The sequence below is a fragment of the Citrobacter sp. Cpo074 genome (assembly GCF_030332745.1).
Classification (GTDB): Bacteria; Pseudomonadota; Gammaproteobacteria; order Enterobacterales; family Enterobacteriaceae; genus Citrobacter; species Citrobacter portucalensis.
The window spans coordinates 1-115,343 of the sequence record NZ_JAOWHG010000025.1 but is presented as its reverse complement, the minus strand read 5'-3'; the positions used below and the strand labels follow the sequence as shown (position 1 = coordinate 115,343).

Genomic DNA, 115,343 nt, shown 5'->3' with positions numbered 1-115,343 from the left:
GTTCGCCATATCCGCAAAGTTGGACTCTAACTGCTCCTGGTATTCATCACCCAGCGGCAAACGCCACGCGCGGTCACCAGCCTGCTCGGACGCACCGATCAGCTCATGCGCCAGCGGGTTGTGGTTCGACATCAGGCCGGTGATGTGATGGCCCAGCGCAATCACGCACGCGCCGGTCAGGGTCGCGACGTCAATCACCGCTTCTGGCTCAAAGCGCTCGACGTAGGTTAACACGTCGCACAGCACCAGACGGCCTTCGGCATCCGTATTGAGCACTTCAACGGTCTGTCCAGACATCGTGGTCAGCACGTCGCCTGGGCGATACGCGCGGCCACCCGGCATGTTTTCACAGCCCGCCAGCACACCGACAACGTTGATGGGGAGCTGAAGCTCGGCCACCATGCGCATCACGCCGTATACCGCTGCCGCGCCGCACATGTCGTATTTCATCTCATCCATGCCTTCGGCTGGTTTGATGGAGATACCGCCGGAGTCAAAGGTTAATCCTTTACCGACCAGCACAATCGGACGCGCGTCTTCGGACGGATTGCCTTTGTACTCGATGACCGACATCAGCGACTCGTTCTGCGAGCCGTGACCGACGGCCAGATAAGAGTGCATGCCCAGCTCTTTCATCTGCTGCTCGCCGATTACGCGGGTCACAACATTTTTGCTGTAGCTGTCTGCCAGCTGGCGCGCCTGAGAGGCCAGGTAGGCGGCGTTACAGATGTTCGGCGGCATGTTGCCAAGATCTTTTGCCGCTTTAATGCCGGCGGCGATCGCCAGACCGTGTTGGATCGCACGCTCACCGCTGGTCAGCTCGCGGCGGGTCGGCACATTGAAGACCATTTTACGCAGCGGGCGACGTGGCTCGCTTTTGTTGGTCTTCAGTTGATCAAAGCTGTACAGCGTTTCCTGTGCCGTCTCAACGGCCTGACGCACTTTCCAGTAGTTATTGCGCCCTTTGACGTGCAGCTCAGTCAGAAAGCAGACGGCTTCCATTGAGCCTGTATCATTCAGGGTATTGATGGTTTTCTGAATGACCTGCTTGTACTGGCGCTCATCAAGTTCGCGCTCTTTGCCACACCCAATAAGGAGAATTCGCTCAGACAGAACGTTAGGAACATGGTGCAGCAACAGGGTTTGACCCGGTTTGCCTTCCAGTTCGCCGCGACGCAGCAGTGCGCTGATGTACCCGTCGCTGATCTTGTCGAGCTGCTCTGCAATCGGAGAGAGGCGGCGTGGTTCAAAGACACCCACGACGATGCACGCACTCCGCTGTTTCTCCGGGCTACCGCTTTTTACACTGAACTCCATGCACTACGCTCCTGAATCTTAAAGACAACGGCGGTGGCTACGGATAGAATTGCAAGCTTTCGTAACTCATACCCGCTGTTGCGGTGACTTCGTGTTAATCTTAACGTTATTACGGCATTGGCACGTCAGAACAATTTCTGAGAGGTGGATCCGTTGAGTATAATGATCTTAGCGACGATTTCGACGACTCAAGAGAATAAATGACGTTTAAGCCATGAAACAAGCTAAATTCCGGCAAAAGACGGGTTTTTACGGGCGTATTTAAAGTGATAATCATAAGATATCTGGTTCGGGAAACGCTCAAAAGCCAACTTGCGATCCTATTCATCCTGCTTTTGATCTTCTTTTGTCAAAAGTTGGTCAGGATCCTTGGTGCGGCGGTTGACGGTGATATCCCGGCAAATCTGGTGCTCTCGCTGCTGGGGCTGGGCGTGCCAGAAATGGCGCAACTTATCTTGCCCTTAAGCCTGTTCCTCGGGCTGTTGATGACGCTGGGCAAACTGTATACCGAAAGCGAAATTACGGTCATGCACGCCTGCGGGCTGAGCAAGGCAGTGCTCGTGAAAGCGGCGATGGTGCTGGCGCTGTTTACCAGTATTATTGCGGCGGTCAACGTGATGTGGGCCGGGCCGTGGTCCTCCAGACATCAGGACGAAGTCCTGGCGGAGGCGAAAGCGAACCCCGGTATGGCGGCGCTTGCTCAGGGGCAATTCCAGCAGGCGACCAACGGCAGTTCGGTGCTGTTTATCGAAAGCGTTGACGGCAGCAATTTCAAAGACGTGTTCCTCGCGCAAATCCGCCCGAAAGGCAACGCTCGTCCTTCGGTCGTCGTAGCCGATTCCGGACATCTTACCCAGATGCGTGATGGCTCTCAGGTCGTGACGCTGAACCAGGGGACGCGCTTCGAAGGTACTGCGCTGCTGCGCGATTTCCGCATTACCGACTTCCAGGATTATCAGGCGATTATCGGTCATCAGGCCGTGGCGCTGGATCCAAACGATACCGACCAGATGAACATGCGTACGCTGTGGACGACCGACACCGATCGTGCCCGCGCGGAGCTGACCTGGCGTATCACGTTAGTATTCACCGTATTTATGATGGCGCTGATGGTCGTACCGCTGAGCGTGGTGAACCCGCGTCAGGGGCGCGTGCTGTCGATGCTGCCAGCAATGCTGCTCTATTTGCTGTTCTTCCTGGTTCAGACGTCGCTGAAGTCGAACGGCGGTAAAGGTAAGCTGGATCCAGTGTTCTGGATGTGGACGGTTAACCTGGCATATCTGGCGCTGGCGATTGTGCTTAACCTCTGGGATACGGTGCCGATGCGCCGCTTGCGTGCCAGTTTTATGCGTAAAGGAGCGGTATAATGCAGCCTTTTGGTGTACTTGACCGCTATATCGGTAAAACCATTTTCACCACCATCATGATGACGCTGTTCATGCTGGTGTCGCTCTCCGGGATCATCAAGTTCGTTGACCAGCTGAAAAAAGCCGGGCAGGGGAGCTACGATGCGATGGGCGCCGGGCTGTATACCCTGCTCAGTGCGCCGAAAGATATTCAGATCTTCTTCCCGATGGCGGCGCTGCTGGGGGCATTGCTGGGGTTGGGCATGCTGGCCCAGCGCAGTGAACTGGTGGTGATGCAGGCTTCCGGCTTTACCCGCATGCAGGTGGCGTTGTCGGTGATGAAAACCGCGATTCCGCTGGTGCTGCTGACGATGGCTATCGGCGAATGGGTCGCGCCACAAGGCGAACAGATGGCGCGTAACTACCGTGCGCAGCAGATGTACGGCGGCTCGCTGCTCTCTACTCAGCAGGGGTTGTGGGCGAAAGACGGTGACAGCTTTGTCTACATCGAGCGGGTGAAAGGCGACGCCGAATTAGGCGGGATTAGCATCTACTCGTTTAACGACAAGCGCCGTCTGCAGTCTGTACGCTACGCTGCGAGCGCGACGTTTGACCCGGAGCAGAAGGTCTGGCGTTTGTCGCAGGTAGATGAATCCAACCTGACCGATCCGAAGCAAATCACCGGCTCGCAAACGGTGAGCGGCACCTGGAAAACCAACCTGACACCCGACAAGCTCGGCGTTGTGGCGTTGGACCCTGATGCGCTGTCGATTAGCGGTCTGCATAACTACGTGAAGTACCTGAAGTCGAGCGGCCAGGATGCCGGACGCTACCAGCTCAATATGTGGAGCAAAGTCTTCCAGCCACTGTCGGTGGCGGTCATGATGCTGATGGCGCTGTCGTTTATCTTTGGTCCGCTGCGTAGCGTCCCGATGGGCGTGCGCGTGGTGACAGGGATTAGCTTTGGCTTTGTGTTCTATGTGCTGGACCAAATCTTTGGCCCGCTGACGCTGGTGTACGGCATTCCGCCGATTATCGGTGCGCTGCTGCCAAGCGCCAGTTTCTTCCTGATTAGCCTGTGGCTGATGCTACGTAAGTCGTAATCACAGTAATCGTAGGCCTGATGGCGTTGCGCTTTTCAGGCCTACTCCGGACCCGTAGGCCGGATAAGGCGTTTCCGCCGCCATCCGGCAACGTAACACGGGGCTAGCGTTTTCTCCCGCCCATCAAACTCCCCAACATGCCGCGAATTATCTGATTGGTAACCTGTCGCGCCGCGCTTTTCGCCACGCTCTGCACTACGCCATCGCGCTTACCGCCGCGCGGTCCGGTGCTGCCAAACAGAATATCCTTCAACCCACCGAGAATACCGCCATCCACATCGACAGCTTTACCGTTGGCGGGAGGTGTATTTTGCTGCTCGGTACTGGCCTGCACGCCTTGCTGTAAACGTTCATAGGCGGACTCGCGGTCGATCTCTTCTTCATATTTACCGTACAGAGAAGAGTGATTAATCAGCCCGTTGCGCTCGTCGTCCGTCACCGGTCCCATCCGTGAGCATGGCGCAATCACCATCGCCCGTTCAACCACGGACGGGCTGCCTTTGGCGTCCAGAAACGACACCAGCGCCTCACCGGTTCCCAGCTCCTGAATGGCTTTTTCGGTATCAAATGCCGGGTTGGCGCGCATGGTTTGCGCCGCGCTTTTCACCGCTTTCTGGTCTTTCGGCGTGAATGCGCGCAGGGCATGTTGCACACGGTTTCCCAACTGACCAAGCACGTTGTCCGGAATATCCGACGGGTTTTGCGAGACGAACCACACGCCGACCCCTTTCGAGCGGATCAGGCGGATCACCTGTTCGATTTTATCCAGCAGCACCTGCGGAGCATCGTTGAACAGCAGGTGCGCTTCATCGAAGAAGAACACCAGTTTTGGTTTCTCCAGATCGCCCGCTTCCGGCAGCTGTTCGTACAGCTCGGAGAGCATCCACAGCAGGCTGGCGGCGTACAGTTTGGGCATCTGATAGAGCTTCTCGGCGCTGAGGATATTAATCATCCCTTTGCCGTTGGCATCGGTACGCATCCAGTCTTTGATGTCCAGCATCGGTTCGCCAAAGAAGTGTGCCGCGCCCTGTTGCTCCAGCGATAGCAGCCCGCGCTGGATCGCCCCGACCGAGGCGCTACTGATATTGCCGTACTGATTCTGGAAGGATTTAGCGTTATCGCCAATGTACTGGGTGATAGCCCGCAGGTCTTTGAAATCGAGCAGCAACAGACCCTGGTCATCGGCAATACGGAAGATAATATCCAGCACGCCGGACTGCACGTCGTTGAGGTTCAGCAGACGGGCCAGCAGCAGCGGACCGAGGTCAGATACCGTGGCCCGCACGGGATGACCTTTTTCGCCGAAGATATCCCACACCGTGACCGGATTAGCATGCGGTTGCCAGTCGGTAATGCCGATGTTTTTCAGGCGGGCGAGCAGCTTTTCAGAGGCTTGTCCTTCCTCGGCCACGCCGGTTAAGTCACCTTTCACATCGGCCATAAATACCGGCACGCCAATCTCGGACAGCGATTCGGCCAGCTTCTGTAGCGTGACGGTTTTACCGGTCCCGGTCGCGCCGGTAATCAGCCCATGACGGTTAGCCATGCCTGGCAGTAAAAACAGTTCGGTGTCCGGCGTGCGGGCAATTAGCAGGGGTGCGCTCATTGAGATTTCCTCCATTTATCCTGCCTGGAGTATAGGCAACCGTGACGCACTCTTCACCGCTAAATTACGGAGATTGTGAGGAGAATTTAACCTGTCTGGAATAGCGGGGAGAATAGCCGGGAAGCTTACGCCACCCGGCAAAGACGATCAGAAGTCGGCTTTAAGCACTACGCGGTAGCGGGCCTTACCGTCACGCACGTGCTGGATTGCTTCGTTAATTTGCGACATCGGGTACAGTTCGGTGGTGGGCGACACCTTGCTGCGCCCGGCAAATTTCATCAGCTTGCGCAGTTCGAACGGCGTACCTGTTGCCGAACCGGAGATGCTGCGATCGCCGGCTATTAAGGTGAACGCCGGAACCGGCAGCGGCTTCAGCACCGCACCGACGGTATGGAAGTTACCGCCGTAGGCCAGCGCTTCAAAATAGGGCTGCCAGTCGAGATCGACGTTAACCGTGTTAATAATGAGATCGAACTGGCCCGCCAGCGCTTTTAGCACATCCGGATCGCGGCTGTTGACGACCTTATCCGCCCCCATTGCCAGCACTTCCTGCTCTTTCGCCGGATTGGAGCTGAACGCGGTCACTTCGCAACCCATCGCGTGTAACAGCTTAATGGCGATATGCCCCAGGCCGCCGATGCCGATCACCCCGACGCGGCTGGTGGCGGTGATATGGTGCATCAGCAGCGGTTTGAACACCGTGATGCCGCCGCACAGTAATGGGCCAGCGGCCGCCAGATCGATACTCTCCGGTAGAGGGATTACCCACTGCCAGTCGGCCCGCAGCTTCTCGGCGAAGCCGCCGCGATTAAGAATTGTGGGAACAGACCCTTCAAGGCAGTTGATCTGATTACCGCTGATACAGGCGTCGCAGTGCCCGCAGCTGCGCGCCGTCCAGCCAACGCCGACGCGCTGACCAACCTTCAGACCTTTATCCTGCGCCGCGCTGCCGAGCGCCGCCACGCGACCAATCACCTCATGCCCGGCAACCAGCGGATACTGAGAGAATCCCCATTCGTTGTCTATCATCGACAAATCAGAATGGCAGATACCGCAGTAATCGACCTGGACTTCGACATCTTCCGGCTTAAGCTCGCCCGCATCATATTCATAGAGTTCGAGTTCGCTGCCCGCCGCTTTTGCAGCGTAGCTTTTTATCATCGACATCGTGTTTCCCTCAGTGTGGTGTTGAACTGGAAGTGTAGAGCATGGGGAAACGGGACGCTTCGCAGAAGGGGGGATTAAGGAGGGGGCAAACTGTGATGATGGTTACAGCTAAGAAAGGTAATGCTGAAATTTTCAACACTTAGCGAGCCAGACACACGCTGGCGCTTGCATGGTGGCGCATGACAGGTATAATCCACAACGTTTTCCGCATCCCTTCCGTGCCGGAGTGGCGAAATCGGTAGACGCAGTTGATTCAAAATCAACCGTAGAAATACGTGCCGGTTCGAGTCCGGCCTTCGGCACCAATAATGCAAGATTAAGCTACCTAAGGGTGGCTTTTTTTGTGTCATTTTTTCCGAATCATATACTCAGCTTATATATCCCTCTGACAAAGCAACAAATCATAGGTGCTTCATCCTGTTGAATTAATTACACTAATTAAGTATGTTTAATTTATTGATTCTGAAGTGTATTAAATTTACAGGTCTATTTTTATTGTGACTAACTTCGCGTTTTAAAATGCTAATAGATGATCATCTTTGTGAGGGGTAATATTATTATCTGTTTTGCTAGCTATTTTTATGAATTATTCCTGTCGGATCAGTCTGTTTACGCAGTCAATTTGCAAGGAGCATGCTTTGAATCAGTCAGAATACACGTCGATCCTAAAATGTACCCCGTGGCTAGATAAATTCCTCGCTCGTAGAGGATTGAAGCAACCAGATCATCGCCCGTTATATGAATATCACGCAACGTGTGATGAATATGATGAATTGAAACGGCTGTTGCGAGCTATAGGGCTACCCGATGGTTACAAAAGTGATAAAGGGTATGCAGCCTGCTTCACTTTGTTCTGCTCTGAGTGGTACAGAAGGGATTACGAGCGAGATTGTGGATGGACGTGGGAACCTATTTATAAAACTCTTGGTATATTGCTACCTTCTTCTGAAATGGGGAATATAATCCCTAAAGGTCTGGATGGGTACTGGGGACGCCCAGTGCGGTTCTATGATACTGAAAGGCGGAATTTTTTAGGGTCCTTATTCAGTGAAGGCGGTTTACCTTTCAGGTTGCTGAAGGAATCTGATAGCCGTTTTCAGTCAATGTTTTCTCTCATTTTAAACCAATACGATCAGGCTAAATCCTCTAACATTTCCACGTACGCGTTGGTTCATGCAGCGGTAGAAAAATCATCCCTGCCAGTCGTTTTCAAAGAGGATACTTCAGTTGAACTTATTAGTCGAATGGCTGAACAGTTAGTATCTCTTGTTCAAATTTATGATTTGAGTAATCATACCGAACCCGTAAAAGAACTTGAGCGTGTTCATCCAAAGTGGCGGGACAGTTTCCCTGTTCCTCTAGAGGATGATACGGGTACTAGTTTCCTTAATGGACTTTTACGAACAGCTTCTACTGAATCAAAACCCCGCATTCAAAAGAATAAAACCACTCTCTGTCAGTTTTTATGGTCAGAAAATAACCCTGAAGCCGTCCAGGCTATTATTTCTCTGCCTGAGGAGCTGAGCTTTTCAATTGATAGTGAGCCTTCAACAACGCGCTTCGAGCTTGCTATCTATGAAGATGGTAACGAAATCGCAAGTCTGGGACCTGCTTACGCCACGTTAAGTAACTCCCAGGCAAAAATAAGAGTTCGTAAGCGCGAGATTAAATTTTGCCGAAGAAATCCCGCAGTAAGTTTGTTTATTGTGGCGAGAGCTGGGGGAATGTTTGTCGGCTCCAATCTTTTAGAAGGTAGTGAAGTTGCCGTTGGCGATGTTCCATTGGTTTTTGTTTCTGATAAAAGTGAATGGCTGTTACAGGGACAAGCCTCTTGCAGCGTGCGTGGCAGTCATGTGCTTATCGTACTACCAAAGGATGGCTGTCTGGCTTCGGAACATGAGGATTGTGACTCTAGCTTTTCGGCTTTGGGCTGCCGAACTCTGACTATCAAAGGTCGGCAGGATATCATTATTGAAGGCGACGAAACGTACCGGATAAAGACAGGAAGAGAGCAGATTATCCAGACTGGATTTTCTTTCCAGGGAAAGCGATTGAATTGGACAAGCTACCCGGATGAAGTCTTCCTTGGTATTCCCGGAATTACCAAAAATCCTGAGAATCTCTCAAAGCATCATTATAAACGCTTTTTCAACGGTACGTTTATAGATGATTGCGATGTGCAAGAGAGAATGGGAGCACAGTTTATTTCGGTGCGTAACGAAAGTAATGAAACTTTACTGCGTAAGAAAATAGGTATTCTCCCCAATGATTTTAGCCTGGAAATAAAAAACGGAGAACAGGCAAACGAAGGTTCGGTCATTATTACTACTCAGCATCCTTGTTTGTATCGTTTGAAGGAAAAAACACTTGAAGTTGGACGGGAGCGGTTGCCTGGTAGTACAGAAATAATGATGAAGGCGGAGGGGATACCTCCTGCATCGATTTCATTACAAATAACGCCAAACCTCACTGCGGACCCAATTGTTATTTGGTTACCATTTCCTGCACGAGGCTGTCTTGCGTTCGATAAAGACGAGAAGCCTCTACCTAAAAATTTAACGATTAACGATCTTCTGGGAGCCAGAGCATACCTTTTCGGAAAAAATGGAGAGCCTACGCGATACCAGCTTGAACTACGTTTACATTCCCGTAGTGGAATGCAGGCTTGGTATGAGTGGCACTATAGTGCGGGAGAAAGTCCGGTAGAGCTTACGTTATACAGCTTAAGGGAACATATTGATAATTTACTCTCACTGGAAGAGGGAATTGATCAAATAGTTGATATGCGTATAGAAGGAGGTGGTAGTTCTTTTACCTGGCAGATTCGACGTTACAAATATAGTCTGGACTATGATCGGGAAAGGCAGATTCTTTTCGCAAACTCAATAAGTAATCGTACAGGACAGATCCCTTCGCCCGTAATTATGTTACTCAGCGAACCGGAGAGAAAACCCATACCGCTGATGTCAAGAATGAGCGAAGGTGTACCGGTTGGGGAATTCGAATTAAGTTCGACAATACAAAATAATGGCCCATGGCTGGTGTTGCCAAAACAAGGTGAAGAAGCTTCATTTCGGCCATGCTACATTGCTGGCGAGTCGGTGATTCAAAGCGACACGACAACAATACAGTCCTTGCAAAAAGCAACGCAGCTTTTTAATCCCCGGTCGGATGTAAATACAATTACGTTAGTTCTGGAACAAATGGCGAACGACCCTGCACATTCAGGCTGGCAGTTTTTACGCAATTTATACGATCAGTTTGGATATTTACCTTTGGCTACCTTTGAAGTATGGCGGGCGCTTGTTCAGCATCCGCAAGCGTTGGCGATGTCGCTATTCAAATTTGAAATGTCCATTGATTATCTCAGCCGTATTGAAAGCGAGTTTCCTGTTTTCTGGGAGTTTTTACCTATTACAGAAGTTAAACGTGCCGCCACACATTTTCGTACTTTTTTGACTCATAAAGGTGCGCCTGGGGAAATGCAGATAAAGTTGCTGGACAGAATGTATCAGCAGCTGGGCACAGTGTTCCCGACTTATGCCAGTGAGGTGAAATTATGGTTGAGTCAAGGGAAATTACCACCGGTTTTTCCGGAGTTTGTGATGAAAGGTATTATCCAAGGGTGGTATCAGGAACTTCTACGCGAACATGGTGAATCTCGCTGGCCAGAATTTGGTGGTCCGGGCCTTTTCCGTTGGTATATGTCGCAACAAAATCCGGTTATCGATATTTCACCTGATGCCAGTTACCGATATTCCGTTACCTTGCTCCCCGTATTTGCTGCTGCTGTTGCAAGCGGAAAAACAACATTTGGCAGTGTTTTTGAAAATAAGCCCGGTGCCGTATTTTTTTTGAGGCAGGTTAGAGATTTCGACTCACGATGGTTTAACGCCATTTTCCAGTACTGCTTATTGTGTAATGTTACCGAAAAATAAAAAAGGGATAAGAATGACTACACGCTATTTTTCGTCACTTATTGAACAATCGTTGTCTCGTTCTACAGAAGCAACGCTGAGTATCATGGGGGTCACAAACCCGCAGTTGCGTGAACACCTCGCGCAGCAAATGGGCGCCGATTGTGGGGAGTCTGGCTCATTTCTTGCTGCACCGGTATTCCAGCAAATGTTTGGCTGGAAAGAGTCAAATAACACGATGCGCAGCCTGACTGAAGGCAAGGCATTACTAAGTAAAGCCGTTGTTGATTCGCTTGATGCTCAGAACAATGGTCGCTACCGTTTTGGTGCTGACTGGAAACCTTTCACTCACCAACTGGCCAGTTGGAAGGCTTTACTGGAAGAGAAACATTCCGTGGTGGTGACAAGTGGTACGGGTTCAGGCAAAACGGAATGTTTTATGGTGCCGGTGCTGGAAGATCTCTACCGGGAACTGCATGAAAATGGCAACAATCCGCTGGTTGGTGTCAGAGCCCTTTTCCTCTATCCACTTAACGCGCTGATTAATTCACAGCGTGAGCGCCTGGATGCATGGACACGAGGTTTTGGCACCGGGATCCGATACTGCCTCTATAACGGTAATACTGAAAATCTCCACGCTGCGGTAAAAAGTGAGCAGATAAAAAGGCCGAATGAAGTGCTCTCGCGTGAAAAGATGCGTGAAGAACCTGCTCCGATTCTGGTGACCAACGGCACAATGCTGGAATATATGATGGTACGCCAAGTCGACGCCCCGATTATTCAGCAATCCAAAGCACAAAAGTCACTACGTTGGATAGTACTGGATGAAGCGCATACCTATGTCGGTTCGCAGGCCGCTGAACTGGCGCTACAGTTACGTCGCGTGATGACGGCATTTGGCGTGACGCCCGATGATGTGCGTTTCGTGGCAACATCTGCAACTATTGCCGGAGGCGATGCCGAAAAACAGCTGAAAAAATTCCTCTCTGAATTATCCGGTATACCGCAGGAGCGTATTGACGTACTGGACGGAACCCGGGTGATTCCGAAACTAGAACCGTGCAAACACGTTTATATTCCGTTAGAAGAAATTGAGCAAATCCCTGATACAGACATGAAGGGCGTAAGCCCAGAGCGCTTTGAGGCACTTACACATTCACCTGAAGCGCATTACTTGCGTGAGATGTTAGTCACTCAGCCGGATCCAATGAAGCTGGATACGATGACGCAGCGGTTGAATACGCTGACCAGGCAACATTATAGCCAGCAGGATGTGCTGCGCTGGATCGATGTTTGCTCCGGCACTCAACCTAATACTAAAGATCCGGCATTTCTGAAGGTAAGAGCGCATATCTTCCAGCGCAACACCCAGGGTGTGTGGGCTTGCGTTGATAAAGAGTGCAGAAAAAAGCACGGCACTCCGCTGGAAAAGGGCTGGCCCTTTGGCTATGTGTATGTGAATCAACGGCAAAATTGTGACTGCGGAAGCCCGATCTACGAACTGGCATTCTGTAATGAATGTAACGAGCCACATCTTTTGGCGCGGGACAAAAAGGGCAAACTGGTCCAATGGGAAAATAAAGGCGGCGATGAGTTCTCGTTGCAGGATGATACGCATGTTGAATATGACGGCGTAGAAGATAAAGTCGAGAAAGAGAGTACTTTCCAGCCCCCGCTTATTATTGCCGCAGAAAAGACCAGTGAGATGGGGTATACCATCCAAAGGCTGGATCGCCAGACGCGTCGTATTGGCGTGGGTAGTAATGACAGTATCCCGTTAGTTATTAATGATATTGAGCAAGTTTGCAGCGCCAGTGGCTGTGGCTACAGAGGGACGAGCGGGAAACAACCCTTCCGTCGCGCTTTATTGGGGGGGCCATTTTATGTCACCAACATTGTGCCCACCGTTCTGGAGTATTGTCAGGACTTTATTAGTGAAGAAGGAAAAGAGGGCGTCGGACCTGATTCGCTACCAGGTCGAGGCCGTCGACTGATTACCTTTACCGATAGCCGGCAAGGAACGGCCCGAATGGCGGTGCGCATGCAGCAGGAAGCTGAGCGCAGTCGTTTACGCGGCAGCGTGGTGGAAATCCTGAGCTGGCATCAACGAACGCAGACTACTGTCACACCGAATGCCAGTGCCGATCTTGAAAAGTTATCCGCGAGGGCAAAACAGGCCCGAAATGAGGCAGAAGAATATAGAAGCTGGGGAATGCCGGAACAAGCAAAACTGGCAGAAGCGCAAGCTGAACAGCTTGAACAGGCTATTCAGGTTGCGACCGGTGGCAAAGCAGCAACTGTTCTGCTGTCCCGGACCTGGACGGAAATGGTTAATGAACTTAAAGAGAAGGCTGATATTCGCGGTCCGATTCTACAATATAACCACTATCTGAAGCCTGAGATTTTCAATGAAAACGGAGGCCCGCTGAAGCTTTCAGAAATGTTGCTTTTCCGGGAGTTCATGCGTCGCCCTAAACGAACTAACAGTCTGGAAACGCAAGGGCTAGTCCAGGTTGGTTATCAGGGGCTGGAGAAAATAATTAAACTCCCGGTGCACTGGCATGAAAAAGGGCTGACGGAGGGCGACTGGCAGGATTTTCTTAAGGTTACGCTGGATTTATACGTTCGTGAAAGCAACTTCACGCAACTGGACGATGAATTGAAAAACTGGATTGGTAGTCGTTTTTCATCGAAATTCGTCCGTAACCCGGAAACGAAAGATCCTGAAGATAATCAGAACAAACGCTGGCCGCAAATCCGTAATGGCAACTTATCCCATCGTTTAGTGAAGTTGTTGATGCTGGGAGCGGGTTTCAAAACAGCAAATACGGCGACGATTGATATTATCAACGCGTGGCTGAAAGAAGCATGGAATCAACTTACCGGGCCACTTGCCGTACTGAAGCCTGATGGTAACCGTTTCTATCTGCCAAAAGAGCACCTGACTTTTTCTTTAATCACGGATGGCTGGATTTGCCCGGTAACCAATAAAATTCTGGATACCACCTTTAAAGGCTTAACCCCTTATCTGCCAACCCATATTTCGTTTGAACATCTTAGCCAGGTGCAGTTCGACACGTTTATCGCGCAAAAGGTCACCATGCCGGAAATCTGGAAGCTGGACCGTTCGCAAGAAGACTACGCGGCAGGTCTGGCGAAAGTACGTGACTGGGTCAGCAAGGAGCCGCTGATCGCGCAATTACGTTCGGAAAACGTCTGGACGGATATCAACGATCGTGTTGTGGAAGGAGGCTTCTATTACCGCACGGCTGAGCACTCAGCCCAGCAATCATCGGAACGTCTGCAAAGCTACGAAAAGATGTTCAAGAATGGGCAACTGAATGTTCTCAACTGTTCTACCACCATGGAAATGGGGGTTGATATTGGCGGTATTACTGCCGTGGTGATGAACAACGTACCGCCGCATCCGGCCAACTATTTACAGCGTGCAGGGCGGGCCGGGCGTAGTAAGGAATCGCGAGCGATCTCTTATACGCTATGTAAAGGGAACCCGCATGACCAGCAGGTTTTTGCCAATCCGCTGTGGCCGTTTGAAACCATGATCCCGGCCCCGATGGTGGCGATGAATTCTGCCCGGCTGGTACAACGCCACGTCAATGCCTTATTACTGTCCGACTTCTTATGCAACGTTATTGGTGAAACGGAGAAAGAAAAAACCAGCCTCGACAGTCTCTGGTTTTTTGGTGAGGACGACGGGCAGTCAAAATGTGAGCGCTTTAAAGTCTGGCTGGAGCGCCCGGTTCTTGATATCGACGCGGCGCTGGAACGGCTGGTGAAAGGTACGGCGCTGCATGGAGCCAGACCCGACCTGCTGCGGGATAAAACCATTAACGCGATTACTTTCCTGCAACAGCGATGGCTTTCCGTCTATCGCGATCTTGTGGCTCAAGAGCGCGAATCACAGCCGCAAACGCCTTATCGCAAGCGTATCGAACTGGAGAAAAAACGGCACTGTGGCGAGTATTTGTTGCGCGATCTGGCAGCCAGAACCTTCCTGCCTGGTTATGGCTTCCCGACGGATGTGGTGACGTTTGATAACTTCACTATGGAGGACTATATCCGTGAAAAATCGCGGAAAAGCCGGGATAAAAAAGATCGCGAAGATAACGTGTCACGCTACAAAGGGCTGCCCTCCCGAAACCTGGGAGTCGCCATCCGGGAATATGCGCCAGGCGCAGAGATCATTCTTGATGGTCGGGTCTTCCGCTCCGCCGGTGTCTCGCTGCACTGGCACAATATTAACGCTGATACCAATGAGGCCCAGCGTCTGGATTGCGCCTGGCGCTGCCACAAATGCGGTACGATTGGCTATAAAGAGGGGATGAGCAACTCCGGGACGCTCTATTGCACCAACAGCGCGTGTGGTGAAAAAATTATCACTGAAAATCGCCGTCAGGTGCTGCAGCCTGCCGGATTTGTGACCGATGCGCATGCACCGGTGACCAACAATATTGAAACCATGAAATTCATCCCGGTGGTCCCTGCATGGGTATTTGTTAAAGCCGAACCAATGCCGTTGCCTAACCCAATAATGGGATATATGACCTCTGGTGCTGACGGGCATGTCTTCCAGCAAAGCCTGGGAGAAGGTGGGCATGGTTACGCGTTATGTCTGAGCTGTGGTCGTGCAGAGTCGATGTTGAATGCTAACGACGCACCGAAGAGTATGGAAGCACACTACCCACCGCGCCCGGGAAAATCGGATCGCGATAGCCAGAATCAACGTCTAATTTGTCCCGGTTCGACGGCGCTTATGAAGAACGTCACGCTGGGGGCTTTGGCGCGAACGGATGTCTTTGAAATGGTACTACGCAAGCCGCAAAACGGTGAATATCTGCCGGATAACACTGAAGAGGGGCGGGTTGTCGCCATGACCCTTGCAGTTGCGCTGCGTCAGGCGCTGGCGGGTGTTCTGGGTATCTCTGCCGCAGAGCTGGGCTACGCTGTGCGTCCGGTCCGGTTGGAGGACGGGCAATCGGTATTAGCCGTTCAGCTGTATGATGTGATCAGTGGTGGGGCTGGTTTTGCCTCCAGTGCGCCATTGCATATTGAGTCTATTCTGCAGGGAATGGTCAAACAGCTAGGGTGTCATCATTGTGATACCTCCTGCAGTGAATGCCTGCTCGACTCCCAGACTCGCCACGATCACGATTTACTGGACCGAAAAGCGGCACTGGCCTGGCTTGGGGATGACTTCGTCTACTATGTTGGTTTGCCGGATACGGAGACATTCTCGCTGCCGGATGCCCGCTACTGCCCGGGAGCCATTAGCGACACCCTTCGCCGGGCGATTAACGAAGGAGCTGAAAAACTCACGCTGTGGATGAACGGGCCGCTCAATGAGTGGGATCTCTATGCCCGCCAATTCCGGGCGGCTATTCAGAACTACCGGGTAAAAGATAACGTTGCGGTTGATCTCGTCATCCCGGCAGGCGTCGATGACCCTGAACTGATGCACGAGCTTTCGCAGTTTACTGCTCTGGGTGTACGGTTGTGTCATAGCGAACAGGCTCCGGACCTGCCGATTGTGGCACAAATCGCCTTTGCCGATCGGGTCATGACGCTGGCTTCACGCAGCCAGCAGGCAACGATCCCTGGACCGGGCTGGCATCTGAATGACGAACTGGTTGTTCGCAGCCTCGGCTATAAAACGGTAAAACTGAACGAGTTTGTTCTGCCGGGGAAAGCCACGAGCGCGGTTGAACGCGTCAAAGATATTGCGATCCATAAAGAGCTGAACGGCCCGCTTTCGTTGTTCGGACAACGCTTCTGGGACGTGCTGTTTAACGACCATGAAGAGGCGCAGTCGCTGATGAAAAATCAGCGGATCATCGGCGTTCACTATACCGATCGCTATCTGCAAAACCCGGTTGCGCTGGTGCTGCTGGCGGCGTTATTGAAACCGCTGAAGCCGTTACTGACTGAGGAAGCTAAGGTGGCGATTGATACATTATTCAAACCTAAAGATCGCGCCGGTAACCGGCCTTTCCATGACTGGATGAGCGACGCGGATTTTCAGGATTTCGCCGACCAGTGGTTTGCCGCGGCAATGGGCAGGGCGGTAGCGCTAAGAGTATTCGATTCGCTGCGCGACATTCCCCACCATCGTAAACTGACGGTGACATTTGAGAATGGTCAGGTATTAAAGATTCGTTTTGATCAGGGGATGGGCTACTGGCGTATCAACTTTGCATCGAAATGGTATTACTTTGACTTCAGCGATGACGTTTCCTTTCAGTTAGGCAATATGGCGCTGGCCTGTCAGGATGGCAAGGTGCTTAACAGCGAAGAAAGCTGGGCAACGGATGTGCTGGTGGAGGTGATGGCAGCGTAAGGGACACCGCTCCCGACTCGCTGTCGGGAGCGGTGTGCGTCAGGTGGTACGTTTACCGGTAATCACGTCGATAAATTCCTGTACCTGCCGCTGCTTACGGGCGGACAGCTTACAGACCCGACGCAGCGACTGTAGCAAGGCGGGCTCTTCCGGCTGCGGTAGCGTTGCCGTTAACACGATACAGCCAGCCATCACTTTGACATCGAATCTGGTACCGGTGGTAAAACCGGCGGCGGCCAGCCACTGGCCTTTCATAATAATCGACGGAACATGGGTGTAATCCGGATAACGACTCGCATAACTGACAGTACCCATACGGTTATTTGCGGGCAGGACTTCTGGATCGCACGGATCTGCAATAGAATGCTCGGTAGTCATAATGGCTATTCCTGATAAATAGTGATTGTGATGAGCGATATGGCCGTGTTCCCGCACGGCCATATCGCGCTAAATACCTGTACATATCATCAGTAAATAAAAGAAAAGTCCAGCTGAAAATAGACTGTAATGGGAATGTTCAGGAATAAACTGGATATATTTTTGATGGTTATGATTGCGGGAAAATAATATACACAAAATCATTCGAGTTGCATCAAGGCGGCAAGAGAACGAGTCCCCAGGAGCGTATATAAATACGTGACTGGGGTGAGCGAACGCTGCCAACGCCGAGGCAACTTGAAGGATGAAGTGTAAAAAAGCGCACCGGTCAGGTGCGCTTGAAATAAGTATCAGGCTTTTTTACGCGAGGTTTTTTTACCGCCGCTGGCGGCGCGTTCGGCCTTAATTTTTTCCAGCAACGCGGCGGCGCTGTTTTCACCGCTGATCAGATCCGGGTTTTCAGCACGCCACTGGGCGGTCAGCTCGCCGCGGAAGGCTTTTGCCAGGATCGACTGGGTGAGGCTGTTGACGCGGGTCAGGGCGCTGTTGACCTGTTTTTCGATGGTGTCGGCGTAGGCGAAGAGTTGTTCGACGCTGCGGACGATTTCGTGTTGTTCTGGGAGTGGTGGTAGTGGTATTTCTAGAGAGGCCAGTTCTTTGCTATTTATGTTATTCACCCCAGAGGTTGAACGTGCAATATTCTCAATTACTTGTCGTAATTGGGGACTTTGCAGGCAATAAGAAATATACTTGGGCGCAGCTCTTTCCTTATTCAGTCTTACTCGGATGAGATATCCTGCATATAAATATTCTGTATCATTTTCCGAAATTACTGCGACCTTGCCGACCAGATCGACACTACCATTGGACCGGATTAAAAGTAAATCCCCCTCTTTCAACGTTAGAGTTACTAATTCCTTCTGATCAAAATCGGCATATTTAAGATTGCTGTTAATTATATAACCAGGTCCGATGTTAGGGATTCGCAATACGGCTGTACTTCCCTGCGTTTCAGAACACTTCTTAGATGTTCCATATTTTATATTCTTAGCGATATTCCCGAGAGTTGTTAAAATGTTTTCATCAATATCGGTATTTACTGATTTCCCATTTACTACTGCAGCTAGCACCGCCTGACGAAAACGTTTCAGGATTTGCGGGATTTGCTCAAGACGTGTTTTGGTGCTGTCCACCTGCGCCAGTAGCGTATCGAGTTTTTCGGCGAGGATTTTTTGTTCGGCAAGAGGTGCAAGTAGAAAATCGAATCTACTAAGATCTTCTTTATTAAATCCATTTTGAGCAGAGCGAGATAGCAGTCTTAGAGGAAATTGAAATATCTCAGACTCAAGGTAGTACCGAATGAATGATCTTTCGAACTCATGAGGGTAGATTACTTTTGCAAGAGCAACATTGTATGCTCCGGCATGTCCCGTGCATATTCTCCCAAGAGAGGCACCATAGCGACCTATTAATAAATCCTCTTCACGACATGTTTTTAATTTTTTCGTTTCAGGAATATATGTTGGAACAGGTTTTTTACCGAAATCCCTGATTTGTAATAAGCGAATGTACCCGTTCTGAGCTTCTGGAATAAACTCAGATTTGGGCGGTTGAGTTCCACCTTGAACATCCATTAAGTCTGTAAATTTAGAGTTTACCCACCCCTCCGGCAATTTCCCCCCACTCATACCTTCACCTCACCAAACGCTTCATCCAGCAACTGGCGCTGCGCATCCGCTTCATCCCCCGCGCCCAGCTCGCGCATTAGCGCATCCAGCTCGCCCAGCGCCTGCACCAGCTCGCCCATCGCTTCTGCGGCTAACACGTCCGGTTCCGGCAGGCTGTTGGCGTCGATGCTGTCTTTATCCTTCAGCCAGGAGATATCCAGCGAATCGGATTTGGCCGTGCGGATCCATTCGCGGCTGAACTTACGCCAGCGGCTGGTGGCCTGGTGTTGGTCGGTGTTTTTGTTCTCTTCGCTGTCGGCGACTTCGCTCTCTTCGGCGTTAAAGCTCCACTCGCCTTCGGTACGCGGGCTTAAGCCGTGCGGATCTTCGCCGTAGACGGTTTCAAACGGCTGCAGGTGCTGCTCGGTAAACGGCGTGCGCTTGCCGAAGCTCGGCATATTGGTTCGCAGGTCATACACCCACACGTCATCGGTGCAGTTTTTATCCTGATGCGGATTGGCTACCGTGCCTTTGGTAAAGAACAGTACGTTGGTTTTGACGCCCTGGGCGTAAAAGATGCCGGTCGGCAGACGCAGGATGGTGTGCAGATGGCATTTGTCCATCAGGTCGCGACGAATATCGGTACCCTTGCCGCCTTCAAACAGCACGTTATCCGGCACCACCACCGCCGCGCGGCCGCCGGGGCGCAGGGTTTCGATAATATGCTGCATAAAGCACAGCTGTTTGTTGCTGGTCGGGTGCACGAAAGTACGGGTGATGTTGGTGCCCGCGGCGCTGCCAAACGGCGGGTTGGTGGCGACAATATCGGCCTGCGGTAAATTCTCGCCGTCGCTGCCCAGCGTGTTGCCCAGACGGATGGCGCCGCCGTGGTCGAGGTTGCCTTCAATATCATGCAGCAGACAGTTCATCAGCGCCAGACGACGGGTGCCGGGCACCAGTTCGAGGCCGATAAACGCGCGGTGGATCTGGAAATCCTGGGTGTCGCCATCAAGGTCATCCAGATCGTGAGTCTGTGACTTCACGTAACGGTCGGCTTCAATTAAAAAGCCCGCCGTACCTGCAGCCGGGTCCTGCACCACTTCACGCGGTTGCGGCTTCAGCAGATGGATAATGGTTTTAATCAGCGGACGCGGGGTGAAGTACTGGCCCGCGCCGGATTTGGTTTCGTTGGCGTTCTTCTGCAGCAGCCCTTCGTACATATCGCCGAAGTCATCGCGGGACTTGCCGTGAGCGCCGTTGTACCAATCCAGTGAGTCCATACTGCTGACCAGTTCGGTCAGCTGCTTTGGCTGGGTGATGGTGGTGTTGACGTTCTGGAACACTGCCTGCACCAGCTTTTTCTCGTCCGCGCCCAGATGCACCAGCAGGTTACGGTAGAACTGCAACTGCTCCTGGCCAATGCGCGATTTCAGGTCGTCCCAGCGGTAGCCTTCCGGCAGGTAGTCCGCTTCCTGGCCGGTTTCTTTACACATTTTCAAAAACAGCAGCGAGGCGAGTTCATTGACGTAGTTTTGATAGGAGACGCCGCCGTCGCGCAGGTTGTCGCACAGTTTCCACAGCTTGGCGACCAGATCGTTATTGTTCATTGAAGATCCCATTTGACATGGCGACCACCATTGTGGGTCGCAAAAGTGATTGAGCGTTTCAGATGCCTGATGGCGCTTCGCTTATCAGGCCTACAGGGTTGCGTGTAGGCCGGATAAGGCATCGCCGCCATCCGGCGAAAACGGGGATGATACCCTCTTAAGCCAGTTCGTCCCAGATGTAATCGCTGAACTTATCCAGCACGCTGTCGAGGTTGTCATCAAAGGTGCGCTGTAACATTGGCTTACCGCCGCGGCGATGGAAATTGCCGGTTTTGAACACGTCGTCGTCGAGCACCACTTTCTCTTTTAGCGCCTGCGCTAAACGGTCGAGCCAGCTTAGCTGTTCGTCGCTCCAGTCGTTCTCGCCTTTGATACGCGCCAGCGCGTGGTCGACACGCTCGTCGAACGGTTTGAGCGCATCGCCCACCGCCGCGCGGCGGATGTGGCCAATCAGCCTGGCGGCGATATCCTGATTGCGCGTCGCTTTCCACGCGCTGCGCAGAGAGGACTCTTCAAAATGCTGGCGGTCAAACCACTCCTGCAATTCCACCAGCCCTTTACGGGTGAGGTCGCGCGGGCGATTGATCACCGCCTGCAGCGCTGGCTGCGCGTTCGGGGCGTGCTGCACCAGCGCATCGAACGCTTCGAGGAAATCCTGCGGCGTGTCGTAATCGCCGTACAACGATTTGACGCTCACCACCTCATCGTCAATATCGAGGAAGATCGGCGCATCGCGCAGGGCGTTGATATCGGTTTTCAGCCTTTCGAGGCGGGCAATAAAGCCGGGAAGCTTATTGAAAATCTCGGCGCTCCAGTGCGGCCCTTTTTCCCGCAGGCGCGAAGCCAGGCCGCCGAAGTTAACGCCAGCGGCATCCAGGCACAGTTCGTCCAGACGGCGGACCTGCTTATCCACCGTTTCGCTGCGATCGCGGTTATAGGTGGCAAGACCGATAATCCGCTGCAGCTTGGCGACCAGCTGTTCATGGCTATGTTCGGCAAAGCTGCGGCCATCCGCTTCGATGGTTTTGTAGGTTTCTGAGTCGGTAATTTCATTGACCAGCGTTTGCAGTTCCACCTGCGGACGCACAACCACCGGACGCATGGTGTCGACGCTTTCCAGCGAGCTGTAGATATCCACGCAGTCGAAAATCTTAAAGCTGGTTTTGCCCACCGACGGGCACAGACGCGTGGCGCGGCCCTTCATCTGCTCGTAGAGAATGCGGCTTTTGACTTTGCGCAGAAACACGATATTACAGATAGACGGGATATCCACGCCGGTGGTCAGCAGGTCGACGGTGACCACGATATTGGGCAGCCGCTCTTTGTTGAAGCGGACGATCATGCTTTGCACTTTCTTCGCGTCTTTATCGGCGTCACCAGTGATCTTGATGATCGCGTCGTGCTCCAGCTGCGGGTACTTTTTCTTAAACGCGGTACGCAACTCGTCAACCACCATATCGGCATGGGCGTTGGTAACGCAGAATACCAGCGTTTTTTGCTGCCCGGTGGGATCCAGGTAGTTGGTGAGCTCACCGCATACCGCACGGTTAAACGCCGGGATCACCAGGCCACGGTTAAAATCGGCGACCTCAAAATCCTGATCGTCGGCCAGCGTGTCGTTGATCAGCTCGCCCTGCGGGTTCAGGCGTTCCACCTGTTCGCCTTCGGATAGATAGACCCCATCCTGCGCGTTGCGGGTGATGATCTGAATCGGCGGATCCTGGTCGATCAGGTAGCCGTCGATCACCGCCGTACGGTAGGTGTAGCGGTAAACCGGTTCGCCGAAAATATCCACCGTGTGCAGGGCTGGCGTGGCGGTCAGGGCAATTTTTACCGCATCGAAGTGGTCGAGAATGCGACGATAGGCGGAAACGTAATCCAGCTGGCTGCGGAACTGCAGTTCGCCTTCGGTCTGCTCTTTATCGAGAATGTAGCCGCGGTGCGCTTCATCGACGACGATACAGTCGTAGCGACCGACCGGCATCGGTTCATCAGATTGCAGCGTGCGCTTGACCAGGGACTGCACCGTGGCGACGTGAATTTTGGTGCTATCTTCCGGGAATTTGTCGGTTAACCCTTTGATATCGAAAATGCTGTTAAAGGTGTCGCCGTTAATGCGCGTATCTTCGAACGATCCCAGCGCCTGTTCGCCGAGCGAGCGACGATCGACCAGGAACAGCACGCGTTTGAAACGCTGCGACTGGATCAGGCGGAACATTAAAGCAATGGCGGTACGGGTTTTACCGGTACCGGTCGCCATTGCCAGCAGGATGTGTTGCTGACCGTTTACGATAGCCTGTTCCACCGCGCGGACGGCATCTTCCTGGTAATAGCGCAGGCCGAGTTCGCTCATTCCGGGGTTATCAGCAAACCACTGGTTTTGTTTCTGCGGGTTGCTGCCCAGCATATCCAACAGCTCTTCGGGGCGATGCCATTCCGGCAGCGCTTTTGACATGTTGGTGGTGTGGCGGACGTCGCGATACCAGATGCCGCTTTTGGTCTTCATCGCCGCGCGGTATTCACGCCCGTTGGTGGAGTAGCAGAAAGGGATTTTAAAGCGCTGTTTACCGCTGGTGTCCTGCCAGCTGATTTCATACTCCGGCACGGCTTCGTGTACGTCGTCGGGAGCGTATTGCTCCAGCAGTGTGTTGCGTAAGAAGGTGTTATCGAAGTATTTGCTGTAGCGGTAAGATTCGTTGAGCTTGCTGGGCACATCGGTATTTTTGCGTTTTGCTTCAACGACGGCAATGGGCTTAAGGCCAACGAACAACACATAATCGGCAAAGCCTGTTTTACCCGTTTCATCTGTACCGGTCGGCCATTCGGCTATCGCTTTGTTGACGCCGGGTTCCGGGCGAGCGCCTTTGGCAAAGCGTAACGTTTTGCTATCAGCCTGCCAGCCCGCTTTACGCAACTGGGCGTCAATCAGGAAGCGACTCTCTTCTTCGCTGAGATTCAGCGTGCGCTTGATAGCCTGGTCGGTGATCTCTTTGTGATAGGCCTTACGTTCCTGCTCGGTCTGTTTTGCTAACTCGGCATTTTTGGCAGCGAGCTGTGCTTCCAGGGCAGCCACGCGGGCTTTGGTCTGGGCTTCGGTTTCCTGTTGCTTACCTTCGAGAACGGCAATGTAGCCATTGAGTGCAATCAAGCGTTGCTGCTGAGCTTCCAGCTCTGCCTGGCTGTGTACTTTTTCCTGTGTCTGCTGCTCCAGCTGTTGTTTGAGAGTGAGAACCTCGGCGTGGTAGCGATCCTCGCCGTGCTCAGGCATCACAAACGTTGGCACCGGGAAATCGTAATCTTTGGTCACCAGCCTGTAGTACCAAACGGCAAGACGGAATCCGAGACGCAGGCACATCTGGGCATCATCGAGATCGTTATGGTATTCGTGAACGGCCTGATTACCGATACGGCGCAGCTTATGGAAAACGGAAAGGATGCTATCGTCAATGAAGGCGATTTTGCCCAGCTCACGAAGCAGGTCGTGCTGGTTTTCGCAGGGAGGAATATCCAGTAATAGCCCCAGATGTTTGGCCGTAGCTTCGCCAAACATGCGCATTTTTACCAGTGTCGTATTCGGGTCGTCGGGGTAGTTGTTTTCCGCCGCGCAGGCAATGGCGTAAGTGAAATCGTTTACGCCTTTCAGGAAATCGAAGTTGGATTTGTTCATGCACGTTCCGCGTTCAGGCCAGCCTTTGGGATGCTGACGTATTAGGATAATCCGTTAATGGAGGAGGCATCAGTGCATGCTACCTCTCTCCAGTTGTACATTCAATCGTCAGAATTTAATGTAACTCACTATTTTGTAAGTATGTTATCAACTACCTGCCCCACTTATTGTTCTGTGTTTAACAGGCAGTACTCACTTGTTCCTGTTTTTGTGCTTTTTCATTAAGGTTTTTAATGCCTCAATAGTAAGTGAGGGTTTTTGTCTGTGGATCATGGCATGGCAATTGGGGCAGACAGGGCGAAGGTCTTTTACGGGATCCAGTTTGTAGCGCTCTCCAATATCAGACAGCGGAGTAATATGGTGGACGTGAATATAGTCCTTCCCGGTTTCACCATACGTTTCCTCAAAATCCATATTGCACACGCTGCACTGACAGCCGTAGTGATCTATGCATTTGTCTCTTGCCGTTTTACTACGTTCGTATTTGTTAACTTTGATTTGATTTACGGCACCTTCGTAAAAGGTTTCTGGAACATCATCTGGATAATCGATATTTACTCGGGTGGAAAGCGATTCTGCCTTTTTGATGCCATCTGGCGTGAGCTTCCAGACACCAGGGCCTGATTCTTTTGCATTGTAGAGATACTTGTAGTCAACAAGCTTTTTTCTCGCCCATTGGACCATGTTGTTCCATTGAGGTCGATTAGTATCATCAGGGAGTAACATGTTCATTTCTTCGTTTGTCAGGCCGAACTCCTTGCCCAACGGCTCGTAACATGAGGAGGAACTTACTTCTCCCCCTCTGGTGTAAATATTTAAAAGCAGGGGGATTTCTATTTCTTTATAACTTGGAAACGACATGTTGATCACCATCAATGGATTAATATTTTTATGTCCTGAAAACTTCTTGTTGATGCCACTCAATAAATTTGTCTTGAGGATAGTCCTCTTTATTTTTTGGAAGATGAATCTGAACTCCTGAAAAGTCCCAAAATAGCCTGGAGACAATATTACTGCCATTTACTGCAGACGAAATTCGTACTCGCATACTCTCATCCAGCCCAATCGAACCTTTATCAAATGCTTTATGGTGGATTGCACACAGCGCCAGGCCGTTTGAAATCTCGCATGGGCCGCCGTGCTGTTTCCATTTAATATGGGCGGCCTCCAGGGCAACCGAAGTGCTGTCGTGGCGCATATTGAAGCCACAAATGGCGCATTCATAGTTATAGGCTCGCAGAACCTGCTGGCGGAACAATGGGTCCCGCTGTTTGCGGATTTGCAGGATATCAAACCCCAGTTCATCCGCGATCTCTTCCTGGATGCTTTCGGTGAAGTGAGCCTCGAGAATTTGCTGTGCCAGGGTGTTAATGAGGTTGTTGCTCTTTTTCAGCAGGGCAAAATGTTGTTCATCAAAGCCTCCGGCAACGTTATGCGCCACCAGTTCTCCGGCAGGAGGCTGTTTGCTGCTGCCGGATGTTGAGCAATGCTCGGAGTTTTGTAGCTCCCAGAACCCATCTCCCTGTAAGCGCCAGAAGGGCATATCGGGGCGGTACTGCGCGCGCTGTGGCCCAAATCGCTCCAGCAGGCTATGCAACGGGTCGCGAACTTCCGACCCGTAGTCAAACAGGCGACCGTGACCCTGCTGATACCCCGCCAGTACATGAAGCAGCAGCAGAGGCTTGTGCGGCGCACGCTGCTCGCCTTTACGCCAGATGGTGATGTCGGCAATTGCCTGTTGCAGGGATTTACTGGAAGTCATTGATTTCATTTTCGGGTAAATAATTGCGATGATGCTCGCAAAATATCACTTAATCAAGCGTTGCTGTATCTATTACGGCTAACACTAGAACGATATTCTTTATCGAATCCCCAGATTAAATAGAACACTTTTATCGCTATGTTGTTTTTAAGCTATTCATGCTTATTTATACCGGTCTATTTATAAAAATTAACCATTATTTTATTAATGTTATTTTAGCTAACTATACGAAAAAACAAAGGTTATTCCCTGGGTTGTTATGCTAGTTACTGTTTATTAATAAAATCGATATCGGTAAGTTGAAATATTGGTTTTATCATATTTTAAACATGCATTACATTCTTTTTACATTTTTGAGATTTTGCAGAAATAGGATACTCGGTTTCCAATACACAGAGCGAAATAGATATGGATGAAGATAAAAAATTATTCCCTTTAAGGAAGGCGCTATTACTCACATTGTCGATGTTTTTTTCTGTCAATGTGCTGGCGGCAGGACTGCAATGTGAAAATAAGGATTTCACTTTGCAAACGCTGGGTACCGGTGGGCCAATTACAGACGATCAGCGGGCATCATCGGGAGAGGTTATTTGGTTAAATGGGAAATCAGCAATTCTTATTGATGCGGGCGGGGGGATTTTTTTACGCTTTGGTCAATCAGGTGCCCGGCTGGAGGATTTGAAACTTATCGCCATCAGCCATTTCCACACGGATCATGTCTCAGATTTGGCACCAATTTTAAAAGGGGGATATTTCCTGAAGGAGAAGGAGAGTATTAATCTCGCGGGCCCACAGGGCGGTGGCGCATTCCCCTCCATGACGCAATATTTTGACGCGCTGTTTAAAAAAGAAAAGGGGGCCTACGCCTATCTGAACGGTCTATATAACGCAACCGATGGCTTACAGCTGGCGATGAATATTAAGGACATTAATTACACTGCTTCTGAACCACAGTTGGTATATCAGGACGATGAAATGAAAGTGACCGCTTTGGGAATCCCTCATGGCGATGTTCCTTGCCTGGCATTTCGTATTGATACGGCGAAAGGCACGATTGTTGTTTCCGCCGATCAGAATGGCAGTAATAGCGCATTTATTCATTTCGCCAAAGGCGCGGATATGCTGGTGATGCCGTTAGCCATTGATGAAGACACGGATGACACCTCGAAATTTATTCATGCTGCGCCGGACGTCGTGGGCAAGGTGGCTGCGCAAATCAATCCCAAGGTACTGGTGTTGAATCATTTTATGGGCAAAGGACTACGCCTTAAAGATCAATCGATTGATATTGTGAAGCAGTATTACCACGGTCCGGTCTATAGCAGCCGCGATCTCTCCTGTTTCCCCATTTCATTAGCTAATACGAAGGAATAAGCGATGAAAAAAGATATCGTACTTTCAATCGTCGTGGGTTCCCTTGTAGCCGCAGGAATGGTCAACACCGCCTGCGCAGCAGAGGCAAGCGGCAAGGCCAGTCAGGTTCAGAGTAAAGCGCCAACCAGTAGCGGTAAATGTGCCAGTGGTAAATGTGGAACAGAGAAGATCTACAGCCAGGCGACCCTTCAACATGATCCTCAGGATCAACTGGTGCGTGCCAGAGATGGGAAATGTGGTCTGACAGGGGCCGGTATCGCTAAAAATGAAGCCTCTCAGCCGCTGAATGCTGAAAAGTGTGTCAGTGGCGTATGCGGGAAATAAGTGCAGACGGAGCGGGCATTGGCCTGCGTAGCGAGCATATCGCAACGCTGTTGCAGCAGCCCTGCCGCCAGGATATCGATTTTCTCGAACTGGCCCCGGATAACTGGATGAACCTTGGCGGAGCGAAGCGGGAACAGTTAACCGATATCAGGAAAAAATATCCGTTACTGGCGCATGGACTGAGTTTATCCATTGGAGATACGTGTCCCTTAAACGAAGAATATATGCATGATATTCGGCGTTTTCTTGATGAGTACCATATTGATATCTACAGCGATCATTTGTGTTTCTCACGGGATGCTCAGGGGTATTTCCATGACCTGCTTCCGATCCCCGGTTTTCGTGCGGTGTTGCCTTATCTGGCGGCACGTATCGAGCAGGTACAAAACATAGTGGGGCGGCAGTTGGTTCTTGAAAATATCTCTTCTTATCATCGCTACGCCGGTGAAATGCCGGAGGCGGAGTTTTGGGGAGAACTCCTTCATCTGAGCGGTTGCGGCATGCTGCTGGATATTAATAACGTCTATGTGAATGCCTGTAATCACGGATTTGATGCCTTTGACTATATCCGCAGCATTCCTTCGTCATCGGTTGTTTATTACCACATCGCTGGTCACCTGGAGTATGGCGAATTCAGGCTCGACACGCATGGTATGCCAGTCATAGAAGAGGTATTAGCGCTGGCAAAACAAACGGTTGAGTTTCATGGTGCCCGACCGTTGCTGCTGGAACGAGATAACAACGTTCCACCGCTGGACGCGCTCTGTGCCGAATTAACGCAAATCAGGGAGTATCTTTCACAAGGGAGCACCCATGGCGACAAATACTGTAGTACCTGCATTGTTAGTTGAAATGGAAGCTGAATTTTCCGCTCAACTACGAGCCAGAACACCAATAGGTGGGACATGCTCATCCGGTATGTCGCTGTACAGGAAAATCATCAGAGACAATATTGGCGGGGTGTTGCGCAGTGTCTTTCCCTTATTTTGTCGATGTCTCAATGAGGCTGAAATACGGGAACTGGTGGAGGTTTATCTCTCCCGACATTCGGCCAGCCAGCCGGAATTTCATCAGGTGGCGACGGAATTGCTGCTTTTTATGCGTCAACACTATCCGATCTCGCCTCACGATCTGGCGCTGCTCGAATATGAATGGTTGATGTATGCCGTGGAAATTGATGATAGCAACGTTCCATTTCCGCAGAAAATATCGCTGCCGTTGGGAAATGCTGCTGAGGTTGATGTGGCGTGCAATCCTACATTGAAGATGGTGGCTCTGCCCTTTCTGATTCAGGAAGGGGAACCCTGTTATGAGGATGGTGAACAGTTGAACTATTACGCACTGTATCGCAAACATAATAATACGCTGTACCAGAAGCAACTCAGCCAGTTAGATGTGCAGCTGTTATCGGCAATTCACGAACAGATTATTTCGGCAGAGCAAATGCTAAATAACCCGGCACTTTCTTTAGCGGATATATCTTTACGCTCGTGGCTGGAAACCAACAATAACGACGAAATCTTGTCTTTAAAATATATAGGGTGATGCTATGTTGATAACCGTAATGTCGTGGTACAAGCTCGTGGTATCAAAATTAATGCAAGCAGACTTTATTCCGCTGCTTTTGATTCGCCTTTTTTTAATTCCAGTGATTTTTGCAGGTGCGCACTCAAAGGTTATGGGGTTTAGCGGAACGGTGGCCTGGTTTTCACAACCTACCGCAGAGGGGGGACTGGGATTACCTTTTCCCTGGCTGTTGGCGTTTCTGGCAACGTCGACCGAAGTACTGGGATTGATTTGTATTACGCTGGGACTTTTCACACGCATTATAGCCATTCCCATGATGATAGTTATGAGCGTTGCCAGCCTGATGGTGCACTGGTCGCACGGTTGGCTGGCGATTGCCAGTAACAGTATGGAATCCAGCCAACGTATGTCTGCGTTTCTTCAGTGGTTAATGGAGAATTTCCCAGGGCGTTATAATTATATTACGCAGTTGGGTGACCCGATTATCCTGAATAACGGCATTGAATTCTCTGCGACCTATTTCATCATGCTGTTGGTGTTGCTGATCTACGGTGGCGGCAGGTATGTCAGCGTCGATTATTGGTTAAAAAAAGCGACACTCGCCTGGCGCTATCAGTAACGCGATATCGCTCCGCTCAAATTCGGTCCACGACGAAACGGTCTACGGATACAACACATCAAAAAAGGCGCCAGTGGGCGCCTTTATACCTGACCATCACCCCTCAGGCTTTGCGAGATGGATAAGCGTGTCGACACGCGCGGGGGAGAGCGGTTCGCGCGGCTGCGGCAGCGGCCAGCCGTACAGCCAGCGGGCGCTGGTGGCGCAGACTTTTCCCTGGCAGGCCCCCATTCCACAGCGTGTGGCGAGCTTTGCCGCCTGCCAGCTTTCGGCGTTTTGCACGTCGCCACAACGAATATCCTCACAACGGCAGAGCAGCGTATCTGCGGTGGTCGCGGCTTTTAGCGACTCCGGCAGCGCAAACGTCGTATGCAACGCCTGGGCAAAACGCTGCCAGCGGGCGCGCGCGGAGATGGCGCTTTGGGCCTTTTGCGGACAATTTGCGGCGGCATAGCCGGCAATTTCTCCCTCGGCTAACGCCAGCTCGCTGCCGCCAAAGCCGGTGCATTCTCCTGCCGCATAGATATCCTGCACACTGGTGCGTTGATCCGCATCGACCCAAATAGCCTGATTTTCTGTTTTGCAGCCAAAGATTGCGCCAGGTTCTATATTCGGTACCAGCCCATAGCCAATGGCCAGCCTGTCGCAAGCAATCTCGCGGGTTTGCCCTTGGTGGCGCACGGTCACTGACTGCAGACAGGTATCACCCTGCGCTTGGATGACCTGGCTTGCCGGATGATAGCGGGCTGGAAAGAGCTCGCCGAACTGACGCAATTTTTCAGGCCAGCGCCAGAGCCCGGTTGCGAAACGGGCCAGTGCGGTTATCGGGGCCTGTTCGATGATGGCGACGATATTTCCGCCAGCGCGTTTCACCGTACTGGCGACCGCCAGCAGAAGAGGACCGCTGCCTGCAATGACCACGCGTTCCCCCTTGAGTTGCAGGCCATGTTTTATCTGCGCCTGCAGGCCTCCGGCCCCCGTCACATTGGGTAGCGTCCAGCCGGGAAAAGGCAGCGAGAGTTCTCTGGCGCCGCAGCATAAAATCAGCCGCTGCCAGCGGATTTCGCCGCAGTCGTCTGCGGTTTCGAAGACTACGGAATGTGGGTTGGGGCGGGCAATCAGCCGGGCACCGCTCAGCAGCGTAATGTGGGGATGTTCAGCTACCGCCTGACGAAGCCGTCTGGCGTCCCGGGGGAGTGAGACCTGCGGCCCGTCGCGCCAGATTTGCCCGCCGGGGCGCGGGTTGTCATCAAGGATTATCACTGATTTTCCACAGCGTGCGGCAGCCAGTGCCGCCGACAATCCGGCAGGCCCTGCGCCAAGGATCAGGATCTCACAGTCAACGCTTTGCATGATGGCTCCTTTCAATCACCATTTCGGGCTGGCATTCCGTCTGGCAGGCCAGCACCCGATGTCCGTTCACCGTGACGCGGCACTCCTGGCACACCCCCATTCCGCAGAAGGGCGCGCGCAGTTGACCACTCACTGAACGACGGGTCACGCCGTTGCCCACCAGGGCCAGTGCTGCTGCAATACTCATTCCGACGGGAACCTCACAGGTCTGGCCGTCGATAATTACGTTCAGGGTCGTCATGCGATGGCCTCCTGCTTGTGCAGACGTGCGGGGAGCCAGGCGTCCGGGGACACCGCCGGGCGCTCGCCAAGGATCTGGGCGCAAAGTAACTCGGCGGTTGCTGGCGCGGTTGTGACGCCGAGTCCTTCATGTCCCAGCGCCAGCCAGATACCCGGACGCGCAGGATGTGGGCCAATCAGCGGGTTACCGTCAGCCGATGCCGCGCGAAAACCGCTCCAGCAACGGATGATATTTAGCGTCTCCAGAGAGGGTAAAAAATGGCGCGCTCGCGCCAGCATCTGTGCCAGCAGGGGGAGGTCAACCTCGCGGTCGGTGTTATCAAACTGGCGGGAGGAGCCAATCAGCAACTGTCCGGTGGGGCGTGGCTGAATGTTAAATGCCACTGAGGTGCCGCCTGCATGGGCGCTGGCACCGTATCCCAACTCTACCAACTGGTGGCTGAGCAAGGGGCCGTAGCGGTCGGTAATCGCCAACTGGCCTTTTTTGGGTCTGAGCCAGTTTTCACCCAGCAGCGTGTTGGAACCCAGACCGCTGGCGATGACGATGGCGCGCGCGCGCAGTCGTTTGCCGCTGTGTAGGGTGACGTAAGGGGCATCAACAGTGAGGGCGCTATCCCGAAGGTGCGTTAAATCGGCATCGTTAATAAACCAGCGGGCGACGTTTGGGGCGTAAACTATCCCGTCGCCGGGAACCCACAGCCCGCCAGCGAGTCCGGCGGTGAGCAGCGGTTCGCGTGCGGCAAGCCGATCGCGGGTCTGCATTTCGCTGACAACCTGGTATTGTGCCATTCGTTGTTTTTTTTCTTCTGCCAGCGCAAGCTCTTGCGGCGTTTCCGCCAGCCACAGCGTGCCGCATCCGCGCCAGGCACAGCTTTCCGGCATCCGGGGTGTCAGTTTGCGCCAGCTCTCCAGAGACCAGGCGGAGAGTGCGAGCTCCGCAGGATCGTCATCCATGCACACCAGGTGACCCATACCCGCCGCCGTCGCGCCCGCATTGCCGTCATCGACCAGCGTGACTCGCTGTCCGCGAGCGGCCAGTTGCCAGGCGCAGGCGGCCCCGATAATCCCGGCACCGATGACGATGACGTCACTTTCGATCACAGCGAGATCCCCCAGCAGAACGGATCTTCAGGATTGAGGATCAGCTTGTTATCACCACAGATCCATGCCTCTCCGCGGATCGTCGGGACGATCTTGTCGCCATGCGGCACGAAATGCGCCGTAAATTCGCTGCCGATGATGCTCGCCTGCCGCCAGGATTCTCCGGATTTGAGTTTTCCGTCCTCTGCCAGACAGGCCAGCTTAGCGCTGGTGCCGGTGCCGCAGGGCGACCGATCCCAGGCTTTTCCGGGGCAGAGTACAAAACTGCGGCTGTCCGCGCGATCATCTTCTGCAAACAGTTCGATGTGATCGATAATACCGTCATGTTCGCCACGGATGCCTGCACGATCTAACCCTTCACGGATTGCCCATGCGTACTCCGTCAATTCAGGGATCTTTTCCGGCGAGACCGCGAACGGATGATCGTTGACAAGGAAGAACCAGTTGCCGCCCCAGGCGATATCACCCGTTACCGTACCGTGGATGGTTTCAACCTGTACCTGCTTACGCCAGCGGTAGGCCGGCACGTTTTCGACCGAGACGCTGCCGTCTTCGTGCAGCGTGGCGGTCACATCGCCCACCGGCGTTTCAATCAGATGTTTACCGGGCTGAATGCGCCCAAGCCATGCCAGCGAGGCAATCAGCCCGATGGTGCCGTGACCGCACATGTTCAAAAAGCCGCAGTTGTTAAAGAAGATGACTCCCGCCGTGGCCTGTGGCGAAACTGGCTCACAGAGCAATGCACCGACCAGAACGTCGTTACCGCGCGGCTCAAGAATAATGGCTTTACGCCAGTCGTCGTAGTCGCGGGAAAAACGCTCCCGACGCTCGCTCATGTTCCCCGTTCCCAGATCCGGAAAGCCGTCGATGACCAGGCGAGTGGGTTCACCGCCGGTGTGAGAATCAATCACTCTCAGTTCACTGTACTGTGCTGTCATAGGATCTCCGGAAAGTTAATGTTTTGTTGCTAAATGCTGACGCAAGCCTTGCGTCCCTGCTTGATCGCTTTCGTCACCGTAAATGACGAAATCAGCATAATGGCCGCTGTCATCGTTAAGGTGATATCATATTTATTTGTTATTAATCATTTTGTTAGTGGTGTGGTAAACCAAAAATGGCAACCGCGCCAGTGGCTGGAAAAGGGGAAATTATAAATCTACGGCAGGATCGCAAAACGCAGTAAGGATGCTTGCTGAGTTAACAAAAAGTTAATAAATATTCAGATCACTAATCGGGAGGAAGCGTGATGTCCTGTGTGATTAATGATGTGCGGGCCCCGTCGCCGGTGCCTGAAGTGGCTGAACTTAGCCAGATATGTGAGGGGTTGGCGCGTCAGCGTCCGGACAATATCCAGACGTTGCTCCATGCGATGGCATTGATTGCGCCGCTGCTCAATGCCATTCCGAATGTGGTTTTTTTTATCAAAGATGTGCAGGCCCGCTATTTAATGGTCAATATGACCCTGGCACGACGCTGCGGGTTTAAGACGGTCGTTTCTCTGCTGGGTAAAACCTCTGCTGATGTTTTCCCTTCAGCGCTTGGGCTGGGCTATACCGAGCAGGATATGCGGGTGCTGCGCGAAGGGGTAACGCTGCGCGATCAGCTGGAAATGCATCTCTACAACGGTCGTGAACGCGGCTGGTGTTTGACCCAGAAGCTGGCGCTGCGGGATGCGCAGGGCCAGGTCATCGGTATGGCGGGGATTTCACATGATCTGCAGGAAGCGCAGGCGCGTCACCCGGCGTGGCAGCGACTGGCGATCGTCGACGATCATATCCGCAACCATTATCACCGTCCCATCGCGATGGAAGAACTAACCGCCCTGAGTGGCATGTCGGTGGCGCAAATTGAGCGCTACTGTAAGCGTATTTTTCATCTCACTCCGCGCCAGATGATCCACAAAGTTCGGCTGGAAAAAGCCACCGAACTGCTGGCGGGCGATACGCCGATTACCGATATTGCGTTGCAGTGCGGTTATACCGATCACAGCGCGTTTAGCCGCCAGTTTAAGGCGATGACGGGCTCTACGCCGCGTGATTTTCGCATTACGCTTGCCGGGTAAGACACACTCACTGTGCTAATTTCGTCATCAAAGAGGAAGAAAACCACCAAGCAGTCGGTCGCCTGAAACGTCAATCTGTCAGTGAATATTCACCATTTATTCACTTTAAATTAACAAATTGACGACAAGGAACCGAACATGAGCAAGAAAGCCATTCACTGGAGCGGTGTATTCCCGGCAGTCAGCACCCAGTTTCGTAGCGATTATTCCCTGGATCTGGATGCCACCCATACGGTGATGAAAAACCTGGTCAAGGATGGTGTTTCTGGCCTGGTGGTGTGCGGCAGCGTGGGGGAGAACACCTCTCTGACCACGCAGGAAAAGCTACAGATCATCGAAGTAGCGAAAGATGCTGCGGGCGGTCAGATCCCGGTTATTGCGGGGGTGGCCGAATTCACCACCGCGTTTGCACAGAAGATGGCGAAAGAGGCAGAGCGCGTGGGCGTCGACGGTATTATGGTGATGCCTGCGCTGGTGTATTCCTCAAAACCGCATGAAACAGCGGCCCACTTCCGCAGTGTGGCTACGGCTACCGACCTGCCTATCATGGTGTACAACAACCCGCCGATTTACAAAAACGACGTGACGCCGGACATCCTGGCGACGCTTGCCGACTGCGACAACATCGTCTGTTTCAAAGACTCCTCCGGCGATACCCGCCGTTTTATCGACCTGCGCAACTCCGTTGGCGACCGCTTTGTGCTGTTCGCTGGGCTGGATGATGTGGTGGTCGAGAGCATTGCCGTTGGGGCGGAAGGCTGGATCTCCGGAATGTCGAACGCCTTCCCGCGTGAAGGGGAGACGTTGTTCCGCCTGGCGAAACAACAGCGTTATGAGGAAGCGATGGCGCTTTACCGCTGGTTTATGCCGTTGCTGCATCTGGATGCGCGCCCGGATCTGGTGCAGTGCATCAAGCTCTGTGAAGAATTGCTGGGGCGTGGCAGCGCCATTACCCGTCCACCGCGTCTGGCGCTGGAAGGGGATACCCGTGCGCAAGTGGTGGCGATTGTTGAGAAGGCGCTGGCGACCCGTCCACAGCTGCCGGATGTTGGCCTTTAAGTAAAGGAGTGATGATGACGCTACCTCTCTCTGTTTCGGGTCAGCAGTTTATCGCCGGACGCCGCGTGGCAAGCGGTGAGGCGACGCTGCCAAGCCTGCGTGCCGCTGACGGCAAGCTGACCGGATACCATTTTTACCCGGCCTCTCGTGAGGAGGCCGCCGCCGCGGCGGAGGCGGCTGACCAGGCGTTTCCTGTCTATTCACAGACAGCGCCGGACGTGCGTGCCCGCTTTCTCGACACCCTTGCCGACGAGCTGGATTTGCTCGGCGAGGATTTTTTCGCCATAGCCCACCAGGAAACGGCACTACCGCTGGCGCGGTTACAGGGAGAGCGCACCCGTACCAGTAATCAGCTGCGCATGTTTGCCGGGGTGCTGCGTCGGGGCGATGCCTTTGGCGTACGCATTGATACCGCACTCCCTGACCGCCAGCCCCTGCCACGTCCGGATCTGCGTCAGTATCTGACCGCGCTTGGCCCGGTGGCGGTGTTCGGGGCCAGCAATTTTCCGCTGGCCTTTTCTACGGCGGGAGGCGATACCGCATCCGCGCTGGCGGCGGGTTGTCCGGTGGTGGTGAAAGCCCATCCCGGACATATGGCGACGGCGGAATTGACTGCCCAGGCGATTGTGCGTGCGGTCGCGGCATCTGGCCTGCCTGCGGGCGTTTTTAACATGATTTTCGGCACCGATATTGGCGCGGATTTGGTTCGCCATCCGGCAATTCAGGCGGTGGGTTTTACCGGTTCGCTGCGCGGCGGTAAGGCGCTCTGGCAGCTGGCGCAGCAGCGTCCGCAGCCGATCCCCGTCTTTGCGGAAATGTCGGCCATTAACCCGCTGATTATTCTGCCGCAGGCCGTCGCCACGCGGGCAGAAACGCTGGCCAATGAGCTGGTGTCCTCTTTCACTTTGGGATGTGGGCAGTTTTGTACCAAGCCGGGGCTGATCCTTGTCTTACGCGGCGAAGGTATGTCCCGCTTCACGCAGGCGCTGAAGGTTGCGGTTGACCAGGCCCCGGTACAGATCATGCTGAATGCCCCGACGCTCGCCCATTATGAAGAGGGGGTCAGCGCGCTTGAGGCACATCCGCATATTCAGCGTCTGGCAGGGTCTGATGAATCGGTTATCGGCCGCGCGCAGGCCCGGTTGTATCAGGCTCCGGCTTCGCTGCTGCTGGCACAGGATCCACTGCTACAGCAGGAGGTGTTTGGCCCGCTGGCGGTGTTGGTCGAGGTGGCCGATGAGGCGGAGTTGCAGTCCATTTTGCGCGTGATTCCGGGCCAACTGACGGCTACTGTGCACGCCGAATCTGATGATGGGCCGCTGGCGCAGCGCCTGCTGCCAGCCCTCACCGAAAAAGCGGGACGCGTTTTGTTTAACGGTTATCCGACCGGTGTCGAGGTTTGTGATGCCATGGTGCACGGTGGTCCGTGGCCTGCCACCACCGATGCTCGCGGTACCTCGGTAGGGACGCAATCCATCGACCGTTTTTTACGCCCGGTATGCCTGCAAAATGTGCCTGCCGCGCTGCTTCCGCCTGCTGTCCAGGATGACAACCCTCTGAACCTGCTGCGCCTGATTAACGGGCAGTGGACCCGGGAAGCCATTTCCCCCTCTGTTGACTGAAGGGCATGACCATGACGATTCACTCTACGCACCAAACACAGGCCCGCGTTGCTGAGGTGGGTAAATTTAAAAAGCAGCTAACGCTAACCGACCTGACGTTTATTGGGCTTGGGGCTATCTTCGGTTCCGGCTGGCTGTTTGCCGCAAGCCATGTGGCATCGATTGCCGGACCTGCGGGCATTGCCTCGTGGGTCATCGGTGGGATTGCCGTTCTGCTGTTAGGGATTGTCTATTGTGAGCTGGGCGCGGCACTGCCTCGTGCCGGGGGGATTATCCGTTATCCGGTCTTTTCCCACGGTGAGTTGATGGGGTATCTGCTTGGATTTATTACGCTGATTGCGTTTTCAAGCCTCATCTCCATAGAGATTGTTGCTGCACGGCAGTATGCGGCAGCATGGTTCCCGATGCTGACTCAAACTGGTTCAAGCGACCCAACGTTGCTGGGATGGGTAGTGCAGTTTTTGCTGCTGTGTTTGTTCTTCGGGCTGAATTACTACAGTGTAAAAACGTTTGCCCGTTCCAATAACATCATCAGTATTCTGAAATTTTTGGTGCCGTTGGCGGTCGTTGTGACGCTCTTTACCTTTTTCAAACCTGAGAACCTGCACGTTCAGGGAATTGCACCCTTTGGTATGTCGGGCGTTGAGGCTGCGATTAGCGCCGGTGGGATCATCTTCGCCTACCTGGGGTTGACGCCAATTATTTCGGTGGCGAGTGAAGTAAAGAATCCACAGCGTACCATCCCGGTGGCGCTGATTTTATCCGTGGTGCTGTCGACGATTATTTACGTGCTGTTGCAGTTGGCATTTCTTGGCAGTATTCCGACCGATATGCTGGGTGGCGGCTGGGCGGAGATCAGCAAGCAATTTTCGCTGCCGTACCGGGATATCGCCATTACGCTCGGTATGGGCTGGCTGGCGTTTATGGTGGTGTGCGACGCGATTGTCTCCCCAAGTGGTACCGGCAATATCTACATGAACGCCACGCCGCGCGTGATTTATGGCTGGGCGAAAGCTGGCACCTTCTTTAAGACGTTTACCCACATCGATAAAGAGTCTGGCATTCCGCGTCCGGCGCTGTGGCTGACCTTTGCATTGTCTATCTTCTGGACATTGCCGTTCCCGTCATGGGAACAGCTGATAAGCGTGGTGTCGGCGGCGCTGGTACTGAGCTACACCATTGCCCCGGTCACGGCGGCGGGGCTACGTCGTAATGCACCGGATTTGCCGCGCCCATTCCGCGTGCGTGCCTTCGGGATTATCGGTCCGGTGTCGTTTGTGATTTCGGCGCTGATTGTATTCTGGTCTGGCTGGGGCACGCTGTCATGGCTGCTGGGACTGCAGATTGTGATGTTTGTCGTCTATGTGCTTTGCAAATCAAAAGTGCCGGTACACACCGTGAGTCTGGCGCAGCAGGTGAAATCGTCTCTGTGGCTTATCGCCTTCTACGCGCTGATTATGCTCTTCTCCTGGCTGGGCAGTTTTGGGGGCACAGGGGTGATTGGTCATCCGTGGGATACGGTGGTGGTAGCGGTGATGTCGCTGGGAATTTACTACTGGGGTGAGCGAACCTGTCTGCCGCGGGCTAACTTTACCGGTGATGAAGAAGAGTAAAGGAGTCGGTCATGGAGATGGTAAACCTCTCGTTAACAGAGGCTTATGCGCTGGCATATAAGGTGCTGCGCGGGAACGGATTCAGTGAAGCGCATGCCGTGGCGATCGCGACAAACGTGACCCACGGTGAGCGTGATGGCTGTGCCTCGCATGGTTTGTGGCGGTTGCTGGGGATTGTGGAGACGCGACGTAAAGGAAAGGTGTCACCTGACGCTGAGCCGGTTATCACCGATACCGCGCCGGCCATTGTGAAGGTGGACGCCGGTGGGGCATTTTCCCTGCTGGCATTCGAGCGCGCGCTTCCACTGTTGATAGAAAAGGCGCGCCACAGCGGTATTGCAGCCCTTGCGATTAACCGCTGTGTGCACTTTTCGGCGCTGTTTGCCGACGTTGAGCCGCTCACGGAGGCGGGGCTGGTGGCGCTGGCGACGACGCCCAGCCATGCGTGGGTTGCTCCCGCAGGCGGGACGCAGCCGCTTTTTGGCACTAACCCGATAGCATTTGGCTGGCCGCGTGAAGAAAAACCCCCGTTTATCTTCGACATGGCCACCAGTGCGGCGGCACGGGGAGAGATCCAACTCCATCAACGGGCGGGAAAAGCGGTGCCGGAAGGGTGGGGGATTGACGGTGACGGTCAGGCCACCACCGACGCGCAGGCGATCCTCGACGGTGCGATGTTGACGTTTGGCGGGCATAAAGGGTCTGCACTGGCGGCAATGGTGGAACTGCTTGCCGGACCGCTCATCGGCGATATGACCAGCGCGGAATCGCTGGCGTGGGATAAGGGGGCTGGCGGGTTGCCCTATGGTGGCGAGCTGATTCTGGCCCTGGACCCGGCCCGCTTTCTGGGACAGGAGGCTCCGCAGCATCTGGCGCGTGCCGAGAGACTCTTTGCAGATATGCAGCGGCAAGGAGCGCGTTTGCCGGGCGAGCGTCGCTATCATTCCCGTACGCGTACAACTCGTGACGGTGTGGAAATAGCCCATTCGCTGTTCAAGGATATATCTGCGTTAGTGAAATAATTATTGGTATTATCGCGATAACAGGAGGGATGATGTCCCTCCTGTTATACGTTTATATAAATAGTTACTGTGATTAGCGATGCGCAGGTGTTGGCGCACCTTCGTATCGCGCTAATAAAACCCCTGTAAATTTCCCCAGTAATCTTCGGTAAGTCCAGATGTAAATAAGATGAAATAAGCGCGAATAGCATGCTTTTGGAATAAATAGAAAACGCCTTCATCCCAATAAATCCGGTATTATTCATCGTATTTATTCATTATCTTTCTCGCGCCTGAATATCCCCACGCTCCAGAAAACAACGCCTGTCGGCATCAGACCAAAAATGCGATCTAACTCACTGAAGCAAATAGCAAACTCTGAAACAACGCTTAATTGTACACTTTGCTTTACACTTTTAGTGATGTAAATCACAAATATAAACCCGCGAAGTGATCCGACTCTCACAAATTGGGGTGTACTCATTGAGCAATACATTATGAGAACAGCCTGGAAAGTTAAGTTTTCAGTATTTTCCTTCTCCAGTGACATGCAACGGTCAAGGGCAAATCAACACGCAAAAAAAACTCGTTGAATATGAACGGGTAAAAAAATGACGTGTGATTTGCATCACTCACATTTACAGCTTTTTAAATTATTGCCAGTAATTAATGTTGACCGGGCTATTTCCATAATCAATCAAATCTTGCATAGTGCCTCCACATTATTTCTCCCCCTGGCTCAGGAGGCGAATAGTTATATTTCATCAGACTTTATTGATGAACCAGGTATGATTTACTTCACATTAATACGTACATGACCACTGTTACTGGAGAAACAAAATGAATTATCCGGCAGAACCCTTCCGTATTAAAAGCGTTGAAACTGTATCTATGATCCCGCGTGATGAGCGCCTTAAGAAAATGCAGGAAGCGGGTTACAATACTTTCCTGTTAAATTCGAAAGATATTTATATTGACCTGCTGACCGACAGTGGCACCAACGCAATGAGCGACAAGCAGTGGGCCGGAATGATGATGGGTGATGAAGCGTACGCGGGCAGCGAAAACTTCTATCATCTGGAAAGAACCGTGCAGGAACTGTTCGGCTTTAAACATATTGTTCCGACTCACCAGGGGCGTGGCGCAGAAAACCTGTTATCGCAACTGGCTATTAAACCAGGGCAATATGTTGCCGGGAATATGTATTTCACTACCACCCGTTATCATCAGGAAAAAAATGGTGCGGTGTTTGTCGATATCGTTCGTGACGAAGCGCACGATGCCGGTCTGAATATTGCGTTTAAAGGTGATATCGATCTTAAAAAATTACAAAAACTGATTGATGAAAAAGGCGCAGAGAATATTGCGTATATCTGCCTGGCGGTGACGGTTAACCTCGCGGGCGGGCAGCCGGTCTCGATGGCGAACATGCGTGCGGTGCGTGAACTGACGGCAGCGCACGGCATTAAAGTGTTCTACGACGCTACCCGCTGCGTAGAAAACGCCTACTTTATCAAAGAGCAAGAGCAGGGATTTGAGAACAAGAGCATCGCCGAGATCGTGCATGAGATGTTCAGCTACGCCGACGGTTGTACCATGAGTGGTAAAAAAGACTGTCTGGTGAACATCGGCGGTTTCCTGTGCATGAACGATGACGAAATGTTCTCTTCTGCCAAAGAGTTAGTCGTAGTTTACGAAGGTATGCCATCCTACGGCGGCCTGGCCGGACGCGACATGGAAGCGATGGCGATTGGCCTGCGCGAAGCCATGCAGTACGAGTACATCGAGCACCGCGTGAAGCAGGTTCGCTACCTGGGCGATAAGCTGAAAGCCGCTGGCGTACCGATTGTTGAACCGGTGGGTGGTCACGCGGTATTCCTCGATGCGCGTCGCTTCTGCGAGCATCTGACGCAGGACGAGTTCCCGGCACAAAGTCTGGCCGCCAGCATCTATGTGGAAACCGGTGTACGTAGTATGGAACGTGGAATTATCTCTGCGGGCCGTAATAACGTGACCGGTGAACACCACAGACCGAAACTGGAAACCGTGCGTCTGACTATTCCACGCCGTGTTTATACCTACGCACATATGGATGTCGTGGCTGACGGTATTATTAAACTTTACCAGCACAAAGAAGATATTCGCGGGCTGAAGTTTATTTACGAGCCGAAGCAGTTACGTTTCTTTACTGCACGCTTTGATTACATCTAAAAAATAGTTATGGCCCCATCACGTGATGGGGCTTTTTTGTATTCCTTTTCCATGAACAGGAAGCCTTTGCGGTGCCCGTTACCGTGACATAACTAAAAGAAGTAAACCCTGACTCCGACATTTTTATTATCCGCATGATGTACAAATGACAGCTGTAATTATAACGAATAGTCTACAGGAACATTTATCATGGATATTAATGCCATTGAGCGACAGAGTAGTACACCCGGACTGATTAGCGGAACCATGTTGGTTATCGCGACCGTAGTGGGTGGCGGGATGTTCTCCCTGCCGATTGCGATGGCCGGCGTATGGTTCCCCGGTGCGTCAGTTATTCTTCTGTTTATCGCCATCATGATGTTATTAACCGGTCTGATGCTGGTTGAAGTCAACCTGCATTATGGCGCCGGTGCCAGTTTTAATACCTTTACTCAGGATTTATTAGGTCGTAAGTGGAATATCGTTGTCGGTATCGCTTTCGGCTTTGTGCTGTATATTCTGACCTATGCCTATATTTCCGGATCGTCAGCGGTGATGGCGCAAACCGTGTTCAAATACAGCGGCGTGCGCTTTCCGGCGAATATCTCGGTGGTGATCGTCAGTATGCTGGTCGGCGCGATTGCCTGGTACAGCTCTTTGCTGGTCGGACGCATCACTACCGTGTTGATTATCGGTAAGTTTATCGCGTTCTTTGCTACTTTCTCCGGGCTGGTTGGTCATATTGAAGTGGCGAAACTTGTCGACAGTGTGGCGGTGGCGCTGCCCAACTCACAGTACCTGCCTTACATTCTGATGACGCTGCCGTTCTGTATTATCTCGTTTGGTTTTCACGGTAACGTGCCAAGTCTGGTCAAGCTGTATGGCAAGAGTGGGGTCTCGAATATCACGCGTTCGATTATCATCGGTACGCTGTTTGCCCTGCTGCTGTACATCTTCTGGCTGGGCGTCACGATGGGTAACATCAGCCGTTCCGCGTTCCCGCCAATTATCGCCAAAGGCGGCAATATCGACGTGTTTGTTGAGGCCATCAGCGAGCTGTTCACCAGCCGGTATATGGATCTGATCCTGACCTTCTTCGGCAACTTCGCAGTAGCCAGTTCTCTGCTGGCGGCGACGCTTGGCTTGTTCGATTACATCGCCGACCTGTTTCACTTCCCGGATGACGGCATGGGCCGACTGAAAACCGCGCTGGTGACCTACTTCCCGCCAGCCGCAGTATGCTTCTTCTTCCCGAACGGTTTTGTGCACGCGATTGGCTACGCCGGTCTGGCCTTTACCATCTGGAGCGTGATCCTGCCGCCGTTCCTGGTGAAAGCCGCGCGGAAACGTTTTCCGACCGCCAGCTATACCGCGCCCTGTAATAACACCGTACTTAACCTGGTGATTGTCTGTGGAGCGGTTGTCTATCTGACGGTTGTTCTGGACGTATTTGGTCTGCTGCCAACGTTTCGTTAGACGGAGTCAAAATGAAAAACGTGTTGTCTGTTCAGTCGTCAGTCGTTTATGGCTATGCCGGAAATAAAGCCGCTGTGCTGCCGATGCAGCTTTCGGGGATCGATGTCTGGCCGTTTTACACCGTACAGTTTTCCAACCACACCCAGTACGGGATGTGGCAGGGCATGGCGATGCCGCACGGCGAGCTGAGTGCCATCATCAGTGGGCTGGATGACCTGCAAAAGCTGGCGCAATGCGATGCCGTGCTGTCCGGGTATCTTGGAGATAAGCGTCATTGTGAAGAGGTGAAGCACGCGGTCACCACCATTCGTCAGCGTAATCCGCAGGCGCTCTATTTTTGCGATCCGGTGATGGGCGATCCGCAAAAAGGCTGCATTGTCGCGCAGGGCGTAGAGTCCTTTTTTGTCGATGATGCCATTCAACTGGCCGACATCATGGGACCGAATCTCTATGAGCTGGGCGTGCTGACGGGCAGACAACTGCGTGGTTTTGACGAGGTGGTGGAAGCTGCGCAGCAGCTGGTGTCGTGGGGTGTGAAGAAGGTGCTGGTGAAGCATCTCGGCGACTGTTCGCGGGACAAACAGGCGTTTGAAATGCTGCTGGTGACGCCGGAACAGACGTTACACATTGCCCGGCCGCTGTATACCTTTGCCAAAATGCCGGTGGGCGTTGGGGATCTGATTTGCAGCGTGATGCTGGCCTCACTGCTCAATGGTTATGAGGACAAGCAGGCGCTGGAGCGGACCACCAGTGTCGTCGATGCGGTGATGCGACTGACAAAAGAACATGATTCGTATGAACTGCGACTGATAGATGCGCGTCACCAGATAATGGATCCGCAAATTAGCTATCGGGCAGCGGTACTGTAGCGCCACGAGGGGGCTCTATGTTTCTGACATTGCTGCGGCTTCAGCATCCTCTGGTTTACCGTTTCGCGTGGCTTCGTCTGTGGGTGGCGGTGTTAAGAGCATGCGGTCTGCGTAAGAGGAAGGGGTGAGTATTTTACGCTACTGTTGCTGCCGGATGCGGCTCGCGCCTTATCCGGCCTACAAATGAGCGTGAAACGCAGGCCTACAAATGAGTGTGAAATGTAGGCCTGATAAGCGAAGCGCCATCAGGCATAAGTGCCAGGTATTACACGCGGAAGTAGCGTGGTGGAATCAACGCGGAAAAGGCGTCGAACTTCTTCACCATCTTTTTCCAGAACAACATAACAACAATCCTCGATTTGAAACATCGGCGCTATTTTAGTCAGCGCCGACAAATCGTAAAGCCTGTCGCCTTGTTCCGTTCCTGGTACGGTGTAAACCTTTTTGGTCACTGTGTCGTCAAATACGATTGCCGCGAATTTGACGGGGTTGACAATGGCTTACGCCATAAACCAGTAATAAAAGAGACCGACTTTCAGGCCGAGAATCACAATGTAGGCGCAGCAGTATTTCATGGTGCCAGACATAATCTGGTTGGCCTGACCGTCCATTTTGGTGGCAGAAACCGCGATGGCGATGCTTTGCGGCGAAATCATTTTCCCCCCCGTAGCGCCAGAGGTATTGGCCGCGGCCAGCCAGTTAGGATCGATATGCAACTTGCTGGCAGCAATGGTTTGCAGCTTGCCGAACAGAATGTTCGAGTTAGTATCGCTGCCGGTAACGAACGTGCCCAGCGCGCCAATCACCGGGGCGAGGAAGACGTACGAACTGCCGGTCAGATCGACAATCGACTGCGCCAGCGTGGAGATAATCCCGCTGAGATCCATCACCGTGGCCAGCGCGACGATCGCCATAATTGCGACGATAGAGTTTTTAAGCTGGAAAATCGTTTTGATAAATACTTCCAGCATCCCGCGTGCGGACGCCCCCTGAATAAAACCGCCGATAATGGTCGCAAAGATGATCAGCATACCTGGTGTGGTCACCCATTCAACTTTCAGTGCCATCGTTTTGCCGTCAGCCAACGTGAAATGCAGCACCGAAGCCAGTTGGGACGCCGCGCCTTTTATTGTCGGGAACAGCGGCGAACACAGCAGGATAAACACAAAAATAAACAGATAGATAGAGCCCACGCGGAACAGCACTTTTGCCGAGCGCGGCGTGGTTTCGCGGGTATGGCTGACCTCAATGCGCCACTCGGGATCGGTTTTTCCTTTGCGCAGGCGACTGACCATCGCCACGGCAAACAGGCTGACCAGGCTACCGGCAAAAGCGGGTAATTCCGCGCCAAGATGGATGGCGACAAAATATTGCGGAACCAGCGTGGAAATACCGCAAATCAACGTGAGCAGAAATACGCCGCGAATGGCTTTCAGGCCGCCGCCAATAATGCAGACAATCACAAACGGCAGCAGGATATTAAACAGCGCAAGCTGCAAAATAATGGTTCCGCCTAAGGTATAAACCGGCAGATTAACCTGTTCAGCCAGAATAGAAACCGGGATCCCGACCGCGCCGAATGCGGTGGGAACGGTATTCGCCACGAGAGAAGCAATCGCTGCTTTCAGCGGGTTGAATCCCAGCGCAATGAGAATGCCGATCGGAATAGCGACCGCCGTGCCATAGCCCGCTGCGGCTTCAAGAAATCCACCAAAACACCATGAAATCAGCAGCACCTGAATACGCTTATCTTCGCTAATGCTGGCGAGAATATCGCGCAAAATATCCAGCGCTTTGGTCGCCTGCATGACGTTATAACTGAAGATAGCGCCGAGGATCACAATCACGATCGGCCATAGTCCCTTCAGTGCGCCATAGCCTATCGCGGCTTTCAGATTTTGTACGGGCATTTCCCAGAATATTGCCGATAGTGCAGCGGTGAATACCAAAGAAATCAGTACGGAATAATGGATGGGCATTTTTAATTTCAGTATTAAAAATACCATAAGTAGTAAAGGAGAGAGTGCCAGGGCAAACATAAAATATTCGTTCATTGCTATTCCTGATTGGTTCATTAAACCTGATTTATATTTATGGCGGGAAGGCTACATTGCTGTGTAAATAAAATATGTAAACTGAATCGCTTCAGTGAATAAAGTAATTATGATTTATGGTTTTGTAACTATTGTAATCTTTTAATTAAAATTCAATGCCAGATAAATATACTTAAGAGCAAGGTAAATACCCATAAGTGGTTATTTAATAACATTTTTAATAATGGTAGTGACGAAGGTAGTAATCATTCGAAACTATTTTATAAGATGTTAATAACACTGTTGTTTTCAATATAAAAATGTGAGCAAGTCCGAAATAAATAAACATGGGTATTGCATATGCATGTTGATTAGGGGATTATTTGATTTTGTCATACAAATGAAAATACAGACATTTGCGATTGTCCTGATATAAGAAGAGGAGAGTCGCTATCAAAGGAAAACGATCCGTGCATCATAATGAGCCCAGACATTAGTAAAACAAGCAAATACAAAAACTGGGCGTGAAATACAGCTGAATCTTTGCTTGATATCGCGATATCAAGCGCAATAAACAGAAATGAAGCAATGGAGTAGTTATTGTGAATGTAAATTTCTTTGTTACCTGCATTGGTGACGCACTGAAATCACGGATGGCACGAGACTCCGTATTGCTGCTGGAAAAACTGGGTTGTCGCGTGAATTTCCCCGAGAAGCAAGGGTGTTGCGGTCAGCCAGCCATCAACAGCGGATACATCAAAGAGGCGATCCCCGGGATGAAAAACCTGATCGCCGCGCTGGAAGACAACGACGATCCGATTATCTCCCCGGCGGGCTCCTGCACCTACGCGGTAAAAAGCTACCCGACGTATCTGGCCGATGAACCGGAATGGGCGCTGCGTGCTGAGAAAGTTTCCGCGCGTATGCAGGATCTCACCTCCTTTATCGTCAACAAACTGGGCGTGGTGGACGTTGGTGCCAGCCTGCAGGGGCGCGCTGTGTATCATCCTTCCTGTAGCTTGACCCGCAAACTGGGAGTGAAGGAAGAGCCGCTTACGCTGCTGAAAAACGTGCGCGGACTGGAGCTGTTGACGTTTGCCGATCAGGATACCTGTTGCGGCTTTGGCGGGACGTTCTCGGTCAAGATGGCCGAGATATCCGGTGAGATGGTGAAAGAGAAAGTCTTACATCTGATGGATGCAAAGCCGGAATTTTTGATTGGCGCAGACGTTAGCTGCCTGCTGAACATTGGCGGCCGACTGCAACGGGAAGGCCAGCCGGTCAAAGTGATGCATATTGCTGAAGTGCTGATGAGCCGCTGAGGGGAAAGAGATGTCGATAAAAACCAGCGATGTAGAATTTAAACTGCGTATTCGTCAGCAGATAGAAGATCCGATCATGCGCAAAGCCGTGGCTAATGCGCAGGAGCGTATCGGCGCGAATCGGCAAAAAATGGTCGATGAGTTAGGCCACTGGGAAGACTGGCGCGATCGTGCCAGCCAGATCCGCGATCACGTTCTGAGCAACCTCGACGCTTACCTGTACCAACTCTCCGAGAAAGTGACGGAAAACGGCGGACACGTCTATTTCGCCAAAACCAAAGAAGATGCCACTCGCTACATTTTGCAGGTCGCGCAGAGTAAAAATGCGAAGAAGGTGGTGAAGTCCAAGTCGATGGTGACCGAAGAAATCGGCGTCAACCATGTGCTGCAGGATGCCGGAATCCAGGTGATCGAAACCGATCTCGGGGAATATATCCTGCAGTTGGATCAGGATCCGCCTTCGCACGTCGTGGTCCCGGCGATTCATAAAGATCGCTACCAGATCCGCCGCGTGCTGAACGAACGTCTGGGGTACGACGGCCCGGAAACCCCGGAAGCTATGACTTTGTTCATTCGTCAGAAGATCCGCGAGGATTTCCTCAGTGCCGAAATCGGTATTACTGGCTGTAACTTTGCCGTGGCGGAAACCGGCTCGGTGTGTCTGGTGACCAACGAAGGCAACGCGCGCATGTGCACCACGCTGCCGAAAACGCACATTGCGGTGATGGGCATGGAGCGTATCGCGCCGACCTTTGCCGAGGTGGATGTGCTGATCACCATGCTGGCGCGCAGCGCCGTGGGCGCACGTCTGACGGGCTACAACACCTGGCTGACCGGCCCGCGTGAGGCGGATAACGTTGACGGACCGGAAGAGTTCCATCTGGTGATTGTCGATAACGGTCGCTCGCAGGTGCTGGGCTCAGAGTTTCGCGATGTGCTGCGCTGCATCCGCTGCGGAGCCTGTATGAATACCTGTCCGGCGTACCGCCACATCGGCGGACACGGCTATGGCTCTATCTATCCCGGCCCTATCGGCGCGGTGATTTCTCCGCTGCTCGGCGGCTATAAAGATTTTAAAGACCTGCCGTACGCCTGTTCTTTGTGCACGGCTTGTGACAGCGTCTGCCCGGTGCGTATTCCGTTGTCAAAACTGATCCTGCGTCATCGCCGGGTGATGGCCGAGGAGGGCATTACGCCGAAAGCCGAGCGACGGGCGATCAAGATGTTCGCCTATGCCAATAGCCATCCGGGGCTGTGGAAAGTCGGGATGATGGCGGGCGCGCATGCGGCGAGCTGGTTTATCAATGGCGGCAAAACCCCGCTCAAGGTTGGTGCGATTGGTGACTGGATGGAGGCGCGCGATCTGCCTGATGCTGACGGCGAGAGCTTCCGTAGCTGGTTTAAGAAACATCAGGCGCAGGAGAAAAAGAATGGATAACCGTACCGCGTTTTTAAACACCATCGCCCAGGCGCTGGGTCGCCCGCTGCGCTTCGAGCCGCAAGCAGATGCCGCGCCGGTTAACAACTATGCCAACGAGCGCCTGACCGAGCTTAGCCCCGAGCAGCGCTGCTCTGCGTTTATCCAGTTTGCCAGCGAAGTGATGCTGGCCCGCTGCGAACTGACCAGCGAGGACCAGGCCGCAGACGCGGCGCTGCGCCTGTGTAAAGAATTGGGTCAGCAGCCTGTGGTGCTGAGCGGCGACAGTCGGCTGGTGGAGCTGGGCATCACCGAACGCTTGCAGCAGGAATGCCACGCCGTGGTCTGGGATCCGGCGCGTGGTAGCGAAAATATTACCCAGGCCGAGCAGGCGAAAGTGGGCGTGGTGTATGCCGAGTATGGCCTGACCGAGTCCGGCGGCGTGGTACTGTTTTCCGCACCAGAGCGCGGGCGCTCCCTGAGTCTGTTGCCGGAGTCCTCGATTTTCGTGCTGCGTAAAAGCTCCATTCTGCCGCGCGTGGCGCAGCTGGCAGAAAAACTGCATCAGAAAGCGCAGGCCGGTGAGCGTATGCCATCGTGCATTAATATCATCAGTGGACCCAGCTCGACGGCGGATATTGAGCTTATCAAGGTGGTTGGGGTGCATGGCCCGGTGAAAGCGGTGTATCTGATTATTAAGGACTGTTGAGGCAGGATGGAAAACCGCTCTGGCGCTATAGGCCAGAGCGGTATCGACGTTATGCAATCATGCTGATGATCAACACGATAATCAGGCCAACCACGGAGTTTACCAGCTCCAGCAGACCCCAGGTTTTCAGCGTATCCTTCACCGACAGGTCAAAGTAGCCTTTAAACAGCCAGAACGAAGCATCGTTGATATGGGTCAGGGTGTTGGAGCCGGCCGCTGTTGCCAGCACCAGCAACGCCGGGTCGACGCCCACCAGTTGACCGGTTGCCGGGTCGAGGATCGCTGCGCTAATAATCCCCGCCGCCGTCATGGCTGAGACCACGCCCTGACCCGTTGCCAGACGAATCAGCACGGTTATCAACCACGCCATGATGTAGGGAGAAATATTGCCGTGCGACATCAGCATGCCGATGGTATCGCCGATGCCGGTATCGATAATGGTTTGCTTCAGTACGCCGCCCGCGCCGATGATCAGGATCACCATGGCGATGCTTTTCACCGCGTTTTCAAAGGCGTTCATCACCCACTGCATATCGTGACCGCGCGCGGTACCAAACAGCACGAAGGCGACAACCATGGCGATAAACATCGCAATCGGCGAGGAGCCTAAGAAGTTGACCACTTCCCACGCCTGCGTCCCTTTCACCAGCCAGATGTTGGCGATGGTGGTGGAGATCATGATGATCGCCGGGATCAGCGGCACCAGAATAGACACGCCGAAGGACGGCAGGTTGTTCTGGTCAACCGGTACGTCGGCCTTCATGAATGACGGCGTTGGACGATCGAGGTTGCCGAGGAATTTCGGCAGGATAAGTCCGGCGCAGATCACGCTCGGAATGGTCACCAGGATACCATAGATGTAAACCATGCCCATGTCAGCGCCGTAGGCGTTAACCAGCGCGACCGGACCCGGCTGCGGTGGGAACAGTGAGTGGGCGGTGGTGGCGGCGGCAACCGCAGGAATCGCCAACTTAAGGAACGGGATCTTCGCTTCCGCGGCAATGACGATCACCAGCGGTGCCAGCATAATAAACGCCACTTCATAGAACATCGCCAGGCCGAAGATCAGACCAATAATGATCACCGACAGCTGCACGTAACGTAGACCGAGTCGCGCCAGCAGAGTATGGGCAATCTGATGCGCCGCGCCGGAGTCAACCATCAGCTTACCGATGACTGCCCCGAATACTACGATAATCGCCAGCTCACCTAGCGTGCTGCCAAAGCCGGATTTCATGGTATGCAGCAGTTCCATTAAATCCATTCCCGCCAGCATACCGACCGAGAGTGCCGCCAGCAGCAGGGCGACCATCGAGTTTATTTTGAATCTTAAATTGAGCACCAGCATCAGGCCGATGCCGAATACAACCCACAGAATATTGAGAACGTGCATATAACGTCTACCTTACTTTGGTTGAACTATTATGATTTTGGTTGAGATGTTACATATATTGGTCAACCTATGATGCGATGGATGTCACATTGCGTTACATGTTTACATTAATACTGGGTTGTATGGCCGTTCATTAGCGGTATGGTCAGCAGATATCGTGATTTGGTTAACCAATTTATCGCTTCAGGTTGACATGTAATACCAAAAGGAGGAATTTATGTGCCATATCGTCGAGTCCATAACGTAAACGAGGAATAAAACATGGAACAGACATGGCGCTGGTATGGTCCTAACGATCCGGTCACCTTAGCGGATGTGCGTCAGGCGGGTGCAACGGGCGTTGTCACTGCCTTGCACCATATCCCGAACGGGGAAGTGTGGACGGTTGATGAGATCCTGAAACGCAAAGCCATTATTGAGCAGGCGGGCCTGGTATGGTCGGTCGTCGAAAGCGTACCGATCCACGAAGACATTAAAACCCGTTCCGGCAACTATCAGCAGTGGATTGCCAACTACCAGCAAAGCCTGCGTAACCTGGCCGAGTGCGGCATTCGTACCGTGTGCTACAACTTTATGCCGGTTCTCGACTGGACCCGTACCGACCTGGAATACGTCCTGCCGGACGGCTCCAAAGCGCTGCGTTTCGATCAAATTGAATTTGCCGCCTTTGAGCTGCATATCCTCAAACGCCCTGGCGCGGAAGCGGACTACACCGCCGAAGAGATTGCGCAGGCGAATGAACGCTTCACCACCATGAGCGAAGAAGACAAAGCACGTCTGACCCGCAATATCATTGCCGGTTTGCCGGGCGCGGAAGAGGGCTACACGCTCGACCAGTTCCGCCAGCATCTTGAACGCTATAAGGATATCGATAAAGCTGCGCTGCGTGAGAATTTTGCCGTCTTCCTGAAGGCGATTATTCCGGTAGCAGAAGAGGTCGGTGTGCGTATGGCGGTACATCCTGACGATCCGCCGCGCCCAATCCTTGGCCTGCCACGCATTGTTTCCACCGTGGAAGACATGCAGTGGATGGTCGATACGGTCAACAGCATGGCGAACGGTTTCACCATGTGTACCGGCTCCTACGGCGTTCGTGCGGATAACGACCTGGTCGACATGATCAAACAGTTTGGCCCGCGCATTTACTTCACCCATTTGCGCTCCACGCTGCGTGAAGATAACCCGAAAACCTTCCATGAAGCGGCGCATCTAAATGGCGACGTTGACATGTACGAAGTGGTGAAAGCGATCGTTGAGGAAGAACAGCGCCGTAAAGCCGAGGGCAAAGAAGATCTGATCCCTATGCGCCCGGACCACGGTCACCAGATGCTTGACGACCTGAAAAAGAAAACCAACCCAGGTTACTCCGCGATTGGTCGCCTGAAAGGCCTGGCGGAAGTGCGTGGCGTTGAGATGGCTATCCAGCGCGCTTTCTTTAGCCGCTAAAGCAGTGTTGCCGGTCGCCTGTCTGGCCGGCTTTTTTCTTTTCTCTCCGTTGGTATTTCCGACGGGATCTGGAGTTCACGATGACAACGACAATTGCCAATAGCAACCTGCCGGTTGCACGCCCTGCATGGGACAGCTCTCGTCTGCAATCCCGCATTGTTCACCTGGGATGCGGCGCTTTTCACCGCGCGCATCAGGCGCTGTACACCCACCATCTGCTGGAAACCGCCGACAGCGACTGGGGTATCTGTGAAGTTAACCTGATGCCGGGTAATGACTGCATACTGATTGAAAACCTGCGCAAGCAACAATTGCTGTATACCGTGGCAGAAAAAGGCGCGGACAACACCGTGCTGAAAGTGATCGGCTCGATGAAAGAAGCGCTGCACCCGGAGCTTGACGGCTGTGATGGTATTTTACAGGCCATGGCGCGCCCGCAGACGGCAATTGTCTCGCTGACGGTCACGGAAAAAGGCTACTGCACCGATGCTGCCAGCGGCCAGTTAGATCTCAATAACCCGCTGATTAAACACGATCTGGCAAATCCAGCCGCGCCGAAATCGGCGATTGGTTACATCGTACAGGCGCTGCATCTGCGTCGTGAGCAGGGGCTGGCGGCCTTTACCGTGATGTCCTGCGATAACGTGCGTGAAAATGGGCATGTGGCGAAAGTCGCGGTGCTGGGCCTGGCGCAGGCGCGTGACCCGCAGCTGGCGCAGTGGATTGAAGCAAACGCCACTTTCCCGTGCACCATGGTAGACCGCATTGTTCCGGCGGCAACGCCAGAAACGTTGCAGGAGATTGCCGACCAGTTGGGCGTTTACGATCCGTGCGCTATCGCCTGCGAACCGTTCCGCCAGTGGGTGATTGAAGACAACTTTGTTAACGGTCGCCCTGACTGGGACAAAGTCGGCGCACAGTTTGTTGCTGACGTAGTACCGTTTGAAATGATGAAACTGCGCATGCTCAACGGAAGCCACTCTTTCCTCGCTTATCTGGGCTATCTCGGCGGTTATGAAACCATCGCTGACACCATGACCAATCCAGCATACCGCAAAGCGGCGTTTGCACTGATGATGCAGGAGCAAGCGCCAACGCTGTCGATGCCGGAAGGTACCGAGCTCAACGCCTACGCGACGCTGCTGATCGAGCGTTTCAGCAACCCATCTCTGCGCCACCGTACCTGGCAGATTGCGATGGACGGCAGCCAGAAACTGCCACAGCGTCTGCTGGATCCGGTGCGTCTGCATCTGCAAAACGGTAGCGGCTGGCGTCATCTGGCACTGGGCATCGCGGGCTGGATGCGCTACACCCACGGTGTGGATGAACAGGGGCAGGTCATTGATGTTGTCGACCCAATGCAGGCCGAATTCCAGCGCATTAACCAACAGTTCCAGGGAGCCGAACGCGTGACTGCTCTGCTGGGGTTGAGCGGCATTTTTGGTCATGATCTGGCGGAAAACGCCGACTTTGTTGCGACGGTTACCGCAGCGTATCAACAGTTGTGTGAACACGGCGCACGCGAGTGCGTTGCAGCGTTAAGCGCTGACGCATAACCTCCCAGGTATGACGGGTCAATCAAAATACTAATTTGGTTGACCCGTTTTCTGTTTTTGGCTTCCCGCAAATGCTATAGTTCAGGCGAAAAAACGTTATTGGTAGGCCGGATAAGGTGTGCGCAGTCATCCAGCCTCCGGATTCTGAATTGACGCATCTGACGGACATAACACGATGAAATCAAACACTTCTCAGCAAAGACCCTACCAGGAAGTGGGTGCAATGATCCGCGATCTGATTGTCCAGACGCCGTACCAGCCTGGTGAGCGCTTGCCGCCGGAGCGTGAAATCGCCGAGAGACTCAATGTCACTCGCACGGTGGTGCGCGAAGCGTTAATCATGCTGGAAATTAAAGGTCTGGTGGACGTGCGTCGTGGCGCCGGGATCTACGTGCTCGACAATGCAGAAGCTCAGACCATCGACAGTTCGGATGTGAATCATTGCAATGATGCAGGCCCGTTTGAGCTGCTCCAGGCGCGACAGCTGCTGGAAAGCAACATCGCCGAATTTGCCGCGCTGCAGGCCACCCGCGAAGATATCGTCAAAATGCGCCAGGCGTTGCAACTGGAAGAGCGGGAGCTGGCCTCCAGCGAACCGAACGGTTCTGAAAGCGGTGACATGCAGTTCCATCTCGCTATCGCCGAGGCCACGCATAACAGCATGCTGGTGGAGCTGTTTCGCCAGTCATGGCAGTGGCGCGAGAACAACCCGATGTGGATCCAGCTTCATAGCCATCTCGATGATACCCACTATCGTAAAGAGTGGATGGGCGACCATAAACAGATCCTGGCGGCGTTAATCAAAAAGGATGCCCGCGCGGCCAAGCTGGCGATGTGGCAGCATCTGGAAAACGTCAAACAGCGCCTGCTGGAGTTTTCAAATGTTGATGACATCGACTTCGATGGCTATCTGTTTGACTCCTGGCCGCTGGATAAAGTTAACGCTTGATTTTACCACCTCTCATGCGGGCTGTTCCGGCCCGCTCGGCATTGCATAGCAACCTTTCTTTTCACGTCTTAAACCTCATGTAAAAAATGGTTTCCATAGTCTTCAGTGATCATTTTTTTCGCCGCCCTGTGTGATGTAAATTGATTTTCATCAATTAAAAACAACTTATTTTTGCTTGCGAAAAAATGCGCTATTTACCTTATTTTTACCTTTTCGTGCGTATTTTTAGACAAAACTGGTCTGTATTAAGTGAGAATCAAAGTGATTTCCGCTGCGGTTAGGGCAGGGCCGCCTGGCATAGCAGCGCATAAAAACACGTGGTTTGCGTAAAAGTAGACATTAATAACGATATGTAACCTATTGGCAGCAATGATGTTTTGAAAGCATGTCATTTTACATGTGAATGATTCATGCCTTTTTAATCAAATGAATAAAAACGAATATGTGTAAAGCTAACATTACACATTATTCTATAATCAAGTTATCTTTCATTTGAAATAGTGTTCCAGTTTTTCTTTGTTTATTAACAGTTTCATTACTATTGTGACTGTATTTTGCCGTTGACATGTTTTTACACTGACTGCATATTTCATCGCCATAAGCGTGTTTGCGTTCAGGAGATGACTATGCCCTCTCGAGATTACCCTGATATCCGAAAAGCCAGGGGAACCCGATCAAAAGATATGGTTCTATTAAGTGCCCGTGTCGATACTTCTCTATGGGAATATGTTCGGACGCTGGCATTTGAAACCCGTAAAAGTAAACAAGACATTATTGCCGAGGCATTAATGTTGCATCGCTCTATTAATGAGAGCACAAGCGAAGAATCTAAGTAATTACTCTCTGTTCGGGTTTTATTTAAAACCCAAAATTGAAATAGGTCTTGCCACTTCATTATTGCCTTTATTGGTATATTTTTTCGGTGTGTTATTGGTGTTTCCCCTTATCTGGAGGGGACTTTTTTATGTGGGCATTCCGCCTTCATAACAAAGTTGATAGCAAAATTCACAATTAAAAGTGAGTAATAATATGAAAAAGTCAGTAGTGGCATTAGCTGTAATGGCATTAGGGGTAACCTCCGCTCAGGCAGCGGAAATTTATAATAAAGATGGCAACAAACTGGATCTGTACGGCAAAGTCAAAGCGGTCCATTCCTGGAGTGACGGCACTAATGCCGATGGTACCTACGCGCGTCTGGGTTTTCGCGGTGAGACACAAATCAACGATCAACTGACCGGTTATGGCCAATTTGAGAGTCAGTTTGATGCCTCTAAAGCAGAAGGTTCTCAGAATGGCGTTAACACACGTCTGGCGTTTGCTGGCCTGGATTACGGCCATGACGTTAGCTTTGACTACGGTCGTAACTACGGTATCGCTTACGACGTGGGAGCTTACACTGACACTCTCTCAGAGTTCGGCGGTGACTCCTTTGAAAATACTGACCGCTTCCTTACTACACGCACTTCTGGCGTTGCAACACTCCGTACCAAAAATCTGTTTGGTGCCGTTGATGGCCTGAACGTTGGCGCGCAATATCAGGGGCAGGACGATACCAATACGGATCCGACGAAACAGCACGGCAACGGCTACGGCTTCTCCCTGGGTTATGACAATATCGCGGATTCCGGCGTATCTGCCATTGCAGCCTACACCAACAGTTCTGTGACTGCTCAGCAGAAACAAAATGGTTGGGATGGCGAAAACGCAGAATTCTGGGGTGCTGGCCTGAAATATGATGCAAACGCTATCTACGTTGCGACCATGTACGGCGAATCCCACAACCTGATTCAGGATGCGGACAAAGCGCAGCACTTTGAAGCGATGGCGGCGTATGTGTTTGATTTTGGTCTGCGTCCGAACGTGGCTTACGTTCATGCGCGTGATAACAACAACACTGATCTGACCGAATACGTTGCGCTGGGCACAGACTACTACTTCAACAAAAACATGGTTGCTGATGTGGGTTACAAAATTAACCTGCTCGATGGCAAAGACGGCGACAATCAGGTTGTTGCGGGTCTGACCTATCAGTTCTAAGTAGTTATACTAGTACGAAAAAGGCGTCTTGGTTAAGACGCCTTTTTTACATCTGTTGGAGTTTAAATCGGCTGACTTTCTTTCATCTGTACACCGCTAAACAGCCATTGCCAGATGCCCACTTTTACCCATGCGACCACACAGAGGATCAGATAAAAAAGCGGATTATGGGTAATGGTAACGCGCATGACTTCCATTAAATCCACATGCAAATTTCCGGCAATTGCCATATTGATAACAAAAATAGAGGCTACAGCGCTGGCCAGTAAAATAAGTATGGCATGTAACTTTGTTATCTCTGGTAACTTGCCAGAGGCCCATTGCCATAAGAATGTTGTTGATAACAGGAAGATAATAAACAATCCCAGTGCGCCAAACAGGCCAAAGTCTTTATAATCCTTTAGCGTGCCAATTAAACCCGCCAAAATAATTAACCCCAGTAGTATTTTTTTAAACCACGACATGTGCCTTTCCCGAAGATGGTGTTGATGTTGAATTAATATGTCCATTTTTACGCATTTTAAATTGAGTTTATAAATGAACAGCCGGGAATTATAAATTGTCTGGCGGGTAATTGCCGATTATTTGCGGTTTATTAAATGCTGACATTTAATTGCGGACTAATCCGAATATATCTTCTTTAGACGTTAGCCGGTTATACCCTTTTTGGCGAGGCGAAACGCTGTTTGTATAATTGCGTGAGGCTGATAAGTGCCGCAATAAACAACGCGACCGCGCCGCACACCGTGGCGTTAACGATCGCCTGCGCGCCGCTTCCCAGCAGGCTGGTTAATAGCGGACCAAGTATTTGCCCAATGCCGTAAGTCAGAGTGACCAGGCCCAGCAGATTAATATTGCGCGGTACGCTTAGTTGACGGGCAAGCGGCATCACCAGTGAGGTGGTTCCCATAAACGTTGCGCCAAACCCCATGCTGCTTATCACCAGCAGCGGCAAGGAGCCGCTGGCGAGCGTCATGACCACGCAGGCGCTTTGAATCAGCAAATTCGCCGTCAGGCATTGCAATACTCCCCAGCGTCGGGCGGCCCACAGCCAGGCGAAACACCCCGGAATTATCGATATGCCGACCAGCGACCAGAGATGGGCAGTCAACAGCGGCGAACCGGCACTTTTCGCCATTAGCGGCAGGTAGGTGGCGACAATGATGTAGCCAAATCCGGCCAGCCCGTACAGTAGAGCCAGCAGCCACCAGGACATAGGCTGATGCTCTGTTTTTACCGGGGCCGCAGCGGGGAGCACGTGGTTGCGAGATGGCAGGAGTATAACCAGTAGCACGAAGAACAGAGCCGAGGCTGCCGCTGCGCCCAGCCAGAGCGTGTGCGATGAAAGCGCAAAATGCAGACCGCTAATGACATATTCATTGCCCAGCAAAATACCTGCACCAACGCCGGAGAACAACGCCGCGATCACGAAGGGATGCCGGGTATGATGCAGAACGATCATTGAGCCAAAGATCATCATACCGGCACTGGCGACGCCCGCCAGAAAGCGGATCAGCATCACCAGTGCGGGCTGAGTAAAGCTGGCCATCGCCAGAATCAGCCCTGCGGTAGCGAGCGCGGACGTTAGCAACATCGGGCGTAAGCGAGAGGGAAGATGGAAGAGCCCGAAGGAGAAGAGCAGGCTTCCTGCCAGATACCCGGCGTAGTTGGCGCTGGCAATCCAGGAGAGTTGGTCAAACGTAAATTGACCTTCCGACAGCAGCACCGGCAGCATTGGTGTATACAGAAAGCGCCCAATTCCCATACCCAGTGTTAAGACCAGCATGCCAAAAAGCGCGACGCTGATGGCATGACGATTTGAATCTGGGCTTCCCTGGGACATACGGACTCTCATTTCGCGCTGTTAGTTGATAATTGTTATATTACATGCGTAAATGATAATGAAAAGTAAAATAGCGCAAGGCCTAATGCTGTCAAAGATTACGGCTGTAGACCCGTGAGACTTCCCCCCACGGATGATAGCCCGGCCCGTCAAAGTAAAATCCCGCTTTCTCGTATAAGCCTTCCAGGTCAGTACACAAATGAAGCCGCATGAAGCCTAACTGTCTGGCCTGCTGCGCAATATGTTCAATCAGGCGAAACGCCAGACCGTGACCACGATAGCGAGGATCGATATAGAGTGCGCATAGCCACGGCCACAGTTCGCCGCGACTGATAAAATCATTAGTGATCAATCCGGCGCAGCCAACAATGCTGTCGCCGTCCTGCATCCAGTACCACTGCGGTAGCGGGTTCTTTGCGCCAATACAACGATGCAGTGCATCCTCGTAAACTCTCATGGAGTCTTCCGAGGCCCATTGTTGCTGAAAGTAAGCGGTGACCTCGTGCAGTTTTTCCGGTGTTTCGCGCAGGGAAAAAATGCGGATGTTCATCGTCATTGAATTTTTCTCCTTAAAAATTCGCCAGCGTCAGCAGGGAAGGAATTTGCGACAACAGATATAACACCAGCCCAATAGAACCGCCAACCAACGTGCCGTTGACGCGGATAAACTGCAAATCTTTACCGATGTTCAGCTCGATTTGCTGTGACATATCGCGTGCATCCCAGCTTTTCACCGTGTCGCTAATGTGGCGCGTCAGGAAGGTGGCGAACTCTGGCGCCACTTTATGTGCGGCCTGCTCCAGATGCCCATTCAGTGAGGCGCGCAGGGCGCTGTCGGCTACCAACGTTTCGCCGAACCACTGCCCGGCGCTGGCGATGCGCTGCTTCACGCGGGAATCATCGGCGTTAATGTCGGTTTTCACCCACTGACGCAGGTCTGCCCACAGCTCGCCAAGATAACGGTTGAAGGCTTCATCTTCTTTCAGATAGCTTTTCAGGCTTTCGGCCCGCACGGCCATCTCCGGATCGTGTTTGAGCTTATCGATGAGCTTAAACGTGGCGCGATCGAAGGCATGGCGGATCTGATGTGCGCGATCGTGGCTGATGTCATCCAGCAAGGAGTTAACGGCATCAGACACCAGCTCGGCGCTGTGCTCGCCCAGCCATTCGGTTGGCAGGATCTTCGCTTTCAGTGGATGTTCGGTTTCCAGCCAGTGCACGACCTGTCTGGCGATAAACGCTCGCGAGCTGTCGCGCTGGAGCAGGGCGATCAGTTGGGCAATCAGCGTGTCGAGCAGCACCTGATGGCGATTGTTTTTGGTCATGCTTTCCAGCATCAGCGCGCTGGTACCGGAGAGATCGACCTTGTCGATGGCCTTGTGCACCGCCCGCTTGATCAGCCGCTGAATGCGCGAGTCGTCGGTCAGTTCGAGAAAACCGCTCATGATCTGCAGCAGATGCTGGCCAATACGCTGGGCGTTTTCCGGCTGGCTGAACCAGTTGCCGATCAACAGCGCCGGTTCATGGCGGCGGATCAGCGCGACCAGCGACTGGGTATCGAGAAATTTTTCCTGGACAAATTGCCCGAGATTTTCGCCGATCCGATCCTTATTGCGCGGGATAATCGCCGTGTGCTGCGAGATAAACGGGATCGGCACCCGGCGAAAAAGCGCCACCACGGCAAACCAGTCCGCCAGCGCGCCCACCATCGCCGCTTCGGCGATCGCTTTGATCCCCAGTACCCAGAAATTAGGCGGCAGAAAAAGCGTGATGACGAAGGTGGCAGCGGCAATCAGCAGCAATGAGAGCGCCAGTCGCTTGGCGCGTTTGAGTTCAGCAATTTTATTCATAGGCTTAAGGATAGAGCCAGACGGGGGGATCGCGCAAAAAATGTGGAGCGCCTCCCATTTTCAGGTGGGCTGGGCTTACTCCGGGATCCAGTTGTCCCAGGCGGGCAAGGGGCCGAGTTCCGCCACCAGAAAATCGATAAACGATCGCACCTTAGGATTGCTGTACTTGCTGGGAAAGTACAGCGCATACAGGGCGTGAGTTTCACAGGTGATAGTGCCGTCGAGCATCAGCGGCGTTATCTCTTCTTTTTGAATATGATCGCCAATCAGATAGGTGGGTAAATACGCCACTCCCTGATCTTCTAACACTGACTTCAGCAATACCAGACTGCTGTTGGCCTGGATCGGCATATGCAGTTTCAACTGATGCAGACGATCCTGTTCATCCGCCACCTTGAGCACCGGTGTGAGGCCGGGATAAACCAGACAATCATGATCCACCAGATCGCTTCGACGCTGGGGCATGCCTTTTTTGGCGAGGTAGCCGGGTGAGGCACAGTACGCCCAGCGAACAGGCACCAGCTTGCGCATCGCATAGTTTTGCGGCGGTGCGGTGGAGATGCGCAGGGCGATGTCGAAATCTGTTTCGTTCAGATTCACAAAGTTATCGTTGAGATCGATATACAGATTTACATCCGGGAACTGGGAGCGATATTTATCCACCAGGTTCACCAGCCGGGAATAACCAAACGCAATTGAGCAGGTTATGCGTAATTCACCCTGCGGGCTGTGGTAATAACCGGAAGTGGTATTCAGCGTTTCATCGAATTCTTTCAAAAGCTTATTAGCGCGGTTGAAGAGATATTGCCCGGCGTCGGTCAGGGTAATACTGCGGGTGGTGCGTTTAATTAATGTCGTGCCCAGCGTGTCTTCCATCGCAGCCAGACTTTTGCTGACCGCAGACGGCGATACGTTGAGTTGTGCCGCGGCTTCTGACAATCCTCCGCAGTCGACGATTTTAGTAAAAAACTCCAGATGCTTGAGTGAAATCGGCGTACTCATAGTTTCCTTTAATTCACAAGTGATTTGCAAAAACGGTACGAATAGGCCGTTACATTCGCGTTTTAAACATGCAACTATTGAATCACAGGAAACAACTTGCTGGCAAAATGAAAAAATAACAACTTAGGTGAGTTGCGTCACAAAATAAAAGGAGGCGAAACGGAAACTCATCACATTGTGAATTTAATCTCATTAATTATTATTCTAAAGGTACCGATTATGTGGTCACGACTCGAACCCTACAAATCGTCGATTATTTTATTAGTTGCTCTGGTAATTGGCGGCTTATTAGGTATTTATGCCCCATCGTTTGCAAGTAAACTCCAGCCAATAGGCCAGATATTCTTAAACCTGTTATTTATGATTATTGTGCCGCTGGTGGGTATCAGCGTTATGTCTTCGATCGCCAGTATGACCGACCTGAAAAGGCTGGGGCGCATTATGGCGATTATCTTTATTGTTTCGATCGCCATGGCCTTTATTCCAGCCGCCGGGATCGTCGCGCTGGCGCTCTGGTATAACCCGGCGCAGGGCGTCACTATCGATCTCTCGCAGTCGGTGCAGGCGGGCAGCGGTAAGATGGATTTTGTCAGTATGATCACCACCAGCGACTTTATCGGACTGTTTTCTAAGTCCAATATTCTGGCGCTGATCGTAATGGCGATCATCGCCGGTGTCGCAATTGGCCAGTCGGATCAGGCCGGTAAACGTATTGCGTCGCTGCTGGAAGACGCCAATACCGTGATCATGAAGATCGTTTCAATCATTATGAAGGTCGCGCCGATTGGTCTGGGCTGCTACTTCGCCGCCACCATGGCCAGTCAGGACTCTGCACTACTGTTAACCTTTGCCCGCGCCATCGGCCTGTTTATGGTTGCTACGCTGGTCTACTTTGTCTTTGGCTCGATTCTCTATTCGTATATTGGCGGCGGTATTCCGGCGGTCAAAGCCTTTTGGCGTAACGCGATTGAACCGTCTGCGACCGCGCTGGGTACCTGCTCTTCACTGGGGACGCTCCCGGTGACGCTGCGTGCCGGTAAGGCGATGGGGATCAACCCGGAAATCGTTGATGTCTCCATTCCGCTGCTGGTTAACCTCAACAAGGGCGGCGTGGCGATGATTGCCGCGCTAAAAATTGTCTTTATCTATTCCGTGCTGGGCATGGAATTCACCACCGAAACCTTCTTCCTGACGATGCTGATTGCGGTGCTCTCCGCCATTATCGTTGGTGGCGTGCCGGGCGGGGCGTTCCTCGGTGAAATCTTTATCGTCACCACGCTGGGCCTGCCGATGGAAGCAATCCCTATGCTGGTGGTGCTGGGCACCATTACCGATGCGCCGGCCACACTGATTAACGTTATCCATGATTTGAATGCGGCGCAGATTGTTGAACGGTTCGCTGGAAAAAAGCAGACCAACACTGAAATAAACTCTACTGCTGCGGTGGTATAGGTTTCACACGGATTAAGAACAGGAGATGTTATGAAAGACGCAATGAAGCTTGAAACGCACCTGGTTGTTGCTGGTCGCGACAAACGCTATACCCAGGGAGCGGTGAATCCGGTTATCCAACGCGCCTCTTCACTGGTATTTGATACCGTGAAGGACAAGAAATTTGCCACCGCCAATCGCGCGAACGGCGAGCTGTTTTATGGTCGTCGCGGAACCTATACCCACTTTGCCTTCCAGAAGGCAATGAGCGAACTGGAGGGCGGCGTTGGCTGCGCGCTGTACCCATGTGGTGCTGCGGCGGTGACCAATGCGATTCTGGCGTTTGTTCAGGGTGGCGATCATATTCTGATGACGGGTGCGGCCTATGAACCAACCCAGGATTTTTGCAATAAGATCCTGAGTAAATTCAACGTGGAAACAACGTATTACGATCCGCTGATTGGTGCAGGTATCGTCGATCTTCTGCGTCCGGAAACAAAGGTTGTATTCCTTGAGTCACCAAGTTCTATCACCATGGAAGTCCAGGACGTGCCGGGGATGGTGAAGGCTATCCGCGCGGTGAATCCGGAGATTGTCATTATGATCGACAACACTTGGGCGGCGGGCGTGCTGTTCAAAGCGCTGGATTATGGCGTGGATATTTCCATTCAGGCGGGAACGAAGTACACCATCGGCCATTCGGACGCCATGCTGGGCACGGCGGTGTCGAACGCCCGTTGTTGGGATCGTTTACGTGAGAACTCCTATCTGATGGGGCAAACGCTGGATGCCGATACGGCCTACAACGGCAGCCGCGGATTGCGCACCCTGGCGGTACGCCTTAAGCAGCATCAGGAGAGCAGCATCCATATTGCCCGCTGGCTGTCGGCAAGGCCGGAAGTGGCACGGGTGAATCATCCGGCATTACCGGAATGTCCGGGCCATGAGTATTTTCAGCGTGATTTTATCGGAAGCTCAGGCCTGTTCTCGTTTGTGCTGAAAAAGAGACTGACCGACGAACAGATGGCGAATTTCCTCGATAACTTCTCGCTGTTCCATATGGCCTATTCGTGGGGCGGATTTGAGTCGCTCATTCTGGCGAACCAGCCGGAAGAGCTGAACAGCATTCGCCCGGCTGGAGAGGTAGATTTCAGCGGCACGCTGGTCAGGGTGCATATCGGCCTTGAGGATATCGACGACCTGATTGCCGATCTGGACGCGGGATTTGCACGCATTGCGTAAGGTGATGTGAGCGTAGCCGGATGGCGCTGATGCTTATCCGGCCTACGTAACCCAGTAGGCCGGATAAAACGCCTGTACGACATTCGCGATGACGCTATATTCACAATCAAATTAACTCACAAGTAGTCATTTAAGATCATTTTTTATCAAAAGTAATCTTTGTCACAATTTTCAGCATCCCTCCTGGGTAGCATAGCCACTGGTTTTAAGTGTTATGGCATATAAGGGATGATGAGTTATGAAGCTGAAAGATTTATTCTCAAGGACACCGACGGAACGCCGCCATTATGGCGTTGCCGTGTTAGTCGGTATCGTTTCTGGCGTACTTTCTGCATTTGTTAAGTGGGGAGCCGAAGTTCCGCTTCCACCCAGGACATTTTCTTTGGGAAGAAATGAGTTTAATCCTCCGTACCTTTTTCTCCGAGACTATTTAGGGATTGACCCCACGCAAACGGTCTATACCTTTTCTGAACATGTGATTAATCCGGTTATGGTCACGCACATCATATTTTCATTAGTGTTTGCAGTCGGATATTGCGTTGCCGCTGAAATTTTTCCAAAAGTTAAACTTTGGCAGGGGGTACTGGCAGGTTTAATCGTGACGGTGGCAGTTCATGGCATCTTCATTCCCGCCCTTCATCTTTCGCCGCCCTTGTCTCAGCTACCATTTGATGAATATGTGTCGGAAATTATTGGACATATTTTCTGGTTTTGGGTCATTGAAATGATTCGTCGTGACCTGCGTAATCGGATCACGCATGAACCCGATGCGGAAGTTCCGTTATCTCTCGTCAGATGATTAAAAGTTGATGCACTATGATGGATTGCCCCCGACCGCTAAACACAAAACCAGTGTTCGCGAATGGGGGCGGTTCATAGGAGGTTAACTCTCTGTGACTAATGCGGTGGCCTCATGCTGACGTACGCGCTTTAGTAAGCCTGCCAGCGTGAACACGACGGCAATACCAGCCATCACCGCCAGCAGATGAAACGAAATCCTGCCGCCGTTGAACCATAACCAACGCCCAATTTCGACAGAAACCGCCATCACCGTCAGGATCACCATATTCAACGACGCCGAAACCGTACCCTTCGGTAAGTTGTTGGAAAATAGTGTAAAGCGGAATAACGTTGGGAAGATCATTCCAATGCCAAACGCATACAGGCTGGTCCCCAGCACTGACCACAACCACACGTGCGGCCACAGTAAATTGCCAGCAATCAATACCGCCAGCCCGCTCAACTGAATGGGAACCGCTCGCCAGATAAAGCGTGGCCGGGTCGGATCCTTCACGAAGCGGACGACCACCATATTGGCGACGATCACCGCGCCAAATACCGGGGCCTGTGCCCAGGCAAACTCCGATGTGGTCATGCCGCCAGCATCGATCAGAATAACCGGTGAGACCGCCACCCAGCTCATCATCGGGATATAGCTTAACGACAGCGTGGCTGCGCCAAACAGGAACACCCGGTTGCGGAAAACGTCGCGAAAATCACGCACTACGCTGCGCGCACTGAACGGCACCGCGCCACGCTGGACGGTTTCTGGCATTGCTAATGTGAGTCCAATGAGTGCGATAAGCCCCATGACGGCGATAATGGCAAACAAGATCTTCCAGTGTACAAAGTGCATTAGCGCCGCTCCGGAGAGCGGGCCGATAACCGGTGCCACCAGCACAATAGAGGTGATTACCGCCATTAGCTTGATGGCCTTTGTTTGCCCAAATGCCTCCTGCACCGTGACATAGCCGACGGTGGCGATAAAACAGATGCTGGTGCCTTGCACAAAACGGGCGGCCAGAAATTGCGTCATCGAGGTGGTGAACAATGTGGCAGCGCAGGCGAGCGTAAAAATTAGCGCTCCCGCAATCAGTACCGGACGGCGGCCAATCCGATCGGAAAGCGGCCCCAGCAGCCATTGCAGCGCCATACCACCAGCCAGATAGAGGCTGACCGCCGCGGGCGCCAGGCTGACGTCGGCGTTGAAATCGCGTACGACATTAATGATGCCGGGCTGGATTAGGTCCGTCGACAGATAGGCGGCGAAGTCATATAAAATCAATGCGACAGGAAAAAAAAGCGTTGTGGCGCGTTGGGAGAAAAACGCGAGAATCCGTTGCATAAAACAGCTCCTTGTCGGGAGAAAACCCTCAACGGGAATAGCGAAATTCAATACCGTCTTTGAGACGTCAGACCGATGACAGAAAAAAAGCAGACTGCAAATGTACTGAATTTCATGTAATCAAAAACGCTGTCTGCGCGAAGCGCAAACAGAAGATACGCTCACTGACGCGGGGTCAGAAAACGTAACGATTACAGGTAACAATCAGCACATCGCACCTCAGGAAGAGTAAGTTGAACGGGTAATAACCATCCGCAGTGTAATGCGGATTGGATATTAATTAAACGAGTTTATCCGGTTTATGTGCAGAAAATCGCCCTGCAAATCAGACTACGATGCTCTGCAAAAACCGCAGAGCGATGGCACAACCGAAGATAATTAATACACCGCCAGCGATACGTTCTACCCATAATATCCCTCTGGATAACCGTCGCTGGATCTGCGGTAAACCAATGAACATCACGATCAGCAGATCCCAGCACAGCACTATGCTGGTCATCCAGATCCCGCTCATGGTTTGTTGCAGCAGCGTCACCGACGGGCCGAGCAGGGCGGTCATTAGCGCCAGATAGAACAGCGCATTTTTTGGGTTGAGCAGTGACGAACCCAATCCCAGTAGTAGCTGTTTGCCAAATCCTGGACAGGTAGACAGGGCGTCTGTTCCGGTCAGCGTTTGCGGGCGGCTGCGTACCAGCAGGCTGCCAATCCACAATAAATAGAGCGCGCCCAGCAGCTCAATAACCGTAAACAACAGGGGAAGCTGGCGCAGGATCCCCCAACCGATAATTGCCAGCAGAATATACAGCCCGTTGCCGAAAGCGATCCCCACGCACAACCCGGCGCTGCCGCGCATCCGGTATCGTGCGGCGTAACCGACCAGTAAAAAGAAGTCCGGCCCGGGGCTAAGCAATGCGACGAAATGCGCCAGCGCCAGCGCGGGAAAAGCAGAAGGAAAAAGTACAGAAAGCAGCGACATAGCGACCTCAGAGAATGAATCTGAGATCACCGTACGCCTTACGCAGCGCTAATTATTGTCTGATATTGATCGTCCCAACGCGTACTGGCGCGGTGTGGCAGCGGTGTACCGAACAAAGGTGCGATGGAAATGGCTCTGGTCGGCAAACCCGCTCTGGTAGCCGACATCGGCAATTTCGTCCCCGGCCCGTAGCCGCTGGCGAGCATAGTCAATCCGTATGATGTTCAGATAACTTCCTGGCGTCAGCCCGGTGTCCTGCTTAAAGGTACGGATCAGCGTCTCTTTACGCATATGACACTCATGTGCCAGCTCATCGAGTGAGGGCGGCGCGAGCAGGCTGGACTGCAACCGTTCGCGCAGATACTGGCTGGTGGCGCTTAGGTTTTCTGGTGTGACCGACTGCAACGGCAGCGTGTGCAGCAATGCTTGTGCGGCATCCGTTATTTGCGCGGTTTGGCGTTGCGGCATGAGCGCCACAAGGTGCATATAACGCTGGAATAATTGCGCATCGCGGATAACGGGAGCAGGCGTGCAAAGTCGCTTATTGGTGTTCTGTGCAGGCAGATTAGCAAGACACCACTGGGTATCAAGATAAAGCATATGATAGCTGCGAAACTGTCCGTTAACAGGATTACAGCTGTGAGGTGCCAGCGGCGGTATCACAATCAGATCGCCCACCTGCAGATGGTATTCCTCGCCATCGCACAGACAGCACGTTTCCCCCTCGAGAATTGCCCCAATCGAGAGCTGAGAGTGGTGATGCCGCTTATAGGCCTGCTGGCTCTGCCAGGTGCTGCGCAGCTCCAGCCACGGCAACTGCTCATCACGCCAGAACGATTGTGGAATATCTCGGGTATGCGTCACATCGTGTCCTCCCTGAAAGTGATGGTTTGTTATAGCACAGGCCGGGAGGTGAAAAAGTGGGAATGCGCATTGAGATGGCGATTCTGCGTGACGTGTTCCAGACAAATGTAGACGTTACATAAGGGCGTTGTTATCCCGGAAATCGCCTCGCAAAGAGAGAAAGTTGCAGGTGAGGATGTGGTTTTCCGGCGCTACAGTCATGGCATCTTATTTTCAGGTGAAGGATCGCCATGAACAAAGCTTCCGCTTCAACACCGCATGATGCGGTTTTTAAAACATTTTTACGTCACCCTGAGACTGCACGGGATTTTCTGCAAATACATCTTCCCGCTTCGCTGCGCGAGCTTTGCGATCTTCAGACGCTTAAACTCGAGTCAGACAGTTTTATCGAAGAGAATTTACGTGCGTACTATTCCGATGTGCTGTGGTCGGTGAAAACGACGGATGGGGATGGATATATTTATGTAGTGATTGAACACCAAAGCACACCGGATGCGCATATGGCATTCAGACTGATGCGCTATGCGGTAGCGGCCATGCAGAAACATTTAGATGCCGGGCATCAGCAGTTGCCGCTGGTAGTGCCGATGCTGTTTTATCACGGCGCTAAAAGCCCGTACCCTTATTCGCTGTGCTGGCTGGATGAGTTTGCCAACCCGAAGCTGGCTCGTCAGCTGTATGCTGCGGCGTTTCCATTGGTGGATATTACGGTTATTCCGGATGACGAAATTGTGCAGCATCGACGTATGGCGCTGCTGGAGTTAATCCAAAAACATATCCGTCAACGCGATCTTATGGGGCTGGTCGAGCAAATTGTTTCCCTGCTACTTACCGGACTGACTAATGACAGCCAGATAAAGACGCTGTTTAATTATATTTTACGAACTGGCGATGCACCTCGATTCAGTGAGTTTATTCGCGGGGTTGCCGAACGTTCACCGCAGCACAAGGAGCAATTGATGACGATCGCGGACAGATTACATGAGGCAGGACTACAAAAAGGCAGGCTGGAAGGGCTTCGAGAGGGGCGACGTGATGAGGCACTGCGTATTGCCCGCACCATGCTGGCAGATGGCATCGATATCAGCACGGTACAAAAAATCACCCGACTTTCCGCTGAAGATATTCAGGGTTTAAGCCATTAGATATAGCTTAAACTGCCTAATTGCCCGCCCGGAAGCGCCGGGCAGCTCGATCTACTCTATTGCCGTTTTTACCGCCTCTCCGAGCTTCTGCATTACTTCCCGATGCTTGTCGTTTGGCGGCAATGCGCAGTTGATGCGCACACAGTTGCGATACTTCCCCGATGCGGAGAACAGAGAACCCGGTGCAACCTGGATTTTGAGGCGACAGAGCTGCTTAGCGACACAGACCATATCGACCTGGAGCGGCAGCTCGACCCACAGCATAAAGCCGCCTTTCGGTCGGGTGACGCAGATCCCGCAGGGGAAGTATTCCCGTACCCAGCAGGTGTAGATCTCCATATTGCGCTGATAAATCTGGCGCATACGACGAATATGTCGATGATAATGACCTTCGCGCACAAAGGAAGCCGCTGCCAGTTGCGTAGCGGGAACGTTAGTTCCAATGACGGCGTACTTCATGTGCAGCAGTTTGTTGTAATAACGACCGGGCACCACCCAACCCACGCGCAGACCGGGGGCGACGGATTTGGTAAACGAACTGCAGAGTATTACGCGGCCGTCGCTGTCCCAGGAGTGGATCGTGCGCGGGCGTGGGTACTCTGTGGCCAGTTCGCCATACACATCGTCTTCAAAAATGACGATGTCGTGACGCTGGGCGAGGGCGAGCACCGCCCGTTTACGCGCATCCGGCATAATGAATCCGAGCGGGTTGTTGCAGTTGGGAACCAGCAGCACACCTTTGATCGGCCACTGATCCAGCGCCAGCTCCAGCGCTTCAATGCTGATCCCGGTATCCGGATCGGTTGGGATCTCAATCACCTTGATCCCTAAGCCGCGCAGTAGCTGCATCGTGCCGTAGTAGGCCGGTGATTCAACGGCGACAATATCTCCGGGCTGGCAGACCGTCAGCAGCGCCAGCGACATTCCGCTCTGACTGCCGCTGGTGATCACAATATCATCTGCATTGACCACCGAACCGCCGTCCAGCATCAGCCGCGCAATCTGCTGACGAAGTTCACGGCATCCGGAGATTTCATCGTAGCCCAGTATCGCGCGCAGATTATGTTGTGCCACGCGGCTGAGTTCGCGCCACAGCGGCTTCAGGCTGGGTTGATTAATATCGGGCACGCCGCTGCTAAACGGGATTATCGATTTGTCCGCGTTGCCCTTTAGCATATCCAGCACCTGATCCCACTGTGTGATTTCGACCGGACGCTGTACCGGACGCGACATCGGTGGCACGGGTGGCTGCGCTTTTTGTGGCGCGACAAAATAACCGGAACGTGGCTGGGGCGTGATCAGCTGGCGCTGTTCCAGCGTCTGATACGCCTGCTGGACGGTGCTGATGCTGACCCCATGCTCCTGGCTCAGGCTGCGAACCGAGGGCAGTTTTTCGCCATGGCGATACAGCCCTTGCTCAATGCGTTCGGCCAGCAGATTGGCCAGATGTTGGTAACGCGTCATGCTGTATCCCTCATGGGTACCATACAGATTAAAAAATCAGTACAGATTGGCGTGAAAAAAGCGATGCAGAACTCTTTTTAACCAATCTGTATGTTAAATAAAAGTACTTTGTGATTCTGTATTGTTTTAGGCCAGATCCGTGAAGATAAAGCCTCTGGCAAGGTGGGGAGGCAAGGTATGGAATTTCACGAGAATAAAGCAAAACAGCCGTTTATTGGGTTTGTACTGATCTGGCGGGCATACAAGGCGTGGCGGCTGCGAGCGCAAACGCGGCGCCTATTGCAACAGATGAGCGATGAGCGGCTGCGGGACGTCGGGCTGCGACGCGATCAGGTGGAGTGATTTTCTTTCATCGACAGAGGCTGGGGGTTATCGCCCCAGCCTCTTTTACATTCACGATATTTATCAATTCATGCTTCTGGTTAGTCCGTTTCTTGATACTTATCCTGATAAGTATTATTTTCTCTTCAGCGATGAGAGGAAAGTAAGATGACTGAAGATGAACTGTTTGCCCGCCGCCCGATGGGGATGCGCATGGCAATGGTGGTGCGCCAGTGGCGGGCCATTATTGATGCTGCCATCACCGATACTGGCCTGACGCAGTCCAGTTGGACGGTACTGATGCAACTGTATCAACTGGGAGACAACGTCTCAGTCAGTGAACTGGCACAAATGCAGGGCATCGAACTGCCGCCGCTGATGCGCACCCTCTCGCAGCTGGAAAAGCAGGGCTATCTGCTGCGTTCCACATCGCCCTATGACAAACGCATCCGCCTGCTGGCGCTGACCGCGCAAGGCCGTGCAAGGCTGGACGAACTCAACCGAGTGATAGAGACATACCAACATCGCGTCACCTGCACCATCCCTGAGGCGGAACTCGCTTCCTTCAGCGCCACGCTCAATCAAATCGCCTGCAATCTGCGGACAATCCGCGAAGAAGATAACAAGATCTAAAAAACTATGATGACCCCAGAACAAAAATTTGCCCGTTGGGTAAGGGTGAGTATTGCCGCTTTCCTGGTAATATTCGCCTGGTTTATCGTTGCCGATATCTGGATCCCGCTGACGCCGGACTCCACGGTGATGCGCGTGGTAACGCCTGTTTCCTCACGCGTTTCCGGCTACGTCTCGCAGGTGCATGTACACAATAATAGCCAGGTGAAGAAGGGCGATTTGCTGTACGAACTGGATCCGACGCCATTTATCAATAAGGTCGAGGCTGCGCAAATTGCCCTTGAGCAGGCGAAGCTGAGTAACCAACAGCTGGATGCGCAGATCGTCTCTGCCCGCGCCAACCTGCGCACCGCGCAATTCAACGCCCGCAACGATAAGACCACCTTAGACCGCTATCAGCGCCTGAGCGCAATGCAAAATGTGTCGCAATCCGATCTCGACAAGGTGCGTACTGCCTGGCAGACCAGCGAGCAGTCGGTGGCGGCGCTGAATGCCAGTATTCAGAACCTGCTGATCCAGCGCGGAGAGCGCGATGACAAACGTAACGTAACGCTGCAAAAATACCGTAACGCGCTGGAAGAGGCGCAACTGAACCTCGGCTGGAGCAAAGTATATGCCCAGACCGACGGTACGGTGAGTAATCTCCAGCTTAGCCCAGGGCTTTACGCCACCGCGGCCACGCCGCTGCTGGCGCTGGTCAGCCATCAGACCGATATCGTGGCCGACTTTCGCGAGAAAAGTCTGCGCCACACTAAAGTGGAGACCGATGCCGCCGTGGTGTTCGATGCCATGCCGGGCAAAGTTTTCTCTGCCCGCGTCACCAGCAGCGATGCCGGTATTCTGGCGGGCCAGGAACAGGTTAATGGCCAGCTGTCGCAACCGGAACAATCCACCCGCTGGGTGCGCGATGCCCAGCGTATGCGCATTCACGTCGCGCTGAACGAACCGCTTGACACGCCGTTACCGACCGGGGCGCGCGCCACGGTACAGCTGTATAACAGCGAGGGCGTGTTCGCCCGCACCTTTGCCGGGGCGCAGATCCACCTCGTTAGCTGGCTGCATTATGTCTATTAACACACTGGCCCACGTCTTTACGCCGCACGGGAATATTGTCTACACCGCCAATGATTTTCGCCAGACCCTGCGTATCTCCGTTGCCGGGACAATCGCGCTGAGTATTTCGACCTTCTACAACGTGCAGTACGGCGTGTTCTTTGTGGTTTATCCGCTGATGCTGCTGTCGCTGGTGCCAGTATTCAACCGCCATGTGGCAACACAGTTCATGTTCAGCGCGGCGGTGAACTGTGTCGAAATGGTGCTGATCGTTGGTTATCTTTCACAGTGGCCGCTGGTTATGACACTGGTGGTGTTCGGCCTGTATGTGATGCGTTTTCGTTTTATGAGCAAAGGACCGCTGTTTCTGCTCGGTTCGATGGGCGTGGTGTGCCAGAGTACGATGCTCAACTTTATGAGCTATCCCACCACCAACTGGCATACGCTGATGTTCTCCAATATGGAAGCCTGCGTCATGGCGGTGGCGCTGAGCGCGCTGCTGCATTATCTGATTCCGGACGTGGAACCCCGCCAGCCACCGCCGAGCATTGAGAAAGATGCCGCCCGGGTGCGCCATGAATCGCTGCTTTCCGGCACGGTGGCGACGATGATTTTTGTGGTCTTCCAGATCTGCGATTTGAGTGATTCGCTGTCGGCGCTGATGGCCGGCATTTTGATCCTGTTTCCGATGCACTACCGCGGCGCGGTGATCAGCTCGATTTGGCGCGTGGTCGGCGTGGTGCTGGCCTGCCTGTATATTCTGCTGGTGCAGCTGCTTATCTATGATTTCAGCAACCATATGCTGCTGATGATGCCGCTGATTGGCCTCGGGCTGGCGTTCAGCGCCCGCCTGCACGTAATGGAAAAAGTCGGCGCGGGCGTGGGTTTTGCCAGTATCACTACTATCGGCATTATGTTTGGCCAGAACCTGCACCCGGATCAGGACCTGGTATTCAGCGATCTGTACCGTATCACTTCCGTCACCGTCGCGCTGGTGGTAACGCTCACCATGGTATTTCTGGTGCACCGGGTTTTGAACTGCTTTGCCGCGACGCGGTTTGTGATTACCGAGTGAGTGGGCAGTGAGTGCCGGATGGCGGCTGCGCCTGATCCGGCCTACGGGAAAGTGCCATTTGTAGGCCCGGTAAGCGTAGCGCCACCGGGCATCAGAACAATATTGCCTGTGTCCGAGGCTTGGCCTATCTGGTGAAAACGGGAGTTCAATGTGGCGATGTATTGGGTAAAGTCGTTTAATTTTCCTGATATGCTTTCTCAACCAAAAGCTTAGCTTTATCAAGATCGTATTCATTACGAATGATGAGTTCCACATCACCAGTTCCCCAATGACCAATATTGGTCACATCCCGACTAAATCCCTCTTCAAACTGGACATGTTGCGGGCTTATCTTCAGCCATAGGCGAAGGTGGGGATCGGTTATTGGGTAAACCGCAACGCACAGGAAGTTACGGATACGACGGAAGGCATCGTAGAGTTTTAACTCTTTATATTGGACTTCATCGCCAAGCGACAGCACATAGCTTTTTAGGTGCTCGTGGAGTGAAAGTAGTGCTGGAGAAGCAGAAGATAGCTGTTCGCGCTGTGTGCGGGTATGACGCTTCCCATTGCTGCTGGCTGGGATGTCCTGCACGTCGTGCTGAGGGCTATTTTCTACTACGGCATTCACCAGTTCCAGCATCAACAGGTCGCTGGAAAATAGCTTGTAGCGAATCAGACTGATATTACGGTTAATTTGTTGAACAGCATGTTCATCGTATTTATTGAAATCAGCAGCAATACAGATTAATCGCGTGCCTGACCAATCGATGGCTTCGGCCGTAGTTTTACCCATTTTCTCCATCACCCGCCAGCGAAACTCCGCTTTGTGGTCGAGTAGCCAGTCGAGATAAAATAGGCCCTGATTGATCACGTTTTCATTGCTATGTCGTTTATATTCGATAATAACCGGACAGCTATTTTCATCGAGACCTAATGTATCAATCCGGCCACGGTGTGTTTTACCCGTACTGTATTCAGTGTCGAGAAACCTAACGCCAAGAAAGGTTTCCATATGTGATTCAATCAGCCTTTGCAGATCTTTTTCGACAGCCGCGGCCTTGCCCGGTAGTTCTTGTACTCTTCCGGCGCAGTGGCGGAACAGTTGTATATCGCTCATGGATCCTTCCTGTTATTTTCCTGCATATGCTATCGCTTACTCGCGAACGGCTTGCACATTATAAACACCTTATGCAGGCAACGCGAAATGACCCGTCGCCATATCAAACATCAAGCGGGCAAAGCCCTTAGCGCACTGCGGGTTCGATAAATACTGCAGCATAAATTCTTGTCGCGCTTCGTCGCTGTCCATCACCGCGTCGTCCACCGCCTTGAAAAAATCGCCTAATATCGCCTGCTCGGGACTGTTATTCCTGATTTGTTTCATCACAGTTTCATTCTCACTGATTTTATTAAACACGGTCATTGCGCTGCTGAGCATATCTTTATCCGTCAGATGGTCGGTGATAAACAGCTCATTCATGCGCGACAAAATATGCGACAGAAATTCCTCTTTCTTGTCTTTTGGTTTTGCCGTACCCACGTCGTTGCTGGGATCGAGCGTATATTCCGCAGCATCTTCCTGTAGCTTCAAATGCTGTTCGTGGATCTTCGATAAGCGGTAGTGGCTCATCTCCACGTTACTGAGATCGATCTCGTCTTCCTCCAGCCGCTGTTCGTGCAACAAAGGTCGTAGATGGCGGGCGAATAGGCTGAGTTTTTCCAGATCTTTATCATCGTATTCGACGATCTGCGACATAAACTCGTAAAAACGCACAAAACTGCCGAGATCCTTCTTGAAAATTTCCAGCCGATCTTTTTCCTGCTTACAGGCTTTAAAGCTGTTTTCGGCATTGGTGATCAGCACCACATCACCGGTTTTTTTGGTTCTTTCGAACATCTCTTTGGCGGTCAGATATGCGTCGATAGCGAGGGCGTAGCGCTTCTGCCAGCGCTCAACGGCCGGGCGGCAGATATTACTGATGGCGGCGTTGGATTTGTTTTTCGTAAAAAACGCGTCGCAGAACTGATCCACCTCGTTCCACTGGAAAATCTGGCTGGCACGTAGTTTCTCAAACAGATCAAATACCTGCTGGGGGGCGCTGACATCGGTCAGCTCGGCGGTCTGATAGTAGGGCTGGAAAGCATCCAGAATATCCTGCGGATCGTTATAAAAATCGAGCACAAAAGTGCCGGACTCCGCTTTGCCCGGATAGGTACGATTCAGGCGCGAAAGCGTCTGGACGCACTCGACGCCACCGAGCGCTTTATCGACATACATGGCGCACAGCTTAGGCTGGTCAAAACCGGTCTGGAACTTATTGGCGACCAGCATTACCTGGTAATCATCGCTGTCGAACGCTTTACGCATATCCCGGCCTTTCAGCCCCGGATTCATGTTTGCTTCTGTGAACTTCTGGTTCAGTAATGCTTCGCTGTTATGGTCGCTCGCCAGAAACTCGACCTCGCCGGAAAACGCCACCATGGCGCTGATTTTTGTATAACGGTTTTCGGCGATGTACTTATCAAATGCCAGTTTGTAACGTACCGCCGCCTTGCGTGAGCTGGTGACCACCATCGCTTTTGCCTGCCCGCCGAGCAGGTTCATCACATGCTTGCGAAAGTGCTCGACGATCACTTTCACCTTCTGCGAGACGTTGTAATCGTGCAGCGTCACCCATTGGTTTAGCCTGACCTTGGCCCGGTTGCTGTCCACTTCGCGGTCTTTATCTTCCAGCTTTTGCAGCAACTGATACGCCACTTTATAGCTGGTGTAGTTTTTCAGTACATCGAGAATAAAGCCTTCCTCAATGGCCTGACGCATGGTGTATACGTGGAATGCCGCCGGTTTGTTGGTGGCCGATGCTGGTTCGCCTGGATGCGGGAGGCGACCAAAAAGCTCCAGCGTTTTGGCCTTCGGCGTGGCGGTGAACGCATAATAGTTCAGGTTGCCGCTGTTGCGACGTGCAGCAATGGTGGCGTTGAGGCTGTCCTCTGACGACAGTACCGTGTCGTCGTCCCGCTCTTCACTCATCAGCACTTCTTTTAGCTGCCGCGCCGTGGATCCGCTTTGCGACGAGTGCGCTTCATCAGCAATCACCGCATATTTACGTTGTTTCAGACTGACGCTGTTTTCAATCGCTTTCAGTACGAACGGGAAGGTCTGGATGGTGACGATAATAATCGGCTGCGAGTGTTCCAGCGCGCTGGCCAGCTTTTCCGATTTGGAACCATCGCCTTCTTTGTTATTTATGCGCCCGACCACGCCGTCGGCATGTTCGAACTGGTAGATGGTGTCCTGCAACTGATCGTCAAGGACCGTGCGGTCGGTGACCACAATGACCGAGTGAAACCGTTTCTCGCCGCTGTCATCATACAGGCGAGAAAGCTGGTGCGCGGTCCAGGCGATGGAGTTCGACTTGCCGGAACCGGCGCTGTGCTGGATCAGGTATTTGTTACCGGTGCCCTCGACCACCGCGGCCTGTAGCAGTCTGTTGACCACGTCCCACTGATGATAGCGCGGGAAGATCAGGCTCTCTTTTTTGTACTTCTGCCCGTTCCAGTCTTCTTTCTCTTCGATTTGCAGATGCACAAAGCTGGCGAGGATTTTCAGCAGGTTATCCGGCAGCAGCACCTCGTTCCACAGGTAATCGGTCGCATAGCGGCCCGCGTCTTCCGGGATCTCGTTACCCGCGCCGCCCTCTTTAGTGCCTTTGTTGAACGGCAGGAAGAAGGTGTCGTCGCCCGCGAGTTTGGTCGCCATATAGACGTCGAACTGGCTGACGGCGAAGTGCACCAGCGCCCCGCGTTTAAAGGTCAGCAGCGGTTCGGGTTTGTTGGTGAGCGGATCTTTCGGTAAGCGGGTTTTCTTATACTGGGTGATGGCGTTCTGTACCGCCTGCTTAAACTCGGACTTCAGTTCCAGCGTGGCAACCGGCAGGCCGTTGATAAACAGCACCAGATCGATACGCCAGCGTTTGGCCTTCAGATCGTTTTCTTGGGTCGCACTGGCGTACGGACTGTAGACCAGCTCCGGCACGATCCGGCAGAGATTCTGCCGATAGCGCGCGAGGGTGTCCGGGTTGAGTGTGTGCTCCGGTTTAAACTGGCAGAGAAAAAAGCGGGCGTTGCGGATTTTCAGACCATGACGCAGTACGCCGAGCGTGCCCCAACTGCGCGACAGCATATCGGTAGCGTTAAGGTCAGCTTTTTGCAGCTGAGTGACCAGATTATCGAGAAAATGGCGATCGGTGTCGTTGGGGTAAACCTTCGCAAACTTTTCCCACTCCTGCGGCTGGGTGGTTTGCACGAATTGCAGCGTGTCCTGAACGTAGAGCGCACGTTCGCGATCGTAGCCGTCGCTTTTGCCGACAATCCAGCCGTTGGCGGACATCTGGTGGATGATGTCGTTTTGCAGGTTGATTTCGCGGGTGATGTCGGAGGTCATTGGGCGGCCTCCGCTTCGGCTGTGGTTTGCTCGTCTGGAGCGCGCCAGTTGCGGACGTCGATTTTACCGGTGACGGCGGCGGAGATAAGGGCGGTGCGGCGTTCTTTGAGGAGTTGGATGCCTTGCATTGCATTCAGTTCCAGCAAATTGTAGTGAGACTCTTGCTTACTGAGACTCTCAACAATTTTATCAATTTCAGATTGTGGTGGAAGAGCTATGGGGTAATTGAGCAGAAATTCTGAAGGAACGCGTTTTAATCCGCCAGCACCAGTCATTGCACTTGTTGCTGCTCGCATAAAGTTGTCCTCCTGAAGTCGATACAATAAGTAATCTGCTCTAATTTTTTTTGTAGTTCTTAAAACATATATTTCTGTAGAACCAAAGCCAATACCATTAGTTAGTCCATCTGCAATGGCGATATTTTTATTCTCAAAACATGGAGTTACCTTTGCTAAAAGGAGATCGTTATCCTCAAAGTAAGTGTAGCTGTTTATTACTTTATTTATTAATGTGTTTTCATCAGTAAAAAGTGAGTTCCTTTTCAAATTTTCCATTGGGATGAATGTGCATTTGTCATTGTATTTAAAACGAATGGATGATTTTCTAGGCGTTAATATTGCTATATATTTTATTTTTGTACATTGCCAATGTTGCGGTACTTTCCCCAACCACTCAATACCCGAATCTCTCATCGGCATATCAGGATTTAGCCCTTTGGTCACTGCATGACTAATCACTGCCTGACGTTTTTCTTTTAACAGTTCAATGATTTGTTGTTGTTTCTCGATTAGACTATCGATTTTTGCTGTTTCGTTGTCGAGAAAGGATGCAATGAAAACTTGTTCCTGCAATGAAGGGATAGTCGTTCTATATCCAACCATTCCTGCATCGCTTATGTTGGGTTGAGCACCGCCAAAAGCTGTTAATTTAATATATTCCTGATAGCCACTACTTTTTAATGTATACCATAAGAAACGATAATTCATTAACTTATCTAAAGTTTTAAATAAACCAACTCGCTGATTGATTAAAGCAGGAGATTTGTTTTCATAAAAGCCAGCCTTCCCAATGGTTGCCCCCGTCATTGCCATTAGCAGTTCACCGTTTTGAACAATATATGACTGACTTTGTTTAGCTATAGTGCGAGAAACATATTTGCAGTTTGCTAAATTAATCGAACCATCTTGACTAATATCTCCGATTCTGATGACTGGTTCACCAAAAGAAATAAATAAATCACTCGCAAATGCATATCCCCCTTTAACCCAAGAGTATCTTTTTAATTCAGTTATTAACCACTTGGTAGGTACATTACCCAACCATTCCACCCCAGAATCCCTATACTCCGAATACGCCTTATACTTAGCCATCAGGAATGCACCTCTCGCAGCAACTGCATAATCTCGACGCTTACCGCATCCAAATCAGCATCAATCTCCTCCAACGATCGCGGCGGCGTATACACGTAGAAATGGCGGTTAAAAGGGATCTCGTAGCCGACAATGCCGATCTCGCCGTCGATCGCATCGCGCTTGTCGGCGTTGATCCACGCGTCGGGAACGTGCGGCAACACTTCCGCTTTGACGTAGCCCTCGATCAGATCGCTGGTGGAAACGACAGGGTTGAGCGGCACGTTCTCGTTATCCCGCAGGTCGCCGTCCTGCTCAAACTCCACCACCTGCCCACGATAGGCAAACGCGCCGTACAGCGGCTGGGCGTCTTCTTTTAATACCTTCTTCACCACCGGTTCGGCGTCCGGGTTTTTGCGGGTTACCGCGTCGATAAACTGCTTGTTCTCTTTGGCATCCAGCTTCACGCCAGCGGTTTTAAGCGCGCTTTTTAAGTCAATCTGGAACTGATTGAAGTCATTGCTGATATGGGAAATACCGCCGAGTCTGTCGCCAAATGCTGCCTGGATATGCCGGGCTTTTTCCATCAACTCGCGCTGGGCCAGCCACAGCTTGCCGTCGAGCAGATCTTTGATTTGCTTCTCTTTCAGCTCGGCAAACTCGGCTTTGATAATGGCGCGGGCTTCGGTTTCCAGATCGGTGAAGTCGCCGTAGCCTGTTGCCTGCCATTGCGGGGCGAATGCTTCATACAAGCATTCCATCGGCGCGTTAAGCGGCTTGGGCGCGAAGCGTAATGCGGCAATGGCTTCATCGCTGATCTGCGCGGACAGGCGCAGCGGGCGCTCAATAGTCAGGCGGCGATAGCCGAAATCGGTACTGTTGAAGATTTTGCTGGCGAAGGTTTTTGGCGCTTCGCTTTTCGCGGTGGTGGCCTGGCGGCCGCGGCTGGATTTTGGCTCCGGCGCTTTCTCCAGTCCCAGTGCTACCAGCGTCGTGGCCTCTATCGCCTCAAAATCGCCGAAGGTTTGGGTGATGAGCCGGATATCGTCTTCGCCCATCAGATTCCGCTTCGAACCCAGCGACTTGCGCATTTTGCCGCACAGGTTGCTGCCGTCGATCAGTTGGACTTTGCCTTTGCGCTCCGGCGCTTTCTTGTTGGAGAGGATCCACACGTAGGTGGCGATGCCGGTGTTGTAGAACATATCGGTTGGCAGGGCGATGATACTTTCCAGCAGGTCAGCTTCGAGGATGTAACGGCGGATCTCGCTTTCACCGCTGCCCGCGCCGCCGGTAAACAGCGGGGAACCGTTAAGGATGATACCAATGCGACCGCCGCCGCTATGGGCGTCGCGCATTTTGCTGATCAAATGCAGCAGGAACAGCAACGATCCATCGGAGACGCGCGGCAGGCCGGGGCCAAAGCGTCCGTCAAAACCTTTCTGTGCGTGCTCGTCGCCGATCTCGCCTTCGATCTTTTTCCAGTCCACGCCGAACGGTGGGTTGGAGAGCATGTAATCGAATTTCTCGGCGGGCAACTGATCGTTTGAAAGCGTATTGCCGAGTTTGATACGGCTGACATCCTGGCCTTTAATCAGCATGTCTGCTTTACAGATGGCGTATGACTCCGGGTTTAGCTCCTGGCCAAAAGCGCGCATCACCGCATTAGGGTTCAGCTCGTGCAGATATTCCATCCCGGAGGAGAGAAAGCCGCCAGTGCCCGCCGTTGGGTCGTAGATGGTGCGAATAATACCGTCTTTGGTGAGCGCGTCGTCGTCGCCGATGAATACCAGCGAAGTGGTCAGGCGTACGATATCACGTGGGGTAAAGTGCTCACCGGCTGTCTCATTCGAACCTTCCGCAAAACGGCGGATTAACTCTTCAAACACCAGTCCCATATCATGGTTGGAAATGGCGCTCGGGCTTAAATCTGCATTCGAGAACTTTTGTACCACTTTATACAGCAGGTTGGCCTCTTCCAGTTGGCCGACAAACTCGCTGAACTTGAAGTGTTCGAAAATCTCACGGGCATCGGTGGAGAAGGACTGAACATATTTCTCCAGGTTGGCCTTGATGCCGTTTTGCCCCATTTTGCTGAGATCCATAGGCGAGGTGTTAAAGAACGTCAGGCCATCTGCGGCGCGCAGGAGCATCTTCTCTTGCGCTTCTTCCGGCAAATTGAGTGCTTTAATTTTTTCTGCCTGAGCAAGTACGGCCTCTTTGCTGTCTTCGAGTACACACTCCAGTCGGCGCAGCAGGGTAAAGGGGAGAATAATGCGGCCATACTGTGATTGTTTAAAATCGCCGCGCAGCAGGTCGGCGACCGACCAAAGAAAAGCGGCCGTCTGGGTGAAATTTCCTGATGTCATAAATACTTTCCTGGCCTCTGTGATGAGGCTTACTTTTTCTTCGGGTAGATAGTCTCCTTTTTACCATAAATTTGTAAGTTGATCATTTATAACGAGTTTTTATAATTTCAAGTGATCATTTATCGCTAAAGATCATTTTAATGAATGTTTTTAGGAGAGAGGAAAAACAGCATTCTCGCTCTGCAAGAATGCGATAAATGATTGAGGAAAGATGCCGGATGGCGGCTGCGCCTTATCCGGCCTACGAAATTCAATCACTGATCGTCTAATTGTGAAGCTATTTCCAACAACCGAGGTATAATCGTAAGATAATTGTATATACGTTTTTGTATATACAATTAGGAATGAAATACATGCCAATGGAGTTTGAATGGGATGCAAACAAGGCACAAAGTAACCACCGTAAACATGGTGTTCGCTTTGAGGACGCAGTATTGGTTTTCGACGATCCACGGCATATGTCCAGACAGGAACGTTATGAGAACGGTGAGTATCGGTGGCAGACCATCGGTATTGTTCATGGCATTGTGGTTATTTTGGTTGCCCATAGCGTTAGGTTTGAAAGTGGCGTTGAAGTCATTCGTATCATCAGTGCCAGAAAGGCAGACAGTAAAGAGAGGAATCGTTATGAGCATGGTTAAACATAAACGCGGCAGCGTATCCGCGCTGAGTGCTCAGCATGAGGCTGAACTGAAGGCGCTGGCGAATAAACCGGATGATGATATTGATTACAGCGACATTCCCGTGACCGAAGATGAGCAGTGGTCAGAGGCTAATCGCGGTAAGTTTTTCCGTCCGTTGAAAACGCAAGCATCGGTGCGCATTGATGCCGATGTGATGGAGTGGCTAAAACGCCCCGGGAAGGGTTACCAGACGCGGCTGAATGCCATTTTGCGCGAAGCGATGCTGCGCGAGCAAAATAAGAAATAGTCAGAATATACCGGGGCTGTGAGTGCCGGATGGCGGCTGTGCCTTATCCGGCCTACGGGAAAGTGCTATTTCCAGGCCCGGTAAGCGTAGCGCCTCCGGGCAATTCAGCAGGGGATTACTTCTTCAATCCCGCAAACGCAGCTCTGATCTCGTCTTCCGGCAGGTTAATGCCGATAAACACCAGCAGGCTGTGCGGTGTTTCGTCGCCCCACGGGCGGTCCCAGTCGGCGCTGTACAGGCGCTGGACGCCCTGGAACAGCAGGCGGTTTGGCTCGCCTTCAATCCACAGCATACCTTTGTAGCGCAGCAGCTTCTCGGCGGATTCCAGCAGCAGGTTTTCCATCACTCGCGACACGTCGCTAATGTTGACCGGGTAATCCAGCTCGACGACGATCGAGGAGATATCGTTTTGCTTGTCGGCGATAAAGTGGAAGCGCGGTTTGGCGCTGACTACGTTCTCTTCCAGCATAAAACCGTTGGTATCGAACAGCAGGGAGAGGTCGATATCACCATGTGTCACGGTGTAAATCGGCGCACGGGCGTTGATGCGCGCCAGGCGCTCACGCAGTTTTTCGCTTTCACCTGCGACGTCGGTTTTGGTCAGCAGGATCCGGTCTGCGTAGCCTACCTGCGACTGGGCGATGGTGAACTGGTTCATCTGCTCGTCGGCATGTACCGCGTCAACCAGCGCAATTACGCCGTCCAGCAGGTAGCGTTCGCAAATCACTTCATGGGAGAAAAAGGTCTGAATGATCGGGCCGGGGTCGGCCATGCCGGTGCACTCGATCACCAGACGGTCGAAATTGATGGCGCCTTTGTCGAGGTTGTCGAGCAGATCTAACAATGCGTCTTCCAGTTCACTGGAGCGGGTACAGCAAATACAGCCGTTGGTCAGGGTTTTGATCTGCGTGGCGCGATCGCCAATCAGCTGATCGTCCACCGAGACTTCGCCGAATTCGTTTTCGATAACGGCAATCTTGTAACCGTGCTGCTCGTTGAGAATATGGCGCAGCAGGGTGGTTTTACCCGCGCCAAGAAAACCGGTGAGTAGGGTAACTGCAATCGGGGTCATTCACTTCTCCTTCTAACAGCAACTGCTTCCGCCGCTACCGTAGCGGGCTTCCTGGCGCTCGCGGAAGAATTCTTCGTAGGTCATGTACGGCTTATCGGGATGGTTGGTCTTCATGTGCTCGACATAGTTGTCGTAGTCCGGAATGCCAATCAGCATCTTCGCCGCCTGACCGAGATATTTTTTAGCTTGCCCTAAAGTACCAAACATAAACAATCCTGATAAGCGAAAAGCCCCGCCGGAGCGGGGCTGAATACATCTTAGTGATGTGAAGAGGTCTTCACGCCGCCTTCCGGCACCGGTACATACGGTGTCTCTTTATCAGAGCGACCGTTGATGGCGCGGGCTTTCTGCCAGGTACGGAACCCGTAGAAAATGATGCTGTACACCACCACCAGGAACAGAATACTCAGACCTGCGTTGGTGTAGTTGTTGACGACGATGTGGTTCATGTTGGCAATCTGCTGAGCGGTCAGTTCGCCGCCGTTAGCAATCTTCTCTTTGTACTGATTCGCCATGAAGAAGAAGCCTTCCATCTGCGGGTTGGTGCTGAACAGTTTCAGACCCAGCGCCCAGGTGGTGCAGATAAGCAGCCATACAGCCGGAACAACGGTAACCCAGATGTATTTGGTGCGCTGCATTTTAACCAGTACCACGGTGCCGAGAACCAGTGCCACGGCAGCCAGCATCTGGTTAGAGATACCGAACAGCGGCCACAGGCTCTTAACGCCGCCCAGCGGGTCAACAACGCCTTGATACAGCAGGTAACCCCACAGGCCTACGCAGCCCGCAGTACCGATGATACCCGCAACCAGGGAGTCGGTTTTCTTCAGGAACGGCACGAAGTTACCCAGTAAATCCTGCAGCATAAAGCGGCCAGAACGGGTACCGGCATCCAGTGCGGTCAGGATGAACAGCGCTTCGAACAGAATACCGAAGTGGTACCAGAAGCCCATATCAGCCATCGGCAGCACTTTGTGGAACACGTGAGCGATACCAACGGCCAGCGTCGGTGCGCCACCTGCGCGGTTCAGAACGGACGGTTCACCGATGTCTTTCGCGGTTTGCAGGATCTGCTCAGGCGAAATGACGAAGCCCCAGGAGCTGACAGTCGCTGCCGCATGTGCGGTGACGTCTTTCAACTGCGCCATAATCAGCGGTGCGTTTTCGCCGCTCATTTCATGCAGGTTCGGCATGGTGATGCCAAGGCCCGCAGGCGGGGTGTTCATCGCGAAGTACAGACCTGGTTCGATGATAGACGCGGCAACCAGCGCCATAATTGCGACGAAGGATTCCATCAGCATCGCGCCGTAACCGATAAAGCGCGCATCGGTTTCACAGGCCAGCAGCTTCGGTGTGGTACCGGAAGCAATCAGCGCGTGGAAGCCAGATACCGCACCACACGCGATGGTGATGAACAGGAACGGGAACAGAGCGCCTTTCCACAGTGGGCCAGTACCATCAACGTACTGCGTCATTGCCGGCATTTTCAGTTCCGGGTTGAGGATAACAATCCCCACCGCCAGACCGACGATAACGCCGATTTTCAGGAAGGTAGCCAGATAGTCGCGCGGGGCGAGGATCAGCCATACCGGCAGCAGCGCAGAGATAAATGCGTAGCCGATCAGGGTAAAGGTAATGGTGGTGTCTTTAAAGGTCAGCGCCGGGCCCCAGTACGGGTCGTGCGCAATCACGCCGCCGAAGTAGATAGAGGCAACCAGCAGCACAATACCAATCACCGACACTTCGCCCACGCGTCCCGGTCGCAGGAATCGCATATAGATCCCCATGAACAACGCGATAGGTACGGTTGAGCAGACGGTGAACACACCCCACGGGCTTTCTGCCAGCGCTTTCACCACGATCAACGCCAGTACTGCGAGGATGATGATCATGATTAAGAAGCAGCCGAACAGCGCAATGGTTCCCGGTATTGGGCCCATCTCTTCTTTGATCATCTCACCCAGAGATGCACCGTTACGGCGAGAAGAGATAAACAGCACCATGAAGTCCTGCACCGCACCGGCCAGCACGACGCCTGCCAGCAGCCACAGTGTACCAGGCAGGTAGCCCATCTGAGCAGCCAGTACCGGCCCAACCAGCGGACCAGCACCTGCGATAGCGGCAAAGTGGTGACCAAACAAGACGTTACGGTTGGTTGGAACGTAGTTCAGACCGTCATTGTTGATGACCGCCGGCGTGGCACGCGTTGGGTCAAGTTTCATCACCTTTTGGGCGATGTACAGGCTGTAGTAACGATAGGCCACCAGATAAACAGAAACTGAGGCGACCACGATCCACAGGGCACTAATGTGTTCACCCCGACGTAATGCCACTACCGAGAGGCAGAATGCACCGATGATTCCGAGAATCACCCAGGGTATGTGCTTGAATATCTTTTTCGTATCCATAGTAAAACCTGGTATCTAATTAATAATTGGCCGAAGCCGCGTGGGTTTGATCTTGTGTTTGAGGAGGTAAATTGACTGCTATGTTGGAGGGATCTTGCCAGAGAATTACGCGCGTAAAGTAAGGTAAATAAGTGAGCGGTTGTATGTCAGCTTAAGCGGTCCCAAGTGTCAGTGAGCGGTAAACTGCGGGGGGAACGGGGAAATTTATGTGATTGAGATCACTAATGAACCCGCTTAGCGCTTTGGCAAACGGCGTGGATCGACGAATCGTCGATGCTGAGATTGATTCAACTAGCACAAATTTCATAAAGTTTTCCCTTTCCAGGCCGAAAATTCTGACATCTGTCTAGCGGAAAGAGAAAACATGTTAAAACGAATGAAGATTGTTACCAGCTTACTGCTGGTATTGGCGCTATTTGGCCTTTTACAGCTCGCCTCGGGCGGCTTGTTTTTTAACTCACTTAAGAATGACAAAGAGAACTTTACCGTTCTGCAAACCATTCGCCAGCAACAGTCTGCGCTGAACGCCACCTGGGTTGAGCTGCTGCAAACGCGTAACACCCTGAACCGGGCAGGCATTCGCTACATGATGGATCAGAGCAATATCGGCAGCGGCGCGACCGTTGCCGAGCTGATGCAGGTGGCGAGTACGGCGCTGAAGCTGACGGAAAAAAATTGGGCGATTTACGAGTCGCTCCCGCGCGATCCACGCCAAAGCGAAGCCGCTTTCCAGGAGATTAACCGCACCTATGACATCTATCATGGTGCGCTGGCGGAGCTGATCCAGTTACTGGGTGACGGGAAGATCAACGCATTCTTTGATCAACCGACACAGAGCTATCAGGATGGTTTTGAGAAGCAATATATCAACTACATGCAGCAGAACGATCGCCTGTATGACATCGCGGTGGCAGATAACAACAGCTCTTACAGCCAGGCGATGTGGGTGTTGGTTTGTGTGCTGATTACCGTACTGGCGGCGATTATTGCGGTGTGGTTTGGTATCAAACTGACCCTTATCTCCCCAATGAACCGTCTGATCGACAGCATTCGTCATATCGCCAGCGGTGATTTGGTGAAGCGTATTGAGGTGGAAGGTTCCAACGAGATTGGACAGCTGGCGGAAAGTCTGCGCCATATGCAGGGTGAGCTGATGAACACCGTGGGTGATGTGCGTAACGGCGCCAACGCGATTTACAGCGGGGCCAGCGAGATTGCGATGGGCAATAACGATCTCTCCTCCCGTACCGAGCAGCAGGCTGCATCTCTGGAAGAAACCGCAGCCAGCATGGAACAGCTGACGGCGACCGTGAAGCAGAACGCCGAAAACGCGCGTCAGGCCAGCCATCTGGCGCTGAGTGCTTCTGAAACCGCGCAGAAAGGCGGCAAAGTGGTGGATAACGTGGTGCAAACCATGCGTGACATCGCGTCCAGTTCGCAGAAAATCGCCGACATTATCAGCGTCATCGACGGCATTGCCTTCCAGACTAACATTCTGGCACTCAACGCCGCGGTAGAAGCAGCACGTGCAGGTGAGCAGGGCCGTGGATTTGCGGTGGTTGCGGGTGAAGTGCGTAACCTGGCCCAGCGTAGTGCGCAGGCCGCGCGCGAGATTAAGAGCCTGATTGAAGACTCGGTCAGCCGCGTGGATGTTGGTTCAACGCTGGTAGAAAGCGCCGGTGAAACCATGGATGAGATCGTCAATGCGGTAACCCGCGTGACCGATATCATGGGTGAAATCGCCTCTGCTTCTGATGAACAGAGCCGCGGTATTGACCAGGTGGGTCTGGCCGTTGCCGAGATGGATCGCGTGACGCAGCAGAACGCCTCGCTGGTGGAAGAATCCGCCGCCGCCGCTGCGGCGCTGGAAGAGCAGGCCAGCCGCCTGACTCAGGCCGTTGCCGTGTTCCGTATCCAGCATGACCAACAGCGCGCGCGTGACGTTGCGGCCGCTAAACCGGTTTCAACGGTCCAGCCGCGCAAAGCCGCGGTAACGGATGCCGGGGATAACTGGGAAACGTTCTAAGCCTGTGATGCCGGATGGCGCTATCGCTTATCCGGCCTACGGGAAAGTTACGTGGTTGCCGGGAATGTTACGTAGGCCTGATAAGGCGTAGCCGCCATCGGGCAATTAGCGCAACATCAGGTGCATGGCGCAGCGCGATTCAAATGCCAGTCCATGCGCCGCTTCCTCTTCTCTTTTCTGGCGCAACTTTGCAGGTAGCGTCTCGTCAGCCAGCATTTCAAATCCCAGTCGCGCGTACCATGGCGCATTCCACGGCACATCGCGGAAGGTGGTCAGCGTGAGCGACGTATAACCTTTCGCGTGCGCCTGTTCGGCAACATACTCAATCAATCTGCGGCCAATTCCTTTTCCCTGCCACTCCAGATGCAGCGACAGTTCAGCAATAAACAGCGATGACCCCAGCGTTTCGGCAACCAAAAAACCGACCGGAAGCGCATCGACCTGCGCCAGCCAGCTCATGCCTGCAGCGGCAAAAGCCTGATGCTGAGCAGCGGATAACATCTGGTCTTCAGCAATCCATGCCAGTTCGGGGATGCGTAAAAAACGTTGCCCCGCAGATCGTTCGATGGCGGGAAGAGCGGCAGTGTCTGCCAGAGTAGTAGCGCGCAAGGTGATGTTCATACGAGGAGCATAACATGCCCGATAAACGTGGTGTTATCGGGCATCTGGAGGATTAATCTTTACGCGGATCGCTGATGGGTTGGCGAACCAGGAAGATGTAGGCGAGGGCACCCACCATGGTGACGCAGCCGCAGATGATCAGCGCCAGGCGGAAAGAGTTGGTGGTATCAACAATAAAACCGGTGACGATCGGTGCGAACGACGCGCAGATAAAGCTGGCAAAGTTCTGGATACTGCCCACGGAAGCGGTCATACGTGAGGCGACGGCGACGTGGATCAGACCCCAGCACGAGGTACCTGCGAAGTGGATACAGAACAGCGCCATACCGATCAGTAACACGGCGGCCATTGACGTTGTGGCCTGCGGCACGACGAAGGTGAAGGCTGCGGAGCAGAACATCCCGGCGATAATACAAATCTTACGGCTCTTAATCGGTGCCATACCGCCTTTCACCAGCCAGTCGGTGACAAAACCGTTAATCAGCATGCCGGCTGCGCCAAACAGGAACGGGATCGCCGCCATTAATCCGGTGCTTTTTAAATCCAGGTTGTAGGAGGTTTGCAGGTAGCCCGGCAGCCAGGCCAGGTATAACCATGCAGTGTAGTTGATGCCGCTAAAGCCCAGCATCATGCCCCACATGGTACGGTTGCGGAACAGGCTGCGCCATTCGGCAAAGCTCAGCGGATCGCGGCGGGCATTGACGCTACCGGCGTTCAGGTACGCTTGTTCCGTGGCGCTCAGCTCAATTTGCTCGCGGTTGCGATACAGCATGTACCAGCCGATGGCGAGGAAAATACCCAGCACGCCAATGGTGATGAACATCCAGCGCCAGCCCATTACCAGCATCATGGCAGCCAGAATCGGCGGGCTAATGGCAACCCCGATGGTGGAGGCGGCGTTGAATAATCCCATCGGGCGGCCGCGCTCTTTGATGTTAAACCAGTCGTTGATGACCTTTACGCCGCACGGGTTCATTGGCGCTTCGCCGATCCCCATTCCGATACGCACCAACACAAACTGGGTGAAGCTGTGCACCATGCCGGACATCGCCTGAAACAGCGACCAGAAGAACATCCCCAGTCCCAACATAATGCGCGGACCTTTGCGGTCCAGCAGCGGACCGCAGGGCAGTTGCGCAATACCGTAAGCGAGAGAGAATACCGACAGCAGCACGCCGATTTGCGTGGCGCTCAGCCCCAGTTCTTCACGAATCGTTAAGTTGGCGACAGACAGTGAGCTACGGTCAAGGTAATTAATCACCGCAGCAAAAAATAATAAAATCATTGCTGTGGTCTGGATACGTTTAATTCGGCTACTGCGTTGCACCATGCCCTCAGGCGGAACATTAATATCCGCAGATGACGACGTGCCAAACGAAGAACTTGGGTCGAGGGTAATATTATTTTTTTCCACGCCGGACTCCTGAACCTCAATAATTTATTTTTCACACAGCAGGACTGTGCAGTATTGAAAAAATACCAGTGATGAATCAATTTGCTCATCACCGCTCACAAAAGTTTTTAATGCAGTCGACTTAGCGTGAGCATAGGCAAGAGGTATTTTTCAGGCGTTTTTATTTTTATAAAATCGTGCTCCCGGTAATGATTTGCTGTTTTTTATCGGTACTTAATGAGCGACATTACAACCCTGGTTGATGGAGCGAATCATCGATTGTTTGGCTGAATTCAAATGGTTACAGAGCGCGAGGGTGGCATCCAGGTCGCTGCGGCATATCAGCGCGCTGAGGATGGTCATATGCTCATCAATGGCAATGATATTACGCTGCTTGAGATCGCTCTCATCCCACTGATAGTGGAAGTGGAAAATCACGGAGATGATTTCAAGTGATTGATTAAAAAATACATTATCGGCAGCAGAGAGTAGCAAAGCATGGAACTCACGATCTAACTGCGAGAACATGCGAAAGCTGCTGCCAATGCTGTCGCGCAGGATCCGATGGCGCTCCAGCAGCGTTTTAGCCTGCAACCAACGCGGGTCATCATCGGGCAGATTGAGGAAATGCTGCAGAGAATGCGTTTCCAGCATCTCTCTGAGTTCAAACAGCTGTTCAGCATAGGCCTGATCGAATTGCTTCATGCTCCACTGACCGCGTTTTTCGTTTTTAATCAGGTTGTAACGCTCGAATTTTAAAAGATATTCCCGCACTACCACCGGGCTGACGCCTGCGGCTCTGGCAAGCTGCAGTTCGGAGAAGCTCTCGCCTGCACGCAGCTGTCGCTGGTTGATCATGGTGAAAAACGCCTGCTCAAAAATCCGGTTTTGCTCGGTCATGGAGGCGGTGGTGCAGGCAAAACCGTCGTCATGGTCGGGTTTTCGCACGATGACATAGTGGCTGCCGACCTGGGTCAGCACGCCGCACTCGCCTAAGTGGCTCAGCATATGGCGCACGGTGGTGCGGCTGATGTTGTACATCTCCGCCAGTGCGCTTTGTGAGGGGAGTGGGGAAGGGATATGACCACGCGCCATATCATCGATTATCTGGTTAATCACATTGTGGCGTAAGTTCTGCGAACGGCTCATGGCTTCTCCTTTTTATCTATTAAAACCCGATTTAAAACATTTTTATGCGCTGGAATTCACAGATTGTGTTTCTGCTTTCTCCGTCTTTTTTATTTTCGTTGATATCTGAGGCAACAAAAAAACAGGAGAGCAGAATCATGTCTACGATGAATACGTTGATTTGCCAGGAACCTAAAAAATTAGTCTGGAAAGAGCGCGAAATACCTATTCCGGGTGAGGGTGAAGCATTAATTAAAATTAAGTCGGTAGGAATTTGTGGTACCGATATTCATGCCTGGGGTGGCAATCAACCTTTTTTCAGCTACCCGCGTGTATTAGGGCATGAAATATGTGGGGAAATTGTCGGTCTGGGTAAGAATATACAGAATTTGAAAAATGGTCAGCAGGTGGCGGTTATTCCTTACGTGGCCTGCCAGCAGTGTCCGGCATGCCTGAGCGGGCGCACCAACTGCTGCGAGAAGATTTCAGTGATTGGCGTGCACCAGGATGGCGGTTTCAGTGAATATCTGTCCGTTCCGGTGACCAACCTGCTGGATGCGCAGGGGATTGACCCGCAGGCGGCGGCGCTGATTGAGCCTTACGCTATCAGCGCTCATGCGGTACGCCGGGCGGCGGTGGCTCCGAGTGAGCAGGTGCTGGTGGTCGGCGCGGGTCCGATTGGTCTGGGGGCGGCAGCGATTGCCAAAGCCGATGGCGCACAGGTGGTGGTCGCCGATACCAGTCCAGCACGCCGGGAGCACGTGTCTTCCCGGTTGGGACTCCCGGTTATCGACCCATCCGCTGAAGATTTTGATGCGCAGCTGCGCGCTCAGTTTGGCGGTTCGTTGGCGCAAAAGGTTATTGATGCCACGGGGAATCAGCATGCGATGAATAACACGGTGAATTTGATTCGTCATGGCGGCAGCATCGTTTTCGTTGGGCTGTTCAAAGGCGATTTGCAGTTCTCTGACCCTGAGTTCCACAAGAAAGAGACCACCATGATGGGCAGTCGCAACGCCACGCCGGAAGATTTCGCCAAAGTGGGCCGTCTGATGTCGGAAGGCAAACTTACCGCCGACATGATGCTCACGCACCGTTACGCGTTTGCCACACTGGCAGAAATCTACGAACGGGATGTGATTAACAACCGTGAGCTGATTAAAGGCGTGATCACGTTCTGAGAGGAGAAATGCGATGAAGACATTGAATCGACGTGATTTTCCGGGGGCCTGCTACCCAACGCGCGTGATCCAGTTTGGTGAAGGTAACTTCCTGCGGGCGTTTGTTGACTGGCAACTGGATATCCTCAACGAGCAAACCGATCTGAACGCTGGTGTGACCATCGTTCGCCCGATCAATACCGATTTTCCGCCGTCGCTGAATACCCAGGACGGGCTTTATACCACGCTTATTCGCGGGCTAAACGAGCAGGGTGAGGCCGTGAGTGAGGCACGGCTTATCCGCTCGGTGAATAACGAAATCAATCCGTATCAGGATTTCGCGGCGTATCTGGCGCTGGCGCACAATGCAGACATCCGTTTTCTGTTTTCGAATACCACCGAAGCCGGAATTAGCTATCACGCAGCTGACCGTGTGGATGATGAGCCGCCGGTGAGTTTTCCGGCCAAGCTGACACGCCTGCTGCTGGAGCGTTTTAACCACTTTGCGGGCGCGGTGGATAAGGGCTGGGTAATTATCCCCTGCGAGCTTATCGACTATAACGGTGAGGCGCTCAAAACCCTGGTGCTGCGCTATGCGCAGGAGTGGCAGCTTCCTCCGGCATTTGCCGACTGGGTGGAGACGGCAAACACGTTCTGTTCCACGCTGGTTGACCGTATTGTCACCGGCTACCCGCGCGAAGAAGCCGCTACGCTGGAAGCGACGCTTGGCTATCACGATGCGTTTCTCGATACCGCGGAGCATTTTTACCTGTTTGTGATCCAGGGGCCGCAGTGGCTGGCAGAGGAGCTGAAGCTGGCGCAGTGTCCGCTGAATATCCGTGTGGTGAGCGATATCAAACCGTACAAAGAGCGCAAGGTCGCTATCCTCAATGGTGCGCATACGGCTCTGGTGCCGGTCGCGTGGCTGTGCGGGCTGGAGACCGTTGGCGAGGCGATGCAGGATGCTGATGTCCGCCGCTTTGTCGAGCGGGCGATTAGTGAGGAGATTATTCCGGTGTTGGATCTCCCAGCGGACGAATTGCGTGAATTTGCCGATGCGGTGAGCGGGCGTTTTCAGAACCCCTACATTCGCCACCAGTTGCTTTCCATTGCGCTTAACGGGATGACCAAATTCCGCACCCGAATTTTGCCGCAGCTGCTGGCGGGTCAGCACAATGGGCGCTGGCCCGTGCGGTTAACGTTTGCCCTCGCTGCGCTGCTGGCGTTTTATCGTGCAGAGCGCGACGGGGAACGCTATCCGATACAGGATGATGAGCAGTGGGTAAGCCTCTATGCCAGCCTGTGGCCGCGAGTTGGCAACGATTTAACGTTGCGTGAACTGGTGGATGCCGTGCTTGGCGATGCGGCACACTGGGGAGAGGATTTGACGTTGCTACCTGGCCTTGCCGGGCAGGTGACGGCCAATCTGGAGATGATTCTGGTGCAGGGTATGCGCCAGGCGGTGAACGGTCTGGAATAAGGTTGCCATGCAGCGCCCGGTGTGGTGTTGGGCGCTGTTTTTTTTCAGACAATACATTCGGTTTACGATAGGCCTGATAGGCAAAGCGCTATCAGGCCTTTCATGTTACGAACCCTGAGCCACGACTTTGATTTCAACCATCCCGATCCCCAGCTTACGCGGTGAGTGACCGAGAATATTGCCCTCGTTGGTGGCGACCGGATCGGGTGGAACAATTACCAGCGTATCGGCATCCGCCGGGTTATCAAAATGTAAGGTGGTGGTGCTGACGTCATGGCCTAACACCAGCGTCTGCTCCTCGTTGCCAACGCGCACGGGGATCGGACGATTGGCATTGTCACCGAAGGCTTTCGCGGTAATGACCAGATCGAATTTCTTCGGTAGCGGGGCTTTGTACTCAATCGTTACTTCTTCGCTGAGCTGCGCATTGGACCAGCGTCCCCAGGATTCGGGGCGTGAAATGCCGCTAAACTGTTTGACCTCTTCCGGCGCGCCCGCCACGTTGAAAACGAAGCTATCTGCTTTGTAGCGAATGTCGTTATCGACAATTTTCAGCGTATCGACGTTACCTTTATAGCGCTCCATGTCGATCACCGTGTCTTTAAATACGGTTTTACTTTTCCACTTGGCTTTATCGACGTGCTGTACGATTTGTTGTCCGCCCAGTTGCCCCTGTGATACGCACCAATCGGTAGAGAGTGCCAGCTCCGGCGCCCACAGTTGCGCCATTTTGTAGCAGCGATCGACCCAGACGAAGTTATCGCGTGGGGCGAAATCTGCCAGTTGGAAGCGCAGCGGGGCCGAGTATTCGCTTTCCGGCAGCGGCTCGACGCGTTTGTCCGATACGCGCAGCAGCAGCGGCAGGCGGAAATGACTGCCGGAGAAAGAGATCATATTTTTGTCCTGGTCGACGGTGAACTCTTTCATCTCTTTCGGGAAATTCCACAGGCGAATGATATCGGGCTTCCACGCCAGCATTTTTTCTTTGATGTTCAGGAACACTTCCGAGACGGATTCGCTCGACAAGCTGCTGCGGCCAAGGCCGATAAAGTTATCGCCGCCGAGAATATCCAGTACCGTTGCGCCGTTATCCATCGTGTTACGCTTTACCGCCAGCGTGTCCTGTTGCGGTTGATCGCTGCGCAGTACGAAGAACAGGTTGTTGCGGTCCTGCTTGTTCAGATACTTCCATGCGGTGTTGTTCATCGCCAGATGATCGGAAGACACCACGATAACGGTATCTTTAAACCACGGCGATGCTTTGATTTTATTGATAAATTCGGCAATGTTTTCCTGGCTGCAGCTGACCGCGCTGAACGATTGGTTGGCCTTCCCGTCGATGTCATAACGTTTACGGTTGCAGCTACGGGAGATAAATCCATCCGGATGATGGGTATCCACGGTCAGGGTAAACAGTGAAAAACGCTGGCCCGAGCGCGAAAGCTCTTCGAATTTTTTCCACGCTTCGTCCAGCACGGTATCGTCGTAGAAGCCCCAGTCGTTACGATAGGTCGGGTCCGCTACCACGCTTTTTAACTCTTCCGCACCATACAGATGGTCAAAGCCGTGAGATTTCAGGAACACGTCTTTGCCAGCAAAGCGCAGGTTGGCACCCTGCACAAAGTAGTTCTGATAGCCGGAGTTTTTCAGGATATCGCCCAGACAAATATTGTTAGGGAAGAAACTTGAAACCGACGCAGAGGCGTTGCCTTCAAACGGCGCAAACAGCGGAATACCGCACTGGGAGGCGACCATGCCCGCGATGGTGTAATCCGTACCCGGCAGCTGCATGGTATTGCTGAAATCCAGACCTTCGTTTTTCAACGCGCCGAGTTCCGGGGTCAGATCCGGGAACGCGTCGTTATTAAAATAGGTGCGTTCGAGGCTCTCACCGTAGATATACACCAGGTTCAGCTTCGGATTGGGAATGGTTTTCGATGGCTCTTTATAATACGTCGGGAAATCCGGGTCGCCATCGCGTGACTGCGACTTCACCAGTTCGGTTATCTGGTGAAACGCCGGGCTGGCGTCAACGGAGGCCAGCGCCAGCAGCAGGGCCAGCAGACTGTAACCCACATGATGTGGATGATGGCGACGGCGGCGTAGGATCCAGCCGAGAGCGACAAAAACGGTAGTCAGCGCCAGCGCGATCCCAACGCCCGGCAGGATATATTTGCCGATGCCTGCGCCGGTCAGGCTGTTGGTCAGCGTATAGAGAACCGCGTCATTGATCCCGTCGCCGGTGAAATAGTCACTGGCATAAAGCGTGATATTCAAGACAATAAAAATCCCCAGCACCGTTAACGTGGCGGCAAACCACCAGGTGTTGCGACCCGCTTTCCAGGCATAAATCAGCACTGAAGCGAGAAACAGAGTGATGGAGATTAATTCTGACAACGGTCGATCCTCAGTAAACCGGGCAATTGCCTGGCAGGCTAATCATTTGGTGAGAGAACAATGTAATAGCGTTGTTACATTGCTGCAATTGTAGTGACATTAAATTACGTTGTTATTCAGAATTGGTTTAGATATGCGCGTTTTTGTGGAGAAATACTGTTTATTTGGAATGTGAATGTATTGTCGAAAATAAATAGATGCCGCGCAGGTTATACGCGGCATGTCGTGCGTCAGGAAATGAAGTTCATGCCCTGTTTTAACACCAGATCGCAAGCCTTGGTTTTTACCTGCTGTGCCAGTGAGCTGTTACCGATCGTGCTCAGGTTCAGCTGTTGACCATCTTTGGCGTTGAGCAGACCCTGAATACCGTCCATATAGTTGGTATCTTGTTTCTGCTCTGGCGCGCTGAGTCCCAGTTTATCCAGCACCTGGTTTTTGACGTTTTGCGCGTCGGTGACCGAGGCCAGTTTCTGTTTAGCGCAGTATTCCAGGATCCCGGCGACGTTATTCATGCTGCTGGAGGTCAAAGACTGATTGCTGCCGTTCAGCAGGCTGGTCAGGGAAGAGAGCGACGAGCTGCTTTGCGAGCCGGAGCTTTGTTTGCTCAGCTCACTGGCCGCGCTGGAGAGCGAATCCTGCCAGGAGGCGGCGAAAACGCTGGTGGAGATGAGCGTGCTGGCGGCAAGCGCACAGCACAGCAGACGTTTGGTAGTTTTCATCATTATATGCAACTCGTGTTATGCCTTTTCAGCGCAGTATAGCGCTGGCAGTCTTAGGAGTGGTCCTAATACGTTAATACTCTTTACCGGTTACCCGACTACGGTAGCTTTCCCAGTTAAAAATGACCCACAGACTGTTGCCAAGGCGCATACGATCCATCACGCGCTCACCCAGCAGCTTGTTCATTTCATCCATATTGCTGTTAGTTAACATACCGGTCGGACGTTTTGAGGACGAACGGCGATCGACAATCTGATTAATGATCACTTTTTCATAGCGGGATTCGGTCTGCATGCCGATCTCGTCGATCACCAGCAGATCCACATTGCTCAGATCGTTGAGCAGCTGTTCTTCGCTGGTTTCACGATTACTGAACGTTTCTTTCATCGCCGACATGATATCGGCCACGGTAATGATCAACACCGACTTGCCGCGCAGCAGCAGTTCGTTGCAGATGGCGGCGGCTAAATGGTTTTTGCCGGTGCCGGGTTTGCCGGAGAAGATAAAGCTGGCGATGTTGCCGTCAAACTCTTCAACATACTGGCGGGCTTTGCTCAGGGCGTTCATCTGACCTTCGCACTCTACCCGATAGTTTTCGAACGAACAGTTCTGATGCAGCGGACGGATACCGGAACGGTTGAATGTGCGCTGCATTTTCATAGCCCGGTTTTCGCGGGCCAGCGCTGCGGCACGAATTTCACCTTGCTCTTTTTGCCATGCCAGCAGTTCTTCGCCCGTTTTAAAGGCGGGCTCGACATTAGGTGGCATCATTTTTTGCAGACGTTTCATCAGGTCGCCAACGTTTTTCATCGTTATCCTCTAAAACCCGGTGGAATGTGGCTGTCAGGTTCACTGACGCTGTTCACATCGCGCTTTGGCATTCCGCCATTGCTGGCCCTTCCAATCTGAATGCTGCGCGCCAGTTTTTGCTGCCACTGAATATGGTGAAAGACTTTTCCTTCAGCCTGCCAGTAGGCAACAAATGAGGCCAGCTCTTCAGCAGTAACCGGCTCTCTCAACGCTACGCCCCATAAAGCAGCCTGACGCTGAAAATCGGCATCAGGCTGCCAGGCAGCGTACATCGCAAATTTCCCCATTGGTACGGCAACGGGAGCGGCTTGCGGCTCTTCATAAAATTGATCATCTAATGTCACATCGCTTCCCGGGCGTGACAGTTTCTCCTCAAGCGCCAACAGCTCAGCCAGTCTCGCAGGCGTCACCGCGTAAAACGCTGGCGCATTGTTAGCGAATACGGCTACGGCGCCACCCGCAGACTTGGCCAGCACGGCGTGGTGATCGTGTAGTAAGGCGTCAATGCTAGTGACGTCTGGCGTCAAAATTTTGCAGGGCATAATGTTTCTCAATACTGAACAACAACCGAGAAGGGGACTGCTTTTATAGTAACACAGAGAAGAAGGAGAGCAGCAGATGAGGGGGAGATTCCCCTCTCTGCAGGGCATTAAAGAAAGTGCACCGTCAAACGCGCGGGCGTTTGCGATACAGCCATAACCCTGGCACGGATAGTCCGATGGAGAGCGCGCCGACGATCGATGAGGCTTTCAGGAAATTGGTCAGCAGGGTGATCATCAGCGCTTCGCTGTAGCCAAAATGACCGATTTTTACCGCCGAGATCATGGCGGTGTAGGCGGAGATCCCAGGGAACATCGGGATCACTGCCGCAACGGTAAAGACTTTCGGATGTGCCAGATACCAACGCGACCACTGGATCCCAATGCAGCCGACCAGCAACGATGCCATAAAGGTCGACCATTCGATATTAAACCCTGCGCTCATCATTACCATTCGCGAACCGTGGCCGAGCGCGCCGAGTAACGCACACCAGGGGAGCGCCCGATGAGGGACATTAAATACCATGGCAAAGCCTACCGCCGGGATCGCCGACAGGATCATGTCCTGCATTAACGCCAATATGAAATCGATCACGCCCATCCGCGCAGCCCCCATAAGGTCATCGACATGACTACGCCAATGCAGGTCGCCAGTGTAAGCAAACTGGCAATCGCCCAGCGGGCGAGCCCGGTATTAATGTGTCCCTTAAACATATCCGCGACGGAGTTGATCAGCGGAAAGCCCGGAACCAGCAGCAGCACGCTGGCGGCCATGGCGATGGTCGGGGTGTGGTTAAACGTCGGTAGCGTCAGCAGCAGACCAGAAATCGTTGTCGCCACAAACGCGGTGATGCAAAAGTTAATTTGCGGGTGCAAATGCCGGGACGCCAGAATCTGGCGGATATACATTGCCACCATGCTGGCGAAAAAGGTGATCACCGCACCATCCCATCCGCCGTTATTGAGCTTACAAAAGCAGGCGCAGGACAAGCCGACCATGAAGGCGACCAGCCATCTTGGATAGCGTAGCGGCTTAATCTGGCTAAAGCGTTTCTCTACCCCTTTAATATCCAGCAGTTTATGTTCCGCCAAAATGACAATGTGCTGCACTTCCGTCACGACGTGCATATTAATGCCGCGATCCTGATTTTTTCGCGTTGATGTCAGGCATTGCCCGTCTTTAATAGTGGTCAGGACGATAGCGTTAGAGGAGATGGCGCTTTCTACGCTATCCATGCCAAGTGCCAGCCCGAGGCGGGTGGATAACTCGTCAACCAGAGCGCTTTCTGCCCCATGCTGAAGTAAAAAAAGTCCGCATTGAATACATAACCGTGTAACCGTTCGCTGTGACGACTGCTCTGTTTGCATGGCTCGCTCTGACTGAAAAGGATCTCTTTGAGTGACGAATGTCTTCTTTTTATCATGAAGCGTGAGCCCGCTGGCTCTGGCTAAGATCAATCTTTGTGTCGAAAAAAGACACAGGTGATACGGTTGTGGCATCTTAACGCTCCCGTTCGCTAAGTTACGAGGGGGGAGACATGATTGAAATGTAGCGTTATTTTCCCGGATGGCAAATACGTAAGCCATGCTAACGATCTATTGTAGTTATTATAATTGTACAGATAATGTATTTATACGTAATTGTGCAATAATAGCTTAGAATTTGGCACTATTTGGATGGTGCCGTCAATACTTTTTGAAATAAATACCAAGGATAACAATTCACCCCGCTTATTGTTCGGAGTATTTTCCTGTGAGTTAAGATTATTAATCCACCCGGGAGAATTTAATTAAGTACGATTGCGGACTGGTGAGTGTGGAGGGGATATGTTGCCAGGACGCTGCAAAAACGCAATTATTATTAGTAAATCACCGATTATACAAACTGGGCTTAAAGGTATAATGCAGGGAAAGTTCTCCGATTACGAACTTACCTACTGTCGTTCTGTTGAAGAACTGACGTTATTACAGCTACGGTGTGCTGATTTGGTAATTGCTGATTTAACCGGAGACTGCAATCATCCACGTGCAGTTTGCGAACAATATTATTCTTTATTATCTCAATACCGTGATATTCACTGGGTATTTCTCGTATCTCGTATCTTTTATCCTCTGGCGGTTGAACTACTGATGTGTCCTGTCAGCTCGCTGCTCTCTGACGCCGAGCCGATTGAAAGTTTAGTGAATGTCATTCACGCGGGAAATACACGAGCAGAGAGGATAAGCAAGGCGCTGCTCTCTCCGCCTGCTATGCCGCAATTGTTAGACCATAGCGCACGATCTATCGTTCTCACTCTCTCTGAAAGAAAAGTATTGCGCCTCCTTGGGAAAGGATGGGGGATTAACCAGATTGCGGCGTTGCTGAAAAAAAGCAATAAAACAATCAGTGCCCAAAAGAATAGCGCTATGCGTCGCTTGTCGATAAATAGCAATGCAGAAATGTATGCCTGGATAAATAGTTCTCAAGGATCGCGAGAACTTAATTTACCTTCAGTTTATGGAGAAACCACGGAATGGAAAGCAGAATCATCAAAAGAAACGTTGCACTGGTAGAAAAGTGCACGATGAGCAGCGTGGGTATTAAGAGTTTATTTAATACCATGCCGGATGACCAATATAAACTTCATCTCTTTTCAAACCAGCCCGCTTTTAGCCAGGCAATGTTAAAGATGTCGTTTTCGGCAGTTATTTTTTCCCTCTCTGCAATCAGAACCGATCGAAGAGCAGGGTTGACCTATTTAACGGAGCTGGCGATAAATTATCCGCGGATTCGCCGTGTGGTGATTGCCGATGATGACGCTGAAGCGCGTTTAATTGGTTCCCTGTCCCCCTTGCCGTTAGATGGCGTTGTGAGTAAAGCTTCTTCGTTAACGGTGTTGCAGGACGCGTTATTTACGGCGTTAAGCAGCCCTGGCCGGGGAACCGAAGGCACGAAAAACCATTGGTATATTAATCAAAGCCGTATGCTCAGCCCGACAGAACGAGAAATACTGCGCTTTATGTCGAATGGTTATTCGATGCCACAGATTGCTGTTCAGCTTGAACGGAACATCAAAACCATTCGGGCACACAAATTCAATGTGATGTCCAAACTGGGGGTCAGCTCGGATGCCGGGTTACTGGATGCCGCCGACATCCTGCTGTATCTGCGTGCTGGCGAGCCAGCGCCTTTTATGCAGGCGGTTTCGTGACGGGCAACGTTGACGTGTTTCTTGCCGGGCTTGGTCGCCGGTTTAGTGCGTGGAACATTACTGACACACGTCAACCCAGGTGGCAGAAGTCAGTTCAGCCATCCTTTCAGGCGTGATGCGAACTGCGCTGTGGATGGCACCTGCGGCAGGCAGCACTTCAGCGTAGTGTTTCAGAGAAACATCACAGTACACTGATATCGGTGTTTCTAATCCGAAGGGGCAAACGCCGCCAACGGGGTGCCCCGTCGCGTTCACGACCTCATCACTACTTAACATTCGGGCTTTGGCGCCGAACGTACTCTTTAGCTTTTTATTATCCAGTCGGGCATCGCCTTTTGCCACGACCAGGATGATATCGTTCTTCACCTTTAGTGAAAGTGTTTTAGCTATTTGGCCAGGTTCAACGTTATGGGCTTTTGCTGCCAGATCAACGGTTGCTGTGCTCTGGTTTAATTCGATGATCTCGATATCTGGTGCATGTTGCGCCAGGAATTGGCGTACTGATTGCAAACTCATTCTTCTCTCCCTATCGCTTACAGATAGCCCTGCACAGCAGAAAACTGCAGGATGTAATTTGTCATAGGGGCAACCACACTGTAAATATTTTATTGTAACAACATAGCAACATTAGCAGTTTTTCGATCGTCTTCACAATCAAAGAAACCGGTTACAGTAACCGGTTGCAGAATGCTGAAATGACGATTAATACTGAAGTTGTCACTTCCTCTGTATCACATAATAAGAGCCATCTATGAAACTTAACTCGAAAAGCGGTAGCGCTGGTGTTCCTCCCGGCACGGTTGCGAAAAGTGGTAATGGGCTTTACGTGGTGGCGGTGTTGATGCCAGCACGGTTGCAGGGTTTTGCACAACGGGAGAACGGCTATGTCTACTAACCATGCTGTGTTTAACGTGATTTTCCGCTTTGTTGAAAATTACGTCAGCCCTGTTGCCGGGCGCATCTCTTCGCAACGACATGTAATGGCCATTCGCGACGGTTTTATTTCGGCGATGCCTTTTATGATTGTAGGCTCTTTTCTGCTGGTTTTTGCCTATCCGCCGTTTTCTCCGGATACCACCTGGGGATTCGCCCGCGCGTGGCTGGATCTGGCAAAACAGTTTGAAGGCCAAATCCTCACACCGTTTGATATGACGATGGGGATTATGTCGGTCTACATATGTGCGGCTATTGCTTATAACCTGGGCAAGCACTATGTGAAGTCGCATCAGTTAGATCCGTTTATGTGTGCGATGCTATCAATCATGGCTTTTTTGCTGATTGCCGCGCCAAAAACCAAAGGCACAATGCCGGTTGATAGCCTGGGAGGAACGGGGATTTTCACCGCCATCCTGGTGGCCATTTACTGTGTTGAAATGATGCGCTTCCTGAAGGCGCACAACATCGGCATCCGTTTACCCGATCAGGTGCCGCCGATGATCAAAAACTCTTTCGATCTGCTGATCCCGGTGCTGGTGGTAGTACTGACGCTGTACCCGCTGAGTCTGGTGATACAGTCGCAGTTTGACATGCTGATCCCTCAGGCCATTATGGCCATCTTTAAACCACTGGTGTCGGCTGCAGATTCTCTCCCGGCGATACTTCTGGCGGTATTGATTGGACATCTATTGTGGTTTGCGGGTATTCACGGCGCGGCAATTGTGTCGGGAATGCTGCAAATGTTCTGGCTAACTAATCTTGGGATGAACCAGTCGGCGCTGGCGCAGGGCGCGCCGTTACCGCATATCTTTATGGAAGCGTTCTGGACGTTCTTTATTGTGGTCGGAGGGTCAGGTGCAACGATGGGGTTGGTGATTTGCTATCTGCGTAGTCGTTCGGCTCATCTACGCTCGATTGGGCGTCTGAGCGTAGTCCCCAGCATTTTTAATATTAACGAACCGGTGATTTTTGGTACGCCGATTGTCATGAACCCGGTGTTTTTTATCCCCTTCCTGCTGGCCCCAATGGTGAATGCGGTACTGGCCTGGGCGGCGATGAAACTGGATTTAATTGGGCGGGTCATTTCAGTGGTTCCCTGGACAGCACCGGCACCGGTTGGCGCGGCATGGGCATTAGGCTGGGATTATCGTGCGGCTATTCTGGTGGTGCTGTTGGCGCTGGTGTCGGCCGTTATCTACTTCCCATTCTTTAAGGTCTACGAAAAGCAGCTATTGGCGCAGGAAAAAGAAGAAGCGCAGCGTATGGAAGAGGAAAACCAGCAGGTTGCATAAATATCTGGCGAGGGGCTACGGCTCCTCGCTTACTTCAGCGTGCAGTCTCCGCATTGCTGAACGTCAGGCAGGCGATAGCGTTGGCAGCAGGTTCTGCGTACTAACAGCCCCTCGCGCGGAACAACGGTTCGCCACAGAGGGTTATCCTGACCGCAGGAGAGTTGTTTCTCAAAAAAGCAGGTCTGGCGCAGCGTGGTCAGCAGTTCCTCACCTAGCAACGGCTTCATTTCCGTTAAATACCAGTGAATTAAATATCCGGTGTTGCTCCAGATAAGCTTCGCGTTGATCTCGCCCGTCGCTTCCAGCGCCTGCACAACCGGCGTCAGCGCTGAGAGAATCAGCGTTTCCATGCGTTGTTGAGGGGACAGAGCTGTTGCCTGGTGATCCTGATGGACGTCGATCCAGAAGCAGGCCGCACGGCCCGTTTCGTGAAACTCTACGCGCATATGTTCAGGAGAGACGTCGATAGCCTCTTTTTGCGTCAGTAGGGCCACCATTAACGGAGGCATCATCAGGCCGATATACCATTGCGCCCAAAGAGAAATCAGGGGCTTATTTTCGCGGGGTAGCGTGGGTTGGTTGCGATAGATATGGTCTGAATAAACGGCCAGCAGCGAGCTAAGCGTCGCCGGTTGCGTCCATTCATGCAGCGTCATTGCACCTGGTACAGGCGTTTCGTCAAGACGAATGAAGTCCAGCAGGTGCTCGCGAGTTTTGGCTATCGTTGCGCGTACGGCAGCAGCCAGCGAGGGCATCTCTGAGGGGAGATGGCTACGCCAGATGACATCTTCAACGATCGGTGCGGAACGATAAGCCATGTCGATATAAGGATGTTAATCTTAATGATAATGATTGCTAATCCTATAATTGACATTGAGCGATGGCAAGATCTTTGTCGCCATCCCGAGCGGCAGCGCACAGAAAGCTCAGGTAGAGGGGCAGTTTACCCGCAGCTCATCGCTGACCAGGGTATTGTTACGCCCAAGATTCTTGGCCTCGTAAAGGGCTTTATCCGCTTTGGCGATAGCAGCATCAATATCCTGTTCTACCAGAGGTGCAATGCCGATACTGACGGTTACGTTGGTTGCCACGCTCTCATTAAACATGTGAGGGATTTTAAGGTCGTACACTTTCTGGCGGATACGTTCGGCGGCAGCCTGGGCCTGCTGTGGATCGACCGCAGTCAGCAAAATCATAAATTCTTCACCGCCAAAACGCGCCACCACGTCCCGGGAGCGTACGGAGTCTCGGATGGCGGCAGAAACACGGATCAACGCCTGGTCGCCCATCATATGTCCGTAATGATCGTTATAGGATTTGAAATGGTCGATATCCAGCAGCAGAACGAAGTGCCTCGAATTACTCAGAGCCAACAGCGTATCGAGCCGGTGTTGCAGCCCCCGGCGATTATACAAACCGGTTAGCGGGTCGAGCATGCTGAGCCCGTTCAGGGTTTCCCTTTCCTCCAGCAGTTTGTACATCAGTTGCTGAGCGAATCCATCGTAGCGCTTTTGTATCACATGCTGGATGGCGATACCGGCCATAGGCAGCGCCATAAAATAGAAAATCCGCAAACCATGTTCGCTGCCGTTAAGCCATAAACAAACGGCGACGGAGGGGAGTGAGTGGAGCGTAAACGCGATGATATTATTGGCAAAAGCGATAGAGCCAATAAACAGTACGCTGAGCAGCGCTATTAACAGGAAATAATAATCATTCTGACCTAGAGCGTTATATTTCAAGAATATATGTAACGCCCATAACAAGCCAAAAACGATTGAAATAAAAGGGAGATTAATTCTTTTATCCGCGTATTTCCCATGCCATACCAGCAGCAGTGTACTCATCACCAGCATCAGCAACGCCGGTACTGATAAGGCTTTGACCGCAAACAGTGGGAAAAAAAGCGTAAACAGCGCGGAGACTGCGTTGAGCAGTAGAAACAGTCGTAAAGAGAGTTGGTATTTTTTTGTGCGCAGAGTTCGCCAGGATTGTACTGTCATAGGTAAATATTGTTAGTTATCTGCAATGTACGAAGGTGTGTTGGTAAATAAAACAAATAACGAACGGGGTATCATTCGCAGAGGTTTTTATTGTTTTTAGTTGAAGAGCTAACCGCTGAGCAATTTATCACCTTGGATTATTCATGTCATCAATCGTTAAGTAAAACTCATATAATTGATAGTGCTTCACGGCTGACAAATGAGAAATTTTATCATATGATATTGGTTATCATTATCAATGTCATAGGTGAAATCATGTTGCAACGTACGCTGGGCAGTGGATGGGGTGTTCTGCTGCCGGGAATGCTGATTGCCGGGATGGCATATAGCGACCTGTCGGTCTACGTATGGAAGGTGATGATTGTATTAGGATTACTGCTGACTTCGCTCATGCTGTACCACAAACGTTTACGGCACTTTGTTTTGTTACCTTCATGCGCGGCACTGATTGGTGGCATTGTTTTGGTAATGATGAACTGGAATCAGGGATGAACAAAACAGAGAAGGAAATCGAGAGGGAAATAAGATAATTGGTGCGAGGGGGGGGACTCGAACCCCCACATCCTAAGGACACTAACACCTGAAGCTAGCGCGTCTACCAATTCCGCCACCTTCGCACAGTCATCTTATTTTTTTGATATCGCCTCGTTGGTGCGAGGGGGGGGACTCGAACCCCCACATCCTAAGGACACTAACACCTGAAGCTAGCGCGTCTACCAATTCCGCCACCTTCGCCCAGTGCGAGCAATATCAACGTGGATTATGGTGCGAGGGGGGGGACTTGAACCCCCACGTCCGAAAGGACACTAACACCTGAAGCTAGCGCGTCTACCAATTCCGCCACCTTCGCATACCATCGACACTCAAAAAGTATCGTTACCACGGGGGCGAATTCTAGAGATTTTATGCAGGGCGTCAACAGTTAATTTTCGAACTTAACGTGATTGCCGAAAAAAAAGGCGTTTCTTCGGTTTTTGGCGTTTTATGTAGGCCGGATAAGCGATAGCGCCATCCGGCGTTGCTCGGTGTCACGCCGGATGGCGGCGTAAACGCCTTATCTGGCCTGGAGCAGTTAGGCTTTTTTCGCCTGGCGCGTCATCACGGTGCGATAGACCTTGAAACGTCCGGTCTGCGCGATAACTTCATGGAAGCCAAACACTTCATCCAGAACCTTCGGATAAGGCAGGAAGGCGTTTGCCACGATACGCAGTTCACCACCGCTGTTGAGATGACGCACTGCGCCACGAATCAGCGTTTGTGCGGCATCAAGGCTGGTCTGCATTCCGTCGTGGAACGGCGGGTTGGAGATGATCATATCAAATCGACCCGTCACGTCAGAAAAGACGTTACTGGCGATGACGTCACCTTCAATGCCGTTAGCTGCAAGCGTTGCGCGGCTGGCTTCAACGGCGGCTGCGCTAACATCGCACAGGGTTAAGCGCACTTTCGGCGAGTGGCTGGCTAAGGCGACGGAGAGAACGCCTGCGCCACAGCCGACATCCAGCACTTTGCCTTTGGTGTGCGGCGTCAGCGTGGAGAGCAGCAGTTGGCTGCCAACATCCAGACCGTCACGGCTGAAGACGCCCGGCAGCGTTTTGATGGTCAGATTTTCTGTCTGGTATTCATCCCAGTATTTTTCTGCATCAAAGACCGGCTGTTTTTCCAGACGACCGTGGTACAGGCCACAGCGACGTGCGCTGTCGACTTTGTTTAACGGTGCGTATTCGGCCAGCATCTGCTCTGCGCTACGTACACCGCTGCGATTCTCACCGACAACAAAAATATCGGTGCCCACCGGTAACAGCGACAGAATGTTCATCAACTGGAACTGGGCTTCCGGCTTATTCTTCGGCCAGTAGTAGATCAGCGTATCGCTATCGGCAACGTCATCGGCCTGCGCGACGAGGTTGAAGCGGACGTTGTCGCCCATCTGGCGGTTAAGCACCTGCCAGTGGTGAAGTTGCTGGGTGTGCGCACGGCTTGCGGCGCTTTCAAAATGGGCAGGCAGGTCATCCTGCAAATCACCGGCAAACAGAATACGGCTTTGTTCGAAATCATCACTGTGGCGCAGCAAGACTTCACTTGCCGGGGTAAAAGCAGACATGGAATGCTCCTTAAATTGTACAGCGGGGGATTATAGTTGTTTGATGGCACGGATTCGACAAATTTGCTATATTTGCGCCCCTGATAGACAGGAGTGTTTCGCTATGACATCCCGACGAGACTGGCAGTTACAGCAACTGGGCATTACGCAGTGGTCGTTGCGTCGTCCTGGCGCACTGCAGGGCGAGATCGCGATTTCCATTCCTGCGCATGTCCGTTTGGTGATGGTTGCTGCACAGTTACCCGCGCTAACCGAACCGTTGATCAGCGATATTTTACGTGCATTAACCGTTAGCCCGGATCAGGTTTTACAACTGACGCCTGACCGTGTCGCCATGCTGCCGCAAGGCAGTCGCTGTAATAGCTGGCGGCTGGGAACCGAAGAGCCGCTGCTGCTGGAGGGCGCTCAGGTCGAGAGTCCTGCGTTTAATGAATTACGGGAAAACCCAGCGGCACGCGCCGCGTTATGGCAACAAATCTGCGCATATGAACACGATTTCTTCCCTCGAGCCGACTGATTTACCCGCAGCATTTCAGATTGAAAAACGCGCCCACGCTTTTCCGTGGAGTGAAAAAACATTTGCCAGCAACCAGGGCGATCGCTACCTCAATTTTCAGTTGAGGGTTGACGACGTGATGGCCGCCTTTGCAATTACGCAGGTCGTACTGGATGAAGCGACGTTGTTCAATATCGCCGTCGATCCTGACTTTCAGCGCCGGGGCCTGGGGCGTGAGCTGCTGGAGCACCTGATCGATGAGCTGGAAAAGCGTGGCATTTTGACCCTGTGGCTTGAAGTGCGCGCCTCGAATGCGGCCGCTATCGCGCTGTACGAAAGCTTAGGCTTTAACGAGGCGACGATCCGTCGCAACTACTATCCAACGGCCGATGGTCACGAAGACGCCATCATCATGGCGTTGCCAATCAGCATGTAAGACAAGGTGTAATGATGAAGAAGTGGGACTGGATTTTCTTTGATGCCGACGAAACGCTGTTTACGTTTGACTCGTTTACCGGCTTACAGCGGATGTTTCTCGACTATAGCATTACCTTTACCGCTGAAGATTTTCAGGACTACCAGGCCGTGAATAAACCGCTGTGGGTGGATTACCAAAACGGCGCGATTACCTCATTACAACTGCAGCATGCCCGTTTTCAGAGCTGGGCCGAACGCCTGAAGGTTGAACCGGGCCAGCTTAATGACGCATTCATCAATGCGATGGCGGAGATCTGCTCACCGTTGCCGGGGGCGGTTTCTCTGCTCAATGCGATTCGTGATAAAACGAAAATAGGCATCATTACTAACGGCTTTACCGCGTTGCAGCAAATCCGCCTTGAGCGGACGGGGCTGCGCGACTATTTCGACCTGCTGGTGATTTCTGAGCAGGTTGGGGTGGCAAAACCCGACCCCCGTATTTTTGACCATGCGCTGGAGCAGGCGGGTAATCCTGACCGTTCTCGCGTGCTGATGGTGGGTGACACCGCAGAGTCCGATATTCTTGGCGGCATTAACGCCGGGCTATCCACCTGCTGGCTAAATACGCACCACCGCGAGCAGCCAGCGGGCATTCAGCCGACCTGGACCGTAGCGTCATTAAGCGAACTGGAGCAGCTCCTGTGTAAACACTGATTGCCTCCCCCCCGTTGATGGGTAAAATAGCCGCAATTTTTCGTATTCAACTTGCCCGGCCCGTTGCCGTGCTTACCTAAGAAGATTTGACTATGACGTTGTCTCCTTATTTGCAAGAGGTGGCCAAACGCCGCACTTTTGCCATTATTTCTCACCCGGATGCCGGTAAAACGACAATTACTGAAAAGGTACTGTTATTCGGACAGGCCATTCAGACCGCCGGTACGGTAAAAGGCCGTGGCTCCAGCCAGCATGCAAAATCTGACTGGATGGAAATGGAAAAGCAGCGTGGTATCTCCATTACCACCTCTGTGATGCAGTTTCCGTATCATGACTGCCTGGTGAACCTGCTGGACACCCCGGGGCACGAAGACTTCTCCGAAGATACCTATCGTACTCTGACGGCGGTGGACTGCTGCCTGATGGTTATCGATGCCGCAAAAGGCGTCGAGGATCGTACCCGTAAGCTGATGGAAGTTACCCGTCTGCGCGATACGCCGATCCTGACCTTTATGAACAAACTCGACCGTGACATCCGCGATCCGATGGAGCTGCTGGATGAAGTCGAGAACGAACTGAAAATCGGCTGTGCGCCAATCACCTGGCCGATTGGCTGCGGTAAGTTGTTCAAAGGTGTCTATCACCTTTATAAAGATGAAACTTACCTGTATCAGACCGGTAAAGGCCACACCATTCAGGAAGTGCGTGTTGTTAAAGGTCTGAACAACCCGGAACTTGATGCTGCCGTGGGTGAAGACCTGGCGCAGCAGCTGCGTGACGAGCTGGAGCTGGTGCAGGGCGCGTCCAATGAGTTCGACCATGAGCTGTTCCTCGCGGGCGAAATCACCCCGGTCTTCTTCGGTACCGCGCTGGGTAACTTCGGCGTTGACCATATGCTGGACGGCTTAGTGGAGTGGGCGCCTGCGCCGATGCCGCGTAAAACCGACACCCGCGTCGTCGAAGCCTCAGAAGAGAAGTTCACCGGTTTCGTGTTTAAAATTCAGGCCAACATGGACCCGAAACACCGTGACCGCGTGGCGTTCATGCGTGTGGTATCCGGCAAGTATGAGAAAGGCATGAAAATGCGCCAGGTGCGCATTGGTAAAGACGTGGTGATCTCCGACGCACTCACCTTTATGGCCGGTGACCGTTCTCATGTGGAAGAAGCGTATCCGGGCGATATTCTCGGTCTGCATAACCACGGCACTATCCAGATCGGTGATACCTTTACCCAGGGCGAAATGATGAAGTTCACCGGTATTCCGAACTTCGCACCGGAGCTGTTCCGTCGTATTCGCCTGAAGGATCCATTGAAGCAGAAACAGCTGCTGAAAGGACTGGTTCAACTGTCAGAAGAGGGCGCTGTGCAGGTATTCCGTCCGATCGCCAATAACGATTTGATCGTGGGCGCGGTGGGTGTGCTGCAGTTTGACGTGGTGGTTTCACGTCTGAAGAGCGAGTACAACGTTGAAGCGATTTATGAATCTGTCAACGTGGCGACTGCGCGCTGGGTAGAATGTTCTGACGTGAAGAAATTCGAAGAATTTAAGCGTAAGAACGAAATTCAGCTGGCGCTGGATGGCGGCGATAACCTCACCTATATCGCACCAACCATGGTTAACCTGAATCTCACCCAGGAACGTTACCCGGACGTTCAGTTCCGTAAAACACGCGAACACTAATCGACCTTCCAGGGCACGGTATCCGCCGTGTCCTGCAACTTTTCCTGTCTTTTAAATCCCTTGCGGAATGTTCTTAAAACCTCGCGTTTTTCTTTTGTTTGCCTGTTTTTTAATCAATTCTGACTGCGATCACGAAATCGTGAACTATATTTAACAATGTGATGACATAAATATCGGCGTTAAATGCTTTTTAGGCTGCCTGTTGCAGCGTCTATTGCTGATATTTATTCCACTTACAAGATTAGTTGCTGGTTCAGGCCGTGTAACGGCAGAGCATAGCTTTTAGCAAAACATACAGGAATACATCGATGACAATGACAGGACTTAAGATTTCTAAAACGCTGCTGGCCGTGATGCTGACCTCCGCTGTTGCAACGGGTTCTGCTTATGCAGAAAACGCCACGATGGATAAAGCGCAATCCGGCGTCGAAAGTGCGGGGCAGAAAGTCGATAGCTCTATGAACAAAGTCGGTAATTTCATGGATGACAGCACCATCACCGCGAAAGTAAAAGCCGCGCTGGTGGACCACGAAAGCATTAAGAGCACCGATATTTCCGTCAAAACAGATCAAAAGGTGGTGACACTAAGCGGGTTTGTTGAAAGCCAGGCACAGGCCGAAGAAGCGGTGAAAGTGGCGAAAGGCGTTGAGGGTGTGACCTCCGTTAGCGACAAACTGCACGTGCGTGATAGTAAAGAAACCTCCGTTAAAGGCTATGCGGGCGATACGGCAATCACCAGTGAGGTAAAAGCCAAGCTGCTGGCCGATGATATCGTCCCTTCCCGGAAGGTGAAAGTTGAGACCACCGAGGGCGTAGTGCAACTTTCAGGCACCGTCGATTCACAGGCTCAAAGCGATCGTGCTGAGAGCATCGCCAAAGCGATTGATGGCGTGAAAAGCGTCAAAAACGATCTCAAAACTCAGTAATTAGACTTAATTCGTCCTCCTGACGTTTGTCGGGAGGCGTGTTGTGCACCACACTGAAAATATCGCCGATGGGCAGCCTGAGCGCTCATATCAAGCGGTGAAATTAACTATGGTAAAGGAGAAGCATATGTTTCGATGGGGCATCATATTTCTGGTTATCGCGTTAATTGCCGCCGCACTCGGTTTTGGTGGACTGGCGGGTACTGCAGCCGGCGCAGCGAAAATTGTGTTTGTGGTGGGGATCATTCTGTTTTTGGTCAGCCTGTTTACCGGGCGTAAACGACCCTAGCCCATAGCCGTAAAGAAAAATTGCTACTAAGCCAGTCCATTGGACTGGCTTTTACGGTTTTAGCGTCAGGCAATTTGCGTTACTTTGTTGCTCTATTACAAAAACAACAGGAAGGCAGAGGTGGGGCAGAGAATACCCGTCACGCTCGGTAATATTGCGCCGTTATCGTTACGTCCGTTTCAACCAGGCAATATGGCGCTGGTGTGCGAGGGTGGGGGACAAAGAGGTATCTTTACCGCTGGCGTACTGGATGAATTCATGCGCGCGCAGTTTAATCCTTTTGAGCTCTTCTACGGGACGTCCGCTGGCGCGCAAAACCTTTCAGCCTATCTCTGTAACCAGCCCGGTTACGGCCGCAAAGTTATTATGCGATACACTACCCGACGCGAATTTTTTGACCCGGTGCGCTTTGTGCGCGGGGGAAACTTAATCGATCTCGACTGGCTGGTGGATTCGACTGCGTCCCAGATGCCGCTGGCAATGGATAACGCCGAGCGTCTGTTTGCCGCAGGGAAAGCGTTTTATATGTGCGCCTGTCGGGGCGATGATTACACGCCCGGCTATTTTTCGCCGAACCGGCAAAACTGGCTCGACCTCATTCGAGCCTCCAGCGCGATTCCTGGGTTCTACCGCACAGGGGTTGTATTGGACGGTGTGAACTATCTGGATGGAGGAGTTAGTGATGCCATACCTGTGCAGGAGGCAGCGAAGCAGGGGGCAAAAACGTTGGTAGTGATTCGCACTGTGCCTTCGCAAATGTACTACACCCCGCAGTGGTTCAAACGTATGGAGCGCTGGTTGGGTGAAAGTAGCCTGCAACCGTTTCTGAATCTGGTGCAGCATCATGAGACCAGCTATCGTGCTATCCAGAGCTTTATTGAGAAGCCGCCGGGCAAGCTGCGTATTTTTGAGATCTATCCGCCAAAACCACTCCATAGCATGGCGTTGGGCAGCCGTATTCCGGCACTGCGGGAAGATTACAAAACCGGACGCCTGTGCGGTCGTTACTTTCTGGCGACAGTTGGCAAACTGTTGGCGAAAAATGCGCCGCTGCCTCGTCAGACGCCGAAGATTGTAGTGCCGGGACCGGTGGTAGTTCCTCCCGCGCCGGTGGCCAACGATGCCCATGTGCCAGTGGTGACCAATGCGCCTCAGGCGAACGACACGACGTTTGATAATGAGGATTTGGCGTGAGTTATCGTTTTATCGATACGCATTGTCACTTTGATTTCCCGCCGTTTACCGGAGATGAATCTGCCAGCATTCAGCGCGCGGTGGAGGTTGGTGTACAGAGCATTATCGTTCCGGCCACCCAGGCGGCGAATTTTCCCCGCGTACTGGCGTTAGCGGAAAATTATCCTCCATTGTTTGCCGCGCTTGGTCTGCATCCCATTGTTATCGAACAACATAGCGATGACAGCCTGGACCAGTTGCGACAGGAGCTGGATAAGCGCCCACAAAAGCTGGTGGCGCTAGGCGAGATTGGATTGGATCTGTATCGGGACGATCCGCAATTCGATAAGCAAGAGCGGGTGCTGGAAGCGCAGCTAAAGCTGGCGAAGCGGTATGAATTGCCGGTGATCCTGCATTCGCGGCGTACCCATGACAAGCTGGCGATGCACCTGAAACGTCATACTTTGCCACGAACTGGCGTGGTGCATGGTTTTTCCGGGAGCGTGCAGCAGGCAGAGCGCTTTGTGCAACTGGGATACAAAATTGGCGTGGGAGGCACTATTACCTATCCGCGCGCCAGTAAAACCCGCGAGGTAATAGCGCAACTGCCGCTGGAATCGCTGTTGCTGGAAACCGACGCGCCGGATATGCCGCTCAACGGCTTTCAGGGGCAGCCCAATCGCCCGGAGCAGGTAGTCAGAGTCTTTGACGTCTTATGCGAACTGCGCCCGGAACCTGCGGACGTGATCGCTGACGCGCTGTATCGTAATGCCACGGCGTTGTTTAACATGTGATTGGATGGCGTACCCAGCCAACAAAAGTGTCCGCTTCGTAGGCCTGATAAGCAAAGCGCATCAGGCATATTTTTGCCGGATGGCGGCTGCGCCTTATCCGGCCTACAAAAGTATGCGCTCCGTAGGCCTGATAAGCGAAGCGCATCAGGCATAACTTCGTCGGATGGCAGCTGCGCCTTATCCGGCCTACAAAAGTGTGCGCTTCGTAGGCCTGATAAGCAAAGCGCCATCGGGCAAAGGTGTTGCCGGATGGCAGCGTAAACGCCTTATCCGGCCTTGTATTATCCTCTCTG

At 52.5% G+C, this 115,343-nt stretch carries 97 protein-coding genes and 4 tRNA genes (1 of these 101 running past the window's edge); 53 read left to right on the top strand and 48 right to left on the bottom strand.

Annotated features, from left to right (window positions below):
- On the bottom strand, window positions 1–1,317 hold the 5' portion of the coding sequence (pepA, locus tag OGX83_RS03030; RefSeq protein WP_003025870.1) for a leucyl aminopeptidase. It extends 195 nt beyond the left edge of the window; only the first 1,317 of its 1,512 coding nucleotides appear in the window; its start codon is at window positions 1,315–1,317; the stop codon falls past the left edge of the window.
- A gap of 153 nt (window positions 1,318–1,470) precedes the next feature.
- Here pepA and OGX83_RS03025 point away from each other — a divergent pair, with 153 nt between their 5' ends.
- The 3 genes from OGX83_RS03025 (at window position 1,471) to lptG (ending at window position 3,766) form a co-directional block, all read left to right on the top strand.
- Window positions 1,471–1,521: a hypothetical protein gene (locus tag OGX83_RS03025; RefSeq protein ID WP_212723231.1), complete on the top strand. Its 51-nt coding sequence runs from the start codon at window positions 1,471–1,473 to the stop codon at window positions 1,519–1,521.
- A 62-nt stretch (window positions 1,522–1,583) separates the two neighbouring features.
- Window positions 1,584–2,684, top strand: coding sequence for an LPS export ABC transporter permease LptF (lptF, locus tag OGX83_RS03020; protein WP_008786065.1), 1,101 nt, complete (start codon window positions 1,584–1,586; stop codon window positions 2,682–2,684).
- Window positions 2,684–3,766 carry an LPS export ABC transporter permease LptG gene (lptG, locus tag OGX83_RS03015; protein ID WP_008786067.1) on the top strand — a complete coding sequence of 361 codons (1,083 nt, stop codon included), beginning with the start codon at window positions 2,684–2,686 and terminating at the stop codon, window positions 3,764–3,766. Before lptF ends, lptG begins: the two co-directional genes overlap by 1 nt.
- A 103-nt stretch (window positions 3,767–3,869) precedes the next feature.
- On the opposite strand, the gene OGX83_RS03010 is transcribed toward lptG, so the two are convergent.
- Together OGX83_RS03010 and ahr are read right to left on the bottom strand one after the other, a co-directional pair.
- Complete coding sequence (locus OGX83_RS03010; RefSeq protein ID WP_032942201.1) at window positions 3,870–5,372, bottom strand: helicase HerA-like C-terminal domain-containing protein; 1,503 nt, start codon at window positions 5,370–5,372, stop codon at window positions 3,870–3,872.
- A 147-nt stretch (window positions 5,373–5,519) separates the two neighbouring features.
- Window positions 5,520–6,539: an NADPH-dependent aldehyde reductase Ahr gene (gene ahr, locus OGX83_RS03005; protein ID WP_286587334.1), complete on the bottom strand. Its 1,020-nt coding sequence runs from the start codon at window positions 6,537–6,539 to the stop codon at window positions 5,520–5,522.
- 220 nt (window positions 6,540–6,759) lie between these two features.
- Here ahr and OGX83_RS03000 point away from each other — a divergent pair.
- The 3 genes from OGX83_RS03000 (at window position 6,760) to OGX83_RS02990 (ending at window position 16,811) form a co-directional block, all read left to right on the top strand.
- Window positions 6,760–6,844 (top strand) — tRNA-Leu (locus OGX83_RS03000).
- A 333-nt stretch (window positions 6,845–7,177) separates the two neighbouring features.
- Window positions 7,178–10,477 (top strand): STY4851/ECs_5259 family protein, encoded by a 3,300-nt coding sequence (locus OGX83_RS02995; RefSeq protein ID WP_284960827.1) that lies wholly within the window; start codon window positions 7,178–7,180, stop codon window positions 10,475–10,477.
- Between the two features lie 13 nt (window positions 10,478–10,490).
- Complete coding sequence (locus tag OGX83_RS02990; RefSeq protein WP_048236219.1) at window positions 10,491–16,811, top strand: DEAD/DEAH box helicase family protein; 6,321 nt, start codon at window positions 10,491–10,493, stop codon at window positions 16,809–16,811.
- Window positions 16,812–16,850: 39 nt separating this feature from the next.
- Here the strand turns inward: OGX83_RS02990 and symE are convergent, their stop codons facing one another.
- From symE to OGX83_RS02960, 6 genes are all read right to left on the bottom strand, one after another.
- On the bottom strand, window positions 16,851–17,189 hold the full coding sequence (gene symE, locus OGX83_RS02985) for an endoribonuclease SymE (RefSeq protein WP_048236218.1): 339 nt from the start codon (window positions 17,187–17,189) through the stop codon (window positions 16,851–16,853).
- 350 nt (window positions 17,190–17,539) lie between these two features.
- Window positions 17,540–18,877 carry a restriction endonuclease subunit S gene (locus tag OGX83_RS02980; protein WP_286587331.1) on the bottom strand — a complete coding sequence of 446 codons (1,338 nt, stop codon included), beginning with the start codon at window positions 18,875–18,877 and terminating at the stop codon, window positions 17,540–17,542.
- Window positions 18,874–20,463 carry a type I restriction-modification system methyltransferase gene (hsdM, locus tag OGX83_RS02975; protein WP_286587329.1) on the bottom strand — a complete coding sequence of 530 codons (1,590 nt, stop codon included), beginning with the start codon at window positions 20,461–20,463 and terminating at the stop codon, window positions 18,874–18,876. The genes OGX83_RS02980 and hsdM overlap by 4 nt, the downstream gene beginning before the upstream one ends.
- A gap of 157 nt (window positions 20,464–20,620) precedes the next feature.
- Entirely contained in the window at window positions 20,621–24,130 is a 3,510-nt protein-coding gene (hsdR, locus tag OGX83_RS02970) for a type I restriction-modification system endonuclease (protein ID WP_286587327.1), read from the bottom strand.
- Between the two features lie 192 nt (window positions 24,131–24,322).
- Complete coding sequence (locus tag OGX83_RS02965; RefSeq protein ID WP_286587325.1) at window positions 24,323–24,991, bottom strand: winged helix-turn-helix domain-containing protein; 669 nt, start codon at window positions 24,989–24,991, stop codon at window positions 24,323–24,325.
- A gap of 28 nt (window positions 24,992–25,019) precedes the next feature.
- On the bottom strand, window positions 25,020–25,892 hold the full coding sequence (locus OGX83_RS02960) for a phosphorothioated DNA-binding restriction endonuclease (RefSeq protein WP_286587323.1): 873 nt from the start codon (window positions 25,890–25,892) through the stop codon (window positions 25,020–25,022).
- 408 nt (window positions 25,893–26,300) lie between these two features.
- On the opposite strand from OGX83_RS02960, the gene OGX83_RS02955 reads away from it, so the two are divergent.
- The 5 genes from OGX83_RS02955 to OGX83_RS02935 are packed head-to-tail and all read left to right on the top strand — an operon-like array spanning window position 26,301 to window position 29,736.
- A complete protein-coding gene (locus OGX83_RS02955; RefSeq protein WP_267448164.1) occupies window positions 26,301–27,266 on the top strand; it encodes an MBL fold metallo-hydrolase in 966 nt (321 codons plus the stop codon).
- Between the two features lie 3 nt (window positions 27,267–27,269).
- On the top strand, window positions 27,270–27,590 hold the full coding sequence (locus OGX83_RS02950) for a hypothetical protein (protein WP_128612184.1): 321 nt from the start codon (window positions 27,270–27,272) through the stop codon (window positions 27,588–27,590).
- Complete coding sequence (locus tag OGX83_RS02945) at window positions 27,578–28,441, top strand: MbnB/TglH/ChrH family RiPP precursor modification enzyme (RefSeq protein WP_286587316.1); 864 nt, start codon at window positions 27,578–27,580, stop codon at window positions 28,439–28,441. The genes OGX83_RS02950 and OGX83_RS02945 overlap by 13 nt, the downstream gene beginning before the upstream one ends.
- Window positions 28,404–29,135: an HvfC/BufC family peptide modification chaperone gene (locus tag OGX83_RS02940; RefSeq protein WP_286587314.1), complete on the top strand. Its 732-nt coding sequence runs from the start codon at window positions 28,404–28,406 to the stop codon at window positions 29,133–29,135. The genes OGX83_RS02945 and OGX83_RS02940 overlap by 38 nt, the downstream gene beginning before the upstream one ends.
- A gap of 4 nt (window positions 29,136–29,139) precedes the next feature.
- Window positions 29,140–29,736: an HvfX family Cu-binding RiPP maturation protein gene (locus tag OGX83_RS02935; RefSeq protein WP_057068537.1), complete on the top strand. Its 597-nt coding sequence runs from the start codon at window positions 29,140–29,142 to the stop codon at window positions 29,734–29,736.
- Window positions 29,737–29,832: 96 nt separating this feature from the next.
- Here the strand turns inward: OGX83_RS02935 and OGX83_RS02930 are convergent, their stop codons facing one another.
- From OGX83_RS02930 to OGX83_RS02915, 4 genes are read right to left on the bottom strand one after another with little or no spacing between them, the layout of a single operon-like run.
- On the bottom strand, window positions 29,833–31,089 hold the full coding sequence (locus OGX83_RS02930) for an NAD(P)/FAD-dependent oxidoreductase (protein WP_286587311.1): 1,257 nt from the start codon (window positions 31,087–31,089) through the stop codon (window positions 29,833–29,835).
- The gene (locus tag OGX83_RS02925) at window positions 31,076–31,330 is read right to left on the bottom strand and encodes a (2Fe-2S)-binding protein (RefSeq protein WP_057068533.1); all 255 of its coding nucleotides are present in this window, start codon (window positions 31,328–31,330) and stop codon (window positions 31,076–31,078) included. The genes OGX83_RS02930 and OGX83_RS02925 overlap by 14 nt, the downstream gene beginning before the upstream one ends.
- Entirely contained in the window at window positions 31,327–32,430 is a 1,104-nt protein-coding gene (locus tag OGX83_RS02920; protein WP_137377265.1) for an NAD(P)/FAD-dependent oxidoreductase, read from the bottom strand. Before OGX83_RS02920 ends, OGX83_RS02925 begins: the two co-directional genes overlap by 4 nt.
- Window positions 32,427–33,368 (bottom strand): 4-hydroxyproline epimerase, encoded by a 942-nt coding sequence (locus OGX83_RS02915; RefSeq protein WP_286587309.1) that lies wholly within the window; start codon window positions 33,366–33,368, stop codon window positions 32,427–32,429. The genes OGX83_RS02920 and OGX83_RS02915 overlap by 4 nt, the downstream gene beginning before the upstream one ends.
- Before the next feature lie 308 nt (window positions 33,369–33,676).
- On the opposite strand from OGX83_RS02915, the gene OGX83_RS02910 reads away from it, so the two are divergent.
- The 8 genes from OGX83_RS02910 (at window position 33,677) to pdxY (ending at window position 44,322) form a co-directional block, all read left to right on the top strand.
- Window positions 33,677–34,492, top strand: coding sequence for an AraC family transcriptional regulator (locus OGX83_RS02910; protein ID WP_008786078.1), 816 nt, complete (start codon window positions 33,677–33,679; stop codon window positions 34,490–34,492).
- Window positions 34,493–34,630: 138 nt separating this feature from the next.
- Window positions 34,631–35,551: a dihydrodipicolinate synthase family protein gene (locus tag OGX83_RS02905; RefSeq protein WP_003830108.1), complete on the top strand. Its 921-nt coding sequence runs from the start codon at window positions 34,631–34,633 to the stop codon at window positions 35,549–35,551.
- A 14-nt stretch (window positions 35,552–35,565) separates the two neighbouring features.
- A complete protein-coding gene (locus tag OGX83_RS02900) occupies window positions 35,566–37,173 on the top strand; it encodes an aldehyde dehydrogenase (NADP(+)) (protein ID WP_250672255.1) in 1,608 nt (535 codons plus the stop codon).
- Window positions 37,174–37,184: 11 nt separating this feature from the next.
- Window positions 37,185–38,786 carry an APC family permease gene (locus OGX83_RS02895; RefSeq protein ID WP_286587307.1) on the top strand — a complete coding sequence of 534 codons (1,602 nt, stop codon included), beginning with the start codon at window positions 37,185–37,187 and terminating at the stop codon, window positions 38,784–38,786.
- 11 nt (window positions 38,787–38,797) lie between these two features.
- Window positions 38,798–39,808 carry an Ldh family oxidoreductase gene (locus OGX83_RS02890; RefSeq protein WP_286587304.1) on the top strand — a complete coding sequence of 337 codons (1,011 nt, stop codon included), beginning with the start codon at window positions 38,798–38,800 and terminating at the stop codon, window positions 39,806–39,808.
- A gap of 819 nt (window positions 39,809–40,627) precedes the next feature.
- Window positions 40,628–41,998 carry a tyrosine phenol-lyase gene (locus OGX83_RS02885; RefSeq protein WP_016155590.1) on the top strand — a complete coding sequence of 457 codons (1,371 nt, stop codon included), beginning with the start codon at window positions 40,628–40,630 and terminating at the stop codon, window positions 41,996–41,998.
- A gap of 189 nt (window positions 41,999–42,187) precedes the next feature.
- A complete protein-coding gene (locus tag OGX83_RS02880) occupies window positions 42,188–43,453 on the top strand; it encodes an aromatic amino acid transporter (protein WP_032942280.1) in 1,266 nt (421 codons plus the stop codon).
- Window positions 43,454–43,464: 11 nt separating this feature from the next.
- The gene (gene pdxY, locus OGX83_RS02875; protein ID WP_286587302.1) at window positions 43,465–44,322 is read left to right on the top strand and encodes a pyridoxal kinase PdxY; all 858 of its coding nucleotides are present in this window, start codon (window positions 43,465–43,467) and stop codon (window positions 44,320–44,322) included.
- A gap of 500 nt (window positions 44,323–44,822) precedes the next feature.
- Here pdxY and OGX83_RS02870 read toward each other — a convergent pair whose 3' ends face one another.
- Window positions 44,823–46,376, bottom strand: coding sequence for an L-lactate permease (locus OGX83_RS02870; protein ID WP_286587300.1), 1,554 nt, complete (start codon window positions 46,374–46,376; stop codon window positions 44,823–44,825).
- 581 nt (window positions 46,377–46,957) lie between these two features.
- Here OGX83_RS02870 and OGX83_RS02865 point away from each other — a divergent pair.
- From OGX83_RS02865 to OGX83_RS02855, 3 genes are read left to right on the top strand one after another with little or no spacing between them, the layout of a single operon-like run.
- Window positions 46,958–47,677 carry a (Fe-S)-binding protein gene (locus OGX83_RS02865; RefSeq protein ID WP_001102105.1) on the top strand — a complete coding sequence of 240 codons (720 nt, stop codon included), beginning with the start codon at window positions 46,958–46,960 and terminating at the stop codon, window positions 47,675–47,677.
- A 10-nt stretch (window positions 47,678–47,687) separates the two neighbouring features.
- Window positions 47,688–49,115: a LutB/LldF family L-lactate oxidation iron-sulfur protein gene (locus OGX83_RS02860; protein WP_008786085.1), complete on the top strand. Its 1,428-nt coding sequence runs from the start codon at window positions 47,688–47,690 to the stop codon at window positions 49,113–49,115.
- Entirely contained in the window at window positions 49,108–49,803 is a 696-nt protein-coding gene (locus tag OGX83_RS02855; protein ID WP_286587298.1) for a LutC/YkgG family protein, read from the top strand. The genes OGX83_RS02860 and OGX83_RS02855 overlap by 8 nt, the downstream gene beginning before the upstream one ends.
- A 49-nt stretch (window positions 49,804–49,852) precedes the next feature.
- On the opposite strand, the gene gntP is transcribed toward OGX83_RS02855, so the two are convergent.
- Window positions 49,853–51,196 (bottom strand): gluconate permease GntP, encoded by a 1,344-nt coding sequence (gene gntP, locus OGX83_RS02850; protein ID WP_003033260.1) that lies wholly within the window; start codon window positions 51,194–51,196, stop codon window positions 49,853–49,855.
- 261 nt (window positions 51,197–51,457) lie between these two features.
- Here gntP and uxuA point away from each other — a divergent pair, with 261 nt between their 5' ends.
- From uxuA to OGX83_RS02825, 5 genes are all read left to right on the top strand, one after another.
- Window positions 51,458–52,642 carry a mannonate dehydratase gene (gene uxuA / locus OGX83_RS02845; RefSeq protein ID WP_032942283.1) on the top strand — a complete coding sequence of 395 codons (1,185 nt, stop codon included), beginning with the start codon at window positions 51,458–51,460 and terminating at the stop codon, window positions 52,640–52,642.
- An 80-nt stretch (window positions 52,643–52,722) separates the two neighbouring features.
- On the top strand, window positions 52,723–54,198 hold the full coding sequence (locus OGX83_RS02840; RefSeq protein ID WP_286587296.1) for a fructuronate reductase: 1,476 nt from the start codon (window positions 52,723–52,725) through the stop codon (window positions 54,196–54,198).
- A gap of 175 nt (window positions 54,199–54,373) precedes the next feature.
- Entirely contained in the window at window positions 54,374–55,147 is a 774-nt protein-coding gene (gene uxuR / locus OGX83_RS02835) for a Uxu operon transcriptional regulator (RefSeq protein ID WP_008786090.1), read from the top strand.
- A 626-nt stretch (window positions 55,148–55,773) separates the two neighbouring features.
- The gene (locus tag OGX83_RS02830) at window positions 55,774–55,983 is read left to right on the top strand and encodes a hypothetical protein (protein ID WP_003830087.1); all 210 of its coding nucleotides are present in this window, start codon (window positions 55,774–55,776) and stop codon (window positions 55,981–55,983) included.
- Between the two features lie 193 nt (window positions 55,984–56,176).
- The gene (locus OGX83_RS02825; protein WP_286587294.1) at window positions 56,177–57,184 is read left to right on the top strand and encodes a porin; all 1,008 of its coding nucleotides are present in this window, start codon (window positions 56,177–56,179) and stop codon (window positions 57,182–57,184) included.
- Window positions 57,185–57,246: 62 nt separating this feature from the next.
- Here the strand turns inward: OGX83_RS02825 and OGX83_RS02820 are convergent, their stop codons facing one another.
- The 5 genes from OGX83_RS02820 to OGX83_RS02800 form a co-directional block, all read right to left on the bottom strand.
- Window positions 57,247–57,693 (bottom strand): hypothetical protein, encoded by a 447-nt coding sequence (locus tag OGX83_RS02820; RefSeq protein ID WP_240500734.1) that lies wholly within the window; start codon window positions 57,691–57,693, stop codon window positions 57,247–57,249.
- Window positions 57,694–57,839: 146 nt separating this feature from the next.
- On the bottom strand, window positions 57,840–59,027 hold the full coding sequence (locus tag OGX83_RS02815) for an MFS transporter (RefSeq protein ID WP_186413773.1): 1,188 nt from the start codon (window positions 59,025–59,027) through the stop codon (window positions 57,840–57,842).
- 91 nt (window positions 59,028–59,118) lie between these two features.
- Window positions 59,119–59,583, bottom strand: a complete 465-nt coding sequence (locus OGX83_RS02810) for a GNAT family N-acetyltransferase (protein WP_020996242.1) — start codon at window positions 59,581–59,583, stop codon at window positions 59,119–59,121.
- A 13-nt stretch (window positions 59,584–59,596) separates the two neighbouring features.
- On the bottom strand, window positions 59,597–60,877 hold the full coding sequence (locus tag OGX83_RS02805; RefSeq protein WP_003830070.1) for a DUF445 domain-containing protein: 1,281 nt from the start codon (window positions 60,875–60,877) through the stop codon (window positions 59,597–59,599).
- 75 nt (window positions 60,878–60,952) lie between these two features.
- Window positions 60,953–61,879 (bottom strand): LysR family transcriptional regulator, encoded by a 927-nt coding sequence (locus tag OGX83_RS02800; RefSeq protein ID WP_003845596.1) that lies wholly within the window; start codon window positions 61,877–61,879, stop codon window positions 60,953–60,955.
- Window positions 61,880–62,098: 219 nt separating this feature from the next.
- On the opposite strand from OGX83_RS02800, the gene OGX83_RS02795 reads away from it, so the two are divergent.
- From OGX83_RS02795 to OGX83_RS02785, 3 genes are all read left to right on the top strand, one after another.
- Window positions 62,099–63,331 carry a dicarboxylate/amino acid:cation symporter gene (locus tag OGX83_RS02795; RefSeq protein WP_003830065.1) on the top strand — a complete coding sequence of 411 codons (1,233 nt, stop codon included), beginning with the start codon at window positions 62,099–62,101 and terminating at the stop codon, window positions 63,329–63,331.
- A 30-nt stretch (window positions 63,332–63,361) separates the two neighbouring features.
- Window positions 63,362–64,552, top strand: coding sequence for a cystathionine beta-lyase (gene metC, locus OGX83_RS02790; RefSeq protein ID WP_032942294.1), 1,191 nt, complete (start codon window positions 63,362–63,364; stop codon window positions 64,550–64,552).
- A 238-nt stretch (window positions 64,553–64,790) separates the two neighbouring features.
- On the top strand, window positions 64,791–65,351 hold the full coding sequence (locus OGX83_RS02785; protein WP_079934429.1) for a YagU family protein: 561 nt from the start codon (window positions 64,791–64,793) through the stop codon (window positions 65,349–65,351).
- 84 nt (window positions 65,352–65,435) lie between these two features.
- Here OGX83_RS02785 and mdtM read toward each other — a convergent pair whose 3' ends face one another.
- From mdtM to OGX83_RS02770, 3 genes are all read right to left on the bottom strand, one after another.
- Window positions 65,436–66,677, bottom strand: coding sequence for a multidrug efflux MFS transporter MdtM (gene mdtM, locus OGX83_RS02780; protein WP_125363511.1), 1,242 nt, complete (start codon window positions 66,675–66,677; stop codon window positions 65,436–65,438).
- Between the two features lie 325 nt (window positions 66,678–67,002).
- On the bottom strand, window positions 67,003–67,653 hold the full coding sequence (locus OGX83_RS02775) for a LysE family translocator (protein ID WP_286587293.1): 651 nt from the start codon (window positions 67,651–67,653) through the stop codon (window positions 67,003–67,005).
- Window positions 67,654–67,701: 48 nt separating this feature from the next.
- Complete coding sequence (locus OGX83_RS02770) at window positions 67,702–68,517, bottom strand: AraC family transcriptional regulator (RefSeq protein ID WP_057067045.1); 816 nt, start codon at window positions 68,515–68,517, stop codon at window positions 67,702–67,704.
- Between the two features lie 230 nt (window positions 68,518–68,747).
- Between OGX83_RS02770 and OGX83_RS02765 the strand changes: the two genes are divergently transcribed.
- Window positions 68,748–69,662, top strand: a complete 915-nt coding sequence (locus OGX83_RS02765) for an Rpn family recombination-promoting nuclease/putative transposase (RefSeq protein ID WP_286587292.1) — start codon at window positions 68,748–68,750, stop codon at window positions 69,660–69,662.
- A 51-nt stretch (window positions 69,663–69,713) separates the two neighbouring features.
- Here the strand turns inward: OGX83_RS02765 and OGX83_RS02760 are convergent, their stop codons facing one another.
- Complete coding sequence (locus OGX83_RS02760; RefSeq protein ID WP_103285806.1) at window positions 69,714–71,126, bottom strand: aminotransferase-like domain-containing protein; 1,413 nt, start codon at window positions 71,124–71,126, stop codon at window positions 69,714–69,716.
- A 177-nt stretch (window positions 71,127–71,303) separates the two neighbouring features.
- On the opposite strand from OGX83_RS02760, the gene OGX83_RS02755 reads away from it, so the two are divergent.
- From OGX83_RS02755 to OGX83_RS02740, 4 genes are all read left to right on the top strand, one after another.
- Window positions 71,304–71,468 carry a DUF1127 domain-containing protein gene (locus OGX83_RS02755; protein WP_003019180.1) on the top strand — a complete coding sequence of 55 codons (165 nt, stop codon included), beginning with the start codon at window positions 71,304–71,306 and terminating at the stop codon, window positions 71,466–71,468.
- 147 nt (window positions 71,469–71,615) lie between these two features.
- On the top strand, window positions 71,616–72,080 hold the full coding sequence (locus tag OGX83_RS02750) for a MarR family winged helix-turn-helix transcriptional regulator (protein ID WP_008786106.1): 465 nt from the start codon (window positions 71,616–71,618) through the stop codon (window positions 72,078–72,080).
- A 6-nt stretch (window positions 72,081–72,086) separates the two neighbouring features.
- Window positions 72,087–73,154: an HlyD family secretion protein gene (locus OGX83_RS02745; RefSeq protein WP_208744733.1), complete on the top strand. Its 1,068-nt coding sequence runs from the start codon at window positions 72,087–72,089 to the stop codon at window positions 73,152–73,154.
- Complete coding sequence (locus tag OGX83_RS02740) at window positions 73,144–74,208, top strand: DUF2955 domain-containing protein (protein WP_286587291.1); 1,065 nt, start codon at window positions 73,144–73,146, stop codon at window positions 74,206–74,208. The genes OGX83_RS02745 and OGX83_RS02740 overlap by 11 nt, the downstream gene beginning before the upstream one ends.
- Window positions 74,209–74,383: 175 nt before the next feature.
- On the opposite strand, the gene OGX83_RS02735 is transcribed toward OGX83_RS02740, so the two are convergent.
- The 4 genes from OGX83_RS02735 to OGX83_RS02720 all read right to left on the bottom strand — a co-directional run bounded on the left by OGX83_RS02735 (window position 74,384) and on the right by OGX83_RS02720 (window position 82,349).
- Window positions 74,384–75,307, bottom strand: a complete 924-nt coding sequence (locus OGX83_RS02735; RefSeq protein WP_153753785.1) for a DUF5655 domain-containing protein — start codon at window positions 75,305–75,307, stop codon at window positions 74,384–74,386.
- 69 nt (window positions 75,308–75,376) lie between these two features.
- Window positions 75,377–78,634, bottom strand: a complete 3,258-nt coding sequence (locus tag OGX83_RS02730) for a type I restriction endonuclease subunit R (protein WP_286587290.1) — start codon at window positions 78,632–78,634, stop codon at window positions 75,377–75,379.
- Window positions 78,631–80,004, bottom strand: coding sequence for a restriction endonuclease subunit S (locus OGX83_RS02725; protein ID WP_286587289.1), 1,374 nt, complete (start codon window positions 80,002–80,004; stop codon window positions 78,631–78,633). The genes OGX83_RS02730 and OGX83_RS02725 overlap by 4 nt, the downstream gene beginning before the upstream one ends.
- The gene (locus OGX83_RS02720) at window positions 80,004–82,349 is read right to left on the bottom strand and encodes a type I restriction-modification system subunit M (RefSeq protein WP_286587288.1); all 2,346 of its coding nucleotides are present in this window, start codon (window positions 82,347–82,349) and stop codon (window positions 80,004–80,006) included. Before OGX83_RS02720 ends, OGX83_RS02725 begins: the two co-directional genes overlap by 1 nt.
- Window positions 82,350–82,702: 353 nt before the next feature.
- Between OGX83_RS02720 and OGX83_RS02715 the strand changes: the two genes are divergently transcribed.
- Entirely contained in the window at window positions 82,703–82,990 is a 288-nt protein-coding gene (locus OGX83_RS02715; protein WP_286587287.1) for a BrnT family toxin, read from the top strand.
- Complete coding sequence (locus OGX83_RS02710; RefSeq protein ID WP_128612219.1) at window positions 82,977–83,279, top strand: BrnA antitoxin family protein; 303 nt, start codon at window positions 82,977–82,979, stop codon at window positions 83,277–83,279. The genes OGX83_RS02715 and OGX83_RS02710 overlap by 14 nt, the downstream gene beginning before the upstream one ends.
- A 115-nt stretch (window positions 83,280–83,394) precedes the next feature.
- Here the strand turns inward: OGX83_RS02710 and yjiA are convergent, their stop codons facing one another.
- From yjiA to btsT, 3 genes are read right to left on the bottom strand one after another with little or no spacing between them, the layout of a single operon-like run.
- Window positions 83,395–84,351 carry a GTPase gene (gene yjiA / locus OGX83_RS02705; RefSeq protein ID WP_060682792.1) on the bottom strand — a complete coding sequence of 319 codons (957 nt, stop codon included), beginning with the start codon at window positions 84,349–84,351 and terminating at the stop codon, window positions 83,395–83,397.
- A gap of 12 nt (window positions 84,352–84,363) precedes the next feature.
- The gene (locus OGX83_RS02700; protein WP_003830038.1) at window positions 84,364–84,558 is read right to left on the bottom strand and encodes a YbdD/YjiX family protein; all 195 of its coding nucleotides are present in this window, start codon (window positions 84,556–84,558) and stop codon (window positions 84,364–84,366) included.
- A 50-nt stretch (window positions 84,559–84,608) separates the two neighbouring features.
- Window positions 84,609–86,759: a pyruvate/proton symporter BtsT gene (btsT, locus tag OGX83_RS02695; RefSeq protein ID WP_003830033.1), complete on the bottom strand. Its 2,151-nt coding sequence runs from the start codon at window positions 86,757–86,759 to the stop codon at window positions 84,609–84,611.
- Window positions 86,760–87,123: 364 nt separating this feature from the next.
- Between btsT and tsr the strand changes: the two genes are divergently transcribed.
- Complete coding sequence (gene tsr / locus OGX83_RS02690) at window positions 87,124–88,785, top strand: methyl-accepting chemotaxis protein (RefSeq protein WP_008786110.1); 1,662 nt, start codon at window positions 87,124–87,126, stop codon at window positions 88,783–88,785.
- 105 nt (window positions 88,786–88,890) lie between these two features.
- Here the strand turns inward: tsr and OGX83_RS02685 are convergent, their stop codons facing one another.
- The 3 genes from OGX83_RS02685 to OGX83_RS02675 all read right to left on the bottom strand — a co-directional run bounded on the left by OGX83_RS02685 (window position 88,891) and on the right by OGX83_RS02675 (window position 91,948).
- A complete protein-coding gene (locus tag OGX83_RS02685) occupies window positions 88,891–89,406 on the bottom strand; it encodes a GNAT family N-acetyltransferase (RefSeq protein ID WP_213752486.1) in 516 nt (171 codons plus the stop codon).
- Window positions 89,407–89,458: 52 nt separating this feature from the next.
- The gene (locus OGX83_RS02680; protein ID WP_003845612.1) at window positions 89,459–90,820 is read right to left on the bottom strand and encodes an MFS transporter; all 1,362 of its coding nucleotides are present in this window, start codon (window positions 90,818–90,820) and stop codon (window positions 89,459–89,461) included.
- 213 nt (window positions 90,821–91,033) lie between these two features.
- Window positions 91,034–91,948 (bottom strand): GntR family transcriptional regulator, encoded by a 915-nt coding sequence (locus tag OGX83_RS02675; protein ID WP_003830023.1) that lies wholly within the window; start codon window positions 91,946–91,948, stop codon window positions 91,034–91,036.
- 137 nt (window positions 91,949–92,085) lie between these two features.
- On the opposite strand from OGX83_RS02675, the gene OGX83_RS02670 reads away from it, so the two are divergent.
- On the top strand, window positions 92,086–93,108 hold the full coding sequence (locus OGX83_RS02670; protein WP_008786112.1) for a zinc-binding alcohol dehydrogenase family protein: 1,023 nt from the start codon (window positions 92,086–92,088) through the stop codon (window positions 93,106–93,108).
- Between the two features lie 13 nt (window positions 93,109–93,121).
- Window positions 93,122–94,567, top strand: coding sequence for a tagaturonate reductase (locus OGX83_RS02665; protein ID WP_153687645.1), 1,446 nt, complete (start codon window positions 93,122–93,124; stop codon window positions 94,565–94,567).
- Window positions 94,568–94,672: 105 nt separating this feature from the next.
- Here the strand turns inward: OGX83_RS02665 and opgB are convergent, their stop codons facing one another.
- The 6 genes from opgB to OGX83_RS02635 all read right to left on the bottom strand — a co-directional run bounded on the left by opgB (window position 94,673) and on the right by OGX83_RS02635 (window position 100,401).
- A complete protein-coding gene (gene opgB / locus OGX83_RS02660; protein ID WP_048236183.1) occupies window positions 94,673–96,964 on the bottom strand; it encodes a phosphatidylglycerol--membrane-oligosaccharide glycerophosphotransferase in 2,292 nt (763 codons plus the stop codon).
- Window positions 96,965–97,194: 230 nt separating this feature from the next.
- Window positions 97,195–97,686 (bottom strand): YjjA family protein, encoded by a 492-nt coding sequence (locus OGX83_RS02655; RefSeq protein ID WP_048236182.1) that lies wholly within the window; start codon window positions 97,684–97,686, stop codon window positions 97,195–97,197.
- A 70-nt stretch (window positions 97,687–97,756) separates the two neighbouring features.
- On the bottom strand, window positions 97,757–98,494 hold the full coding sequence (dnaC, locus tag OGX83_RS02650; RefSeq protein ID WP_003019133.1) for a replicative helicase loader DnaC: 738 nt from the start codon (window positions 98,492–98,494) through the stop codon (window positions 97,757–97,759).
- A 2-nt stretch (window positions 98,495–98,496) separates the two neighbouring features.
- A complete protein-coding gene (gene dnaT, locus OGX83_RS02645; protein WP_008786116.1) occupies window positions 98,497–99,036 on the bottom strand; it encodes a primosomal protein DnaT in 540 nt (179 codons plus the stop codon).
- A 124-nt stretch (window positions 99,037–99,160) separates the two neighbouring features.
- Entirely contained in the window at window positions 99,161–99,634 is a 474-nt protein-coding gene (locus OGX83_RS02640; RefSeq protein ID WP_020996241.1) for a threonine/serine exporter, read from the bottom strand.
- Window positions 99,625–100,401: a threonine/serine exporter family protein gene (locus OGX83_RS02635; RefSeq protein ID WP_003830006.1), complete on the bottom strand. Its 777-nt coding sequence runs from the start codon at window positions 100,399–100,401 to the stop codon at window positions 99,625–99,627. Before OGX83_RS02635 ends, OGX83_RS02640 begins: the two co-directional genes overlap by 10 nt.
- Before the next feature lie 459 nt (window positions 100,402–100,860).
- Between OGX83_RS02635 and OGX83_RS02630 the strand changes: the two genes are divergently transcribed.
- Both OGX83_RS02630 and bglJ read left to right on the top strand, forming a co-directional pair.
- Window positions 100,861–101,586: a helix-turn-helix transcriptional regulator gene (locus tag OGX83_RS02630; protein WP_008786119.1), complete on the top strand. Its 726-nt coding sequence runs from the start codon at window positions 100,861–100,863 to the stop codon at window positions 101,584–101,586.
- A complete protein-coding gene (bglJ, locus tag OGX83_RS02625) occupies window positions 101,547–102,224 on the top strand; it encodes a DNA-binding transcriptional activator BglJ (protein WP_008786120.1) in 678 nt (225 codons plus the stop codon). Before OGX83_RS02630 ends, bglJ begins: the two co-directional genes overlap by 40 nt.
- A gap of 57 nt (window positions 102,225–102,281) precedes the next feature.
- Here the strand turns inward: bglJ and OGX83_RS02620 are convergent, their stop codons facing one another.
- Window positions 102,282–102,740: a YbaK/EbsC family protein gene (locus OGX83_RS02620; RefSeq protein ID WP_003830001.1), complete on the bottom strand. Its 459-nt coding sequence runs from the start codon at window positions 102,738–102,740 to the stop codon at window positions 102,282–102,284.
- A gap of 235 nt (window positions 102,741–102,975) precedes the next feature.
- Here OGX83_RS02620 and OGX83_RS02615 point away from each other — a divergent pair, with 235 nt between their 5' ends.
- Both OGX83_RS02615 and OGX83_RS02610 read left to right on the top strand, forming a co-directional pair.
- A complete protein-coding gene (locus tag OGX83_RS02615; RefSeq protein WP_020996240.1) occupies window positions 102,976–103,119 on the top strand; it encodes a hypothetical protein in 144 nt (47 codons plus the stop codon).
- Complete coding sequence (locus OGX83_RS02610) at window positions 103,109–104,452, top strand: PTS cellobiose transporter subunit IIC (RefSeq protein WP_003829998.1); 1,344 nt, start codon at window positions 103,109–103,111, stop codon at window positions 104,450–104,452. The genes OGX83_RS02615 and OGX83_RS02610 overlap by 11 nt, the downstream gene beginning before the upstream one ends.
- A 29-nt stretch (window positions 104,453–104,481) precedes the next feature.
- On the opposite strand, the gene fhuF is transcribed toward OGX83_RS02610, so the two are convergent.
- Both fhuF and OGX83_RS02600 read right to left on the bottom strand, forming a co-directional pair.
- The gene (gene fhuF / locus OGX83_RS02605) at window positions 104,482–105,270 is read right to left on the bottom strand and encodes a siderophore-iron reductase FhuF (protein WP_032942310.1); all 789 of its coding nucleotides are present in this window, start codon (window positions 105,268–105,270) and stop codon (window positions 104,482–104,484) included.
- Between the two features lie 108 nt (window positions 105,271–105,378).
- A complete protein-coding gene (locus OGX83_RS02600) occupies window positions 105,379–106,455 on the bottom strand; it encodes a GGDEF domain-containing protein (RefSeq protein ID WP_003829994.1) in 1,077 nt (358 codons plus the stop codon).
- 255 nt (window positions 106,456–106,710) lie between these two features.
- Between OGX83_RS02600 and OGX83_RS02595 the strand changes: the two genes are divergently transcribed.
- A complete protein-coding gene (locus OGX83_RS02595; RefSeq protein WP_003019100.1) occupies window positions 106,711–106,947 on the top strand; it encodes a DUF1435 domain-containing protein in 237 nt (78 codons plus the stop codon).
- A 39-nt stretch (window positions 106,948–106,986) separates the two neighbouring features.
- Here the strand turns inward: OGX83_RS02595 and OGX83_RS02590 are convergent.
- The 4 genes from OGX83_RS02590 to rsmC all read right to left on the bottom strand — a co-directional run bounded on the left by OGX83_RS02590 (window position 106,987) and on the right by rsmC (window position 108,559).
- Window positions 106,987–107,072 (bottom strand) — tRNA-Leu (locus OGX83_RS02590).
- 32 nt (window positions 107,073–107,104) lie between these two features.
- Window positions 107,105–107,190 (bottom strand) — tRNA-Leu (locus OGX83_RS02585).
- 28 nt (window positions 107,191–107,218) lie between these two features.
- Window positions 107,219–107,305 (bottom strand) — tRNA-Leu (locus OGX83_RS02580).
- 222 nt (window positions 107,306–107,527) lie between these two features.
- Window positions 107,528–108,559: a 16S rRNA (guanine(1207)-N(2))-methyltransferase RsmC gene (gene rsmC / locus OGX83_RS02575; protein WP_286587286.1), complete on the bottom strand. Its 1,032-nt coding sequence runs from the start codon at window positions 108,557–108,559 to the stop codon at window positions 107,528–107,530.
- A 103-nt stretch (window positions 108,560–108,662) separates the two neighbouring features.
- Here rsmC and holD point away from each other — a divergent pair, with 103 nt between their 5' ends.
- The 8 genes from holD to OGX83_RS02535 all read left to right on the top strand — a co-directional run bounded on the left by holD (window position 108,663) and on the right by OGX83_RS02535 (window position 115,050).
- Window positions 108,663–109,076, top strand: coding sequence for a DNA polymerase III subunit psi (gene holD, locus OGX83_RS02570; protein ID WP_003829988.1), 414 nt, complete (start codon window positions 108,663–108,665; stop codon window positions 109,074–109,076).
- Window positions 109,045–109,491, top strand: a complete 447-nt coding sequence (gene rimI / locus OGX83_RS02565) for a ribosomal protein S18-alanine N-acetyltransferase (RefSeq protein ID WP_003829985.1) — start codon at window positions 109,045–109,047, stop codon at window positions 109,489–109,491. The genes holD and rimI overlap by 32 nt, the downstream gene beginning before the upstream one ends.
- A gap of 14 nt (window positions 109,492–109,505) precedes the next feature.
- A complete protein-coding gene (gene yjjG, locus OGX83_RS02560) occupies window positions 109,506–110,186 on the top strand; it encodes a pyrimidine 5'-nucleotidase (RefSeq protein ID WP_008786125.1) in 681 nt (226 codons plus the stop codon).
- A 92-nt stretch (window positions 110,187–110,278) separates the two neighbouring features.
- A complete protein-coding gene (prfC, locus tag OGX83_RS02555) occupies window positions 110,279–111,868 on the top strand; it encodes a peptide chain release factor 3 (protein ID WP_003829982.1) in 1,590 nt (529 codons plus the stop codon).
- 308 nt (window positions 111,869–112,176) lie between these two features.
- On the top strand, window positions 112,177–112,794 hold the full coding sequence (osmY, locus tag OGX83_RS02550) for a molecular chaperone OsmY (RefSeq protein ID WP_048214994.1): 618 nt from the start codon (window positions 112,177–112,179) through the stop codon (window positions 112,792–112,794).
- Between the two features lie 127 nt (window positions 112,795–112,921).
- A complete protein-coding gene (locus tag OGX83_RS02545) occupies window positions 112,922–113,083 on the top strand; it encodes a DUF1328 domain-containing protein (protein WP_003019081.1) in 162 nt (53 codons plus the stop codon).
- A 120-nt stretch (window positions 113,084–113,203) separates the two neighbouring features.
- On the top strand, window positions 113,204–114,277 hold the full coding sequence (locus OGX83_RS02540; protein ID WP_032942313.1) for a patatin-like phospholipase family protein: 1,074 nt from the start codon (window positions 113,204–113,206) through the stop codon (window positions 114,275–114,277).
- Entirely contained in the window at window positions 114,274–115,050 is a 777-nt protein-coding gene (locus OGX83_RS02535; RefSeq protein WP_032942314.1) for a metal-dependent hydrolase, read from the top strand. Before OGX83_RS02540 ends, OGX83_RS02535 begins: the two co-directional genes overlap by 4 nt.
- Here the strand turns inward: OGX83_RS02535 and OGX83_RS02530 are convergent.
- On the bottom strand, window positions 115,040–115,343 hold a 304-nt coding region (locus tag OGX83_RS02530), incomplete at its 5' end, for a hypothetical protein (protein ID WP_286587285.1). The two genes, OGX83_RS02535 and OGX83_RS02530, sit on opposite strands and share 11 nt — an antisense overlap.

Excerpts from the sequence above, each read along its gene's own strand:
- OGX83_RS02950 (WP_128612184.1), top strand. The coding sequence starts at position 27,270 with ATGAAAAAAGATATCGTACTTTCAATCGTCGTGGGTTCCCTTGTAGCC.
- yjjG (WP_008786125.1), top strand. The coding sequence starts at position 109,506 with ATGAAGAAGTGGGACTGGATTTTCTTTGATGCCGACGAAACGCTGTTT.
- OGX83_RS02915 (WP_286587309.1), bottom strand. The coding sequence starts at position 33,368 with ATGACAGCACAGTACAGTGAACTGAGAGTGATTGATTCTCACACCGGC.
- OGX83_RS02905 (WP_003830108.1), top strand. The coding sequence starts at position 34,631 with ATGAGCAAGAAAGCCATTCACTGGAGCGGTGTATTCCCGGCAGTCAGC.
- OGX83_RS02720 (WP_286587288.1), bottom strand. The coding sequence starts at position 82,349 with ATGACATCAGGAAATTTCACCCAGACGGCCGCTTTTCTTTGGTCGGTC.
- OGX83_RS02900 (WP_250672255.1), top strand. The coding sequence starts at position 35,566 with ATGACGCTACCTCTCTCTGTTTCGGGTCAGCAGTTTATCGCCGGACGC.
- OGX83_RS02785 (WP_079934429.1), top strand. The coding sequence starts at position 64,791 with ATGAAGCTGAAAGATTTATTCTCAAGGACACCGACGGAACGCCGCCAT.
- OGX83_RS02885 (WP_016155590.1), top strand. The coding sequence starts at position 40,628 with ATGAATTATCCGGCAGAACCCTTCCGTATTAAAAGCGTTGAAACTGTA.
- dnaC (WP_003019133.1), bottom strand. The coding sequence starts at position 98,494 with ATGAAAAACGTTGGCGACCTGATGAAACGTCTGCAAAAAATGATGCCA.
- OGX83_RS02715 (WP_286587287.1), top strand. The coding sequence starts at position 82,703 with ATGCCAATGGAGTTTGAATGGGATGCAAACAAGGCACAAAGTAACCAC.
- OGX83_RS02820 (WP_240500734.1), bottom strand. The coding sequence starts at position 57,693 with ATGGACATATTAATTCAACATCAACACCATCTTCGGGAAAGGCACATG.
- OGX83_RS02545 (WP_003019081.1), top strand. The coding sequence starts at position 112,922 with ATGTTTCGATGGGGCATCATATTTCTGGTTATCGCGTTAATTGCCGCC.
- rsmC (WP_286587286.1), bottom strand. The coding sequence starts at position 108,559 with ATGTCTGCTTTTACCCCGGCAAGTGAAGTCTTGCTGCGCCACAGTGAT.
- OGX83_RS02940 (WP_286587314.1), top strand. The coding sequence starts at position 28,404 with ATGGCGACAAATACTGTAGTACCTGCATTGTTAGTTGAAATGGAAGCT.
- OGX83_RS02990 (WP_048236219.1), top strand. The coding sequence starts at position 10,491 with ATGACTACACGCTATTTTTCGTCACTTATTGAACAATCGTTGTCTCGT.
- gntP (WP_003033260.1), bottom strand. The coding sequence starts at position 51,196 with ATGCACGTTCTCAATATTCTGTGGGTTGTATTCGGCATCGGCCTGATG.
- OGX83_RS02665 (WP_153687645.1), top strand. The coding sequence starts at position 93,122 with ATGAAGACATTGAATCGACGTGATTTTCCGGGGGCCTGCTACCCAACG.
- pdxY (WP_286587302.1), top strand. The coding sequence starts at position 43,465 with ATGAAAAACGTGTTGTCTGTTCAGTCGTCAGTCGTTTATGGCTATGCC.
- OGX83_RS02620 (WP_003830001.1), bottom strand. The coding sequence starts at position 102,740 with ATGAGTTTGCAATCAGTACGCCAATTCCTGGCGCAACATGCACCAGAT.
- OGX83_RS02880 (WP_032942280.1), top strand. The coding sequence starts at position 42,188 with ATGGATATTAATGCCATTGAGCGACAGAGTAGTACACCCGGACTGATT.
- OGX83_RS02870 (WP_286587300.1), bottom strand. The coding sequence starts at position 46,376 with ATGAACGAATATTTTATGTTTGCCCTGGCACTCTCTCCTTTACTACTT.
- OGX83_RS02610 (WP_003829998.1), top strand. The coding sequence starts at position 103,109 with ATGTCTACTAACCATGCTGTGTTTAACGTGATTTTCCGCTTTGTTGAA.
- OGX83_RS02670 (WP_008786112.1), top strand. The coding sequence starts at position 92,086 with ATGTCTACGATGAATACGTTGATTTGCCAGGAACCTAAAAAATTAGTC.
- OGX83_RS02740 (WP_286587291.1), top strand. The coding sequence starts at position 73,144 with ATGTCTATTAACACACTGGCCCACGTCTTTACGCCGCACGGGAATATT.
- OGX83_RS02735 (WP_153753785.1), bottom strand. The coding sequence starts at position 75,307 with ATGAGCGATATACAACTGTTCCGCCACTGCGCCGGAAGAGTACAAGAA.
- OGX83_RS02825 (WP_286587294.1), top strand. The coding sequence starts at position 56,177 with ATGAAAAAGTCAGTAGTGGCATTAGCTGTAATGGCATTAGGGGTAACC.
- OGX83_RS02635 (WP_003830006.1), bottom strand. The coding sequence starts at position 100,401 with ATGCAAACAGAGCAGTCGTCACAGCGAACGGTTACACGGTTATGTATT.
- OGX83_RS02750 (WP_008786106.1), top strand. The coding sequence starts at position 71,616 with ATGACTGAAGATGAACTGTTTGCCCGCCGCCCGATGGGGATGCGCATG.
- OGX83_RS02730 (WP_286587290.1), bottom strand. The coding sequence starts at position 78,634 with ATGACCTCCGACATCACCCGCGAAATCAACCTGCAAAACGACATCATC.
- yjiA (WP_060682792.1), bottom strand. The coding sequence starts at position 84,351 with ATGACCCCGATTGCAGTTACCCTACTCACCGGTTTTCTTGGCGCGGGT.
- OGX83_RS02810 (WP_020996242.1), bottom strand. The coding sequence starts at position 59,583 with ATGACGATGAACATCCGCATTTTTTCCCTGCGCGAAACACCGGAAAAA.
- OGX83_RS02930 (WP_286587311.1), bottom strand. The coding sequence starts at position 31,089 with ATGCAAAGCGTTGACTGTGAGATCCTGATCCTTGGCGCAGGGCCTGCC.
- OGX83_RS02805 (WP_003830070.1), bottom strand. The coding sequence starts at position 60,877 with ATGAATAAAATTGCTGAACTCAAACGCGCCAAGCGACTGGCGCTCTCA.
- dnaT (WP_008786116.1), bottom strand. The coding sequence starts at position 99,036 with ATGCCCTGCAAAATTTTGACGCCAGACGTCACTAGCATTGACGCCTTA.
- OGX83_RS02860 (WP_008786085.1), top strand. The coding sequence starts at position 47,688 with ATGTCGATAAAAACCAGCGATGTAGAATTTAAACTGCGTATTCGTCAG.
- OGX83_RS02935 (WP_057068537.1), top strand. The coding sequence starts at position 29,140 with ATGTTGATAACCGTAATGTCGTGGTACAAGCTCGTGGTATCAAAATTA.
- OGX83_RS02815 (WP_186413773.1), bottom strand. The coding sequence starts at position 59,027 with ATGTCCCAGGGAAGCCCAGATTCAAATCGTCATGCCATCAGCGTCGCG.
- OGX83_RS02800 (WP_003845596.1), bottom strand. The coding sequence starts at position 61,879 with ATGAGTACGCCGATTTCACTCAAGCATCTGGAGTTTTTTACTAAAATC.
- OGX83_RS02890 (WP_286587304.1), top strand. The coding sequence starts at position 38,798 with ATGGAGATGGTAAACCTCTCGTTAACAGAGGCTTATGCGCTGGCATAT.
- symE (WP_048236218.1), bottom strand. The coding sequence starts at position 17,189 with ATGACTACCGAGCATTCTATTGCAGATCCGTGCGATCCAGAAGTCCTG.
- OGX83_RS02710 (WP_128612219.1), top strand. The coding sequence starts at position 82,977 with ATGAGCATGGTTAAACATAAACGCGGCAGCGTATCCGCGCTGAGTGCT.
- OGX83_RS02830 (WP_003830087.1), top strand. The coding sequence starts at position 55,774 with ATGCCCTCTCGAGATTACCCTGATATCCGAAAAGCCAGGGGAACCCGA.
- hsdR (WP_286587327.1), bottom strand. The coding sequence starts at position 24,130 with ATGAACAAATCCAACTTCGATTTCCTGAAAGGCGTAAACGATTTCACT.
- OGX83_RS02945 (WP_286587316.1), top strand. The coding sequence starts at position 27,578 with ATGCGGGAAATAAGTGCAGACGGAGCGGGCATTGGCCTGCGTAGCGAG.
- osmY (WP_048214994.1), top strand. The coding sequence starts at position 112,177 with ATGACAATGACAGGACTTAAGATTTCTAAAACGCTGCTGGCCGTGATG.
- OGX83_RS02745 (WP_208744733.1), top strand. The coding sequence starts at position 72,087 with ATGATGACCCCAGAACAAAAATTTGCCCGTTGGGTAAGGGTGAGTATT.
- OGX83_RS03010 (WP_032942201.1), bottom strand. The coding sequence starts at position 5,372 with ATGAGCGCACCCCTGCTAATTGCCCGCACGCCGGACACCGAACTGTTT.
- OGX83_RS02685 (WP_213752486.1), bottom strand. The coding sequence starts at position 89,406 with ATGAACATCACCTTGCGCGCTACTACTCTGGCAGACACTGCCGCTCTT.
- OGX83_RS02980 (WP_286587331.1), bottom strand. The coding sequence starts at position 18,877 with ATGAGTGGGGGGAAATTGCCGGAGGGGTGGGTAAACTCTAAATTTACA.
- metC (WP_032942294.1), top strand. The coding sequence starts at position 63,362 with ATGAAAGACGCAATGAAGCTTGAAACGCACCTGGTTGTTGCTGGTCGC.
- OGX83_RS02775 (WP_286587293.1), bottom strand. The coding sequence starts at position 67,653 with ATGTCGCTGCTTTCTGTACTTTTTCCTTCTGCTTTTCCCGCGCTGGCG.
- rimI (WP_003829985.1), top strand. The coding sequence starts at position 109,045 with ATGAACACGATTTCTTCCCTCGAGCCGACTGATTTACCCGCAGCATTT.
- OGX83_RS02600 (WP_003829994.1), bottom strand. The coding sequence starts at position 106,455 with ATGACAGTACAATCCTGGCGAACTCTGCGCACAAAAAAATACCAACTC.
- OGX83_RS02760 (WP_103285806.1), bottom strand. The coding sequence starts at position 71,126 with ATGACGCGTTACCAACATCTGGCCAATCTGCTGGCCGAACGCATTGAG.
- ahr (WP_286587334.1), bottom strand. The coding sequence starts at position 6,539 with ATGTCGATGATAAAAAGCTACGCTGCAAAAGCGGCGGGCAGCGAACTC.
- OGX83_RS02615 (WP_020996240.1), top strand. The coding sequence starts at position 102,976 with ATGAAACTTAACTCGAAAAGCGGTAGCGCTGGTGTTCCTCCCGGCACG.
- OGX83_RS02700 (WP_003830038.1), bottom strand. The coding sequence starts at position 84,558 with ATGTTTGGTACTTTAGGGCAAGCTAAAAAATATCTCGGTCAGGCGGCG.
- OGX83_RS02755 (WP_003019180.1), top strand. The coding sequence starts at position 71,304 with ATGGAATTTCACGAGAATAAAGCAAAACAGCCGTTTATTGGGTTTGTA.
- OGX83_RS02960 (WP_286587323.1), bottom strand. The coding sequence starts at position 25,892 with ATGACTTCCAGTAAATCCCTGCAACAGGCAATTGCCGACATCACCATC.
- OGX83_RS02595 (WP_003019100.1), top strand. The coding sequence starts at position 106,711 with ATGTTGCAACGTACGCTGGGCAGTGGATGGGGTGTTCTGCTGCCGGGA.
- lptG (WP_008786067.1), top strand. The coding sequence starts at position 2,684 with ATGCAGCCTTTTGGTGTACTTGACCGCTATATCGGTAAAACCATTTTC.
- fhuF (WP_032942310.1), bottom strand. The coding sequence starts at position 105,270 with ATGGCTTATCGTTCCGCACCGATCGTTGAAGATGTCATCTGGCGTAGC.
- OGX83_RS02655 (WP_048236182.1), bottom strand. The coding sequence starts at position 97,686 with ATGATGAAAACTACCAAACGTCTGCTGTGCTGTGCGCTTGCCGCCAGC.
- uxuR (WP_008786090.1), top strand. The coding sequence starts at position 54,374 with ATGAAATCAAACACTTCTCAGCAAAGACCCTACCAGGAAGTGGGTGCA.
- uxuA (WP_032942283.1), top strand. The coding sequence starts at position 51,458 with ATGGAACAGACATGGCGCTGGTATGGTCCTAACGATCCGGTCACCTTA.
- OGX83_RS02965 (WP_286587325.1), bottom strand. The coding sequence starts at position 24,991 with ATGTCGTTTCCAAGTTATAAAGAAATAGAAATCCCCCTGCTTTTAAAT.
- hsdM (WP_286587329.1), bottom strand. The coding sequence starts at position 20,463 with ATGAACAATAACGATCTGGTCGCCAAGCTGTGGAAACTGTGCGACAAC.
- OGX83_RS02640 (WP_020996241.1), bottom strand. The coding sequence starts at position 99,634 with ATGGGCGTGATCGATTTCATATTGGCGTTAATGCAGGACATGATCCTG.
- btsT (WP_003830033.1), bottom strand. The coding sequence starts at position 86,759 with ATGGATACGAAAAAGATATTCAAGCACATACCCTGGGTGATTCTCGGA.
- prfC (WP_003829982.1), top strand. The coding sequence starts at position 110,279 with ATGACGTTGTCTCCTTATTTGCAAGAGGTGGCCAAACGCCGCACTTTT.
- OGX83_RS02765 (WP_286587292.1), top strand. The coding sequence starts at position 68,748 with ATGAACAAAGCTTCCGCTTCAACACCGCATGATGCGGTTTTTAAAACA.
- OGX83_RS02675 (WP_003830023.1), bottom strand. The coding sequence starts at position 91,948 with ATGAGCCGTTCGCAGAACTTACGCCACAATGTGATTAACCAGATAATC.
- OGX83_RS02955 (WP_267448164.1), top strand. The coding sequence starts at position 26,301 with ATGGATGAAGATAAAAAATTATTCCCTTTAAGGAAGGCGCTATTACTC.
- OGX83_RS02895 (WP_286587307.1), top strand. The coding sequence starts at position 37,185 with ATGACGATTCACTCTACGCACCAAACACAGGCCCGCGTTGCTGAGGTG.
- OGX83_RS02855 (WP_286587298.1), top strand. The coding sequence starts at position 49,108 with ATGGATAACCGTACCGCGTTTTTAAACACCATCGCCCAGGCGCTGGGT.
- mdtM (WP_125363511.1), bottom strand. The coding sequence starts at position 66,677 with ATGCAACGGATTCTCGCGTTTTTCTCCCAACGCGCCACAACGCTTTTT.
- OGX83_RS02795 (WP_003830065.1), top strand. The coding sequence starts at position 62,099 with ATGTGGTCACGACTCGAACCCTACAAATCGTCGATTATTTTATTAGTT.
- holD (WP_003829988.1), top strand. The coding sequence starts at position 108,663 with ATGACATCCCGACGAGACTGGCAGTTACAGCAACTGGGCATTACGCAG.
- OGX83_RS02630 (WP_008786119.1), top strand. The coding sequence starts at position 100,861 with ATGTTGCCAGGACGCTGCAAAAACGCAATTATTATTAGTAAATCACCG.
- tsr (WP_008786110.1), top strand. The coding sequence starts at position 87,124 with ATGTTAAAACGAATGAAGATTGTTACCAGCTTACTGCTGGTATTGGCG.
- OGX83_RS02925 (WP_057068533.1), bottom strand. The coding sequence starts at position 31,330 with ATGACGACCCTGAACGTAATTATCGACGGCCAGACCTGTGAGGTTCCC.
- OGX83_RS02725 (WP_286587289.1), bottom strand. The coding sequence starts at position 80,004 with ATGGCTAAGTATAAGGCGTATTCGGAGTATAGGGATTCTGGGGTGGAA.
- bglJ (WP_008786120.1), top strand. The coding sequence starts at position 101,547 with ATGGAAAGCAGAATCATCAAAAGAAACGTTGCACTGGTAGAAAAGTGC.
- OGX83_RS02910 (WP_008786078.1), top strand. The coding sequence starts at position 33,677 with ATGTCCTGTGTGATTAATGATGTGCGGGCCCCGTCGCCGGTGCCTGAA.
- OGX83_RS02840 (WP_286587296.1), top strand. The coding sequence starts at position 52,723 with ATGACAACGACAATTGCCAATAGCAACCTGCCGGTTGCACGCCCTGCA.